The sequence below is a fragment of the Methylobacillus sp. genome (genome assembly GCF_036844465.1).
Lineage (GTDB): Bacteria > Pseudomonadota > Gammaproteobacteria > Burkholderiales > Methylophilaceae > Methylobacillus.
Genome location: NZ_DAIUFW010000001.1, coordinates 1 through 112,762 on the forward strand (window position 1 = coordinate 1; position 112,762 = coordinate 112,762).

The 112,762-nt window shown below is 54.4% G+C and carries 109 protein-coding genes, 3 tRNA genes and 1 pseudogene; 70 read left to right on the plus strand and 43 right to left on the minus strand.

What is annotated here, in order from left to right; translation table 11 throughout:
• The first annotated feature begins 121 nt into the window (after positions 1 to 121).
• From V7Z75_RS00005 to V7Z75_RS00020, 4 genes are all read left to right on the plus strand, one after another.
• Positions 122 to 195 (plus strand) — tRNA-Cys (locus V7Z75_RS00005).
• 278 nt (positions 196 to 473) lie between these two features.
• A complete protein-coding gene (locus V7Z75_RS00010; RefSeq protein ID WP_334106180.1) occupies positions 474 to 1,304 on the plus strand; it encodes an L-type lectin family protein in 831 nt (276 codons plus the stop codon).
• A 132-nt stretch (positions 1,305 to 1,436) separates the two neighbouring features.
• Positions 1,437 to 1,512: transfer RNA gene (locus V7Z75_RS00015), tRNA-Gly, on the plus strand.
• A 281-nt stretch (positions 1,513 to 1,793) separates the two neighbouring features.
• A complete protein-coding gene (locus tag V7Z75_RS00020; protein WP_334106182.1) occupies positions 1,794 to 3,323 on the plus strand; it encodes a catalase in 1,530 nt (509 codons plus the stop codon).
• A gap of 318 nt (positions 3,324 to 3,641) precedes the next feature.
• Here the strand turns inward: V7Z75_RS00020 and V7Z75_RS14165 are convergent.
• The 5 genes and pseudogenes from V7Z75_RS14165 to guaB all read right to left on the minus strand — a co-directional run.
• Positions 3,642 to 3,954: pseudogene (locus V7Z75_RS14165) on the minus strand (IS3 family transposase); the annotation flags it as partial.
• Between the two features lie 10 nt (positions 3,955 to 3,964).
• Complete coding sequence (gene trpS / locus V7Z75_RS00025) at positions 3,965 to 4,984, minus strand: tryptophan--tRNA ligase (protein ID WP_334106183.1); 1,020 nt, start codon at positions 4,982 to 4,984, stop codon at positions 3,965 to 3,967.
• A gap of 38 nt (positions 4,985 to 5,022) precedes the next feature.
• Positions 5,023 to 6,603 (minus strand): glutamine-hydrolyzing GMP synthase, encoded by a 1,581-nt coding sequence (gene guaA / locus V7Z75_RS00030; RefSeq protein ID WP_334106185.1) that lies wholly within the window; start codon positions 6,601 to 6,603, stop codon positions 5,023 to 5,025.
• A 65-nt stretch (positions 6,604 to 6,668) separates the two neighbouring features.
• Complete coding sequence (locus tag V7Z75_RS00035) at positions 6,669 to 7,400, minus strand: SIMPL domain-containing protein (protein WP_334106186.1); 732 nt, start codon at positions 7,398 to 7,400, stop codon at positions 6,669 to 6,671.
• A gap of 17 nt (positions 7,401 to 7,417) precedes the next feature.
• Complete coding sequence (gene guaB / locus V7Z75_RS00040) at positions 7,418 to 8,878, minus strand: IMP dehydrogenase (RefSeq protein ID WP_334106188.1); 1,461 nt, start codon at positions 8,876 to 8,878, stop codon at positions 7,418 to 7,420.
• 160 nt (positions 8,879 to 9,038) lie between these two features.
• Here guaB and V7Z75_RS00045 point away from each other — a divergent pair, with 160 nt between their 5' ends.
• A complete protein-coding gene (locus V7Z75_RS00045; RefSeq protein WP_334106190.1) occupies positions 9,039 to 9,518 on the plus strand; it encodes a DUF4124 domain-containing protein in 480 nt (159 codons plus the stop codon).
• Positions 9,519 to 9,712: 194 nt separating this feature from the next.
• Here V7Z75_RS00045 and V7Z75_RS00050 read toward each other — a convergent pair whose 3' ends face one another.
• Both V7Z75_RS00050 and V7Z75_RS00055 read right to left on the minus strand, forming a co-directional pair.
• The gene (locus V7Z75_RS00050) at positions 9,713 to 10,075 is read right to left on the minus strand and encodes an RnfH family protein (protein WP_334106192.1); all 363 of its coding nucleotides are present in this window, start codon (positions 10,073 to 10,075) and stop codon (positions 9,713 to 9,715) included.
• Positions 10,072 to 10,503: a type II toxin-antitoxin system RatA family toxin gene (locus tag V7Z75_RS00055; protein ID WP_334106194.1), complete on the minus strand. Its 432-nt coding sequence runs from the start codon at positions 10,501 to 10,503 to the stop codon at positions 10,072 to 10,074. Before V7Z75_RS00055 ends, V7Z75_RS00050 begins: the two co-directional genes overlap by 4 nt.
• Before the next feature lie 139 nt (positions 10,504 to 10,642).
• On the opposite strand from V7Z75_RS00055, the gene smpB reads away from it, so the two are divergent.
• Together smpB and V7Z75_RS00065 are read left to right on the plus strand one after the other, a co-directional pair.
• Complete coding sequence (gene smpB, locus V7Z75_RS00060; protein WP_334106195.1) at positions 10,643 to 11,110, plus strand: SsrA-binding protein SmpB; 468 nt, start codon at positions 10,643 to 10,645, stop codon at positions 11,108 to 11,110.
• Positions 11,111 to 11,946: 836 nt separating this feature from the next.
• On the plus strand, positions 11,947 to 13,995 hold the full coding sequence (locus tag V7Z75_RS00065) for a putative bifunctional diguanylate cyclase/phosphodiesterase (protein ID WP_334106196.1): 2,049 nt from the start codon (positions 11,947 to 11,949) through the stop codon (positions 13,993 to 13,995).
• A 71-nt stretch (positions 13,996 to 14,066) separates the two neighbouring features.
• Here V7Z75_RS00065 and V7Z75_RS00070 read toward each other — a convergent pair whose 3' ends face one another.
• A complete protein-coding gene (locus V7Z75_RS00070) occupies positions 14,067 to 14,402 on the minus strand; it encodes a YegP family protein (protein WP_334106198.1) in 336 nt (111 codons plus the stop codon).
• A 359-nt stretch (positions 14,403 to 14,761) separates the two neighbouring features.
• Here V7Z75_RS00070 and V7Z75_RS00075 point away from each other — a divergent pair, with 359 nt between their 5' ends.
• Together V7Z75_RS00075 and V7Z75_RS00080 are read left to right on the plus strand one after the other, a co-directional pair.
• Positions 14,762 to 14,956 (plus strand): rubredoxin, encoded by a 195-nt coding sequence (locus V7Z75_RS00075; protein ID WP_442919856.1) that lies wholly within the window; start codon positions 14,762 to 14,764, stop codon positions 14,954 to 14,956.
• Positions 14,957 to 14,966: 10 nt separating this feature from the next.
• Positions 14,967 to 15,653, plus strand: coding sequence for a 5-formyltetrahydrofolate cyclo-ligase (locus V7Z75_RS00080; protein WP_334106200.1), 687 nt, complete (start codon positions 14,967 to 14,969; stop codon positions 15,651 to 15,653).
• A gap of 80 nt (positions 15,654 to 15,733) precedes the next feature.
• Here V7Z75_RS00080 and V7Z75_RS00085 read toward each other — a convergent pair whose 3' ends face one another.
• On the minus strand, positions 15,734 to 16,582 hold the full coding sequence (locus V7Z75_RS00085; protein ID WP_334106201.1) for a LysR family transcriptional regulator: 849 nt from the start codon (positions 16,580 to 16,582) through the stop codon (positions 15,734 to 15,736).
• Positions 16,583 to 16,682: 100 nt separating this feature from the next.
• Here V7Z75_RS00085 and V7Z75_RS00090 point away from each other — a divergent pair, with 100 nt between their 5' ends.
• The 11 genes from V7Z75_RS00090 to V7Z75_RS00140 are packed head-to-tail and all read left to right on the plus strand — an operon-like array spanning position 16,683 to position 25,971.
• On the plus strand, positions 16,683 to 18,413 hold the full coding sequence (locus tag V7Z75_RS00090) for a diflavin oxidoreductase (RefSeq protein ID WP_334106203.1): 1,731 nt from the start codon (positions 16,683 to 16,685) through the stop codon (positions 18,411 to 18,413).
• Positions 18,414 to 18,421: 8 nt separating this feature from the next.
• Positions 18,422 to 20,122 carry an NADPH-dependent assimilatory sulfite reductase hemoprotein subunit gene (locus V7Z75_RS00095; RefSeq protein WP_334106205.1) on the plus strand — a complete coding sequence of 567 codons (1,701 nt, stop codon included), beginning with the start codon at positions 18,422 to 18,424 and terminating at the stop codon, positions 20,120 to 20,122.
• A gap of 16 nt (positions 20,123 to 20,138) precedes the next feature.
• Positions 20,139 to 20,465 carry a DsrE family protein gene (locus tag V7Z75_RS00100; RefSeq protein ID WP_334106206.1) on the plus strand — a complete coding sequence of 109 codons (327 nt, stop codon included), beginning with the start codon at positions 20,139 to 20,141 and terminating at the stop codon, positions 20,463 to 20,465.
• A gap of 10 nt (positions 20,466 to 20,475) precedes the next feature.
• A complete protein-coding gene (locus V7Z75_RS00105) occupies positions 20,476 to 20,886 on the plus strand; it encodes a DsrE family protein (protein WP_334106208.1) in 411 nt (136 codons plus the stop codon).
• Between the two features lies 1 nt (position 20,887).
• On the plus strand, positions 20,888 to 21,268 hold the full coding sequence (locus V7Z75_RS00110; RefSeq protein ID WP_334106210.1) for a hypothetical protein: 381 nt from the start codon (positions 20,888 to 20,890) through the stop codon (positions 21,266 to 21,268).
• Between the two features lie 11 nt (positions 21,269 to 21,279).
• Complete coding sequence (gene argC / locus V7Z75_RS00115) at positions 21,280 to 22,362, plus strand: N-acetyl-gamma-glutamyl-phosphate reductase (RefSeq protein ID WP_334106212.1); 1,083 nt, start codon at positions 21,280 to 21,282, stop codon at positions 22,360 to 22,362.
• Positions 22,363 to 22,408: 46 nt separating this feature from the next.
• Positions 22,409 to 22,657: a hypothetical protein gene (locus tag V7Z75_RS00120; RefSeq protein ID WP_334106214.1), complete on the plus strand. Its 249-nt coding sequence runs from the start codon at positions 22,409 to 22,411 to the stop codon at positions 22,655 to 22,657.
• Positions 22,654 to 24,129, plus strand: coding sequence for a cbb3-type cytochrome c oxidase subunit I (locus V7Z75_RS00125; protein WP_334106216.1), 1,476 nt, complete (start codon positions 22,654 to 22,656; stop codon positions 24,127 to 24,129). The genes V7Z75_RS00120 and V7Z75_RS00125 overlap by 4 nt, the downstream gene beginning before the upstream one ends.
• Positions 24,126 to 24,743 carry a cbb3-type cytochrome c oxidase subunit II gene (locus tag V7Z75_RS00130; RefSeq protein WP_334106217.1) on the plus strand — a complete coding sequence of 206 codons (618 nt, stop codon included), beginning with the start codon at positions 24,126 to 24,128 and terminating at the stop codon, positions 24,741 to 24,743. The genes V7Z75_RS00125 and V7Z75_RS00130 overlap by 4 nt, the downstream gene beginning before the upstream one ends.
• Positions 24,740 to 25,426, plus strand: a complete 687-nt coding sequence (locus V7Z75_RS00135) for a c-type cytochrome (protein ID WP_334106219.1) — start codon at positions 24,740 to 24,742, stop codon at positions 25,424 to 25,426. The genes V7Z75_RS00130 and V7Z75_RS00135 overlap by 4 nt, the downstream gene beginning before the upstream one ends.
• Entirely contained in the window at positions 25,423 to 25,971 is a 549-nt protein-coding gene (locus V7Z75_RS00140; protein WP_334106220.1) for a hypothetical protein, read from the plus strand. The genes V7Z75_RS00135 and V7Z75_RS00140 overlap by 4 nt, the downstream gene beginning before the upstream one ends.
• Here the strand turns inward: V7Z75_RS00140 and V7Z75_RS00145 are convergent.
• From V7Z75_RS00145 to V7Z75_RS00175, 7 genes are all read right to left on the minus strand, one after another.
• Positions 25,940 to 26,788 (minus strand): CopD family protein, encoded by an 849-nt coding sequence (locus V7Z75_RS00145; RefSeq protein WP_334106222.1) that lies wholly within the window; start codon positions 26,786 to 26,788, stop codon positions 25,940 to 25,942. The genes V7Z75_RS00140 and V7Z75_RS00145 overlap by 32 nt on opposite strands.
• Positions 26,789 to 26,791: 3 nt before the next feature.
• Positions 26,792 to 27,139: a copper resistance CopC family protein gene (locus V7Z75_RS00150; protein WP_334106224.1), complete on the minus strand. Its 348-nt coding sequence runs from the start codon at positions 27,137 to 27,139 to the stop codon at positions 26,792 to 26,794.
• A gap of 185 nt (positions 27,140 to 27,324) precedes the next feature.
• Positions 27,325 to 28,014 carry a PEP-CTERM sorting domain-containing protein gene (locus tag V7Z75_RS00155; protein WP_334106225.1) on the minus strand — a complete coding sequence of 230 codons (690 nt, stop codon included), beginning with the start codon at positions 28,012 to 28,014 and terminating at the stop codon, positions 27,325 to 27,327.
• Positions 28,015 to 28,495: 481 nt separating this feature from the next.
• Complete coding sequence (locus V7Z75_RS00160) at positions 28,496 to 28,651, minus strand: hypothetical protein (protein ID WP_334106226.1); 156 nt, start codon at positions 28,649 to 28,651, stop codon at positions 28,496 to 28,498.
• Positions 28,652 to 29,024: 373 nt separating this feature from the next.
• Complete coding sequence (locus V7Z75_RS00165; RefSeq protein WP_334106228.1) at positions 29,025 to 29,711, minus strand: PEP-CTERM sorting domain-containing protein; 687 nt, start codon at positions 29,709 to 29,711, stop codon at positions 29,025 to 29,027.
• Positions 29,712 to 29,875: 164 nt separating this feature from the next.
• Positions 29,876 to 31,372, minus strand: coding sequence for a lipase family alpha/beta hydrolase (locus tag V7Z75_RS00170; RefSeq protein WP_334106230.1), 1,497 nt, complete (start codon positions 31,370 to 31,372; stop codon positions 29,876 to 29,878).
• Positions 31,373 to 31,474: 102 nt separating this feature from the next.
• The gene (locus V7Z75_RS00175) at positions 31,475 to 32,251 is read right to left on the minus strand and encodes a hypothetical protein (RefSeq protein ID WP_334106232.1); all 777 of its coding nucleotides are present in this window, start codon (positions 32,249 to 32,251) and stop codon (positions 31,475 to 31,477) included.
• Between the two features lie 295 nt (positions 32,252 to 32,546).
• Between V7Z75_RS00175 and V7Z75_RS00180 the strand changes: the two genes are divergently transcribed.
• Together V7Z75_RS00180 and V7Z75_RS00185 are read left to right on the plus strand one after the other, a co-directional pair.
• Positions 32,547 to 34,265, plus strand: a complete 1,719-nt coding sequence (locus V7Z75_RS00180) for a PAS domain S-box protein (RefSeq protein ID WP_334106234.1) — start codon at positions 32,547 to 32,549, stop codon at positions 34,263 to 34,265.
• Entirely contained in the window at positions 34,262 to 34,903 is a 642-nt protein-coding gene (locus V7Z75_RS00185; RefSeq protein ID WP_334106236.1) for a response regulator transcription factor, read from the plus strand. Before V7Z75_RS00180 ends, V7Z75_RS00185 begins: the two co-directional genes overlap by 4 nt.
• Before the next feature lie 15 nt (positions 34,904 to 34,918).
• Here V7Z75_RS00185 and V7Z75_RS00190 read toward each other — a convergent pair whose 3' ends face one another.
• From V7Z75_RS00190 to V7Z75_RS00200, 3 genes are all read right to left on the minus strand, one after another.
• The gene (locus V7Z75_RS00190; protein WP_334106238.1) at positions 34,919 to 35,557 is read right to left on the minus strand and encodes a hypothetical protein; all 639 of its coding nucleotides are present in this window, start codon (positions 35,555 to 35,557) and stop codon (positions 34,919 to 34,921) included.
• A gap of 119 nt (positions 35,558 to 35,676) precedes the next feature.
• Positions 35,677 to 36,540, minus strand: coding sequence for a DMT family transporter (locus tag V7Z75_RS00195; RefSeq protein WP_334106239.1), 864 nt, complete (start codon positions 36,538 to 36,540; stop codon positions 35,677 to 35,679).
• A gap of 70 nt (positions 36,541 to 36,610) precedes the next feature.
• On the minus strand, positions 36,611 to 37,735 hold the full coding sequence (locus V7Z75_RS00200; RefSeq protein ID WP_334106241.1) for an aromatic ring-hydroxylating oxygenase subunit alpha: 1,125 nt from the start codon (positions 37,733 to 37,735) through the stop codon (positions 36,611 to 36,613).
• A 455-nt stretch (positions 37,736 to 38,190) separates the two neighbouring features.
• Between V7Z75_RS00200 and V7Z75_RS00205 the strand changes: the two genes are divergently transcribed.
• From V7Z75_RS00205 to V7Z75_RS00315, 23 genes are all read left to right on the plus strand, one after another.
• Positions 38,191 to 39,369 carry an acetylornithine transaminase gene (locus tag V7Z75_RS00205; protein ID WP_334106243.1) on the plus strand — a complete coding sequence of 393 codons (1,179 nt, stop codon included), beginning with the start codon at positions 38,191 to 38,193 and terminating at the stop codon, positions 39,367 to 39,369.
• A 19-nt stretch (positions 39,370 to 39,388) separates the two neighbouring features.
• Complete coding sequence (gene argF / locus V7Z75_RS00210; RefSeq protein ID WP_334106245.1) at positions 39,389 to 40,309, plus strand: ornithine carbamoyltransferase; 921 nt, start codon at positions 39,389 to 39,391, stop codon at positions 40,307 to 40,309.
• Positions 40,310 to 40,354: 45 nt separating this feature from the next.
• Positions 40,355 to 41,575: an argininosuccinate synthase gene (locus V7Z75_RS00215; RefSeq protein WP_334106247.1), complete on the plus strand. Its 1,221-nt coding sequence runs from the start codon at positions 40,355 to 40,357 to the stop codon at positions 41,573 to 41,575.
• Positions 41,576 to 41,601: 26 nt separating this feature from the next.
• Positions 41,602 to 41,913: a pyrimidine/purine nucleoside phosphorylase gene (gene ppnP / locus V7Z75_RS00220; protein ID WP_334106249.1), complete on the plus strand. Its 312-nt coding sequence runs from the start codon at positions 41,602 to 41,604 to the stop codon at positions 41,911 to 41,913.
• Positions 41,914 to 42,010: 97 nt separating this feature from the next.
• The gene (locus V7Z75_RS00225; RefSeq protein WP_334106250.1) at positions 42,011 to 42,505 is read left to right on the plus strand and encodes a YajQ family cyclic di-GMP-binding protein; all 495 of its coding nucleotides are present in this window, start codon (positions 42,011 to 42,013) and stop codon (positions 42,503 to 42,505) included.
• Between the two features lie 79 nt (positions 42,506 to 42,584).
• Entirely contained in the window at positions 42,585 to 43,991 is a 1,407-nt protein-coding gene (gene leuC / locus V7Z75_RS00230; RefSeq protein ID WP_334106252.1) for a 3-isopropylmalate dehydratase large subunit, read from the plus strand.
• A 23-nt stretch (positions 43,992 to 44,014) separates the two neighbouring features.
• Positions 44,015 to 44,143, plus strand: a complete 129-nt coding sequence (locus V7Z75_RS00235) for an entericidin A/B family lipoprotein (RefSeq protein WP_334106254.1) — start codon at positions 44,015 to 44,017, stop codon at positions 44,141 to 44,143.
• 11 nt (positions 44,144 to 44,154) lie between these two features.
• Positions 44,155 to 44,793: a 3-isopropylmalate dehydratase small subunit gene (gene leuD, locus V7Z75_RS00240; RefSeq protein WP_334106256.1), complete on the plus strand. Its 639-nt coding sequence runs from the start codon at positions 44,155 to 44,157 to the stop codon at positions 44,791 to 44,793.
• Between the two features lie 70 nt (positions 44,794 to 44,863).
• Positions 44,864 to 45,919 carry a 3-isopropylmalate dehydrogenase gene (leuB, locus tag V7Z75_RS00245; protein WP_334106258.1) on the plus strand — a complete coding sequence of 352 codons (1,056 nt, stop codon included), beginning with the start codon at positions 44,864 to 44,866 and terminating at the stop codon, positions 45,917 to 45,919.
• 103 nt (positions 45,920 to 46,022) lie between these two features.
• The gene (asd, locus tag V7Z75_RS00250) at positions 46,023 to 47,135 is read left to right on the plus strand and encodes an aspartate-semialdehyde dehydrogenase (RefSeq protein ID WP_334106260.1); all 1,113 of its coding nucleotides are present in this window, start codon (positions 46,023 to 46,025) and stop codon (positions 47,133 to 47,135) included.
• A gap of 154 nt (positions 47,136 to 47,289) precedes the next feature.
• Positions 47,290 to 50,382 carry a FimV/HubP family polar landmark protein gene (locus tag V7Z75_RS00255; RefSeq protein WP_334106261.1) on the plus strand — a complete coding sequence of 1,031 codons (3,093 nt, stop codon included), beginning with the start codon at positions 47,290 to 47,292 and terminating at the stop codon, positions 50,380 to 50,382.
• 113 nt (positions 50,383 to 50,495) lie between these two features.
• A complete protein-coding gene (gene truA, locus V7Z75_RS00260) occupies positions 50,496 to 51,281 on the plus strand; it encodes a tRNA pseudouridine(38-40) synthase TruA (RefSeq protein WP_334106262.1) in 786 nt (261 codons plus the stop codon).
• 75 nt (positions 51,282 to 51,356) lie between these two features.
• Positions 51,357 to 51,980 (plus strand): phosphoribosylanthranilate isomerase, encoded by a 624-nt coding sequence (locus V7Z75_RS00265; protein WP_334106264.1) that lies wholly within the window; start codon positions 51,357 to 51,359, stop codon positions 51,978 to 51,980.
• Positions 51,967 to 53,169: a tryptophan synthase subunit beta gene (gene trpB, locus V7Z75_RS00270; protein WP_334106265.1), complete on the plus strand. Its 1,203-nt coding sequence runs from the start codon at positions 51,967 to 51,969 to the stop codon at positions 53,167 to 53,169. Before V7Z75_RS00265 ends, trpB begins: the two co-directional genes overlap by 14 nt.
• Positions 53,170 to 53,182: 13 nt before the next feature.
• On the plus strand, positions 53,183 to 53,980 hold the full coding sequence (trpA, locus tag V7Z75_RS00275; protein WP_334106266.1) for a tryptophan synthase subunit alpha: 798 nt from the start codon (positions 53,183 to 53,185) through the stop codon (positions 53,978 to 53,980).
• 98 nt (positions 53,981 to 54,078) lie between these two features.
• Complete coding sequence (gene accD / locus V7Z75_RS00280; RefSeq protein ID WP_334106268.1) at positions 54,079 to 54,948, plus strand: acetyl-CoA carboxylase, carboxyltransferase subunit beta; 870 nt, start codon at positions 54,079 to 54,081, stop codon at positions 54,946 to 54,948.
• Between the two features lie 23 nt (positions 54,949 to 54,971).
• Positions 54,972 to 56,273, plus strand: coding sequence for a bifunctional tetrahydrofolate synthase/dihydrofolate synthase (gene folC, locus V7Z75_RS00285; protein WP_334106270.1), 1,302 nt, complete (start codon positions 54,972 to 54,974; stop codon positions 56,271 to 56,273).
• Positions 56,274 to 56,305: 32 nt separating this feature from the next.
• Positions 56,306 to 57,004, plus strand: coding sequence for an SPOR domain-containing protein (locus V7Z75_RS00290; RefSeq protein ID WP_334106272.1), 699 nt, complete (start codon positions 56,306 to 56,308; stop codon positions 57,002 to 57,004).
• A 1-nt stretch (position 57,005) separates the two neighbouring features.
• Positions 57,006 to 57,497, plus strand: a complete 492-nt coding sequence (locus V7Z75_RS00295) for a CvpA family protein (RefSeq protein WP_334106274.1) — start codon at positions 57,006 to 57,008, stop codon at positions 57,495 to 57,497.
• A 60-nt stretch (positions 57,498 to 57,557) separates the two neighbouring features.
• Entirely contained in the window at positions 57,558 to 59,093 is a 1,536-nt protein-coding gene (gene purF, locus V7Z75_RS00300; protein WP_334106276.1) for an amidophosphoribosyltransferase, read from the plus strand.
• A gap of 201 nt (positions 59,094 to 59,294) precedes the next feature.
• The gene (locus V7Z75_RS00305) at positions 59,295 to 60,473 is read left to right on the plus strand and encodes an O-succinylhomoserine sulfhydrylase (protein ID WP_334106278.1); all 1,179 of its coding nucleotides are present in this window, start codon (positions 59,295 to 59,297) and stop codon (positions 60,471 to 60,473) included.
• Positions 60,474 to 60,534: 61 nt separating this feature from the next.
• Entirely contained in the window at positions 60,535 to 60,825 is a 291-nt protein-coding gene (locus V7Z75_RS00310) for a hypothetical protein (protein ID WP_334106280.1), read from the plus strand.
• A gap of 30 nt (positions 60,826 to 60,855) precedes the next feature.
• A complete protein-coding gene (locus V7Z75_RS00315) occupies positions 60,856 to 61,077 on the plus strand; it encodes a hypothetical protein (RefSeq protein ID WP_334106282.1) in 222 nt (73 codons plus the stop codon).
• 68 nt (positions 61,078 to 61,145) lie between these two features.
• On the opposite strand, the gene V7Z75_RS00320 is transcribed toward V7Z75_RS00315, so the two are convergent.
• Positions 61,146 to 61,748, minus strand: a complete 603-nt coding sequence (locus V7Z75_RS00320; RefSeq protein WP_334106284.1) for a peroxiredoxin — start codon at positions 61,746 to 61,748, stop codon at positions 61,146 to 61,148.
• Between the two features lie 205 nt (positions 61,749 to 61,953).
• Between V7Z75_RS00320 and gyrA the strand changes: the two genes are divergently transcribed.
• From gyrA to pqqE, 10 genes are all read left to right on the plus strand, one after another.
• Positions 61,954 to 64,515, plus strand: coding sequence for a DNA gyrase subunit A (gyrA, locus tag V7Z75_RS00325; protein ID WP_334106286.1), 2,562 nt, complete (start codon positions 61,954 to 61,956; stop codon positions 64,513 to 64,515).
• Between the two features lie 20 nt (positions 64,516 to 64,535).
• On the plus strand, positions 64,536 to 65,618 hold the full coding sequence (gene serC / locus V7Z75_RS00330) for a 3-phosphoserine/phosphohydroxythreonine transaminase (RefSeq protein WP_334106287.1): 1,083 nt from the start codon (positions 64,536 to 64,538) through the stop codon (positions 65,616 to 65,618).
• Between the two features lie 12 nt (positions 65,619 to 65,630).
• The gene (gene pheA / locus V7Z75_RS00335) at positions 65,631 to 66,698 is read left to right on the plus strand and encodes a prephenate dehydratase (RefSeq protein WP_334106288.1); all 1,068 of its coding nucleotides are present in this window, start codon (positions 65,631 to 65,633) and stop codon (positions 66,696 to 66,698) included.
• A 135-nt stretch (positions 66,699 to 66,833) separates the two neighbouring features.
• On the plus strand, positions 66,834 to 67,991 hold the full coding sequence (locus V7Z75_RS00340; RefSeq protein WP_334106290.1) for a GGDEF domain-containing protein: 1,158 nt from the start codon (positions 66,834 to 66,836) through the stop codon (positions 67,989 to 67,991).
• Positions 67,992 to 68,034: 43 nt separating this feature from the next.
• Positions 68,035 to 69,144, plus strand: a complete 1,110-nt coding sequence (gene hisC / locus V7Z75_RS00345; protein ID WP_334106292.1) for a histidinol-phosphate transaminase — start codon at positions 68,035 to 68,037, stop codon at positions 69,142 to 69,144.
• Between the two features lie 213 nt (positions 69,145 to 69,357).
• A complete protein-coding gene (pqqA, locus tag V7Z75_RS00350; protein ID WP_081774944.1) occupies positions 69,358 to 69,429 on the plus strand; it encodes a pyrroloquinoline quinone precursor peptide PqqA in 72 nt (23 codons plus the stop codon).
• Positions 69,430 to 69,495: 66 nt separating this feature from the next.
• A complete protein-coding gene (pqqB, locus tag V7Z75_RS00355) occupies positions 69,496 to 70,413 on the plus strand; it encodes a pyrroloquinoline quinone biosynthesis protein PqqB (protein ID WP_334106294.1) in 918 nt (305 codons plus the stop codon).
• A gap of 9 nt (positions 70,414 to 70,422) precedes the next feature.
• Complete coding sequence (gene pqqC, locus V7Z75_RS00360; protein ID WP_334106295.1) at positions 70,423 to 71,175, plus strand: pyrroloquinoline-quinone synthase PqqC; 753 nt, start codon at positions 70,423 to 70,425, stop codon at positions 71,173 to 71,175.
• Positions 71,147 to 71,455 carry a pyrroloquinoline quinone biosynthesis peptide chaperone PqqD gene (gene pqqD / locus V7Z75_RS00365; RefSeq protein WP_334106297.1) on the plus strand — a complete coding sequence of 103 codons (309 nt, stop codon included), beginning with the start codon at positions 71,147 to 71,149 and terminating at the stop codon, positions 71,453 to 71,455. Before pqqC ends, pqqD begins: the two co-directional genes overlap by 29 nt.
• Before the next feature lie 42 nt (positions 71,456 to 71,497).
• A complete protein-coding gene (gene pqqE / locus V7Z75_RS00370; RefSeq protein WP_334106299.1) occupies positions 71,498 to 72,691 on the plus strand; it encodes a pyrroloquinoline quinone biosynthesis protein PqqE in 1,194 nt (397 codons plus the stop codon).
• A 95-nt stretch (positions 72,692 to 72,786) separates the two neighbouring features.
• Here the strand turns inward: pqqE and V7Z75_RS00375 are convergent, their stop codons facing one another.
• The 6 genes from V7Z75_RS00375 to V7Z75_RS00400 form a co-directional block, all read right to left on the minus strand.
• Positions 72,787 to 73,425, minus strand: coding sequence for a DedA family protein (locus V7Z75_RS00375; protein WP_334106301.1), 639 nt, complete (start codon positions 73,423 to 73,425; stop codon positions 72,787 to 72,789).
• A 1-nt stretch (position 73,426) separates the two neighbouring features.
• A complete protein-coding gene (gene mfd, locus V7Z75_RS00380; protein ID WP_334106303.1) occupies positions 73,427 to 76,831 on the minus strand; it encodes a transcription-repair coupling factor in 3,405 nt (1,134 codons plus the stop codon).
• 155 nt (positions 76,832 to 76,986) lie between these two features.
• Complete coding sequence (locus V7Z75_RS00385) at positions 76,987 to 77,268, minus strand: DUF2934 domain-containing protein (protein WP_334106304.1); 282 nt, start codon at positions 77,266 to 77,268, stop codon at positions 76,987 to 76,989.
• 79 nt (positions 77,269 to 77,347) lie between these two features.
• Positions 77,348 to 78,823 carry a metalloprotease TldD gene (gene tldD / locus V7Z75_RS00390; RefSeq protein ID WP_334106306.1) on the minus strand — a complete coding sequence of 492 codons (1,476 nt, stop codon included), beginning with the start codon at positions 78,821 to 78,823 and terminating at the stop codon, positions 77,348 to 77,350.
• Positions 78,824 to 78,959: 136 nt separating this feature from the next.
• Positions 78,960 to 79,817, minus strand: coding sequence for a carbon-nitrogen hydrolase family protein (locus tag V7Z75_RS00395; protein ID WP_334106308.1), 858 nt, complete (start codon positions 79,815 to 79,817; stop codon positions 78,960 to 78,962).
• A 62-nt stretch (positions 79,818 to 79,879) separates the two neighbouring features.
• Positions 79,880 to 83,737, minus strand: coding sequence for a YhdP family protein (locus V7Z75_RS00400; RefSeq protein WP_334106310.1), 3,858 nt, complete (start codon positions 83,735 to 83,737; stop codon positions 79,880 to 79,882).
• A gap of 206 nt (positions 83,738 to 83,943) precedes the next feature.
• Between V7Z75_RS00400 and V7Z75_RS00405 the strand changes: the two genes are divergently transcribed.
• The 7 genes from V7Z75_RS00405 (at position 83,944) to V7Z75_RS00435 (ending at position 89,730) form a co-directional block, all read left to right on the plus strand.
• Positions 83,944 to 85,845, plus strand: coding sequence for an ATP-binding cassette domain-containing protein (locus V7Z75_RS00405; RefSeq protein WP_334106312.1), 1,902 nt, complete (start codon positions 83,944 to 83,946; stop codon positions 85,843 to 85,845).
• A gap of 36 nt (positions 85,846 to 85,881) precedes the next feature.
• Positions 85,882 to 86,448 (plus strand): hypothetical protein, encoded by a 567-nt coding sequence (locus V7Z75_RS00410; RefSeq protein WP_334106314.1) that lies wholly within the window; start codon positions 85,882 to 85,884, stop codon positions 86,446 to 86,448.
• Between the two features lie 200 nt (positions 86,449 to 86,648).
• The gene (locus tag V7Z75_RS00415; protein WP_334106316.1) at positions 86,649 to 87,407 is read left to right on the plus strand and encodes a TIR domain-containing protein; all 759 of its coding nucleotides are present in this window, start codon (positions 86,649 to 86,651) and stop codon (positions 87,405 to 87,407) included.
• Positions 87,408 to 87,534: 127 nt separating this feature from the next.
• A complete protein-coding gene (locus tag V7Z75_RS00420) occupies positions 87,535 to 88,359 on the plus strand; it encodes a hypothetical protein (RefSeq protein WP_334106317.1) in 825 nt (274 codons plus the stop codon).
• A gap of 117 nt (positions 88,360 to 88,476) precedes the next feature.
• Positions 88,477 to 88,791 (plus strand): hypothetical protein, encoded by a 315-nt coding sequence (locus V7Z75_RS00425; RefSeq protein ID WP_334106319.1) that lies wholly within the window; start codon positions 88,477 to 88,479, stop codon positions 88,789 to 88,791.
• A 217-nt stretch (positions 88,792 to 89,008) separates the two neighbouring features.
• The gene (locus V7Z75_RS00430) at positions 89,009 to 89,260 is read left to right on the plus strand and encodes a sensor histidine kinase (protein ID WP_334106321.1); all 252 of its coding nucleotides are present in this window, start codon (positions 89,009 to 89,011) and stop codon (positions 89,258 to 89,260) included.
• A gap of 113 nt (positions 89,261 to 89,373) precedes the next feature.
• Positions 89,374 to 89,730 (plus strand): VOC family protein, encoded by a 357-nt coding sequence (locus V7Z75_RS00435; protein WP_334106323.1) that lies wholly within the window; start codon positions 89,374 to 89,376, stop codon positions 89,728 to 89,730.
• A 10-nt stretch (positions 89,731 to 89,740) separates the two neighbouring features.
• On the opposite strand, the gene V7Z75_RS00440 is transcribed toward V7Z75_RS00435, so the two are convergent.
• From V7Z75_RS00440 to V7Z75_RS00450, 3 genes are read right to left on the minus strand one after another with little or no spacing between them, the layout of a single operon-like run.
• The gene (locus V7Z75_RS00440; protein ID WP_334106325.1) at positions 89,741 to 90,970 is read right to left on the minus strand and encodes a glycosyltransferase family 4 protein; all 1,230 of its coding nucleotides are present in this window, start codon (positions 90,968 to 90,970) and stop codon (positions 89,741 to 89,743) included.
• Positions 90,971 to 90,973: 3 nt separating this feature from the next.
• Entirely contained in the window at positions 90,974 to 91,366 is a 393-nt protein-coding gene (locus V7Z75_RS00445; protein WP_334106327.1) for a YchJ family protein, read from the minus strand.
• Between the two features lie 6 nt (positions 91,367 to 91,372).
• The gene (locus tag V7Z75_RS00450; protein WP_334106329.1) at positions 91,373 to 92,947 is read right to left on the minus strand and encodes a peptide chain release factor 3; all 1,575 of its coding nucleotides are present in this window, start codon (positions 92,945 to 92,947) and stop codon (positions 91,373 to 91,375) included.
• Between the two features lie 256 nt (positions 92,948 to 93,203).
• Here V7Z75_RS00450 and V7Z75_RS00455 point away from each other — a divergent pair, with 256 nt between their 5' ends.
• Both V7Z75_RS00455 and V7Z75_RS00460 read left to right on the plus strand, forming a co-directional pair.
• Positions 93,204 to 93,554, plus strand: coding sequence for a beta-lactamase hydrolase domain-containing protein (locus tag V7Z75_RS00455; protein WP_334106331.1), 351 nt, complete (start codon positions 93,204 to 93,206; stop codon positions 93,552 to 93,554).
• Positions 93,555 to 93,764: 210 nt separating this feature from the next.
• Positions 93,765 to 94,316: an NADPH-dependent FMN reductase gene (locus tag V7Z75_RS00460; protein ID WP_334106332.1), complete on the plus strand. Its 552-nt coding sequence runs from the start codon at positions 93,765 to 93,767 to the stop codon at positions 94,314 to 94,316.
• A gap of 279 nt (positions 94,317 to 94,595) precedes the next feature.
• Here V7Z75_RS00460 and V7Z75_RS00465 read toward each other — a convergent pair whose 3' ends face one another.
• On the minus strand, positions 94,596 to 95,027 hold the full coding sequence (locus tag V7Z75_RS00465) for a type I restriction-modification system subunit M N-terminal domain-containing protein (protein WP_334106334.1): 432 nt from the start codon (positions 95,025 to 95,027) through the stop codon (positions 94,596 to 94,598).
• A gap of 206 nt (positions 95,028 to 95,233) precedes the next feature.
• On the opposite strand from V7Z75_RS00465, the gene V7Z75_RS00470 reads away from it, so the two are divergent.
• Complete coding sequence (locus tag V7Z75_RS00470) at positions 95,234 to 95,398, plus strand: hypothetical protein (protein ID WP_334106335.1); 165 nt, start codon at positions 95,234 to 95,236, stop codon at positions 95,396 to 95,398.
• A gap of 173 nt (positions 95,399 to 95,571) precedes the next feature.
• Here the strand turns inward: V7Z75_RS00470 and V7Z75_RS00475 are convergent, their stop codons facing one another.
• From V7Z75_RS00475 to V7Z75_RS00490, 4 genes are all read right to left on the minus strand, one after another.
• Positions 95,572 to 95,955 (minus strand): DUF6538 domain-containing protein, encoded by a 384-nt coding sequence (locus tag V7Z75_RS00475; protein ID WP_334106338.1) that lies wholly within the window; start codon positions 95,953 to 95,955, stop codon positions 95,572 to 95,574.
• A gap of 97 nt (positions 95,956 to 96,052) precedes the next feature.
• Positions 96,053 to 96,143: transfer RNA gene (locus V7Z75_RS00480), tRNA-Ser, on the minus strand.
• A 96-nt stretch (positions 96,144 to 96,239) separates the two neighbouring features.
• A complete protein-coding gene (locus V7Z75_RS00485) occupies positions 96,240 to 97,106 on the minus strand; it encodes a DMT family transporter (RefSeq protein ID WP_334106339.1) in 867 nt (288 codons plus the stop codon).
• Positions 97,107 to 97,188: 82 nt separating this feature from the next.
• Positions 97,189 to 97,326 carry a hypothetical protein gene (locus tag V7Z75_RS00490; protein ID WP_334106341.1) on the minus strand — a complete coding sequence of 46 codons (138 nt, stop codon included), beginning with the start codon at positions 97,324 to 97,326 and terminating at the stop codon, positions 97,189 to 97,191.
• Here V7Z75_RS00490 and yegD point away from each other — a divergent pair, their 5' ends adjacent.
• The gene (gene yegD, locus V7Z75_RS00495; RefSeq protein ID WP_334106343.1) at positions 97,327 to 98,586 is read left to right on the plus strand and encodes a molecular chaperone; all 1,260 of its coding nucleotides are present in this window, start codon (positions 97,327 to 97,329) and stop codon (positions 98,584 to 98,586) included.
• 88 nt (positions 98,587 to 98,674) lie between these two features.
• Here yegD and V7Z75_RS00500 read toward each other — a convergent pair whose 3' ends face one another.
• The 8 genes from V7Z75_RS00500 to mnmC all read right to left on the minus strand — a co-directional run bounded on the left by V7Z75_RS00500 (position 98,675) and on the right by mnmC (position 108,705).
• Entirely contained in the window at positions 98,675 to 100,270 is a 1,596-nt protein-coding gene (locus tag V7Z75_RS00500) for an ABC-F family ATPase (protein ID WP_334106345.1), read from the minus strand.
• A gap of 39 nt (positions 100,271 to 100,309) precedes the next feature.
• Positions 100,310 to 100,912 carry a nitroreductase family protein gene (locus tag V7Z75_RS00505; protein ID WP_334106347.1) on the minus strand — a complete coding sequence of 201 codons (603 nt, stop codon included), beginning with the start codon at positions 100,910 to 100,912 and terminating at the stop codon, positions 100,310 to 100,312.
• 16 nt (positions 100,913 to 100,928) lie between these two features.
• Positions 100,929 to 101,423 (minus strand): GreA/GreB family elongation factor, encoded by a 495-nt coding sequence (locus tag V7Z75_RS00510; RefSeq protein ID WP_334106349.1) that lies wholly within the window; start codon positions 101,421 to 101,423, stop codon positions 100,929 to 100,931.
• Positions 101,424 to 101,733: 310 nt separating this feature from the next.
• The gene (locus tag V7Z75_RS00515) at positions 101,734 to 101,886 is read right to left on the minus strand and encodes a hypothetical protein (protein ID WP_334106351.1); all 153 of its coding nucleotides are present in this window, start codon (positions 101,884 to 101,886) and stop codon (positions 101,734 to 101,736) included.
• A gap of 333 nt (positions 101,887 to 102,219) precedes the next feature.
• Positions 102,220 to 103,410 (minus strand): succinyldiaminopimelate transaminase, encoded by a 1,191-nt coding sequence (gene dapC / locus V7Z75_RS00520; RefSeq protein ID WP_334106353.1) that lies wholly within the window; start codon positions 103,408 to 103,410, stop codon positions 102,220 to 102,222.
• Between the two features lie 42 nt (positions 103,411 to 103,452).
• Positions 103,453 to 104,547, minus strand: coding sequence for a PilT/PilU family type 4a pilus ATPase (locus V7Z75_RS00525; RefSeq protein WP_334106355.1), 1,095 nt, complete (start codon positions 104,545 to 104,547; stop codon positions 103,453 to 103,455).
• An 81-nt stretch (positions 104,548 to 104,628) separates the two neighbouring features.
• Positions 104,629 to 106,716, minus strand: a complete 2,088-nt coding sequence (locus V7Z75_RS00530; RefSeq protein WP_334106357.1) for an O-linked N-acetylglucosamine transferase, SPINDLY family protein — start codon at positions 106,714 to 106,716, stop codon at positions 104,629 to 104,631.
• 39 nt (positions 106,717 to 106,755) lie between these two features.
• Positions 106,756 to 108,705, minus strand: coding sequence for a bifunctional tRNA (5-methylaminomethyl-2-thiouridine)(34)-methyltransferase MnmD/FAD-dependent 5-carboxymethylaminomethyl-2-thiouridine(34) oxidoreductase MnmC (mnmC, locus tag V7Z75_RS00535; protein ID WP_334106359.1), 1,950 nt, complete (start codon positions 108,703 to 108,705; stop codon positions 106,756 to 106,758).
• Between the two features lie 100 nt (positions 108,706 to 108,805).
• Here mnmC and modA point away from each other — a divergent pair, with 100 nt between their 5' ends.
• Genes modA through V7Z75_RS00555 form a run of 4 tightly spaced genes read left to right on the plus strand, consistent with a single transcriptional unit; the run spans position 108,806 to position 111,848 of the window.
• Positions 108,806 to 109,576 carry a molybdate ABC transporter substrate-binding protein gene (gene modA / locus V7Z75_RS00540; RefSeq protein ID WP_334106361.1) on the plus strand — a complete coding sequence of 257 codons (771 nt, stop codon included), beginning with the start codon at positions 108,806 to 108,808 and terminating at the stop codon, positions 109,574 to 109,576.
• A gap of 6 nt (positions 109,577 to 109,582) precedes the next feature.
• A complete protein-coding gene (gene modB / locus V7Z75_RS00545) occupies positions 109,583 to 110,263 on the plus strand; it encodes a molybdate ABC transporter permease subunit (RefSeq protein WP_334106363.1) in 681 nt (226 codons plus the stop codon).
• The gene (locus V7Z75_RS00550) at positions 110,253 to 111,305 is read left to right on the plus strand and encodes an ABC transporter ATP-binding protein (protein ID WP_334106364.1); all 1,053 of its coding nucleotides are present in this window, start codon (positions 110,253 to 110,255) and stop codon (positions 111,303 to 111,305) included. The genes modB and V7Z75_RS00550 overlap by 11 nt, the downstream gene beginning before the upstream one ends.
• A gap of 48 nt (positions 111,306 to 111,353) precedes the next feature.
• Positions 111,354 to 111,848: a class I SAM-dependent methyltransferase gene (locus V7Z75_RS00555; protein WP_334106366.1), complete on the plus strand. Its 495-nt coding sequence runs from the start codon at positions 111,354 to 111,356 to the stop codon at positions 111,846 to 111,848.
• Here the strand turns inward: V7Z75_RS00555 and V7Z75_RS00560 are convergent.
• Complete coding sequence (locus V7Z75_RS00560) at positions 111,838 to 112,548, minus strand: S24 family peptidase (RefSeq protein WP_334106368.1); 711 nt, start codon at positions 112,546 to 112,548, stop codon at positions 111,838 to 111,840. The two genes, V7Z75_RS00555 and V7Z75_RS00560, sit on opposite strands and share 11 nt — an antisense overlap.
• Positions 112,549 to 112,762 lie beyond the last annotated feature (214 nt).

A 112,762-nucleotide genomic window follows, 5' to 3' on the forward strand; every position in this document is an offset into this window, starting at 1 on the left:
AGTGATTGGGAAACAGAGACTTAGCGCTCTAGTGCATGACTCGTTTCCCGCTCCAGGATTTTAGAAAGGAAAGCAGTCCTTGCTTTCTTTTTGATCAGATGAGTAATCTGATACTGATCATGGCGCGATAGCAAAGCGGTTATGCCGCGGCCTGCAAAGCCGTTTAGGCCGGTTCGACTCCGGCTCGCGCCTCCAGGAATCATTAATATTCAATGAGTTAAGAATCCCCGGTTGGGGATTTTTAATATCTTTTCCAGTAGTTATCCAGATTGCACCTGGCTTTATTCAGAGCCGGATATTCTTCTATTTTCCTGCGTGGAAAATTGCGCCAAAGTTTCTACAATACTGCAGATTTAACAACATAGCGAATAGTCCAAATGGGTGATTGACGGCCATTTTCAAACAGCCTACGTTTTCATCGCAGCATCGAGATTGGGCAATGCATAATCACTATTTATAAGGCTATGACTATCATGTTAAAACCATTGATGTTGGGCGGTTTGCTGTTGGGAGTGTCGGTTTCCGCCTCAGCGGCGGGATTTGTGTATACGGATTTTAGTGATGTATCGGGACTGCAGTTAAATGGCAATGCCATTCAGAACGGTAACACCTTGCAGTTGACGCCTTCGGCATTTGGGCAAAGCGGTAGTGCATTTACGCTATTGTCCACGCCGCTGGGTGAGTTGGCTACTTTCAGTACCTATTTCCAGTTCAGGATCAGTAATTCTGACGGTTACTGGGATGTGGATGGACCGGGTGCCGATGGTCTGGTATTCGTGATTCAACCGTTAGCGAATAACGTGGGCGGTGCAGGTGGCGGCATTGGCTATAATGGAATTGGCAACAGCTTGGGGATTGAGTTTGATACTTGGCAGAATGGCGTGGGCGAGTTCAATGATCCAAATGGCAATCATGTCGGCGTGGATTTGAATGGCAATCTTATCTCAGTAGCTACGGCCATCGAACCTACGTTGTTCAACAATGGCGAAGTCTGGAATGCCTGGATTGAGTATGACGGTGCCACGGGGCAATTGGATGTACGCTGGTCGCAGGATGCCAGCCGCCCAGCAGCATCTCAATTAAGCTATAACGTGGATTTGCTCTCTGTACTGGGTTCGCAAACTGCCTATATCGGGTTCACTGCTGGGACAGGCTATGCCTATAACCAGCATGAAATCCTGTCATGGCAATACAGCGACACGATTGCAGCCGTGCCGGAACCTTCAGAAGCATTGTTGCTATCGGCAGGCACCATGCTGCTGGCAGGCTGGGTTGCTCGCCGTCGTCAATCGTCACGTAGTTGAAATTTATCCATATTTTGGAGCACATGGAAAAAGCGGCTGATATATCTGATCAGGATAGATAGCAGGAGGGCCGGTTAAATATTGCAAAGGCATTGACAATGCCGCTGGAGTCTCTATAATTCCGCTTCTTTCGCGGGAATAGCTCAGTTGGTAGAGCGCAACCTTGCCAAGGTTGAGGTCGCGAGTTCGAGACTCGTTTCCCGCTCCAAATTCCAAAAGGCCCAAACTTCGGTTTGGGCCTTTTGTTTTTTTTATTCTTCACTAAGTACTGCGCAAACTCTTAAGGTTTGGCAATCCTCTATCTTGGCTAATGGGCAGGCTAAAGGCGGCTTCCTGTCTCGGCCATTCCTATGGCAGCGATAATGATAAAAAATATTTATGCCGTAGTTAAAAACTATTGATTTTCATTGTTTGCATAATTTCATTAATATTCAAATATCCCATTTTCTAATGGGGTCTTTGAACCAACTTGTATCAGGAGGAGCTGCCATGAGTGATAATACCAAGAAATGCCCTGTGACCCATTTGACTACCGATTTTGGCGCCCCCGTCGTCACTAACCGTGACAGTTTGACTGCGGGGCCCCGTGGCCCGCTGCTGGCCCAGGACGTATGGCTGAATGAGAAGCTCGCCAATTTCGTGCGTGAAGTCATTCCCGAGCGCCGCATGCACGCCAAGGGCTCGGGCGCTTTCGGCACCTTCACGGTGACCAAGGACATCACGAAATACACTCGCGCCAAGATATTCAGCGAAGTCGGCAAAAAGACCGAGATGTTCGCCCGCTTCACCACCGTAGCCGGCGAGCGTGGCGCTGCTGATGCCGAGCGTGATATTCGGGGCTTTGCCCTGAAGTTTTATACCGAGGAGGGCAACTGGGATATGGTCGGCAACAATACGCCTGTATTCTTCATCCGCGACCCGCGCCAGTTTCCCGACTTGAACAAGGCTGTCAAGCGCGACCCGAAGACCAACATGCGCAGCGCCACCAACAACTGGGACTGGTGGACCCTGGTGCCCGAAGCGCTGCACCAGGTCACCGTGGTCATGAGCGACCGCGGCATCCCGGCCAGCTACCGCCACATGCACGGTTTCAGCTCGCACACTTACAGTTTCTGGAATGCGCAAGGCGAGCGCTTCTGGGTAAAGCTGCACTTCAAGACCCAGCAGGGTATCAAGAACCTGACCGATGCTGAGGCTGCCGAATTGGTGGGCCAGGACCGTGAAAGCCACCAGCGCGATCTATACGAGGCGATTGAGCGCGGCGATTTCCCGAAGTGGACGCTGTACATCCAGGTGATGCCTGAGACCGATGCCGAGAAGTATCGCCTGCATCCGTTCGACCTGACCAAGGTTTGGTACAAAGGTGATTACCCGTTGATTGAAGTGGGTGAGTTCGAGCTGAACAAGAACCCCGAAAACTTCTTTGCCGACGTCGAGCAGAGCGCGTTCTCGCCTGCCAACCTGGTGCCAGGCATCAGCGCAAGTCCTGATCGCATGCTGCAGGCGCGCTTGTTCAACTACGCCGACGCGCAGCGTTACCGCTTGGGCACCAACCATCACCAGATCCCGGTCAACAAGGCGCGCTGCCCGGTACATAGTAACCATCGTGATGGCGAGGGCCGGGTGGATGGCAATTACGGCGGCCTGCCGCACTACGAGCCCAATAGTTTCGGGCAGTGGCAGGGTCAGCCGGAATTTGCGGAACCGCCACTCAGGATCAATGGCGATGCCAAGTTCTGGTCTTACCACCAGGACGACAATAACTACTTCGAACAGCCGCGCAAACTGTTCCAATTGATGACACCAGGACAGCAGGAGGCACTGTTCGGCAACACAGGCCGTGCCATGGGCGATGCGCCGGAATTTATCAAGCTCCGCCACATCCGCAACTGCCATGCAGCCGATCCTGCGTATGGCGCTGGCGTGGCGAAGGCGCTGGGAATCGACTTGCAGAAAGCCCTGGCCTCGAAACCGGATGATCCGATGTATGGCAATCCTCTGGTACCGTTGCCTGCCTGATGTAGGGCCATTCTGGAGTATTGGGCCGTAATGGTTTCTTATCTGCGGAAAACTTAGATATCGTAAAATGAAGAGAAAAAGGAGAGCTTGATGCTCTCCTTTTTATTTTTTTACAGCCTATCGGATTGAATATTTGCAGCATTGACATGTTGGCTGGGGTTGCTGTGATACTCATCGTAGTCTGACGATAGATAAATTATGGAAGCCTGAACATGAGGATGCGCTTGACTGGATGGGAAAGACGAAGGGTTTAAGCTGATTTAATTTACAAATAAAATCAGGTTAAATTGAGCTACTGTTGGATTTGTGGACACCATCCTAAGCTAGCCCTGCCTGTTTTTCAAAGTTGATGGGGCTGACTATCCTATTGCCGAATGACGATGTTTTGGGTTGTAAGAACGCTCGATGTAGTCAAATACCTCGGCTTTGGCCTGATGTCTTGCCGGATAGACTTTGTGGGCGATACGCTCGGTCTTGAGCGTCGAGAAGAAGCCATCCCTGAACAACTCATGCTGCAAATCACGCCCGTTCCGACAGAACCGTTGGAACTGTTCATTGGCGTACTCTGGCTGCCACGATCCGAATCATGTAGCAGTGCGTCAGGCTTACCGCGACGCCAGACTGCCATCAACTATAGAGGTTCAGAAATAGTTCAATCCCAGCGCAGCCTTGACTTCATCCATAGTCTTGGCAGCCACTTCACGCGCCTGCTCAGTGCCTTCGCGTAGCAGTTGCAGGATGTAACCCTTGTCTTCAGCCAGTTCGGCACGGCGGGTACGGATCGGTTCCAGCAGTTCCTGCAGTACAGCTTCCAGGCGTTTTTTCACGATACTGTCGGCCAGGCCGCCACGGGTATAGTGCGCTTTCAGTTCGGCTACTGCAGCCTTGTCGGTGTCGAACGCATCCAGGTATGTGAAGGCGATGTTGCCTTCCACATGGCCTGGGTCTTCGATCTTGAGGTGCAGCGGGTCGGTGTAGACTTTTTTCACCGCCTTGCTGACTTCATCGGCAGTGGCACCAAGGTTAATGACGTTGCCCAGGGATTTGCTCATTTTTGCTTTGCCGTCGATACCGGGCAGGCGACCGATTTCCGGCACCAGCGCCTTGGTCTCGACCAGGATTTCCTGCTTGGTTACCGGGTTTTTGTACTGGCGGTTGAAGCGGCGCACGATCTCGTTGGTCTGCTCGATCATCGGGATCTGGTCTTCGCCCACCGGCACCAATGTGGCCTTGAACGCGGTGATGTCAGCCGCCTGGCTCACGGGGTAGGTGAGGAAGCCAGCGGGAATGTCGCGCTCGAAATCGCGCAGGCGGATTTCTTCCTTCACCGTCGGGTTGCGCTCGAGCCGGGCGACCGTCACCAGGTTGAGGTAGTAGAAGGCAAGCTCGGTGAGCTCGGGCACCTGTGACTGGATGAAGATGGTGGATAGCTTGGGATCGATGCCGACCGCCAAGTAATCTAGGGCCACCTCAATGACGTTGCGGTGAACCTTGTCGATGTCATCCATGTTGTCGGTCAAGGCCTGCGCGTCAGCCAGCATGACGTATTGTTTGTACTCATGCTGATAGCTAACGCGGTTGCGCAGGCTGCCGACGAAGTGGCCGAGATGCAGCGGGCCGGTCGGGCGGTCGCCGGTTAGGATGATGGATTTCGTGCTCATTGCTCTTGTTCTCTATTATCCAAGATAGGCGGGATTGCTTATTCCCACTCAATAGTCGCTGGCGGTTTGCCGGAGATGTCGTATACCACGCGGTTAATGCCGCGCACTTCGTTGATGATGCGGTTGGATACCTTGCCCAACAGGTCGTAAGGCAATTCGGCCCAGTGCGCGGTCATGAAGTCGGTGGTGACCACGGCGCGCAGGGCAACCACGTAGTCATAGGTGCGGCCGTCGCCCATCACGCCTACCGACTTGACCGGAAGGAACACGGCAAAGGCCTGTGAGGTCTTGTCGTACCAGGATTTGCCATCCGCATCCTTGGTATTGCGCAGCTCTTCGATGAAGATGTGGTCGGCCCGGCGCAACAGGTCGGCGTATTCGCGCTTGACTTCACCGAGGATACGCACGCCGAGGCCGGGGCCGGGGAAGGGGTGGCGGTAGACCATGTCGTGCGGCAGGCCGAGAGCCACGCCCAGTTCGCGCACTTCGTCCTTGAACAGTTCGCGCAAGGGTTCGAGCAATTGTAGTTTGAGCGTATCTGGCAGGCCTCCCACGTTGTGGTGGCTCTTGATGGTGTGTGCCTTCTTGGTCTTGGCACCGGCGGACTCAATCACGTCAGGGTAGATGGTGCCTTGTGCCAGCCACTTGGCTTGCGACAGCTTGGCGGATTCCTGCTGGAACACTTCCACGAATTCGCGGCCGATGATTTTGCGCTTGGCTTCCGGGTCATTGACGCCCGCCAGGTCGCCGAGGAATTTGGCGCTGGCGTCGACATGGATCACCTTGACGCCGAGGTTCTTGCCGAAGGTTTCCATCACTTGCTCGGCCTCGTTGAGGCGCAGCAGGCCGTTGTCGACGAAGACGCAGGTCAGCTGGTCGCCGATCGCGCGGTGGATCAGTGCTGCGGCAACGGATGAATCCACGCCGCCGGAAAGGCCGAGGATGACCTCGTCGCTGCCGACTTGCTCGCGGATGCGCTGCACTGCGGTTTCCACATAGTCAGGCATATTCCAGCTTTGGTCGCAGCCGCAGATGCCGTGCACGAAGCGGTTGAGCAGGGCCTTGCCTTGCTTGGTATGGGTGACTTCGGGGTGGAACTGCACTGCGTAGAAACGGCGGCTTTCATCCGCCATGCCCGCAATCGGGGTGGAACTGTTGCTGGCAATGATCTTGAAGCCTTCGGGCAGCGCCGTGACCTTGTCGCCATGGCTCATCCAGACGTCCAGCAGGCCGTGGCCCTCGGTATTGCTTTTGTCCTGGATGTCCTTGAGCAGGGCGGAGTGTCCCTGGGCGCGGATTTCGGCATAGCCGAACTCGCGCTTGGCGGCGTTTTCCACCGAGCCGCCAAGTTGCGCCGCCATGGTCTGCATGCCGTAGCAGATGCCGAGCACGGGCACGCTCAGCTCGAACACGCTTTGTGGCGCGCGTGGGGTTTCGTCCTCGTAAACCGAATTGGGGCCGCCGGAGAGAATGATGCCGGTAGGGCTGAACTCGCGGATGAAATCGTCGCTGACATCCCAGGAGTGCAGCTCGCAGTAAACATTGGCTTCGCGCACGCGGCGGGCGATCAATTGGGTGTATTGGGAGCCGAAATCAAGAATGAGGATTTTTTGTTGCATGGGAACTCAGGCGCTGGAATAGGGTTGAAGAAGAAACTGGAAACTCACTGGAATCCCGCGGGGGATCAGTCTGAAAGATAATATTCTACCGTGGATACCACACGGACTTTCTTGATGTGCGCAGTGCCAGGATCGCGGTTTTCTATGCTGAATGTGCCCTGGTTGGCACGCTTGATCTTGCCGAGCGTGCTATCGGAATCCTTGGCGAACTTGTTGGCGGATTCGCGGGCGCTCTTGGTCGCCTCTTCGATCATGACGGGTTTGATCTCGTTCAGCTTGCTATAGATGAATTGGGTGTTGTAACTGTCGCCAGCGATCGGTATGCCTTGCTGCCCGAGCTCGGCAATCTTGAGCATGGTCTCGCGTACTTTATCCACTTGGCTGGAATATACCGTGATGGTGGAACTGGCGGTGTAACGGTATTTTGCATTGTCGCCAGGATCGCCATATTCGCGCGCTTGCTTGTCCACCACTGAAGGCACGGCAATGCTGGCCTCTTCAGGCTGAAAGCCGTTATTTTTCAGGAACTCCAGCACGCTGGCATTCTTTTGCTGGATATTCTGGTACAGGGCGCTGATGTCGTTGTCCGCCACGCTGAATGTCAGGGGCCAGATGGCAATGTCTGCCGGGACCTCGCGTTCGGAAAGTCCCTTGACCTCTACGGTGCGCTCTAGCTGCTTGATTTGCAGGGCGCTGTGCGCGAGCTGGTAACCTAAACCACATAAACCTGCGAACAACAGTCCACCCAGGATGGCGTAAGCCGGGATCGAGGCAGATGCGGTTTTTCCAGTCAGCATGACGTTTTCCTGTGCCGTTAGTCGATGCGGTAGTTGGGCGCTTCTTTGACGATCTGCACGTCGTGGACGTGGGATTCGCGCATGCCTGCGGCGGTGATTTGCACGAACTCGGCGCGGGTGCGCATTTCCTCAATGGTGCTGCAGCCGACATAGCCCATGGAGGCGCGCAGGCCGCCCATTAGCTGGTGAATTACGGCAAGCACGCTGCCCTTGTAGGGAACGCGGCCTTCGATGCCTTCAGGTACCAGCTTGTCGGCATTACCGTTGTTGTCCTGGAAGTAGCGGTCGCTGGAGCCTTTTTCCATCGCGCCGATAGAGCCCATGCCGCGATAGGACTTGTAGGAGCGGCCCTGGAATAATTCGATTTCGCCAGGTGCTTCTTCAGTGCCGGCGAACATGCCGCCCAGCATGACGGAATAGGCGCCTGCGGCAATCGCCTTGGAAATGTCGCCGGAGAAGCGGATACCGCCATCGGCAATGAACGGCACACCAGTGCCGCGCAAGGCTTCTTCCACATTGCTTACGGCGCTGATCTGCGGCACGCCCACACCAGCCACGATACGGGTGGTGCAGATGGAGCCAGGGCCGATGCCGACCTTGACGCCGTCGGCGCCAGCATCGACCAATGCCTTGGCTGCGCTGGCGGTGGCAATATTGCCGCCGATGACCTGCACTTGCGGGAAGTTTTTCTTCACCCAGTTGACGCGGTCCAGCACGCCTTGGGAATGGCCGTGGGCGGTATCAACCACAATGACGTCAACACCGGCTTCAGCCAGGGCCGTCACGCGGTCTTCCGTGCCATCACCCACGCCCACGGCGGCACCGGCGCGCAAGCGGCCATGCTCGTCCTTGCAGGCGTTGGGGTGGTCAGTAGATTTCTGAATGTCCTTGACGGTAATCAAGCCCTTGAGCTCGAAAGCATCGTTGACGACTAGCACGCGCTCCAGGCGGTGTTTGTGGAGCAGGGCAGTGGCTTCTTCCAGACTCGCGCCTTCGCGCACGGTCACCAGGCGCTCGCGCGGCGTCATGATGTTGGAGATGGCTTGGTCGAGGTTGGATTCGAAGCGCAGGTCGCGGTTGGTCACGATACCGACCACTTTCTTGCCATCAACGACTGGAATACCTGAAATCCTGTGCAAGCGGGTCAGGCTCAGCACATCGCGCACCTTCATGTGAGGCTGGATAGTGACTGGGTCATTCACCACGCCCGATTCGAAACGCTTCACGCGGGAAACATGGATGGCCTGGTCGGCAATGGACATATTCTTGTGAATGATCCCCATGCCGCCTTCCTGGGCAAGGGCAATAGCCAGTGGCGCTTCCGTCACGGTATCCATGGCGGCGGATACCAGGGGAATGTTCAGAGAAATGGAACGGGTGAGCTTGGTGGCGAGGCTTACTTCGCGAGGCAGCACGTTGGAATGTGCGGGAACCAGTAAAACATCGTCGAAGGTAAGCGCTTGTTGCAACAGACGCATAGAATATCTTTCCGGCAAAAGTTAATTATACCGGCTTGCGTGAAAACGGTAAATCTCCCTGGAGTTTTGCCGATAATATGTCAGCGGCTCTTTATCCGGTTGACTGCCAGAATGAAGGCGCTTACCGTGTGGAGCGGGATATTGATGATTCGGGGGAGGCATGAAGAAAGCGCACTGGTTGGTATGGGCTATGTTGATGGGGTTGCCATGCATGGCGCATGCCCAGGTTTACAAGTGGAAAGACAAGGAAGGCGTGACGCTGTATTCCGATTCTCCGCCGCCGGGCAATATCCCTTATGAGTTGGTGGATAACGTCCGCACTGCTCCCAAAACATCCAATACCCCAGCTGCCAACACTGATTCACAGGCGTCACGTAATGCTGCCGCTCTGCGTCGGCAAGTGGATGCAGAGCAAGAGCGGCGCAGCGATGAAAAAAAGCGCGCTGAAGAAGAAGCGCGGCGCGCGAATTGCCAGAATGCTAAGTCAAATTACCAGAATTACAAGGCCGGTGGGCGTATCTACAAGATGAGTCCTGAAGGAGAGCGGGAATATCTTGGCGATGAGGATATCCAGCGCGGCCTCGAGCAAGCCACCAAGGAAGTAAAGCAATACTGCACGGACGAAGGGGAAGAGGGCTAAGCCCATTTCTCATTTAGCCCGAATGCATTGTTGTTCCTCTTCCTCCTTGGCAGTGCGATTGCATTGTCTGCATCGTTGCATTTAGAGCGCCTGACAAAACTCAGCGAAGCGATTCCTGGCTGGGCGGTTCTCCCGAAGATGATGCAAGTAGTACGGCAAGGAAGGGCAACAACGTCAGAAAGGTCTGGCCGCTCTTAGTCCCGTATTGAGTTGGAAGTGGAGTAATGAGTTCTGTCTGCGACAGGAGGCGCTTTGCGCTTGCTTTTTCTGGGAGCGGCGCTTTGGCTGGCGCGATGGCGTCTTGCCAATTTCGGATCGGCCTGTAACGGACGATAAATTTCCACGCGGTCATGTGCTTGCAGCACGGTATCTGTCGCTACTGCCGTGCCAAATATGCCCAGCTTGCTGGATGCAATATCCAACCCTGGGAAGTGTCCGGCAATACCTGATTGCAGGGCTGCCTCAAGCACGGTGGTGCCTGGCGGCACTTGCAGCTTCAGGATCAATTGCTTTTCCGGCAGGGCATAAGCGACTTCAATAGAAAGCAAAGAGGTCATGGGGCATTGTTTTCAGCTTGTTGAACAAATGCTTCCACAAAGGTATTGGCGATATGGCTGAATACTGGGGAGATCAGTTTTTCCAGGAGGGTGCTGGAAAATTCATATTGCAGCCGGAACTGCACTTTGCAGGCATCTTCAGCCAGCGGGGTGAAGTGCCAAAAACCTTCCAGATGCTTGAAAGGTCCGCTTTTGAGGTTGATTTCCATGGCGGTGGGGAAGGTCTTGTGGTTCTCGGTGGTGAATTTCTGCTTGAGGCCGTGATAATCGATATGCAGAGTAGCTTCGGTCACCTGGTCGTCGCGGCGGAGCAGATCCACGCCGCCGCACCAAGGCAGAAAGTGCGGATAATCTTCCACGTTGTCTACCAGGTTAAACATGCATTCTGCAGAGTGCCCTACCAGGACTGTTTTTTCAACCTGTGCCATTCGTCTCTTGATCTGGAGTAAAATACCAATTTTAAGTCATCTACCGGCTGCCAGCAAAAAACTGCGTTACCAAGCGAGCCTCAATATGCCTGTAGCCATGCCGGTTGATCGAATCTCACCATTTTAAGCATCCAATACCATGAGCAGCATCGCCCAGAACAAAAAAGCGTTTCACGATTATTTCATCGAGGAAAAATACGAAGCCGGAATTGTGCTTGAAGGCTGGGAAGTGAAGGCGATCCGTGAAAACCGCATCCAGCTCAAGGAAGCGTATGTCATCATCCAGCGTGGTGAAATCTACCTGATTGGCTGCCATGTGACGCCGTTGGGTTCTGCCTCCACTCATGTGCGGCCTGATGCGATCCGTACGCGCAAATTGCTGCTGCATTCCGAGCAGATCGCCAAGCTGATCGGCAAGGTCGAGCGTGCCGGTTATACCCTGGTGCCGCTGGACATGCACTACACTCGCGGGCGCATCAAGGTGCAGATCGGCCTGGCCAAGGGCAAGAAGCAATATGACAAGCGTCACAGCGAGAAAGAAAAGGACTGGAAGCGCCAACAAAGCTCGCTGATGAAGAAGTACGTCAAAACCCAGGCTGGCTCTTGACGTTCTGTTTTCTTAATAGCTGGGCGTGCTGATTCCTGCGGTATCTCCAAGGCAGGATAGGGTTTGTATTCTGTCTAAGCTCGCGCGTTGCTCGAGATATTCTGCCTAGACATGACATGTGACGATCTTTTAGTCCCTGTTCGCGTTCATAATGTTTGCAATGCTAGGCCATGCCTTTCTGTATCTACTGCAGATTAATATCCTGTTCTTTGTAAATCACCGTGCTGATAATTCGTCCATAACCATCCCCACTCATTCCCCAGATACGCTCTTGTATTTGATCGCGCGTTCAATGCTATGCGTGAATGCTTGAGATAAGTTTATATTCTTTGACTGGAGATCTGTCCTCAGTAAACTGATTTTATATTAAGTATTATCCATCATCAGGGTCAGCTAATCGTCATTTACAATGATGAACGGCAATTTCGTTCAGCGTATTAGTGTGGATGTAGAGCTCCAATAAAATATCAATATTTAAATTGTGGTTATAGGTGAGATTTTGGGATTAAGTATTGATGAGAATTAATCAAATAAATGTAGAAAATTGGTAACAATATTGTTATGCAATGCTTTATATTTTTTGTGATTGTCATTGGGATATCGAATATGGTATATCTACTCGAAATCAAATTAAATTATAAAAAATTATCCTATTTATTCTGATTTAGAGTGAATTTGCTTATTGTATATTTTTTACATATTTTAATGTAAAAAATATTTGATGATTGTTTGAATACCGGAATTTGGGAAGTCACTCTTGCTAATAGGAATAGTTTTTATTTGATTCTTGTGTCAAGACCCACACTTCTAATGTTGATATTCTCGGGGTATTTATTTTGGACTTTGCTAAGTCTTTTGAAAAAATGAGCAAATGCTGGATTGTATTTAATGACAATCTGGCTTGTTTGCAGGTAAGTGGGAAGACAGAGTTATGCCCTGATTTTCTACAAGATGCATTTCTCAATCATCAATCTTTCAATCACTTCTTTACCGCAATTATCCAACAGTACCAACAGGCTCTTGCAGAGGCTTTATATGGAAAAAGTAGCGAGTTCAAATATCAGGGGTATGACGGTAATGGTAATGTGCAGTATTTTTACGTCACTATAAAACCTTTATATGAAAATAATAATAACGAAAAAAGGGTTCTATGTTGTATTGAAGATGTGACTGCTGTATGCGGATTGGTTAGGCAGAAAAATTACTATGCCAATGAGCTGATGAATTACAAGAAAAGCCTGGATCAGCATGCAATCGTTGCTATTACTGATCGTGATGGCGTGATTCTTTCTGTGAACGATAAGTTCTGTGAGATTTCTCAATACTCCAGGGAAGAGCTTATCGGAAGAACTCATAAAGTGATTAACTCAAAATATCACTCTAAAGAATTTTTCAGGCAAATGTGGCATTGCATCAAGCAAGGGGAAACCTGGCATGGGGATATTTGCAATCGGAATAAAAGTGGGGAGTTATATTGGGTGGATACCACTATTGTTCCCTTGGTGGGGGATGATGGTGTAGTAGACCGCTATCTGGCAATCAGGGCAGATATTACCAAGCGCATTAAGGCTGAACAGGAGGCAACCAAGCTTGCGTTATTCGATGAACTGACTGGCTTGGCGAATAGAAGAAATTTCAAGGGCAGGCTGGATGAGTTATTGATGGAAGGAAGTGATTTCCCGATGCAGCATGCCATGATCATGCTCGATTTGGATAACTTCAAGGATGTGAATGATGCGTTTGGCCATGTTGTGGGAGATGAGTTCCTGAAGCAGGTTGCCAATCGAATCAGGGCTTTTGACGATGAAAAAATACAGGCATTCAGATTGGGTGGGGACGAATTTGTTTTGCTGATATTCCAATGTGATGAGAGTAGTGAAACCAATATCAATGTCGTGAGCGATATTGCGGAAAGAATCAAGGCTTCATTGAATATTCCATTCATTGTGGAAGGGAAACTGATCAATACGACACCCAGTATAGGAATTAGTGTGTTTGATAATGCATTGTCGAGTGAAGAAATTATGAAGAGCGCAGATATTGCGATGTACCATTCCAAAAATAATGGAAAGAACAGGATCAGCTTTTTTGAATCACAATTACAGGAAAAAGTGAGCAGAAGGGCAAAGTTATTGTCAGAGCTTCATCATGTCATGATTCGTGACGAGCTGGAACTATTTTATCAGCCGATATTTTCCACAGATACTGACATAGTGGGTGCGGAGGTTCTGCTCCGCTGGAATAGTCCGGAGTTCGGCCTGGTTTCTCCGTTGGACTTTATTCCTATCGCAGAGGAAAGTGACCTGATTTTGGAAATAGGGCGCTGGATACTGAAAGAGGCCTGCCATCAATTAATGAAATGGAAACATCACCCTGTTTGTTCGGAATGGATACTCTCGGTAAATATCAGCGCGCGCCAATTGCAGAAGAAAGAATTTGCCGATGAAGTGCTGAATATTGCTAAGGATTTTGAATATCAGGGTATTGTCAGCAAATTGCAATTGGAAATTACGGAAAGCATGCTGCTTGATAATATTCCACGCACTATTCATACCATGGAAAAATTGAAGGAAGCAGGAGTCAGGTTTTCAATTGATGATTTTGGTACCGGTTTCTCTTCGTTGAATTATCTAACCAAGCTGCCTCTCGATACATTGAAAATCGACCGTTCATTCGTCAGCCAGATGATAGGTAAGAAGAATGACATGATTGTTGTCAAGGCGATCATTTCACTGGCAAAGAGCCTGAATTTGCATGTGGTGGCTGAAGGGGTTGAGACAAAGGCCCAACTGGAAAGATTGAAGGAGCTGGAGTGTGATTATTTCCAGGGATTTCTACTATCCAGGCCGATGAATATTGCAGCCTTGCAGCAATTATTAAGCTAGGGATAGTGTAGAGGAATTAGGATATCAGCCATCTTTATTGCTGGGCCAGGTTGCCCTAGCCCAGTGTTGTATTAGCTATTGTCCTTGATAGTCTGGGTTGCTCCGTTGGCCTTGACGGATTCAATTCCTTTGTCACGGCTGTCTTCGGATGCGTAAAGCTGGCTGGTGCCAATGATCTGACCATTGGCTGCCTTGAGGTTAAAATAAGGGCTGCCGTTGGATGACGTCAATTTTTCATATCGTGCATCGTTCGGGCTGTTGGTTTGCACCGATTCAATTCCATTGACTGCCGATGCCTTGGCAACATACTGTTCACTTGTCAAAATAGTTTCGCTGTTGCCTGTTTTAAGAACGAAGCTGTATTGACCGTTCTTCTCACTTTTTTTGATCTCAAACCATCCAGCCATGCCATCCTCCTGAATCACGTTAAATTAAGAAAATATTTACACGCAAGTCAACGACTTGCAGGGAAAAGTATATATAGGCCAGCATGTCCTGAATATGACTAATGGCAGATATATTGAGATGTTGTCTTTTTCATGGCTTCAACTGGGTGAGTAATTGCCCCTTGTTCATTAAGTTGCAAAGCGGGCCGATGATATGCAAGTGTTTGATAGTAAATATCAAATAATTTCATTCAATAAAATGCTTCATCATGCTCATAATGGATGGCTATGTTGAGCATGGCAAAATAAGGGACGAAATGGATTCCCAACTTGAAGCACGGTATACGGACGATATGGATGGTATTTACGTGTGGCGTTGCATGGGTTGCGGGTTTGTTTACGATGAGCTAATGGGCCAGCATGAGCGCGGTATTTTCCCTGGCACGGTGTGGGAGGATTTACCCGGAAGCTGGACTTGTACCAACTGTGGCGCGCGGAAATCGAGATTTACGCCGTTGCTTCTGGAAGAGTATCTGACATTGTGCATGGGCATGCACTTGGATGATAGGCGCTGAAGGAAATACGATGAACCGGAAACAGGCGCGGGACAGGCTATTGCAGGAGAGGGCTGCCACGGGCAAGGAAGCGCGCGATAGGCTTGATGAGGCGTTGATGGGGCATTTCAGTGCCTTGCTGCAATATATCCATGGCCGCCATATCGGTTGTTACTGGCCGATCAGGGGTGAGTTCAATAGTGTTCCACTTATGATGTCGTTACATAAAAGTGGGAGCAGCGTGTCTTTGCCGATGGTTGATGATGAGAACAAGCAGTTGGTGTTCTGCAAATGGCATCCGGAAGCCTTGATGGCGCGGGACAAGGTGGGAGTACCTTATCCTGCCGATACTGAATACGAGCAGCCCGAAATCTTGCTGATTCCCTTAGTTGGCTTTGATGCGCAGGGATATCGCCTGGGATATGGAGCAGGCTACTATGACAGAACCTTGCACCATATGAAACCACCTCCTATCGCCATTGGCATTGGCTATGAGGCCGGGTTGCTGGAGAGTATCAACCCGCATGAGATGGATGTACCGATGGAGTTTATTCTGACCGAGCGGGGGCTGCGCCATTTTCGTGCGGGGCGAATGGAGTGGGTGGAATCTGGCGAGCGTGCTGCTTCCATCATGCGGGATTTGTATTTCTTCCATTTCCGCTCCCGCGAGGGCATTACCTTGTCCTCGCCGGTGTGCTATGCGGATTGGGTAGATTAAGCGCTGCGACAAAACCCTTCTGACATTCCAAGACAACATGCACCATAAAAAGGCTTGAAGCAGGCTCCTGGTTAGCTCCTCTAATGCTGTGACCAGTCGAATTCCCGTTTGGAGGCTTCCCTCAATGTTTTCAATACCTGCGACATGACGGCATTGTTCTTGTTGCGTGGATACATCAGGTAGATCGGGTAGGAGAATTCGGGTGACGCCTCGACCACTGCCAACTCGCCGTTCTCGATATATTTCTGTACCACCCGGCTTCTGAAGTAGCCACTGCCGCCATATTCCAGGATATGGTTTAACGCCAGCGGTCCCAGGCTGATGGATAGGCCGGGCTTGGCGAATTCCACCAGCGCGGAATCGTGCTGCTGCTTGAAATAGTCGCCCCAGTCGGTGTAGATATAAGGCTCTGGTTTGCTGGTGGATTGCACCATAATGAGTTTTTCTTCCAGCAGTTCCTCGACCTGCATGCCCGACCAGTAATCGGGCCTGTGCACCAGCGCGGCATCCATCACGCCGCCTTCCAGTTTCTTGTGCAGGGTATCAGCTTCCGCGACTTCCACGCGGATGGCAATGGCAGGTAGCTCGCTACGCAGACAGTTGAACCATTGCAGCAGCAAGGGATTCCACAGGCTGACTTCCCCGCCGATAGTGATCAGGTTGACGGTTCCTTCCGGCAGCGGCAAGTCGCGTTTCGCCGCATGCCAGGTCTGCACCATCTGTTGGGCATAGGCTGTGAACCTGACGCCGTTGTCTGTCAGTCTGGCACCGCTGCGGTTGCGGACAAACAGCTGGCATCCCAGCAATTCCTCCAGCGTCTTGATGCGCGTGGTGATCGTGGTCTGGGTGACATGCAGCCGTTCGGCCGCTGCAATAAAGCTGCCGGACTGAATGATCTCAAGAAATGTTTTGGCCAGCGTAATGTCCATATATCAATATTTTCAATATTAATTGCGGTTAAATTTCATTATCAATTGATTTTATCCCGGAACATAATCCGTCATCAATGCATTTAACGCCGAGATGATAGTGAAAACAAGACCAGAGATATTCAAAGAAGAATACTGGCAGGAGATTGTGGAACTCACCAATCGACTGGATGCGAAACAGTGTATCTGGTTATCCGGCTACCTGGCTGGGCGGGCAGATATGCAGCCACAAGCTGAACGCCCGGAGACGCAGGAAGAGATTGTAATCTGCCATGGTGGTGAAACCGGCAATTCCAAAAAGATAGCCACGCAGCTGGAGCAGAAGCTCACGGCGCTCGGCCTTCCCAACCGGGTAGTGGATCTGGCGCAGATACCGCTACGCCAGTTTGCCAAGCTGCGTATGGCTGTGATCATTTGCAGCACGCATGGCGACGGTGATCCGCCGGAGCCAGTCGCCTCTTTCTATCATAGTCTGATGACCTCTACTGCTTCATTGGAATCCATGCGCTATGCCGTGCTGGCGCTGGGTGATTCCTCTTACGAGCATTTCTGCGTAACCGGAATCAGGATAGACGAGAAGCTGAAGCAGCTGGGAGCGAGCAGTCTGCTGGAAAGGCAGACCTGCGATACCGATTTCCAGAAAACTGCGGATATCTGGCTGGAAAACCTGATCAGGAAACTACCGCAGGCGGACGGCGGTCATGTGGCTGCGCATCCGCAGGAGACAGTCAAACCGGTAGCGAGCGGCATAGACAAACATCATCCCGTTGCTGTCACGGTGGTTGAGAATATCGGGCTTACTGCCCCAGGACGCCAGGATGCTATTCATCACGTGATCTGTGACCTGGGTGAATTGGAGTTGCCGCTAGTGGCCGGCGATGCAGTCGGGATATTGGTGAAGAATCCTGAGTACATGGTGAACTCGCTACTGCAGGCGACGGAGCTAGATGGCGAACAAATGGTCAATATGGATGGGGCCAATCTCACCTTGACTGTTGCTTTGCATGAAAAACTGGATATCACCATCCCCAGTCGTGATTTCGGGCAGTTGTGGGAGTCGCTGGATGCGTCGGGCGCTTTCCATGCAGCCATGGGCGACTCGGAAAAGAGCAGGAAAGATTTTCTCAAGAGCAGGCCGTTGACTGAGCTGGCCCGGCAGTTTCCAGTGAGCGTTAGTGCCCAGCAGCTCGTGGACGTATTGCGACCATTGCAGCCACGGCTCTACGACATTGCCAATAGTTTGAAGCAATCTCCTGACGAGTTGCATTTATGCGTCAGGAAATATCTCTATGCCAAGGAAAACGTCGTATTTCCTGGGGTCGGCTCGCATTACCTGGCCGATTTGAAAGCTGGAGACACGCTAGCGATCTTTCCACATCGGCACCAGCGTTTCCACATGCCAGAAAATCACGAAGCTCCCCTGATTTTGGTGGCAGACAGCACTGGCATTGCGCCTTTCATCGCTTTCCTACAGGAAATGGAGGCGGAGCATAAGCTGCATGAATGCTGGCTGGTATTTTCCGAGCGGGCTTTTGAGGACGATTTTCTCTATCAGTCTATCCTGCAAAAATTCCTGACCGCTGGCGTATTGAAATACCTACATCCAGTGTTCTACGGCGATACGACGGATGACGTGATTTTTGATGTGATCATGCAGCACGAATCCCAGTTCAGGGATTGGCTCGCGCGCGGTGGCCACCTGTATTTTAGCGGCGACAAACCCCTGCTGACGAAAACGGAAGAATCCTTAAAAGCCTGGTTCATGTCCAGGGAAGACAATGCCTGGGAATCGCTAGCCGCTGAAAAGCGTTTACACAAGAATTTATATTGAGGTGCGCCATGGCTGATAAATTCACCCATCTTCTAGACCGTCTTGAGCAGTTCAACAGCAACGAGGTGGTCAAGTACGAAAGCAACTATCTCAGGGGCACAATCGACGCTGGGCTGAAAGATCCGGTAACCGGTAGCGTGCCTTTCAACGATACATTACTGCTCAAGTTCCACGGCATTTACCAGCAGGACGACCGCGACCTGCGCGCGGAACGCCAGCACAGGTTCCTGGAGCCCAATTACCAGTTCATGGTGCGCGTGCGCATCCCGGGCGGCTTGCTCACCAAGCAGCAATGGATAGGCCTGGACGATATTTCCCGCAAATATGCGGAGCGGGGCCTGCGGATCACCACGCGCCAGACCATCCAGTTCCACGGCATCAGAAAAGGCAACATGAAGAAATGCATGCAGGCCCTGAGAAATATCGGCCTGGATACGATTGCTGCTTGTGGCGACGACAGTCGCGGGGTGGTATGTGGCGGTAATCCCATGATTTCAGCCATCGCCAGAAAGGTACAGGAAATCGCGCGGCATACTTCACAGCGGCTGATTCCGAAAACCGGCGCCTATCCCGAGATATGGTATGAGGAATCACGTCCGGTACAGCCTGTCGATGCGGAGCCAATGTACGGGCCACTGTACCTGCCGCGCAAATTCAAGGTCGGGTTCGTCGTACCGCCTACCAACGATATTGATGTCTATGGGCAGGATGTCGGTTTCATCGCCATCGTGCAGAACAACAAGTTGCTGGGCTTCAACCTTTGCGTGGGTGGTGGCATGGGCCAGATCGACGCTCGCGAGGATAGTTATCCCAGGCTTGCGCAGGAGATTGGTTTCGTTCAGACCGAGGAGGCAACGGAAGTGGCGGAAATCATCATGGGCATCCAGCGCGATTACGGTGATCGGCAGGATCGGCATCAGGCCCGTTTCAAATATACGCTGGACAGGCTGGGCATGCCCTGGTTCCTCGATGAGCTGCAAAAGCGCCGGGGCAAACCTTTGGCGGCGGCGTTTCCCGTCAAGTTCACCAAGAATGGCGACGATATTGGCTGGCAATGCGGTGACGATGGGTTGTGGCAGGGCACACTGTATATCGAGAGTGGGCGCGTCAATGGCGCGTTGCGTGACCAATTGGCCGCACTGCTCCAGCAATATGAGGGCGGCATTCGCCTGACTACCAACCAGAATCTGCAGCTTACGGATATCCACGATTATGCCTTGCCACATTTGAAAATAAGACTGGAAGACCTGGGGTTGGATACTCTGCTAAAGCCCAACCTGCAAGCTGCTTACACCATCAGCTGCGTTGCGTTGCCGACCTGTGGTTTGGCGATGGCGGAAGCCGAGCGCTACTTGCCGGAATTCCTGCCGAAGTTCAACCAGATCAAGGCCAAATACGGTCTGGAAAAATTACCCATTACCTTGCGCATCACCGGCTGCCCCAATGGATGCGCCAGGCCGTATATCGCGGAAGTGGCCCTGACCGGCAGGGCGCCTGGTCTTTACAACCTGTATCTGGGCGGTAGCCATACTGGTAACAGGATGGCCAAACTGTACGCGAAAAATGTCAATGAAATGAAGATATTGACCATCCTGAACGATCTGATGCAGCGTTACAAATTACTGGCGGATTCCGATGAGAAATTCGGTGATTTCCTGGTGAGAACTACCTTGCTGGATGAGGCAGCTGCGCCTGTCGAGCACGCATAACAACAAGGAACGGAGCATGAAAGATTATTTATTTATCCAAAGCCAGGATCATTTCTACGATGCCAGAACTCGTGCGCAGTATGAAATGGCAATTGCCCTGGCGGAAACGCAGCAGAACGTCAGCATTCTGCTGGTGCAGAATGCGGTGCTGGCAGCACGAAAAGGAGTGAAGCACACCATGTTTGATACGCTGGGTGCTTACAGGATCAAGGTATATGCGGATGAACTATCGCTGCAGCAAAGGGAAATCCAGCCAGACGACATTCATGCAGGCATCAACCAGGCCAATATCAAACTCGTCATTGACGCCATGTTGAACGGCGACAAGGTCGTTTGGTGGTAAAGGAGCTGACATGGAACGCAAGACATTGACTTTTGCCTTTATGGATCCACCCTTCGAAAACGAAAGGACAATTACGTTTTTCAGGATCGTGGATGCTGCGCTGGATGCAGGCGCGGATGTGCAGGTGTTTGCCTATGAAGGCGCCGCTGCTCTGGCCTTCGCCTTGCAAAAGGCGCATGGAAATTCTGTGCACCAACGCGATACGGCTACGGAGGCGCACCCACTGACTAAGGATTGGATTGCCGCCCTGCAGAGCAAGGCGCAACGCCTGGGATTACAACTGGATTGGGTCAATTGCGGCCTGTGCGTGGACGAGCGCGGCGTCAACGAAAGCATTCCCGGCTGCCAGCGCGGCTCCCCGGCAGATTTGTGGCGCTATGCCGCCGGTTCGTTCAATACCTTGGCTATCGGGACGCGATAACATGAAAATTCTGCAAATTGTCGAACAGGCCTATAGGACGCTGGTGGAAGAGCAGGACGACACCATTCTCTGGCTGACGCAATCCATGGCGGGCGCGGGCGCCAACCTGGAAGTCCTGCTGTCGGGCAACGCAGTGTATTACGCGGTGCTGAAGAAGCGGCAGCCTGCCATTACCATAGGCGATTGGGTGCAGCAGGAGCCTGCGGATATCCCTGGCGACCTGGAGCGGATATTGGCGCAGGACATCCCGGTGTATGTGCTGGACGAGGAGCTGACCGAACGTGGGCTGCATGCTGGCATGCTGCGACAGCGGGTGCAGGCTATTGACAGGAAGCGGCTTGCTGTCCTTTACAACCAGGCCGACCAGGTTTGGCAATGGTGATTTAGCGCGCCATGCTGACGCCTATACAACTTATCCGACGCATCCGCCAGCCCAACATTCGGGTGGGTGTGGTGGGTGGAACAGGTTATGTGGGCGCGGAGCTGGTCCGGCTGCTGGCAGAGCACCCGCAGGTGCGGCTGCATGCGGTGACTTCGCGCAGCCAGTTGGGGAAGTGCGTGAACGAGCATTTCCCTTATATTGCCCGGTTTCTCAATCTCAGGTTTGTAGCGCCGGACCATTCCTCCTTGAGGGGATGTGATGTGGTGATTTTTGCCACGCCGCCGGGAACCACGATGCAATATGCCCAGTCATTACTGAAACAGGGCATACGCGTGATTGACCTCTCTCCCGATTTCAGCCTGGGGGATGAAGAAGCATGGGAGTCCCGTTTCGGTGCCGGGCATCCCTGCGCGGCATTGATTTCCTCAGCGGTGTTCGGGCTGCCCGAAATCAACCGGCGCGCCATCAGGAAGGCCGCATTGGTCAACAGCCCAGGCAGCTACAGCACTGCCATCATCCTGGGCGTTTTGCCTCTGTTGAAAGCACACCTGCTGCAAGCTTCATTTCTGACGGCAGATATCGTGGTCGGGATGACAGCCCACGGCAGGGTGGCTTTAGAAACGGAAGTGTCTGGAGAAAGCCCAGAAACGCTACAGGCTTTCGATGTTGATCTCCCGCTGGTGAAAGCGGAAGCAGGGCGTGTCATTTCCAGCATGCATGACGGTCTCGTGGAGTTGAACTGCACCCTGCATTCCGCCCCGTTGATCAGCGGCTTGCATGCCACGTTGACGCTACATGCGGACCCGCGCATCAACCTGTTCGAGCTGTACCAGGGTTTTTACGCCAAAGAGATTTTTGTGGATGTGCTGCCTGCCGGGAGTGTGCCGGAAACTCGGAATGTTCGAGGCTCCAATTACTGCAAGATCGCACCGCATCGGCAAAAGGATGGTCAGGCCACCATCCTGGTGGCACTGGATAACCTGATCAAGGGCGCCGCCGGACAAGCCATACAGAACCTGAATATCATGTTTGGATTGCGCGAGGCGGCAGGGCTGCGCGCAATCAATACCGACCCTAAAGGACATACTGCATAACCTAAGTCACTGTTACCCATTTTTCATCATTCCAGCAGGAGGTGCTATGTTTGCCGATTCATTCGTGTTGATTATCCTGACCTTGGCCGTAGGATTGCCTCCGCTGGTGTTCCTGTTCATGGCATTGGCAGCGGGCCACCTGGACGATGATGGCTCTTCCGCCACTTCTATTTTTGAAGCCGAAGAGCTGCATTACGCGCGACCGTGGGAAACCCGCAAACAGTTGCAGGAACGCGTGCAGCAGCATGGCTACCTGACAAACAACCCACGGGATGAATGGGAGCGCTGGCTATGAATACTACTCATGCAGATATTGATCATCACGCCAATCCACAGTTGCAGAACCGGGCCAGTGCCGAGGAAATGGCGCTGTATGACCAATCCGGCAGGAAGCCTGTATTGCTGGGTTTTTTGATTGCGGTGATCTGGCTGTTGCTCGGCACGGTGCTGGGCGATCTCAGCAGCTTCAAGTTCGACCATCCGGACCTTCTGACCGGGCAGGCCTATCTTACTTTTGGCCGCGTCCGTCCCGCGCACCTCAATGCCATGGTCTATGGCTGGGCGAGCACGGCTATGTTCTCCGTTTCGCTGTGGCTGATGCCGCGGTTATGCCGCACGCCGCTGCGATGGGGTGGGCTGGCGATGGCAGGCATCCTGGTCTGGACATTGGGATTGGTGATCGGCATGGTGCTGTTGCTGGCTGGTTATAGTGACGGCCTGGAATGGCTGGAGCTGGACCGCCAGTGGGCAGACCCCTTGCTGGTGCTTGGCGCCACCATGGTCGGGGCTGCAGTATGGCGGACGCTGGCGAATCGCAGGGTGCACCACATGTATGTCTCGGTTTGGTATTTGGCGGCTTCCTATCCGTGGTTCCTGGTTATTTTCCTCGCGGGCAACCTGCCCATCTATCACGGTGCGGAATCTGCCGCGGTCAATTGGTTTTATGCGCATAACGCCCTCGGCCTGTGGCTCACCGCAGTCAACCTGGCGCTGATCTATTACCTCTTGCCCAAGATCATCGGCAGGCCGATTTATTCCTACTGGCTGTCGCTGGTCGGCTTCTGGGCGCTGGCATTTTTCTATGCGCTCAACGGCATGCACCACCTCATTGGCGGGCCGATTCCTTCATGGATGATCGCCACTTCCATCTCAGCCAGCATCATGATGGTGATTCCCGTCATCGCCGTGGGCATCAACCAACACATGACCGTGGTGGGACGCTTTGGCGCCATGCGCTATTCGCCAGCGCTGACATTAGCCGTGATCGCGGCAATGTCCTATACCGCCGTTTCCCTGCAAGGCACGCTCACAGCGCTGGTCAGCGTGAGCCGCATCACGCATTTCACGCATTGGACCATCGCCCACTCCCATCTTGGCCTGTATATGTTCGTCACGCTCTCGCTGTTCGGCGGCATGTACTACATATTGCCGCGCGTGCTGAAACGGGAATGGCCCAGCCGTACCCTGATACGCGTCCATATATTGCTGACAGGCGGCGGCATGGCGCTGTACATCATTGCGCTTGGCATCGGCGGCGTGTTGCAGGGCCTGAACCTGCTGACGCCCGAAGTGGGATTCCAGGCATCGGTGGAAAGCACCAGGTTCTGGCTGATGTTGCGCAGCGTTTCCGCTGTGATCATCTCCGTGGGGCATATCGCCTTCATCTACCATGCCTGGCTGCTCGCATTTTCTCGTAACGGGCGCTTCACGCAAGCTCCACCTTTTATCGAGTTCAAGCCGGTATTGGTGAAAAGGAGGAAATCATGACCAGAATCCTCGTATTGATCATGGGAGCGCTGGCGACCGTGATCTTCGCCCTCGTGATATTGGTAATTCTTCCCAAGAGCATGCTCTCCGGCCTGGAAGCGCCGCCGCAACTCAAACAGCCCACCCCGCAGCAGCTGGCGGGGCGGCAGATCTATATCAGCAATGGCTGCATCTATTGCCATACGCAGCAGGTGCGGGATTCCTCTTTCACCACCGACGTGCAAAAGGGCTTGGGCAACCGGCCTTCGGTGCCTGCGGATTATGTTTATGATGCTCCTCATCTGATGGGCACCATGCGCACCGGCCCCGATCTGTTCAATGTCGGCGCGCGCTTGCCGGACCGCAACTGGCATCTGGTGCACCTGTACCAGCCACGCGCATTGGTGCCTTGGTCCATCATGCCGAGCTTTCCTTTTCTGTTCGAGCACAAGGCCAAGGCTGCAGATGGCGACAAGGTGTTGAATGTGCCAGCGGCCTTTGCACCCAAGAGTGGTGTGGTCGTCGTCACGCCAGAAGCGGAAGCGCTGGTCGATTACCTTGTGAGCCTGCAACACAACTATCCGGCACCCGCGAGTGCGGCAGATAACACAGCAGCCAAGGAGGAGCAGCCATGAGCAGAAGACATACGCATACGCCGCAGCCTGCGACTGCTAATCCGGTGAAAAAAAGCAATAGCACCATGCTGGACCTGCATGATCAGGTAATTTACGAAACCCCGGAGCCGTTTGAAGATATGATCAGCGGGCCTTCGTGGTTCTATCTGCTGGTCATCGTCACGCTGGTGGTGGGGGCTTTCTATCTGGGCCGGCACATGGGCAACCTGGATACGGCAGCGCACAACGGCTTTCTGCAGGCAACCCAGCCCGCGGGAAACCAGTCAACGCGAAGCCAGCTAGGGGCCGCGCCTGCGACAGCGGTATCCGGCGCTGCCATTTTCACCAGCCGCTGCGTGAGCTGCCACCAGGCCAGCGGGCAGGGCATCCCCGGCGCGTTTCCTCCGCTGGTCAAATCTCCTTTCGTATTGGGCGAGCCGGAGATTCTGGCGCATATCGTGTTGCAGGGATTGCAAGGCGAATTGCAGGTGGAAGGGCAGACCTATAATGGCATCATGCCGCCTTGGCAGGACCAGTTGAGCGATGAGGAAGCAGCAGCGGTCATCAACCATATCCGTAATGAGCTTGGCGATAACAAGGCAGGCAAGGTAGATGTGGAATTGATCAAGAAGGTCAGGGAGGACGGCAAGGACAGGAAAACTCCCTGGACGGCTAAAGAATTGGAGGCGCTGGGCAAATCATGAACAAGCATCCGAACACAAGGGAAACAGTGACCATCTCCGGTTTTTTCCGCCAACAGCAGCAGGCGGAGGCAGTATTGGCGGCCTGTCTGCAACGCGGCATTCCGCGCGATCTCATCGACCTGGCATTGTCAGAGCAGGCAGCCTCCAGGTTCACGGCGCTGAAGCCGGGCAAGAATACCGACAACTGGTTTGCCTGGACAGGCAAAGGGGCCTTGGCTGGCTTGCTGATCAGCGCCTTGCTGACCTTGGGCATCATCATGGTCAAGGGCTATGAAATCAGTAACCAGATGGCGATGGTTCAATTGCTGGGGCCGGATATTGGCATTATGGTGGGCGCTGTTCTCGGCGCGCTTTATGGCTGGCTGCATGAAAGCGATACCAATCGGCTGATGCAGCGTGCCGCAGGGCGAGATGATGCCATGCTGCTGCTGGTATATATGCAGCCACCCGAAGAAGCCTCGCAACTGCAAAAGATATTCAGCCAGCAGGGCGGGCTGGACATCCGCATCGAGCCTAATTTGCCGGGCCAGACGGTAGCTGCGTGAGCAGGGCGACGGCTGACATCAGCAACAGGGCAAGGAAATACTCCAGGCTTACGCCGTTGTCATAGTCGATATCGGACATAGGCGGTTGCTTCAATTGCCGCCGCAGCAGGGCCGCGCAACCCATGACGAAGGCGACCAGCACCAGCTTGATAGCCAGCATCATCATATAGGCGTATCCCAGCCCTTGCTCTTCGCCATATTGCAGCAGAGCCCGGATGACGCCGCTGGCCAGCGCCAGCATGAAGACCGGCAATGCGAGGCGCGAGAAAAACTGCAAGTCTCGCCAGCCTGTGGTTTCAGCCCTGGTCAGCCGGAACACCACCAACAGACTCAAGCCGCCAAACCAGAGCAAGGCGCAGCTTAAGTGCAGCCAATCTACCCAGAATATCCATTGGCCGATGCCGTTCTCGCCTGCATGCGAGTTCCAGGCCAGGGCGAACAGCATGACCATCAAGCCCATCAGTCGTATATAAGGCTGGCTGCTGATGGCGCTGATGAGCAAGAAGATGCCAAAACCTGTCCAGATCATGCCAAATGAGGTGTGCAGCACTTGCGCGATATCAGAGAGCGCCGGTAAGGCCATATTGTTGGTATTGAAAGGGTCGGTGGATTCCAGCGCGATATTGCCGAGCAGGATTGCCATACCGCTGAAGCCGGACGCCACTGCCACGATGCGGTAATACAGGTTGTGCTTGAGGGGACGCTGCCAATGGAGCTCCCAAAGCCAGACGCCCAACAGCAGCGCCAGCGCGACATAAGCGCCGCCTCGCCCCAGGACGCCATCGAGCAGGTGGCTATGCTCCAGAAAAGCTGACATGGCTTATCGGATAGAAAACTGGATCTGGCCCCGCTGGCGATGGCCATCGCTGGATAACACACTCCAGCGTATGCGGTATTGTTTCAGTGCCGCCTTATCATTTTTGTCAGGTAGTGAAATAGTCAATGTGCGGTCGCCTGCCGTGGTTGGCAATTTGCGCCAGCTTCCTTCGTGCCAAAGTTCGGCTTGATGCAGCGTCGGCTCGATCTGTTTGTCGAAAAACAGGTTGAGTTGTGGCGGAGGCGTGGAAAGCACTGCTTCATTCTCAGGTTCGGATTTCACTAACTGGCTATGTCCCCAGCATGGCAAGGAGCACAGCAGCAATAACATGGCAAACAGCTTTTTGGCCATAGCATTTTCCTGTTTGGAAGAAAGAGTAAGTGCAACGACTTTGCTATGTGCCGATTTTATAGGCTATGGGGAGCGCTGTCAGGCCAGGGCCTGGGATTTCTGATATTGGGTTTGGGAAGTAACAGGGATTGGACAAATCTTGGAAGAGTATTACTACCAGTATCGGTAGTAATACTCTTGATGGATTAAGCGTGGAACTTGCTTGAACGGCGACGTGCTGCAAAGCCTACAGCGCCCAGACCAAGCATGAGCATGGCATAGGTGGAAGGCTCAGGAACTGCGGCCACTTGGTCGATCTGGAAAGCCAGCGACTGGGAGAAGCCGATGTTGAAGTTGAGGGTGTAAGAGCTGATTGGTGTTGCAATGTTGCTCAAGTCCCAAGAGAAATAATAGTAGTCAGCAGCAGTGCCGGTATCAATGGCATTGACCAGAGTACCTGCAATCGCTTGATTGCCACCGTTGTAGCTCAAGGTCAGGCTGAATGGAGTGCTGCCAAAGGAGGCGTCAAAATCATTGATGATGCCTTGGAATGCCAAGGAGGAGAGATTGCTGGCAACAGTATTATCGGTAAATGTAATGGAAGCATCACCATACATGCCTGCACCTGCTGGGTAGTAGGAACCAGAGATCAGGGTCAGCAGTGCATCGCCAGAGCCTGCCACGTTGCCGGCAGTGCCTGCAGCCAATTGGGCGGAGGTGAGAGGGGCAAGATTGCCGTTGGCATCTACACGGTTACGGTTGAGCTGATTCCAGCCATCGAAAGAGACAGAGTCACTGATGTCGATGAAACTTTCGTGAGTGGCATTCGCTTGGGCGAGACTGGCCATGCCGAGAAGTGCTGCGCCTACGGTGATGCGAAGTGATGAAAAAGTCATTTTATTCATTTCCTTAATGAGTGAGATGAAGAAATATCCGGTACCTCCAATAAATACCAGGACATCCAAAGCAGGCAGGCCCATTAATGAAAATGGCCTTAACTTGCTCGTTCTATCATTGTAAAAAATAACAAAAATAAGAACTATTATCATTATAGTTTATGATAATGGAGTATTTCAACCCAATTTTTAATAGGGTTATGTAGGTTTTTTGCATGATGGCATTGCTAGATGCTTAATGCCTGAAACTAGTCGCCATTTTAAAAATCCTGGAATGCGGATAGCAGGAGTACACCAATAGAATGGATACTGTATCGCCAAAGTCCGCTATGCTACTCAGGGTGTTCGGAGAAGACAGTTGGATAAGGGAAGTTACAGCCAGCAGCGTCTCTCGGGCTGACGAGGTTGATACTGAGTTTACATTCAGGCTTGGGAGGGCGGGCAGGAGATTGTCTGCTGATAAGCAAGACAGATGACTGACTCAGTCACCATCGGGTTTATTGAGCAGAGTCAATACTATTCCTACGCCGATGCCGACCACGGCGCCCAGCACCAGGTTATCCTGGGTAAGGCCAATGATAATGCCGACAATGGTCGCCAGCGTGAGGTTGAAGATTTCTTTATAGCGGTTTGGCATGTTGGCATTATAGGGCTGGATGCATGGGAGTGAAGGGTTAATTTTAATAATGGCTGGATAATAATCTAGTGAGGCCGCGCTATGTCTGTTTGCCTGACTACGACTCTGCTACAAAACATGGCGAGCCACAATATAGATATTATTCCCCTCGCATGGTGGCGACTGTTGAAATGAATGCGGGGAGAAGCGTAGTTCATACTATTTCCTGCTTTGCTTTTGTGATTGTGAGCCTATTCGAATGGAGTAGGCATGGAGAAATACAGGCAGAATAAAAAATCAGTTAGAGGAAAAGATCAACCCCGTGATATTGACGGGGTTGACAAGAAAAATCTGATAGAAACTAGGCCTGACCCATAAGATCTTCAAATACTAGTCAGCAGGCTCTCATTTGCAAAATATTACGACGACGCGAATGACCAGCGATCATGACGAGGCCGAGGCTTAGCAATGCAATTGTTGAAGGTTCCGGCACGGCGGCAATGAATACACCATCAATACCACCAGCATAGCCACCAATTGCGTTGTTGGGTCGCATGGCGGTGAATGTCAAATACATATCAGGTGCCGTAGCAATAAATGTTTCGCTAAAATGAAACCATTGTTGTGAGCCAAAGCCGTCGTGTGCCAGCACAGGCGTGTCAAAATCTATTCCTGCAATGTTTACTCGAACAAAACCTGAGTTGGCGTAATTGGAAGCAGCGGTCTGATCCAGGCCGATATTGGCATAGCTGAATTCCAGTGTGTACGTCAGACCAACTGTGAAACCATAGACATATTGTGCTGTTGCATCAAAGGCGCCTCCGCTGCCATTGTTGAGAATCGCAAGAAAAGTGCCACCGTCAGGCGAGGCTCCAATACCGGTTGCCCAGCCATTTAAGCCACCAACAGGAATGGTATCACCATCAGTATTAATCGACGTCCAACCTGGCGGAGGAGTTGTGATCGCTGGTGTGCCTGTCATGCTGCCGTTGATGACCAGATTTGCGGCGGATACCTCGCCGACCGGGTTCAAAAATACAATGGCTGCGGACGCAATAAAAAATCTAGTAATTGAATACATAATAAATTTCCTTTTAATGTGGCCGCATTTTTTGAAGTCAATGCCGAGTGCGGACGTTTGCTCGACAATCTAATGCATGAAAGAAACTTCTAGCCGCGAATCTGCTGAGAAAACCGCAGGTGAAAACTGCCATGATTGAGTTTCCATGCCGCCATTCCTGCGGTCTATTGCCATTTCCTCGTCTGCAGCCTCAGCTTTGCCTTGAACCCTTTCGCGGATTGCAGGGGAATGATGAATTCCTCGCCATTGCTCGCTACTTCGGCATCAAGCCCCCTGGTATCGCTCCAGGCATCATCGGCCAGGTTATAGCGTATGTTCCAGCCGTTTCCATTGGGCGTGGCGCGGATCACCACGGTATTCTGGAACAGGTTCTCGCCCGGCACGCTGTGATCCAGGAATAAAAATCCGTCGATTTCATAATCGGTGCTAGAAACGCGCAGCTCCACCCCGAAAACCAGAGTTCGTCCAACCGTAATCCTGGCGGTATCGAGAAATACCGAAAACAACACTGGCATGCGCGGCTCTTCCAGACCTTTTATTCTGTCAACGTGAAATAGTTCGTCATAGGTGCGAAAGACCGCGGAAAACGTCTCCTTGCGCCGCTCGGTGAGTTTGTAATCCATGGCGCCCCGTGGGGAGACAGTGGCTTCAAAATAGTAAGAGCCGCGCACTTCCTTCTTTTCGTCATAGGCTTTCTGGATTGCGGGCGGCAGGGGTAGGTTTTCCACCTCCAAAGTGCCGTCCATCAATACATCCCCGAACAGAAAGCGGGTCAGGTTCTGGTAACCTTCTTCCGAATTGACGATGCCGTAAGGGCCGCTATGGCTGCGATAGACAAAGGCGCGGCGGGTGCCTTTGACGGCGGCATTTTCGATCTTGACCAGGCCATCGCTCATTTCGCCCGCGAGGGTGCGCGAGAGCCCAGCGGCAACGGCGTAATCCTTGTGGTTGGTGCCGACCAGGCAGAAAAAGCGCTCGGGGTCGAACGTACCATTCAGATCGTCCACTCGTTTTGGTTTGCCGGGAAGCGCGAGGTATTTGGCCATCTTGTCGCGGTTGAAGTTGTTCATATCGAACATGCCGAGGAATTCAGGCACGTTCATGCCCGCCATCTCGATGCCGTTGTGCGGCGTGGCATAGGTAAACACCTTGTCCACCAGGCGCTTGGTCTTTTTGCTGGAAACGTCAGGATTCTGCAGGAAGCAGCGGCAGACCAGGCCGCCCATGGAATGGGCCACCAGATAGACCCGGAACACCTTGGCTGCTTCCTCGTCATCACCGCACACCTGGTCCCGGATTTTTTCGATCAGCGTGCCAAGACCTTCTGCCGCCTCGGTCACCGATAGCGCCTTGCCGCTTCCCAGGTCCTCGTCGCCCTGATCGTAATAACGGTAAATGACGATGCTGCGCGGGGAAAGCGGGCCTGTGCTTTCCTTGCCGCCATCGTAGATGTCGCGGTATTCGTAATCTTTCATCAACCGCACCAGCGGCGATTCGAAAATATGCTTGTTCACCTTGCCCGTCCAGTCCTGGCGGGTTTTTGTGGCACCCAGATTGAAACCCATGTAAGGCGTGGATACTGTCGCCTCAATCTCGCTCTTGGTCATCGCGTATCCGCGCACATAAATGATCGGGAAAAACGGTGGGGTGATGCGTGGCATATCGTCCTCCTTTGTTATCCTGGTTATGGAACACGCGGCTGGCGGCAACTCTTTGTTAGCGGTGCGGGTTCCTTTGATGTAAACGCTGGTTCTTATTGGATATCACTGGCATACAAAAACGCTCAAATACCATTTGGTGGGTTGCAGTGTTTCCTTGAGTCGGGATTCAATGCCATGATCTTTCAACCGCTGCTGGATAATCTTCGCAATCGACAGTTCTTCGGGCGGGTTATATCGAATCTCGTTTGAAGTAATACCATATCCCGGCTGTTGATTCACGCTATCGGGAAGCAGTCTCGAACGCCAGCGGCCAGATTCTTGCTGTTGACGGAAAGTCACTATCTTCTGGGCAATCGGTTCTGACGAAGCCTTCTTGGCTGCGCAATAGAAAACATCTATATCATAGCTGCCGATGCTGCCCTCTACAGGTGACGAGGGAACGGGTCGGGAGGGAGGGGCCGATTGCTTCAGGGATAATTCGGCTTGCTCCTGAAAAAAAGTGGAGCTCTCTTTGGCGGACTGCTTGACTTCCAGGTTGTTGGCGCCTACCGAAAGCACACTCAGCAACTTGTAGCGGAAAGGATCATCCGCCAATGATTCAACTAGCACTTTCAGGGCTTCTTCATCACTGGATGTTCTATCTTTCTTCTCCAGGATTTTCTTTACCTCCTGATAAAGGTCAAAAGATAACTTGCGGCTGGACTCGTCGCGCTTCAGTTGCGCTTCGGCTGCTTTCAACTTGAGATCAAGCTGCTGGGTTTGCGCCTGTAGCTCTTTGAGCTGCTCATCGAGTGGCAAAGCCTTCCAGGCCGCGGTCACCGCAATAGCCAATGAGATGACAGTCAATACTTTTGAGGTAGTGTCCAGGTTGATTGTCATTTTCCTGACCTTCTCGTGAGTAATGTTCAATAACGCTATGCAGCTACCTTGCCTTCATGGAGCCATGCCTAGTAAGCGCTTGATGGCGAACAATAAACATGAGCACTACGGTATTCCGATTCAAACGGGAACTCAATATGTTTTTTGGCTAAATAAAATGTTTTATTGGAGCTTCTTGCGAAAGATGCAGATAAGGTATCCAGACGAAAAATGCGCTGTCAGAAGCACTCTGACGCGAGTACATCAATGATTTATACTGGATGCATAAAAACGAGGCCAACCTATTGGATAGACGATGAGTTTACGAGTCCGGTTTAATCTCTTGATTACAGCTTTGCTGTTGATGCTGATGGTGGCGGTGGGCTATGTGGTTATCAAGGGTATGCGTATTTCCACGGAGGAGAGCGTGGAAGCGGCTGTGCGGGTAACGGTGCAGTTGTTGGATAATGTCATCATCAGTTCGCGGCAGAATCCGGAGTGGGGGTATACGCATGATGTGATGCATACCTTTCTGCAATCACTTGGACATGTGCGCAGCAGCGAGATTTTTCTTTATGACTCGCACGGTGAGTTGATGTACCAGTCGCCACCTTCCACTTATCGTGCCAATGAAACGCCACCGCGGTGGTTTGCTCGCATGGTGGAGCCTGCGCCGGAGGTGGTGTCGCGGCGTATCCGCTTTGGCATGCTGGTGGTGGCTTCGGATGCAGCCGGGGCGATTCGTGAATCCTGGGCCTCGTTCAAGAGCCTGTTGTGGATCGAGTTTGTCTTTTTCGTTTTGCTCAACGGCCTGATCTATTGGATGCTGGGGCGCTGGCTCAGGCCCGCAAACGATATCCTCAATGCTATTTCCGAGGTGGAGCAGGGTAATCTGGAGGTGCGTTTGCCTAGGTTCAGAGTGCCCGAGTTTTCGCGCATTGCGCAGAATTTCAACCTGATGGGCGAGTCGCTGCGCGAACGCACCGAAGAGAACCGCCGTCTGGCGTTGATCGTGCGGCAGGCGGCCGATGCCATCATGATTCATGACCTCAATGGCAATATCTCGTTCTGGAACCCCGCAGCACAGCGCATGTTCGGCTATGCGACGGAGGATATCCTTGGCCGGTCTGCCAGCCTGCTGGTGCCGCCCGGTCATGAAAGCGAGATCGAGCGTAACATGGCAACAATTGTAGCGAATAGCCAGGTGGATCTTTACGACACGCAGCGGGTGACACGCGATGGCAGGTTGCTGGATGTGTCGCTTACCGCCGCTCCGCTGACAGACCCGAAAACCGGGGAGATTATCGGCGAGATTTGCAGCATGCGCGATATCACTGAACGCAAACAGGCGGAGGAAACCGCGCGCAAGCTGGAAGAGAATCGCCAATTGACGCACCTGATCCAGCGGCATATCGAGGATGAGCGCCGCAGCCTCGCGCGCGAGCTGCATGACGAGTTGGGGCAATATGTGACAGCGATCAAGACCTTTGCTGTAGCGATTGCCAACAAGACCCGGACTGAAATGCCGGGCATAGAGGCCAGTGCTCAGACCATCGTGTCAGCTGCCAATCATATCTATGATGGCATGCACAACATCATTCGCCACCTGCGCCCAGGCTCTCTCGATAACCTTGGGTTGTCCGAGGCGTTGCGCGATGCGGTGGCTGGTTGGCAGGCGCAGAACCCGAACGTGACATTCACCCTGGAGTTGCACGGCAAGCTGGATTTGCTGGGAGAAAGCCTGAACATCAACCTTTACCGCATTGTGCAGGAAGCGGTGACCAATGCCTTGCGCCATGCGCAGGCCGACCGTATTGAGATCAGCCTTTCGCGTCATGAAAATGGTACCCTCACGCTTTTGATCAAGGATAACGGTATCGGCATGAGTATGTGCAATGTGGATCAGAGCCGCCATTTTGGCTTGCTGGGCATGCGCGAACGCACCCAGGCGCTGTATGGCAGCTTCAGCATTGATTCCCTGCCGGAACAGGGTTCCACGATCATGGTGACGATACCGGAGAAAGTAAGCTCATGAGCGCAACAATCAAGGTAATGCTGGTGGATGACCACGCGGTAGTGCGCATGGGGTTCAAATTATTGCTGGAATCCGATCCGGCAATTGAAGTCGTGGCCGAAGCGGAGAGCGGCGAGCAGGGTATCAAGCTCTATCAGGAGCACAAGCCGGATGTAGTGGTGATGGATATCACCATGCCTGGCATGGGCGGACTGGAAGCCATTGACCGTATCAAGGCCAAGGATGAGCATGCACGCATCCTGGTGCTCTCGGCTCATGAGGATTCCGTGCATCCCAAACGGGTGCTGAATGCGGGTGCAATCGGTTACCTGACCAAGCGCAGCGCGGCAGAAGAGCTGATCAAGGCGATACACACCGTGGCGGGCGGCAAGATGTACCTGGAGGCCAATGTAGCCCAACAGATGGCGATCCAGCAGATTTCCGGGCAGCAGAACCCGGTGGATGTATTGTCCGACCGCGAGTTCGAGGTGTTCATGGCACTGGCCAAGGGCAAGACGACCAATGAAATTGCAGAGGTATTGTGCCTTTCACCGCGCACGGTAGGCACGCATCTTTACAATATCAAGCAGAAACTCAACGCCAACAACTCTGCTGAAATTGCCTTGATCGCCATGCGTTCCGGGTTGATCGACCCTTAATCAGATTGAGATAATTCAGGGCTGGCTGAATGAGGGTTGGCCTGCGGCCTGCTTGAAAGCGCGTTGTGATTGCATGCGATAGCGGGCGATGTGCAGGTCGCCTTGCCCGGAGATTTCCACTACCAGTTCCTGGCCGCTGCTGACGCGGCCAAGCTCGGGCGGTATCAGGAAAGTGACCGGGGCTTGCGGCGCATTGAGCGCAGCGCCCACTGCCATTTGCCAGTGTGGCAATTCCTGTATTTGTGATAAGTCGTTTCCACGCAGTCTGGCTTGTTCCAGCACGGCTGTTTTTTCCTCTCCCAATACCAAGTTCCAGACCTCGATGGCTACCAGGTGGCTGGCGGTGGCTGATTGAGCATTGTCATACATGGCATTGCTTGCCGTCGCCCCTGGAAGTGGTTCGGTGGAAGGCTTGATTTCGGTAAAGCCAGCGTTGAGGAATGCGGTCCAATATTCGTCGAATTGCGGTGTCCGGGCAGGGGAAGTACTGCTGTTGCCGTGACCAGGGATGGATGCGGTAGCCATTGGAGGCGAGGAGGGTGCCATGGTGTTGGGGTCACGCAGCAAATGCGCTTCGTAGGCATCAGAAGTAACCTTGTCTGCCGCGCGCATCAATAGCGATGAAGCAACTTGTTGCGCAATCGGGCCACTCATGCAGGCTGACAAGCTGCAGGCAAGCATACATGCGTAAATGGCACTACGCAGACTGGTCAGTATCTGAAGGAGAGAAAATCGGTCCATAAGTTATGTATACGGATGCGGCGGGCTAAAGTTTAACCTTTATTCGGACGAGGCGTGAAGCAAACGCTGATAATGCCGCTGAGTATGATCAGACCGACCGCCAGCCAACGATCAGCCGACAAGGTTTCTCCCCAGATCAGGATGCCGAACAGGCTGGCAAGCACTACGGTGGTATAGGCCAGGCTGCCGACGACCAATGGGCTGCCGGTGCGATAGGCGCGTGTCAGGGCAAGCTGGGCGATGGTGGCGGAAGCGCCCAGTCCCAGCAATGTAAGGAGGTCGCTCCAGTCTGGCGGGGTGAAATGATAGAACATCATCCACAATCCGCTCCCTATGGTGCAGACCAGCGTGAAGTAGAACACGGTGCGCCAATCTGGCTCCCCGGCACGGCCCAGTTGGGTGACATGCACATAGACAATGCCGGCCATGGCGCCTGACAGCAGGCCGATGGCCCCGGCAATCAGTTCGTTCATATGCAGGCTGGGCTTGAGCAGCAAGATGACGCCGGTGAAGCCGATGGCTACTGCCAGCAGCAATATTTTGCGCGGCTTTTCATGCAGCATGAACGGCATGGCCATGGCGAGAAACATTGGCGATGTATAGTTGAGGGTAATGGCGGTGGCTAGCGGCAATTCGCTGATGGCGAAGAAAAAGCAGATCAACGAGGCAAAGCCGAGAATGGCCCGTTTCATGTGGGTGTTGATGAGCCGGGTTTTGAGCGAGCCGCCGCGGAGGCGGGTGACGATGATGATGAAGAGCAGGCCGAACAGCGAGCGGTAGAACACCAGTTCGGCGCTGCTGAATTTTTCCGCCCCCAGTTTGACCAATACGCCCATGATGGCGAAGAAAAAAGCGGCAACCAGCATCCACAAGCTGCCTAGTCTGGGTAGGTTCAAGGTCTTCTGTCTTTCCGGCCTGTAAACAGGCTTTTATCGTGAGCAGGCAGCGCTTTGCCGCATGCTTTGCTTATTTCAGGTGAGGGTCCAATTGGCGGTGCAGCCATTCGTGGAAATGCTGCATGCCGGTTTCCATCGGATGCTGATAAGGGCCGCGTTCGTCAATCCCCTGTGCCGCCAGGGCGCGGCGACCATCGTGCATGCGCTGGCAGATATCCATATCCTCCACAGCGGTTTCTGTGTAGGCAGCCTGCTGCGCGGCAACGAATTCCTCCTCGAACAAGGCGATATCTTCAGGATAATAGAACTCGACCACATTGGTGCAGGCTTCTGGCCCGCGCGGAATGATATTGGACACCACCAGGGTGTTCGGATACCACTCGATCATGAGAAAAGGGTAATACACCATCCAGATAGCGCCATACTTGGGCGGCTGCGCCTGGTTGTAGCGCAACACTTCGTGATGCCATTTGTCGTAGATGGATGAGCCGGATTTTTGCAGGGCTTTATGCACGCCGACGGTTTGCACGCTGTACCAGTCGCCGAATTCCCAATGCAGGTCGTCGCAGTTGACGAAATGGCCGAGGCCGGGGTGAAAGGGGCCGACATGGTAATCTTCCAGATAAACCTCGATGAAGGTTTTCCAGTTGAAGTTGTATTCGTCCACCATCACCCGGTTGAGCTTGTAGCCGGTGAAATCGAAATCCTGGCGGCAGCCCAGCTTGTTGAGGTCTTGCGCGATATTGCGTTTGCTGTCGAACAGCAGGCCTTCCCAATTCTGTAACGTGGATTTGTTAAGGTGCAGGCAAGGATTCTGGTCGAAATGCGGCGCGCCCAGCAGCTTGCCGTGGGTATCGTAGGTCCAGCGGTGCAACGGGCAGATGATGTTTTTGGTTTTTCCGCTGCCCTTGAGCATGAGTGCCTGCCGGTGACGGCAGACGTTGCTGATGAGCTCGATGCCGCTTTCATTGCGCACCAGCGCCTTGGCGTGATTCATCCAAGAAAGGGTGTGGTAACTGCCGATCTCGGGCACCATGAGCTCATGCCCGATATAGTTGGGCGCTTGCGCAAAGAGATGCTGCTCTTCGAGTGCGTAAATGGCGGGGTCGGTGTACCAGGAAACAGGCAGCTGGGAGCTGAATTGCGGATCATGGCCCTGATTGGGCAACTTGATAACAGAGGCTAGCGATACCATAGCGATACAGGCGAGTGGGTTGACACCTTAAATTAAAGTTTTAAAAATTCAGAGCAACATTAGATTCTGCCCTAAATTCAAGGATTTTGGAATCCATAGCGGCCAACTGCTTATATACAGGATTTTAGGGGCTGGCTACGCGCCTATTCTTGCCTAAATGCAGGAATTGCGCTACTCTCAAAGACTTGAAGCGAAATGCCAAGTGACTTGAAGTTTTGGAATTCGGATGCCTTTGCTAAAGACGGCCGAATGGGTATTTTAAGAATTAACGAGGACTCTCCATGAAGAACGTAGTGCGCAAGGTAGCAACGGGTATTGCCCTACTGGCAGCCATTCGACTGCTGAAAAAGCGCGTGCTCGTCCGCTGAGAGTGCCGTATGGTGCTGTAACGGCGGCTGGGGCCGCCGTTTTTGTTTTTGAGCGTTAAGCTTTCCAAATTAAAGGCTGGAGCTGCAATGTCTGATCACTTGATGAATACTTATGCTCGCCAACCGGTGACTTTCACCAGGGGCGAGGGCGTATGGCTTTGGGATACTGAAGGCAAGCGTTATCTGGATGCCTTGTCGGGGATTGCCGTCAATGGGCTCGGACATGCCCATCCTCGGCTGGTGGCCGCCATCAGTGAGCAGGCTGGTCGCTTGATTCATGTCTCCAATGTCTACGGCATCAACGAGCAGGCCAAGCTTGCGGACAAGTTGTGCGAAGTCTCGGGCATGGACAAGGTATTTATCTGCAATTCCGGCTGCGAGGCCAACGAGGCTGCGATCAAGCTGGCTCGGCTGTATGGTCATAACAAAGGTGTGGAAAATCCTGAAATCATCGTGATGGAGCGGTCATTTCATGGTCGTACCCTGGCTACCTTGTCTGCTACGGGCAATCGCAAGGTGCAAGCCGGTTTCGAGCCGTTGGTGAGTGGTTTCATCCGCGTGCCGTTTGACGACCTAGAAGCCGTGCGCCAGGTGGCGGCAAGCAACCCGAATGTGGTGGCTATCCTGTTGGAACCTATCCAGGGCGAAGGCGGCATCAATGTGCCCAAGGACAGCAATGCGTATTTCAAGGGTTTGCGCGAGATCTGTGATGCGCACGGCTGGCTGCTGATGCTGGACGAGGTGCAGAGCGGCATGGCGCGTACCGGCACCTGGTTTGCATTCCAGCATACCGATGTCATGCCGGATGTCATGACCCTGGCCAAGGGGCTGGGTTCGGGCGTGCCGATTGGTGCTTGTGTCGCGCATGGCGCAGCGGCCGAAGTATTCACCTATGGCAAGCATGGTTCGACTTTTGGCGGCAATCCGCTGGCTTGCAGCGCGGCATTGGCGACACTGGAAATCATCGAATCTGACGGACTGCTGGCGCATGCTGAGAAACTCGGTAACTGGATGCGCGATGCCTTTACCGAGCAGCTCAAGGCTGTGCCTAGTTTTGTGACAGTGCGTAACTCTGGCTTATTGCTGGGTATAGAACTGGATCGCCCCTGTGGTGATTTGGTCAAGCAGGCGCTGGAAGCCGGTTTGCTCATTAACGTCACCGCGGAAAAAGTCATCCGTCTGCTGCCGCCGCTCATCATGAGCGAGCAGGAAGCGCAGCAGGTCGTGGATATTCTGACCCCTTTAATCAAGAGGTTCTTGGCTTAATTGCCAGGGAAGAAACACTATGACAATCAAACACTTTTTACAACTGAATGATCTGACCGGGGATGAGTTGGCGCACATTTTTGAGCGCACCCGCTGGATCAAGGAGCAGTTCAAGGCATACAAACAATACTGGCCGTTGAGCGATCGCACCTTGGTCATGATCTTTGAAAAAGCCAGTACCCGTACCCGATTATCCTTCGAGGCTGGCATGCAGCAATTGGGAGGATCGGCGATTTACCTCAATACCCGTGATTCCCAGCTTGGGCGCGGCGAGCCGGTCGAGGATGCTGCACAAGTCATCTCGCGCATGAGCGATATCGTGATGATCCGCACCTTTGAGCAGGAAATCATTGAGCGTTTTGCCGCGAATTCGCGCGTGCCTGTCATCAATGGCCTGACCAACGAATACCATCCTTGCCAGATTCTGGCGGACATCTATACCTTCATTGAGCAGCGCGGCTCGATCCAAGGCAGGACCGTAGCCTGGATCGGTGATTCGAACAATGTTTGCAATACCTGGCTGCAGGCGGCAGAGGTATTTGGTTTTAACGTGCATGTTTCCACCCCTCCAGGCTATGAAGTGGAGCCAGAGCGCGCTAACCTCTATGGCACCGACCATTACGAGGAGTTCGAGGACCCGATGGAAGCGGCGCGTGGCGCGGACTTGGTCACGACTGATGTCTGGACCTCCATGGGTTTCGAAGCGGAAAATGAAGAGCGCCGCCGCGACTTCCAGGATTGGCAGGTGGATGCCGATATGATGCGCATGGCGGGCAAGGATGCCTTGTTTATGCACTGTCTGCCTGCACATCGTGGTGAAGAGGTTGCTGCTGAAGTGATTGACGGACCGCAGTCAGTGGTCTGGGAAGAGGCCGAGAACCGGCTGCATACACAGAAAGCATTGATGGAATATTTGTTGTTGGGCAGGGTGCAGGCGTAAGTTGCCTGTGAGCAAAACTGGATTGATCGAGAAAGAAACAGCGAAATGAGTGATGTAAAGAAAGTTGTGCTGGCCTATTCCGGCGGCCTTGATACTTCCGTGATCCTGAAATGGTTGCAGGATACCTATCAGTGTGAGGTGGTGACCTTTACTGCGGATATCGGTCAGGGCGAAGAGCTGGAGCCTGCGCGCGAAAAGGCCAAGAAGTTCGGCGTCAGGGAAATCTATATTGACGACCTGCGCGAGGAATTCGTGCGCGACTTCGTGTTCCCGATGTTCCGCGCCAATACCGTGTACGAAGGTGAATACCTGCTGGGTACTTCCATCGCCCGTCCGCTGATCGCCAAGCGCCTGATCGAGATCGCCAACGAGACCGGCGCCGACGCCATCTCCCACGGCGCCACCGGCAAGGGCAACGACCAGGTGCGTTTCGAGCTGGGCGCATATGCGCTCAAGCCCGGTGTTAAGGTGATTGCACCATGGCGCGAATGGGATCTGCTTAGTCGAGAGAAGCTGCTGGCCTATGCCGAGCAGCACGGTATCCCCGTCGAGATGAAGCATCGCCAGGGCGGCAGCCCATACAGTATGGATGCCAATCTGCTGCATATTTCCTACGAAGGCCGTCATCTGGAAGACCCGGCTGCCGAGGCTGAAGAGGATATGTGGCGCTGGACTGTGTCTCCCGAGCGTGCGCCGGACGAAGCGGAATATCTGGAGATTGAGTATCGCCATGGTGATCCGGTCGCCTTGAATGGCAAGGCGATGAAGCCGCATGAAATCCTTGCGGAATTGAACCGTCTGGGCGGCAAGCACGGTATTGGCCGCCTCGATCTGGTGGAAAACCGCTACGTGGGCATGAAGTCGCGCGGCTGTTATGAAACTCCTGGCGGTACCATCCTGCTCAAGGCGCACCGCGCGATAGAGTCCATCACTCTTGACCGCGAAGTGGCGCACTTGAAGGACGACCTGATGCCGCGCTATGCGAGCATGATCTACAACGGTTACTGGTGGAGCCCTGAGCGCGTTGCCCTACAAACATTGATCGACCATACCCAGCAGACCGTCAATGGATGGGTTAGGCTCAAGCTGTACAAGGGCAATGTGATTGTAACCGGCCGCGATTCCAAGACGGATTCGCTGTTCGATTCTACCATTGCCACCTTTGAGGACGATGCGGGCGCCTACGATCACCGTGATGCTGGTGGCTTTATCAAACTGAATGCCTTGCGCATGCGTATCGCAGCAAACCTGCGTAACAAGAAATAATCAACCCAACTCTCAGGAGAAGCATCGTGGCACAGTTCGACAATGTAAGCGTCAAGAAAAAAGCCAATGTATATTTTGATGGCAAGTGTGTTAGTCATACCGTGCTGTTCCCGAACGGCACGCGTGCGAGCGTGGGTGTGATTTTCCCCGGTACACTGACGTTCAATACCGGCTCTCCCGAGCTGATGGAAATCAACAGCGGCGCCTGCAAGGTGCGCCTCAATGGCGAAAACGAGTGGAAGGTGTATGGTGCAGGTGAGAAATTCACTGTGCCAGGCAATTCCAGCTTCGATATTGAAGTAACAGAAACGCTGGACTATGTCTGCCATTTTGAATGAGTGTTACAGCATCTGCATGTGCTGAGTATTTTTAATTGCATGCTTTATGCCGGGTTTGCCGGCATGTAGTGTTGAATTTGCATGAGGATAGATAACGATGCCTTCATTTGATATTTCTTCTGAAGTCGATATGGTCGCATTGAAGAATGCGGTGGATGTCGCTGGCCGCCAGATCACTAACCGCTATGACTTCAAGGGTACTAGCGCGAGTGTCGAGCTAAACGAAAAGGATAGCCTGATCACCTTGCATGGCGATTCGGATTTCCAGCTCGACCAGATCAAGGCCATCCTCCTGCCCGCGATGGAAAAGAAGGAGGCCGACAGCGCCAAGCGCCTGGATCACCAGGACGTGCAGAAAATATCTGGCAACAAGGTTAAGCAGGTGCTCAAGATCAAGGCTGGCATTGATGCCGAACTGGCCAAGAAAATTGTCAAGCTGCTAAAGGATAGCGGTCTCAAGGTGCAGGCCAGCATTCAGGGCGACGAAGTGCGCGTGACGGGCGCCAAGCGCGACGTGCTGCAGGAGGCGATTGCCTTTGTCAGGAAGTCCATTACGGATTTCCCGATGCAGTTCGGCAACTTTCGCGATTGAGATTGCAGTCATTGAATCTGTGATAATTGCCCGCATATAAAACAGGGTAGCCAAGCAATATTCGTTTCAGAAAGATCGTATGTCAGCAAAAACGCTTTACGACAAATTATTCGATTCCCATATAGTGCGTGAAGATAACGGCACTGCGCTGATTTATATCGACCGCCACTTGGTGCACGAAGTGACCAGCCCGCAGGCGTTCGAAGGCCTGAAGTTGGCCGGGCGCAAGCTGTGGCGCATCAATTCCGTACTCGCGGTACCGGATCACAATGTGCCGACTACGGACCGCAGTCAGGGCATTGCCGACCCGATTTCCCGCCTGCAGGTGGAAACACTGGATCAGAACTGCAGCGATTTCGGCGTGACCGAATTCAGAATGGGCGATGCGCGTCAAGGTATCGTGCACGTCATGGGTCCAGAGCAGGGCGCGACCTTGCCTGGCATGACCGTGGTCTGCGGCGATTCCCATACTAGCACTCATGGCGCCTTTGGCGCGCTGGCGCATGGTATCGGCACTTCGGAAGTCGAACATGTAATGGCGACCCAATGCCTGGTGCAGAAGAAATCCAAGGCTATGCAGGTGCGTGTAGAAGGCAAGTTAGGCTTGGGCGTGACTGCCAAAGATATTGCGCTGGCTATTATTGGAAAAATCGGCACGGCCGGCGGTACTGGCTACGCCATCGAGTTTGCTGGCTCCGCCATTCGAGATTTGAGCATGGAAGGGCGCATGACGCTGTGCAATATGGCGATCGAGGCAGGTGCGCGTGCAGGCATGGTGGCGGTGGATGACACTACCATCAACTATGTCAAGGGCCGTCCGTATGCGCCCACGGCGGAGCAATGGGATGCTGCCGTGGCCTATTGGCGCACCTTGCATAGTGACGAGGGCGCAAAATTCGATGCGGTGGTCGAGCTTACGGCCGAAGACATAGAGCCGCAAGTGACTTGGGGAACCTCCCCGGAGATGGTGACCGCCGTCAATGGTAAAGTGCCGGATCCGGAACAGGAAAGCGATCCAACCAAGCGCGGCGGCATAGAGCGTGCCTTGCAATATATGGGATTGGAAGCCAATACCCCGATAGAGCAGATCAACATCGACAAGGTCTTTATTGGCTCCTGCACCAATTCCCGGATCGAGGATTTGCGTGCTGCGGCTGCCGTAGCCAAGGGCAAGCATGTAGCGCCCAACGTCAAGCTGGCAATGGTGGTGCCTGGTTCCGGCCTGGTCAAGGCGCAAGCCGAGCAGGAAGGCCTAGACAAGATTTTCAAGGAGGCCGGGTTTGAATGGCGTGAGCCAGGGTGCTCCATGTGTCTGGCCATGAATGCAGACCGGCTGGAGCCGGGTGAGCGTTGCGCTTCCACTTCCAACCGCAACTTTGAAGGCCGCCAGGGGCCGGGCGGGCGGACGCACTTGGTCAGCCCTGAAATGGCCGCTGCGGCAGCGGTGACCGGGCATTTTGTCGATGTCCGCCAGCTGTTGAACTAAACTCTGGCGGAAGGAAAACGCCCATGAAGCGGATCGCGATGATGTTATTGCTGGTGCTGGGCAGCCTTTCGCTTACTGCCTGCAACACCATCAATGGCGTAGGCAAGGATATCGAACAGGCTGGCGAGGCCATTCAAAAATCAACCAAATAACTGGAATAGTGATGCAAGCATTTACCCAATTGAACGGGCTGGTGGTGCCATTGGATAGAGCCAATGTGGATACCGATGCCATCATTCCCAAGCAGTTTCTCAAGTCTATCAAGCGTGCGGGTTTCGGCCCCAATGCCTTTGATGAATGGCGCTATCTCGACCATGGCGAACCAGGCATGGACAACAGCAAGCGACCGCTTAACCCGGACTTCTCGCTGAATCAGCCGCGTTACCAAGGCGCGAGCGTATTGCTGGCGCGCGAGAATTTCGGCTGCGGCTCCAGCCGCGAACATGCGCCATGGGCGTTGCTCGACTATGGCTTCCGCGCCATTATCGCTCCCAGTTTTGCAGATATTTTCTTTAATAACTGTTTCAAGAATGGCATCCTGCCCATCACTCTGCCTGCCGAACAGGTGGATGCACTGTTCCAGGAGGTGGAGCCTACGGAAGGCTATCGCCTGTTGATTGACCTGGAGTCGCAGACCATCAAGACCCCACGAGGCCAGCAATATAGCTTTGATGTGGACGCCTTCCGCAAGCATTGTCTGCTGAACGGCCTGGATGACATCGGTCTGACCTTGCAGCATGTGGATGAGATCAAGGTGTTCGAGGCCAGGCACAAGGCTGCCCAGCCTTGGCTGTTCAACTGATGCTGCCGGGCCGTGCCACAGGGAGGCGGCCTGATTTAATCATTTAATTCAATAATGTGGGAACGCGAGTATGAAAATTGCAGTATTGCCGGGCGACGGCATAGGTCCGGAAATCGTGGCGCAAGCCGTCAAGGTGCTGAAGGCGCTGGATATCCAGTTTGATTTGCAGGAAGCTCCTATCGGCGGTGCTGGCTATGAGGCTGCCGGCGACCCATTGCCTGCCGCTACACTCAAGCTCGCCAAGGAAGCCGATGCTGTCTTGCTGGGCGCAGTGGGCGACTGGAAATACGACAGCCTGCCACGTGACCAGCGTCCCGAGCGCGGCTTGTTGCGTATTCGCAAGGAATTAAACCTTTTCGCCAACTTGCGTCCTGCCTTGCTGTACCCCGAGTTGGCTTCCGCCTCTACGCTGAAGCCAGAAGTGGTGGCAGGTCTGGACATCATGATCGTGCGTGAACTGACGGGTGACATCTATTTTGGCCAGCCGCGCGGTATTTCCACGCTGGACAATGGCGAACGCGAAGGTATCAACACCATGCGCTACAACGAATCCGAAATCCGTCGCATCGCCCATGTGGCATTTGGGATTGCCATGAAGCGCAACAAGAAGGTTTGTTCCGTGGACAAGGCCAACGTGCTGGAAACCACAGAGCTCTGGCGTCAGGTAATGATTGAAGTAGCCAAGGAATACCCCGAAGTAGAGCTCAGCCATATGTACGTGGACAATGCAGCCATGCAGCTGATTCGCGCGCCGAAGCAATTCGATGTGATGGTGACCGGCAATATCTTCGGCGACATTCTGTCCGACGAGGCTTCCATGCTGACCGGCTCCATCGGTATGCTGCCTTCCGCATCGCTAGACCAGAACAACAAGGGCATGTATGAGCCCAGCCATGGTTCTGCGCCGGATATTGCTGGCAAGGATATCGCCAATCCATTGGCTACCATCCTCTCTGCCGCAATGATGTTGCGTTATAGCTTTAATGACGAAGCGAATGCCAACCGTGTGGAAAATGCCGTGAAGAAAGCATTGGAGCAAGGATACCGCACTGCGGATATCTGGACCGAGGGTACCCGCAAAATCAAATGCAGCGAAATGGGCGATGCCGTGGTGGCAGCGCTATAATGAAAAACTCTCCGAAGCCGTTGGATATATTCATTGGCTCGGATAGCACTGGTTTCAGACCAGCTCATTGGCCCGGAGAGGGCTGTCAAATCAGGAAAAGATAATGCTAAAAGTGGGTTTTGTCGGTTGGCGTGGCATGGTGGGTTCCGTGCTCATGCAACGCATGGTTGCGGAAAATGATTTCCGCGATATTGAGCCGGTGTTCTTCACCACTTCGCAAACTGGTGGCGTTGGTCCTGCCGTTGGCCGAGACACTCCGCCACTCAAAGATGCCAAATCTATCGTCGAGCTCAAGGCGATGGACATTATCGTTTCCTGTCAGGGCGGCGATTACACCAGCGAGATTTTCCCAAAGCTGCGCGCCGAAGACTGGCAAGGCCACTGGATTGATGCCGCATCCACCCTGCGTATGGATAAGGATGCGGTCATTATCCTTGATCCGGTCAACCTGGACGTGATCAAGAATGCGCTGGCCGCAGGCGGGCGCAACTGGATTGGTGGCAACTGCACTGTTTCTCTCATGTTGATGGCCTTGAACGGCTTATTCAGGGAAGACCTGGTGGAATGGGCAACATCCATGACTTATCAGGCGGCTTCAGGCGCGGGCGCGCAAAATATGCGTGAGCTGATTAAGCAGATGGGCGTGGCCCATGCCGGTGTGGCTACCGAGTTGCAAGACCCTGCATCCGCGATTCTGGATATTGATCGCAAGATGGCGGAAATCTTGCGCAGTGCCGAGTATCCCACCGAGCATTTTGGCGTGCCGCTGGCTGGCAGTCTGATTCCATGGATAGATAAGGATTTGGGCAACGGCCAAAGCAAGGAAGAGTGGAAGGGGCAGGCGGAAACCAACAAGATTCTTGGCCGCGAATCCAACCCTGTGCCGATTGATGGCCTATGCGTGCGTATCGGTGCCATGCGCTGCCATTCTCAGGCATTGACCATCAAGCTCAAGCGTAATGTGCCGTTAGATGAAATTACCAGCATGCTTGCAGAGGCCAATGCCTGGTCCGAGGTTGTGCCCAATGAACGTGAGGCGACCATGCGCAAGCTGAGCCCTGCGGTTATCACTGGTACTTTGCAGACACCGGTGGGCCGCCTGCGTAAGCTAAGTATGGGGGAAGAGTATCTTTCTGCGTTCACTGTCGGCGACCAGTTGTTGTGGGGTGCGGCAGAGCCGTTACGCCGCATGCTACGTATCCTGGTTGAAGCTTGATTTTTAGAGACGGCTTTTTGCCTGTAATTAAGTACAAATAGCTTTCGACTGACCACGTTAAGGTTGGCAATATAAAGTTATATATCAGCTTGAAACCGTAACTGATTGATGTTAGCTTAATAATTGCTATTGAAAAGTTGATAAGGGTGGAATAGTGCATAAGTCCAAATTAAAGGGAGTCACACTTGCAGTCCTGCTGGCGTTTGCACCGCTCGCCGTTGATGCTGCAGGTCTGGGTCGATTGACAGTGACGTCCGGGCTTGGTGAGCCTTTGTCCGCAGAAATCGAATTACTCTCTACCACGCCGGATGAGTTGGCTTCATTAACGGCAGGCATAGCATCGCCGGAAGCCTATAATGTGCAAGGCGTGGAGCGTACTGCCATTCATAACGCGATCAAGGTGACTGTCAGCAAGCGTGCTGACGGTTCGCCCGTTCTCAAGCTTACTACTGCCCAGGCAATCAGTGATCCTTTCCTCGATATGCTGATCCAGGTGGATTGGGCGACAGGCCGCTTGTTGCGTGAATATACCGTATTACTTGATCCGCCTGGATATAACAATCAGGCCCAGGTTTATAACGGCGTGCAGTTGCCGTCCGGAGCTGTTGCCTCTACGCCAGCGCCTGTTGCAACGCCAAAGCCTGCCATGCCTGCTGCGAATACGGCAAAACGTGAGCCTGCTCCTGCGCCCGTAAAGGCCAAGCCAGAAGCCTCTGGCGCTGAAGAAACATATATGACTGCTCGAGGCGATACATTGGGTGTAATCGCACGCGAGCATCAGGTGCAGGGTGTGAGCCTGGACCAGATGCTGGTTGGCCTGTATCGCGCCAATGAAGATGCTTTTGTCGGCAAGAATATGAACCGCTTGAAAACCGGACAGATTCTGCGCGTGCCAAATGCCAGCGAGTTGCAGCAGGTCACACCTGCGGAAGCAACACGCGAGGTCAAGGTGCAAACTGCCGACTGGAATGCCTATCGCAACCGTTTGGCTGGCCTGGTGGCTGAAGCCGCGCCTTCCGCAGAGGGCGGCGCGCAACAGTCGGCTTCCGGGCGTATTTCCTCTCCCGCGACAGACCAGGCCGTGCCACCTGCTACAGGTCCGCGGGATGTGGTCAAACTTTCCAGCAGCAATGCGGACCAGGCCAGGTTGAATGCATTGCAGGAAGAGTTGACCGCCAAGGAGAAGAGCCTGCAGGAAGCTTCCGAGCGTACTGCCATGCTGGAAAAGCAGATTGCAGACATGCAGAAACTGCTGGCTATCAAGAATCAGTCGTTGGCCAACCTGCAGAATGCAGATCAGCCTGCTGCCACACAGGAAGAGGTAGAGAATCCTCCTGCCGAATCTACTCCGCAGCCTCAGCCAGAACCTGAGGAAGTAGCGCTACCTGCCGAAGAGTCTGCTGCCGAGGAAAACAATACAGAAACAACACCTGCGGGCGATGTAACAGCGCCAGCGAAGCCCGTGCCGCAGCCTGTCCCTGAACCAGTTGCATCAGAACCTTCCTTCTTTGATGAGTTGACCGGCGGTGATCCGCTACCGTTGGCATTGGGCGGCGGTGCTGTCATCTTGCTATTGGGTGGCTGGCTATACATGCGCAACCGGCGTAAGCGCGAGTTGGACAGTTTTGAAAAGGATATCCTGACTGCTGGCGGCCTGAAGCCTACTACAGTATTTGGCAATACTGCCGGAGCCACTGTCAGTGCCGGCGATACCTCGTTCCTCAACGATTTTTCTCAGAATACTGGCGGGATGATAGATACGCAGGATGTCGATCCTATTGCCGAGGCTGAAGTCTATATGGCATATGGGCGTGATGCCCAGGCTGAGGAAATCCTCAAGGATGCGATTGTCAAAGAGCCGGGCCGCCATGAGCTGCACCTGAAGCTGCTGGAGATTTTTGCGTCGCGCAATGATACTTCGGCCTTTGAAACAGTCGCTGGTGAAATCTATACCACCTTGGGCGCTACCGATCCGATCTGGGGCAAAGTGGCTACCATGGGACGCAAGCTGGAGCCTGATAATCCCCTGTACTCGGAAGACAATCTGACCAAGGGAGTGACTGAAGAGAAAACAGCTACAACGACACCTGAGGCATTGCAGGCTGATGAATCTGAGCAGGGTGATGCGGCATCGGCATATCAGCCGTCATTTGATGATGCTGATCTGACAGCAGCAGGGAGCTTTGGGACAGAGGGCGACACTCTAATTGCGGATTCAAGCACTGAAGATGAGTCTGAAATCGAGGGAGGCAGCCCTGACTCCGAAAATCGTGAGTTGCCTGCGTTGGATTTTGACCTGGATACTCTGGCGTTAGGCAATGGGGCGATAGAGTCTGATGCAACGGGGGATACACAGGTAGATAACAGCCTTGATTTCACGTTGGATCTGCCAGAGCCACCAGCCGAAAATAGTTTGCAGATGGATATTGACGAACTGGATGTTGCCATTCCTGACTTTGATTTGCCCGAATTGTCTGGCAGTGACAAGGTTGAGGAAACAGTTGCAGAACCAGAGTCGGCAACCGAGTTCTTCATTCCTGAAATTGAGGAACCTGACACGCCATTGCAGGCAGAAGAAACTTTATCCGCAACTATTGATACAGATTTTAGTTTGCCAGAGATTGCCTTGCCAGAAGTGGAGTTATCCGAGCCTGATGTTGAGGAACGGGTTGCTACAGAAAATACATTACCTGATATTGACTTTGATCTGCCGGAAATCAGCCTGACCGGAAATGAGGATGTTGATCTGCCCGAGCCAGTGGCTTCAGAGGCAGGGCAGCCATTAGCTATTCCTCAGGAAGACTCAGGGCTTGCTGATATTCAACTGGATGAGATTCAGGATGATCAAGCACCCACATTTGATTTTGCAGGAATAGACCTGGACACGGATAATAGTGCGCTGTCAGAGACAGAGTTAGTTGCTAGTACGGTTGAGGAAGTGGATTTGCCTGACTTCAATTTTGAAGTCGACGAGCAAGACCAAGCCGATGTTGCAACTACTGCTGCAGATATCGATTTTTCCGGTATCAGCCTGGATGTTGTGGACGAGCCAGCAAGCGGGCCGCAGTTGGAAGCAGAGAATCTGGTAGAGGAATCTGCTGATGTGGATACCAAGCTGGATCTGGTTACTGCCTATATGGATATGGGGGACAATGAGGGCGCGCGCGAGTTGCTGGAGGAAATTCTGAAAGAAGGCGGCCCGAGACAGAAGCAGAAAGCCCAGTCGATTCTTGACAGCTTGTCTTGATATGGATTGAATGTTTAAACAAAAGCCGGGTTATACCCGGCTTTTTTATGTCAAATAGCATGATGATGGAAGCTAAAGACACAACAGGGTAGCGATATGGAATGGGGCGGATAATGAGGCTGGCATTAGGAATTGAATATGACGGTGCTGGTTTTTGTGGCTGGCAAAGCCAGCCCAATCGGCTTGCGGTGCAGGACACGCTGGAAGCGGCACTTTCAGAGCTGGCCAGCCACAGCATTCGCGTGGCCGCTGCCGGGCGCACCGATACAGGAGTGCATGCTTTATCCCAAGTGGTACATTTTGATACGGTAGCTGTGCGACCACAAAATGCATGGGTACGTGGAGTGAATGCCAGGCTGCCTGCCAGCGTGCGTGTGTTGTGGGCAACCGAAGTGAATGAGCGTTTCCACGCGCGTTTTGATGCCTATCAGCGCAGCTATCAATATTGGCTTATCAACCAGCCTGTAGCGTCTGCGATAATGGCGGGTAAAGCGGGCTGGTTTCACCAGCCACTTGATCTGGAGGCTATGCAGCAGGCGATGACCCATTTATACGGCCAGCACGATTTCAGTGCCTTCCGCGCGGCGGAGTGCCAGGCCAAATCCCCGGTCAAGATTATGCATCATGCTTCTGTCAGCGCTTTCGGCAGTAGCTTGGTTTTTGATTTTTGCGCCAATGCTTTTTTGCATCACCAGGTACGTAATATGGTGGGTGCCCTGGTGTATATTGGGAAGGGTAAATATCCCCCGGACTTTATGGCAGCGTTGCTGGAAAGCCGAGACCGCAACCTTTCTCCACCGACCTTCTCACCCGATGGCTTATATCTCACGGGTGTGGGATACGATACTCATTGGGGGTTGCCTGTCACCGAGCGCAGGCTGCAATTCGGCATTGGCTGAGGCCGCTGATTTTTTGTGACATGAAACCGACTTTAGGGTACCCTAGCGCCTTTCGATCCTGGGCCTGTTTCAAGCTTGAGAACACGCGTCAAAATCTGTGGCATTACCCGAGTTGAAGATGCACTGGCAGCTACCGGCCATGGTTGCGATGCAATTGGTTTAGTATTTTATGAGCCCAGTCCAAGAAATGTCGATATCCAGCGGGCAGCAGAAATTGTGGCTGCATTACCTCCTTTCGTCAGTGTCGTCGGTTTGTTTGTGGATGCCGCCTCCAGCGAGATAGAGCATGTGTTGAGCCGGCTTCGGCTGGACGTATTGCAGTTTCATGGAGATGAGGCACCTGATGCCTGTCGCCGTTATGGCTTGCCTTACATAAAGGCAGTGCGCGTCAGGAATGAGACAAATTTGCTACAATACGCAGATCAATACAACGACGCCAAGGCCCTGCTGCTTGATGCTTATTTACCGGGCGTGGCAGGTGGTACCGGATTGGTGTTTAATTGGGACTTGGTCCCTGACCGATTTCCGATGCCCATCGTGCTGGCAGGCGGATTGAATCCCGAAAATGTAGCTGAAGCCATCTGCCAGGTGCGGCCTTATGCGGTCGATGTCAGCGGCGGCGTTGAACAAACCAAAGGAATCAAGGATGCGGACAAGATTGCCGCATTCATGCAAGGAGTACAGAATGCAGCGTTATGACATGCCGGACGAAAGAGGGCATTTTGGCCCTTACGGCGGTATTTTTGTGGCCGAGACATTGATTGAGGCGCTGGAAGAGTTGCGCGTCATGTATGAGCGTTATCGCCATGATCCTGAGTTCCTTGCCGAATACGCCTATGACCTCAAGCATTTTGTCGGCAGACCCAGCCCGGTGTATTACGCAGAACGCCTGACCAAGAAGGTCGGTGGCGCGCAAATCTATCTCAAGCGCGAAGACCTGAATCACACCGGCGCGCACAAGGTTAACAACACCATTGGCCAGGCATTGCTGGCCAAGCGCATGGGCAAGCCGCGCGTGATCGCCGAGACCGGCGCTGGCCAGCATGGCGTGGCGACAGCCACGATTGCTGCACGCCTGGGTCTGGAGTGTGTGGTGTATATGGGAGCTGAAGATGTCAAGCGCCAGGCACCTAATGTATTCCGCATGAAGCTGCTGGGTGCCACGGTGGTGCCAGTGGAAAGCGGCTCCAAAACGCTCAAGGACGCGCTCAATGAAGCGATGCGCGACTGGGTCACTAACATTTCCAATACCTTCTACATTATCGGCACTGTTGCCGGGCCGCATCCTTATCCCATGATGGTACGCGATTTCCAGGCGGTGATCGGCATTGAAGCCAAGGAGCAGATGCAGGAAATGGTCGGTCGCCAGCCGGATGCGGTGATCGCCTGTGTCGGCGGCGGTTCCAACGCGATGGGTATTTTCTATCCTTACATTGATGTTGAAGGCGTGCGCTTGATCGGTGTCGAGGCTGCAGGCTACGGCATCGAGACCGGCAAGCATGCGGCACCATTGACCGCCAACAGCCCAGCGGGTGTGCTACATGGCAACCGCACCTATCTGATGCAGGACAAAAACGGCCAGATCATAGAGACGCATTCTGTTTCCGCGGGCCTGGATTATCCGGGAGTAGGGCCTGAACATGCCTGGCTCAAGGACATCAAGCGAGCTGAGTATGTTGCGATCACAGATGATGAAGCGATGGATGCTTTTCATATCCTGTGCCGCACGGAAGGCATCATCCCGGCGCTGGAATCCAGCCATGCATTGGCTTATGCCATGAAGCTTGCCGCTACCATGTCGCCAGACCAGGTATTGCTGGTCAATCTGTCCGGTCGTGGGGACAAGGATATCAACACGGTAGCCAGCCTGGCTGGTATTACCCTCTAAACTGGTTTTGCACATGTCACGAATTCAAGCAACTTTTGCGGCGTTGAAGTCGCAGAACAGAAAAGCACTGATTCCTTATATTACTGCCGGTGATCCTCATCCTAAACATACGGTAGCCATCATGCATGCGTTGGTGCAGTCTGGCGCCGATATGATCGAGCTTGGCATCCCGTTTTCTGACCCGATGGCGGATGGTCCTGTAATCCAGCGTGCCGCCGAGCGTGCCTTGGCCCATCACGTCAGTCTGGGCGATGTATTGGACATGGTGCGTGAATTTCGCCGCACAGACGATAAAACCCCGATTATATTCATGGGTTATGCCAATCCGGTAGAGGCCATGGGTCAGGCAGCCTTTGCCCAGCGTGCGCGCGAAGCGGGCGTTGATGGCGTATTGACGGTGGATTATCCACCTGAGGAGTGCCAGGAATTCGTCGAGCTGCTTAAGGCGCAACAGTTGGATCCGATTTTCCTGTTGTCCCCGACGACAGAGCCGGGCCGGGTGGATATGATTGTGCGTCAGGCTGCCGGCTTTGTGTATTACGTATCGCTCAAAGGCGTGACTGGCTCGCAGAATCTGGATATTGCTGAAGTGAGCGCCAAGGTGCAATCTATCCGTGGTCAGACGGATTTACCTATCGGCGTGGGTTTCGGCGTGCGGGATGCGGTGACTGCCAAGGCGGTTGCTGATGTGGCAGAGGCCGTAGTGATTGGCAGCCGCATGATTCAGGAAATCGAGCAATCAACTGAGGCAAACTTGCTGGACAATCTGTCACAGTTGACCAAAACATTGCGCGTGGCGATTGACCCCTGATTGATCAAGTGCTGATGCGGGTGAAACGCCCTCATTATTCATGAAAGGAAACAGGCTGGCCGCTGGCCGGGTGTTTCATTTTCTACAAAGGAAAAACCATGAGCTGGTTACAAAAACTTCTGCCTCCCAAAATCAACCGACCTGCAGGCAATAGCCGCAAGTCCGTGCCTGAAGGGTTGTGGAGTAAATGTCCCTCGTGTGAGGCGGTGCTCTATCGCACTGATCTGGAAAGCAATGCAGAAGTTTGTCCCAAATGTTCTTACCATAATCGTATCTCTGCGCGCACGCGCCTGGATTTATTGCTTGATCCGGAAGGGCGTTCAGAAATTGGTGCAGAAGTGCAGCCGATTGATCCGCTCAAGTTTAAGGACAGCAAGCGTTATGTGGATAGGCTAAAAGCCACTCAGTCGGAAATGGAAGAGACGGACTCGCTGATTGTCATGCAAGGCAGCATCAAGACCGTGGGCGTGGTGGTCGCCGCGTTTGAATTCAAGTTCATGGGCGGTTCCATGGGTTCTGTGGTCGGTGAGCGTTTTGTTCGCGGTGTGCAGGCTGCAATCGATAATCACACTCCATTCATCTGTGTTTCTGCCAGCGGCGGCGCGCGCATGCAGGAAGGCTTGTTCTCTCTGATGCAGATGGCCAAGACCAGTGCTGCGCTGACCAAGCTCAGCAAGGCTGGTTTGCCTTATATCTCGATATTGACCGACCCTACCATGGGCGGGGTATCGGCGAGTTTCGCCATGCTGGGCGATGTGATTGTGGCCGAGCCGCAGGCATTGATCGGCTTTGCAGGCCCACGCGTGATCGAGCAGACTGTACGCGAAACCTTGCCTGAAGGCTTTCAGCGTTCAGAATTCCTGCTGGAGCATGGTGCTGTTGACATGATTGTCGACAGACGTGAAATGCGTGACAGGCTGGCGACCTTGATGACCGGCTTAATGCGCATGCCTGCCAATGCTGCTTAGACTCCATTCTGATCAATTATTCAGTGACATCTTCCTTATCTTTACCTGATTTTCATGAGTTGGCTGATTGGCTCACTTATATTGAAGCTCTACACCCAGCTTCCATCGAAATGGGGCTGGAGCGCGTCGAACAGGTACGTCAGCGGCTCGGCCTTGTACCGCAGTTTCCTATCATCATAGTGGCAGGTACCAATGGCAAAGGCTCAACCTGTGCCATGCTGGAAAGTATCTACCGGGTGGCAGGTTACAGGGTGGGATGTTATACATCGCCTCATTTCATCCGTTATAACGAGCGTGTGCGGATCGGCGGCGCAGAGGTTGCGGATGAGGTCTTGGTGGAGGCATTCCAGGCAATAGAGCAGGCGCGGCAGGAGACTGATACCGCACTGACTTATTTCGAGTTCGGTACTCTGGCCGCAGTCTGGAGTTTGATGCAGGCCAAGGTGGATGTAGGCATTCTTGAGGTGGGCCTTGGTGGCCGTCTGGATGCAGTGAATGTGTTTGCTCCGCAGTGCAGCATCGTGACCAGCGTAGACCTCGATCACATGGATTTTCTCGGCAATGACCGCGAATGCATAGGGCGTGAAAAGGCGGGCGTGTTCCGGCCTGGAGCGCCGGCGATTTGTGGAGATAATGATCCACCGTTGTCTCTCCAGGCATATGCAGCCGAGATTGGAACTGATCTGCGCAGGATAGGGCACGAATTTGGCTTCCAGGCGCAACAATCGGATTGGCACTATCGCGCAGGAAGCCAGGAATACCAGTTACCGTTGCCTGCACTATCTGGCAGTTTCCAGCTCAATAATGCAGCCAGTGTCATCAATGCTGTTGATTGCCTGCAAGAGATATTGCCAGTCACGCTGGTGCAGATGCGGCAAGGGTTGCAGCAGGTGGTCTTGAATGGGCGTTTCCAAGTTTGCCGCGAGCAGCCGCAGGTCATCCTTGATGTGGCGCACAATCCGCATGCCGCCAAGGCATTGGCTTCCAATCTGGCGCAGCATCCTGTTGTTGGTCGCACTTTGGCCGTATTTTCCATGTTGGCCGACAAGGATATTGCAGGCGTGATACAGGTGCTGACGCCATATATCGATGCCTGGTATATCGCTGGCGTGGGGCATGCGCGCGGCGCCAGCGCAGAACAATTACGAGAATATGTGATGGCTCAGGCTTCATCATCCAGTTTGGTACAGATCCATGCCGATGTACGCAACGCGTATCGTCAAGCCTGTAATGATGCTGGCGAAAATGATAGAATTATCGTCTTTGGTTCATTTTTTACTGTGGCCGATATTATGTGCGAGCTCGCGACCACGCAGCATGCATAGCACTGATTCAAACAAGGATAGTAGGATTTTTAATGGCTTCCGACCAGTCGAATGATCAGGAACTTCAATTCAAGAAACGTGCGCGCCGTCGCCTGGTTGGAGCGATTGCGCTGGTGTTGTTGATGGTGACCATTTTGCCGATGGTTCTGGATGACCGTAGCAGTAAAACCCCGCAACAGGAAATTGCTATTCACATCCCTAGTCAGGATGGTCCTGAATTTACATCCAAGGTGGCCCCGCAGGGTGAACCTGTAGAGGAAGTGATTTCCGAACCGGTACTATCTTTATCAGAACAGCATAATACCGATCCCGATTTTGAAGCGCCGACTGTTCAGCCAACACCCAAGCCAGAGGTAATCAAACAAGCCATTCCAGAACCTGTGAAGAAGGAAGCGGCCAAGCCCGAGGCAAAGCCGGTAGCTCCCAAGGCGGCTGCCTCTTCCAAGCCTGACACTGCCAAGGAAAAGCAGAAACCAGTAGAAACCAAGCCAGCAGCGGCAGGAAGTTTTCTGGTACAGATAGGCGTGTTCTCCGATCCGATCAATGTCAAGAACCTGCAGGACAAACTGTCCGGCCAAGGCTTGAAATCCCATACGGAAATTATTGCTACCCCGGCAGGGGATAAGACCCGTTTGCGGGTTGGTCCATTTGCCAGCCGGGAATCTGCTGAGCAAGCCATGAACAAGGTCAAGGCCGCTGGTTTGTCCGGCATGATCATCAGCAACAAATAGCATGACAGGTTTCGATTATGCAGTGCTGGCGATTATTGGGATTTCCGTATTGCTCAGCATCATGCGTGGTTTTGTGCGCGAGATATTGGCGCTGGCAGCCTGGATCATTGCATTCATAGTAGCAAAGCTCTATACCGTGGAAGTGTCCGTCATGCTGCCGGATTCCATTCCCTCGGAAGAATTGAAATTCCTCGCCGCCTTTATAATTTTGTTTTTGTCCTCATTATTAGTATGTAGCCTGCTAGCCATCGCAATTGCCCAATTATTCAAGACCATGGGATTGAGTGCCCTGGATCGTGGCTTGGGTGGCTTGTTTGGCTTTGTCCGCGGATTGCTCATTGTATTGACCTTAGTGCTGCTGGGCGGCCTGACTTCGTTACCGCAGGACACGCGCTGGCGGAATGCGATGTTCAGTGCGCCGCTGGAGGCGATGGTGATGGCTATCCTGCCCTGGTTTGCGCAGGATATTGCAAAACATATTAAATACGACTAGATTGAAACAAGCGGTTTGACTCTGGTCGCTTCAGATTTTTGTTTTTAAGGCATATAGCTTATGTGTGGAATTATCGGTGTAGTCGGTAAAAACCCAGTAAATCAGCTACTCTATGACGGATTGCTGGTGCTACAGCATCGCGGACAGGATGCTGCGGGGATCGTCACCTGTGATGGCAATACCTTTTTCATGCATAAGAACAACGGCCTGGTGCAGGATGTATTCAGGACGCGCCACATGCGTAGCCTGATCGGCAATGCCGGTATCGCCCATGTGCGTTATCCTACCGCGGGCTCTTCTTCTGCTGCCGAATCCCAGCCTTTCTATGTAAATTCCCCGTTCGGTATCGTGCTTGGGCATAACGGTAACCTGACCAATTCAGCCCAGCTCAAGCAGGAAATGTTCAGGCAGGACCTGCGCCACATCAATACCAATTCCGATTCCGAAGTATTGCTTAATGTATTGGCGCATGAGATCGAACTCTCTTCGCACAGCGCGGTATTGAATGCCGACATGGTGTTTGAAGCAGTGACAGGTGTTCATAAGCGCTGCCGCGGGGCTTACGCGGTTGTGGCGATGATTGCCAATTTCGGTCTACTGGCTTTCCGTGACCCGAATGGCATCCGTCCCCTGGTCATTGGCAAGCACGAAACAGAACAGGGCACAGAATATATCGTGGCTTCCGAGAGCGTGGCGCTGGATGTGCTGGGCTTTACCCTGGTGCGTGATGTGGAGCCTGGTGAGGCGATATTCATTGACCTGGAAGGTAATTTCTTCTCACGCCAATGTGCTGAAGCGCCCCAGTTGGCGCCGTGTATTTTTGAATATGTTTATCTAGCCCGTCCTGACTCCGTGATTGACAAGGTATCGGTCTACCAGACCCGCCTGCACATGGGTGAAAGCCTGGCTGACAAGATTGCGCGTGAATGGAGTGATCTCAAGATCGACGTGGTGATCCCGATTCCGGATACCAGCCGTCCGAGTGCCCTGGAGCTTGCCAACAAGCTCAACCTCACCTATCGCGAAGGTTTTATCAAAAACCGCTATATTGGCCGTACCTTCATCATGCCTGGCCAGGCGTTGCGCAAGAAATCCGTGCGACAAAAACTCAACCCGATTGGCATGGAGTTCCAGGGCAAGAATGTGCTGTTAGTGGATGATTCCATCGTTCGCGGCACCACTTCCAAGCAAATCGTGCAGATGGCGCGGGATGCGGGAGCCAGCAAGGTATTTTTTGCATCTGCAGCGCCGCCGGTGCGCTTTCCTAATGTTTATGGAATCGATATGCCTTCGCGCAGCGAGTTGTTGGCGACTGACCGCACAGATGAGGAAATCTGTGCGGAAATCGGCGCTGATGCCCTGATTTATCAGGACCTGGAAGCATTGATTACCGCAGTGCAAAAGAGTAATCCTGATATTCAGGTATTCGATTGTTCCTGTTTTGATGGAAAGTACATCACAGGAGATATTGACGAGGTCTATCTTAACCGGGCGGAAGCCGCGCGCGGCGATGGCGCCAAGCAAACGCGTCCTGCCAACTCGATTACCCAGCTTGACTTGAATCTTGCTGGAGCAGAAGAGGAAGAGCTGATCTAACTTGACCTCTGACTCTGTCAGGAATAGTATCAATCCATGCGCTGATTTGAGGAGAAGCAACACTCAGCTTGCGGGCGCAATATAAATACTGCTAAAGCGAGTTGATCTTGAAACCCGTTTTAGCGTTGGAGCTATGACGGGTTTTTTCATGCCCGTTTCTTTTGAATTGAGCCTGATGACGGGCAGAAAGGTAAGAATGTTATGAGTCAGCATGAGTGGCATGCCGAAACACTGGGTGTGCGGGCAGGGGGTGAGCAGACCGCGTTTGGTGAAAATTCCGAAGCCATGTTCTTGACCTCCAGCTTTGTCTTTGAAAGCGCAGCGCAGGCAGCGGCTCGATTTGGCGGAAAAGAACCGGGGAATATCTATTCCCGTTTCACCAACCCGACCGTCACCATGTTCCAGAACAAGCTGGCAGCCCTGGAGGGCGCCGAGTTTTGCGTGGCGACATCCTCTGGCATGTCTGCCATCCTGGCGTGCGTCATGGGCTTGTGCTCCGCTGGCGACCACATTGTGGCTTCGCGCAGCCTGTTTGGCACCACAGCGCAGTTGTTCGGCAATATCCTTAAGCGCTGGGGGCTGGAAACAACCTTTGTTTCCCTGTCTGACCCGGAAGAATGGAGGGCTGCTGTACAGCCGAACACCAAGCTGTTTTTTGTGGAAACGCCTTCCAACCCCTTGACCGAGATTTGCGATATTACGGCGCTGGCTGACATTGCTCATGCCGCAGGCGCCTTGCTGGTCGTGGATAATTGCTTTTGCACTCCTGCGGTACAGAAGCCGCTGGAGCTTGGTGCGGATGTCATCGTGCATTCTGCGACCAAATACATTGACGGCCAGGGGCGCTGCCTGGGTGGCGCCGTGCTTGGCAACAAGGCCCTGCTGGAGCCTGTCTACGGTTTTCTGCGCACGGCTGGACCGACCATGAGTGCGTTCAATGCCTGGGTGTTCCTTAAAGGCCTGGAAACGCTGCATGTTCGCATGGAGGCCCATGCGCGTAGCGCGCTGGAATTGGCGCAATGGCTGGAGAGGCAGCCTCGCGTGGAGCGTGTCTATTACCCAGGCTTGGCATCGCATCCGCAACATGCGCTGGCAATGCGCCAGCAGAAAAACGGTGGTGCGATCGTTTCCTTTGACGTCAAGGGTGGTCAGCCTGCTGCCTGGCACCTCATTGATTCCACCAGGATGATTTCCATCACGGCCAACCTGGGGGATGCCAAGAGCACGATTACCCATCCGGCAACCACCACACATAGCCGGGTCAGCGCGGAAGCGCGTGCAGCTGCCGGAGTTGGCGACGGCTTGATCCGTGTCGCAGTCGGCCTGGAGCATGTGGATGACCTCAAGGCGGATCTGGCATGGCTTGGCACGACGGATTGAGAGGATTGCGTTATAGTATGACCAGCGCAACGATATATTTAACTGATCAAGGAGTGGAAATATGAGTTTGAAAGACGAATATGTAGAAAAGCTCAAGGCGCAACTCGATGAGTGGAGTGCTGATATTGATGTGTTGGAAGCCAGGGTGCGCCAGGCGGATGCCGAACTGCATATCAAGTACGATGAGCAGGTGGTAGCGTTGAAGCAGAAGCGCGATGAGGCCAAGCTCAAGCTGGCTGAGATTCAGGCTTCTGCCGGTGAAGCCTGGCAGGAACTGCGCAAGGGAAGCGACGATGCCTGGGATGCCATCAAACGCGCGATTACCGAAGCTCGCAAAAAATTCAACGAATAACCTGCATTGCATGCAGGCAAGGAGATGGCGATGAAAGCATCTATAGTCGTTGGGCTATTGCTGATTGTTTTTGGCGTTGTATCCCTGGTTTACCAGGGGTTTAGCTACACAACGGAGGAAACAGTAGTCCAGCTTGGTTCATTGAAGGCTACTGCCGAAGTGGAAAAGGATGTGGTGATTCCGCAGGCGGTGAGCATTATCACGATTGTTGCTGGTATTGCCGTGGTGGCGTTGGGTGCGCGTCGTAAGTAGCCGTTATTGTTTCAGCCAATAAAAAACGGGACATCATGTCCCGTTTTTTATATCTGGCCTAGAGTGAATTACAGGCTGGAAGCGTTTTCTGCCAGATACTTGGCAACGCCTTCCGGGGAAGCGTTCATACCAGCTTTGCCTTTTTTCCAGCCAGCAGGGCAGACTTCGCCGTGAGCTTCGAAGAATTGCAATGCATCAACCATGCGCAGCATTTCATCAATGTCACGGCCCAATGGCAGGTCGTTCACAACCTGGTGCACCACAACGCCATCCTTGTTGATGAGGAAAGAACCACGGTAAGCCACGCCGCCGTCAGCTTCAACATCATACGCCTTGCAGATATCGTGCTTGATGTCGGCAACCAATGGGTAACCAACCTGGCCGATACCGCCCTTGTCTACTGGAGTGTTCTTCCAGGCCAGGTGAGTAAAATGAGAGTCGATAGATATGCCAATCACTTCAACGCCGCGCGCCTTGAATTCTGCCAGGCGATGATCGAAGGCGATCAGTTCGGAAGGGCAGACAAAAGTGAAATCCAGCGGGTAAAAGAAGATAACAGCAGATTTGCCCTTGATGTGTTCGGAAAGGGTGAAATCTTCTTTGATGGAGTTGTCGCCAAGAACGGCTGCTGCGGTGAAATCGGGTGCTGGCTTGCCAACTAGAACGGCCATATGCTTTCTCCTTAATCTGATTGCTAGGCGTTGAAAACGCGATAGCCTAAAGTAAGTCCCTGCAAATTACTAATGAATTTTTGCGAGCGTGATGGAAGGTGATTGGCGAAATGCATCGTGGCTAATGGGGAGATCGTGACATGCTTTGGCACTCGTATCGTGCTAAAATCCAAGTCTTTCAGCCACTTTAAGCCGATAGCCAATAATGGATCAGTTCGCAAAAGAAACCCTCCCTATCAGCCTCGAAGACGAGATGCGCCGTTCGTACCTGGATTACGCCATGAGCGTGATCGTGGGGCGTGCGTTGCCTGATGTGCGCGATGGCCTTAAACCCGTGCATCGCCGTGTACTGTTTGCGATGCACGAGCTGAACAACGACTGGAACAGGCCATATAAGAAATCCGCGCGTATTGTCGGTGACGTCATCGGTAAATACCACCCGCACGGCGATATTGCGGTCTACAACACTATCGTGCGCATGGCCCAGGATTTCTCTCTGCGTTACATGCTGGTTGATGGCCAGGGCAACTTTGGCTCTGTGGATGGCGATAATGCTGCAGCAATGCGGTACACCGAAATCCGCATGGCGCGTATTGCGCACGAATTGCTCGCCGATATTGACAAGGAAACTGTTGATTTTGGCCCTAACTATGATGGTTCCGAACACGAGCCATTGATCATGCCAGCACGCATACCTAACCTGCTGATTAATGGCAGCTCCGGTATCGCGGTTGGCATGGCGACCAATATACCGCCGCACAATCTCAACGAAGTCATCGCAGGCTGTCTGGCCTTGCTCAAAAACCCGGAACTGAGTGTTGATGAGCTGATCGAGATCATTCCGGCGCCTGATTTCCCCACTGCGGGCATCATTTACGGCACTGTGGGTGTCAAAGAAGGTTACCGCACTGGCCGCGGACGCGTGGTGATGCGCGGCCGCACCCACGTCGAAGACCTGGAAAAGGGCAACCGCCAGGCCTTGATCGTGGATGAGCTACCGTACCAGGTCAACAAGAAGACGTTCGTTGAGAAAATTGCCGAGCTGGTCAACGAGAAGAAGATCGAGGGCATTTCCGACCTGCGCGATGAATCCGACAAGTCCGGCATGCGCGTCGTGATCGAGCTCAAGCGCGGCGAAGTCCCTGAAGTCGTGCTTAACAACCTCTACAAGCAGACCCAACTGCAAGATACTTTCGGCATGAACATGGTGGCGCTGCTGGACGGCCAGCCGCGCCTGCTCAATCTCAAGCAGATGCTGGAAGCCTTCCTGCGCCACCGCCGCGAAGTGGTGACGCGCCGTACCGTCTACGAATTGCGCAAGGCGCGCGAGCGCGGCCACGTGCTCGAAGGCCTGGCAGTGGCATTGGCCAACGTGGACGAGATGATTGCCCTGATCAAGGCCGCACCGACGCCGCCGGAAGCCAAGCGCGAATTGATGGCGCGCACCTGGAAGTCGCCCGTGGTAGAGGAAATGCTCAAGCGTGCAGCCATGGAGGCTTCGCGTCCTGAAGGCCTGTCCGTCGATTTCGGCCTGACCCCGAATGGCTACAGATTGTCCGACGTGCAGGCGCAGGAAATCCTGCAGATGCGTTTGCAACGCTTGACCGGCCTGGAACAGGACAAGATCGTCAACGAATACAAGGAGGTTATGGATATCATTGCCGATTTGCTTGATATCCTCGCCAAGTCCGAGCGCGTGACGCAAATCATTGTGGAAGAGCTGGCAGCTATCCTCAATCAGTTCGGTGACAAGCGCCGCAGCGAGATTGTGCACAACGCGCAAGACCTTTCGCTGGAAGACCTGATTACGCCGCAGGACGTGGTGGTGACGCTTTCGCATACCGGCTATGTGAAGTCGCAGCCGCTGGAAGAATACCGTGCGCAACGCCGCGGTGGCCGCGGTAAGCAGGCGGCGGCCACCAAGGAAGACGATTTCATCGACAAGATGTTCGTGGCGAATACGCACGACTACATCCTGTGCTTCTCAAGCCGCGGTCGTGTCTATTGGCTCAAGGTCTACGAAGTGCCGCAAGGCAGCCGCATCAGCCGCGGCAAGCCGATCGTCAACCTGTTCCCGTTGGAGGAGGGCGAAAAGATCAATGCCATCCTGCCGGTCAAGGAGTTCGACGAAAATCATTATGTGTTCATGGCGACTGCCAAGGGCACTGTCAAGAAAACGGCACTGATTGAGTTCTCCAACCCACGCCGTTCCGGCATTATTGCGCTGAACCTGGACGATGGCGATTACCTGATCGGGGCCGAAGTCACCAACGGCGTGAACGACATCGTCCTCGTTTCCAACGGCGGTAAAGCGGTCTGGTTCGATGAAGAAGACGTGCGTGCGATGGGGCGTGCGGCGCGCGGCGTGCGCGGCATGAAGCTGCAAGCCAAGCAGCAGGTGATTTCCCTGCTGATCGCCGATAACGACAAGCAAACCGTGTTGGTGGCCACTGAAAATGGCTACGGCAAGCGCACCGTCCTGGCTGATTTCCGTCATTCCGGCCGCGGCACTCAGGGTGTGAAGGCGATTGCCACCAGTGAACGTAATGGCACGGTAGTGGCTGCAAGGTTGGTAAGTGATGATGACGAGATCATGCTGATTACGACCGGCGGCGTATTGATTCGTACCCGGGTCAAGGAAATCCGCGAGTTGGGCCGTGCTACTCAGGGTGTGACCTTGATCAACCTGGGTGAAGGCGAGAAGCTGTCTGGCCTAGAAAAGGTTGTCGAGACGGATGACGACAGCGATACTGAAACGATTGCTTAACCAAATTCAGAATTGAATATATGACGCAAATCTATAATTTCTCTGCCGGGCCGGCGGTCTTGCCCAAGGAAGTGCTGCAACAGGCAAGTAACGAAATGCTGGATTGGCATGGCTCCGGCATGTCCGTGATGGAAATGAGCCATCGCGGCAAGGAATTCATTAGCATCGCCAACGAGGCGGAAGCCGATTTGCGTGAGCTCATGAATATTCCCGCCAATTATAAGGTGCTGTTTCTGCAGGGCGGAGCACATGCGCAATTTTCCATGATTCCTATGAATCTCTTGCGCGGCAAGGATACGGCAGATTACCTGGATACCGGTATCTGGGCGCAGAAAGCGATTGAAGAGGCAGCCAGGTATTGCAAGGTCAACGTCGTGGCCTCAGGCAAAGATCACCAGTATTTCAGGGTGCCACAGCAATCACAATGGAAGTTGAACCCGGATGCAGCCTATGTGCATTACACCTCGAATGAAACTATCGGCGGTCTGGAGGTGTTCTGGACGCCGCAGACCGGTCATGTGCCGTTGGTGGTGGATATGTCATCACACATTCTTTCGCGGCCCGTGGATGTGTCACAGTTCGGCTTGATTTATGCAGGGGCGCAGAAAAATATTGGCCCTGCCGGGCTGACCATTGTGATTGTGCGCGAAGATCTCATTGGCCAGACTATTGCTGGCACGCCGACCATGTTCGATTACAAGATACATGCCGACAATGGCTCCATGTATAACACGCCCCCAACTTATGGCATTTACATGGCGGGGCTGGTATTCAAATGGTTGAAGGCCAAAGGCGGCCTGGCAGCCGTGGAAAAGCTCAATATCGAGAAAGCGGCATTACTATACGATTATTTCGATAGCAGTGATTTTTACAACTCTCCGATTGCCGAGGAAAACCGTTCGCGCATGAATGTGCCATTCACGCTCAAGGATAGCGCGCTTGACGCAGAATTCCTCAAACAGGCCGAGGCCAATGGCTTGTTGCAACTCAAGGGGCACCGGCTGTTGGGTGGTATGCGTGCCTCCATTTATAACGCTATGCCTATTGAAGGTGTGCAGGCATTGGTGGCTTTCATGCAGGATTTTGCACGCACCCGCGGTTAAGAAGAGGTCTGCATGAGTGATATTCTGAAAGAGTGCCGGGACCAGATTGACGCAATTGACGAGCAATTGCTGCAATTAATCAATGCGCGGGCTGCGCTGGCGCGTGAAATCGGGGAGCTCAAGGGGGAAGGGCCAGTGTACCGGCCAGAGCGCGAGGCGCAGGTATTGCGCCGCCTGCTGGAAAAAAACAGGGGCCCACTGTCCGCAGAGGCTTTGACTGCTGTTTTTCGCAGCATCATGTCTAACTGCCGAGCATTGGAGCGTGAGCTTTCGGTTGCCTTCCTTGGCCCCCTAGGCACATTCAGCGAAGAGGCAGCCAGCAAGCAGTTTGGCGGCATGGGTGCTCCTATGCCATGTATCTCGATTGATGAAGTATTCCGCAAGGTTGAGTCTGGCGCTGCCGATTATGCTGTTGTGCCGGTAGAAAACTCGACGGAAGGGGCAGTGGGGCGGACCTTGGATCTGCTGACTACCACCAGTCTGCATATTTGCGGCGAGATTGCCCTGCCGGTGCATCATTGCCTGTTACGACGCAAGGATGCAGTTGGCGAGATCAGGCGCGTCTATTCCCATGCCCAGTCGCTTGGGCAATGCCACGAATGGCTCAATCTCAATCTGAGTGGTGTTGAACGAGTCAGCACCGGCAGCAATGCGCAAGCCGCCGAGCTGGCAGCGCAAGATCCTTTTGCTGTGGCGATTGCTGGCAAGCGCGCTGCCGAGATCTTTGATTTGGCATTACTGGCAGAAAACATCGAGGACGACCCGAAAAATGTCACGCGATTCCTCGTCCTGTCTGCGCATGAGGTCGAACCTTCTGGCCAAGACAAGACTTCTCTGCTACTGGCGGCCAAGAATGTGCCTGGAGCGGTGGTGGGGCTGCTTTCCCCACTTGCCCAGCATGGCGTTGACATGACCAAGTTCGAATCCCGTCCGTCCAAACTGGGTATCTGGGAGTATGTATTTTTCGTGGATATAGAAGGGCACTACAAGGATCCCAAAGTTGCCAAGGCGTTACACGAGCTTGAGGAAAAGTCATCCTTATTCAAGCTTCTTGGTTCCTATCCGATAGCTATAATATGATGCGTGCATGCGCCAGATGCTATGTCTGGCGCATGCTTATATGTCACCTGGTTTGATTTCCCTGAGTGCTTCATGGATTTTGAATCTGGGTTTGCGTATGATGAAACGCGTATGATCTATCGTTGAAAGGGGAGTATGCCGCTTAGCCAGGACCTGTTGGAAACTGCTTCATCGCATAAGTGGAAGTTGAAGTTCGAGCACACGCCTCTGGAAGAGGATTACCAGGCACATACGCATTCTAGTCTGCGCCGTCATTCACGATTGGCCCTGCTGGTGGGCGCTATCATGTACATGTTGTATGGCTTGCTGGATCCATTGTTCGTCAAGCCGGAAGTGTTTGTGCATGTCTGGTATATCCGCATCATGGTAGTGATGTTGTTCTGCGCCGTATTCTGGCTCTCCTTTTCCGAGTATTTTTCCAGGAATAATCAGTTACTGCTGTCCATCGTGGCTCTGTTCAGTGGTATAGGTTTGCTGGCGCAGGTCAGTTACATGCCGGTGGCGGCCATCAACTTCTACTATACCGGCCTGGTGATCATGGTGTTCTGGACCTACACCTTCTCAGGATTACGGTTCTTCAACTCGGCAATGGTGGGTGTGGCACTGCTGCTGGTGTTCAATGTGATGTTCCTGTTCCTACGGCCTTTGCCGCTGCTGCAGGTATTGATTTACGATATGTTTATCCTGTCGGCCAATATCGTGGGGGGCTTTGCAAGCTATGTCGTGGAAAGGCAGAGCCGGGCACTTTTCCTGCGTGAAAAAGATCTGGATAATGAACGCAAGCGCCAGCAGGAACGAGCCTTGCATGACCGGCTGACCGGTTTGCCCAATCGAGAGTTGCTGCTGGACCGCATTGAACAGGCTATCAATCTGGCAATCCGCAATGACCAGGTGTGCGCAGGATTGTTCATTGATCTCGATCGCTTCAAGCCCATCAATGATACCTACGGCCACCTTATAGGTGATGTGGTGTTGAAAGAGGTGGCGACCCGCCTCAAATATACCGTGCGTGAAGCGGACACCCTGGCGCGTTTAGGGGGAGATGAGTTTTTTATTCTGGCACGGGATATCGGTAGCCCGGAAGCGGCGCAAATACTGGCGGAAAAGTTGCAGCGGCAGTTCCTTGCCCCCATTATCTTGGACGGTTTGCCGCCGATTCATGACTTGTCTGCCAGTATAGGCGTGTGTGTTTTCCCCTACCGTGATGTGTCGGCGGTCGATGTCATCCGGCGCGCGGATCACGCCATGTACGAAGTCAAGCGCGCGAGCCGACAAGAGCCTGCTCGAACCTGAATACATTCAATTTCAAATTTACTTAATTTAAAGGAATACTATCGTGACTAGGCTGTGCGACCTCGCGCCGTCCAATATTCGTGCCATTGCGCCTTACCAGCCCGGCAAGCCCATCACCGAGCTGGCGCGGGAAATGAACCTCAACCCTGAAAACATCATCAAGTTGGCTTCCAATGAAAATCCTCTGGGGGTGAGCCCCAAGGCGTATGAAGCCATGCAGGAAGCGCTGGAGGACATTGCCCGCTATCCCGATGGCAACAGCTTTGCGCTAAGGGATTGCCTCTGCCGCAAGTTCGGCTTGCAGCCAGACCAATTGATATTCGGGAATGGATCCAACGATATCCTGGAACTGGCTGCGCGCGCATTTCTTACACCTGGCACCGAGGCAGTCTATTCCCAGCATGCCTTTGCCGTTTACCCGCTGGTGACTTTGGCAACAGGAGCAACTGGCATCAGTGTTCCAGCGCGGAATTTTGGTCATGACCTGGATGCCATGCTGGCGGCGGTCAGAGATAAAACCCGCATTGTTTTCATTGCCAATCCGAACAATCCTACTGGCACTTTGCTTGCAAAAGCGGAATTGCGCGCGTTCCTTGCTAAAGTGCCTGAGCATGTATTGGTAGTGCTGGATGAGGCATATGACGAATATCTCCCCGCCGAGAGCAAATCTGAGGCACTCTTATGGCTCAAGGAGTTCAGTAATCTGCTGATTTCCAGAACCATGTCCAAGGCCTATGGTTTGGCAGGGTTGCGGATCGGCTATGGCGTGGCTGCGCCCGAAGTGGCGGACTTGATCAACCGCGTGCGCCAGCCATTCAATGTCAATAGTGTGGCACAGGCTGCGGCAGTAGCCGCGTTAAGTGATGAGGACTTCGTCCAGCGTACTTATGCGCTCAACCAGGCGGGCATGGCGCAGATTACCCAAGGCTTGACCAGCTTGGGTCTGGATTACATTCCTTCATATGGCAACTTCGTGAGCTTCCATGTCACTGACGCGGCAGGGGTATATCAGCAACTGCTGAAGGCTGGCGTGATTGTGCGGCCTGTCGCCGCGTATGAAATGCCTGATTATCTGCGTGTCAGCATTGGTTTGTATGCAGAAAATGACCGCTTCCTGGAAGTGTTGGAGCAGGTACTAAAAGTACCTACTTAATTCTGAAATCAGGCCTCTTTTGAGGCCTGATTGCTTTCCAGACTGGCTTGCAGTTTGGCTCCTCCTGATTGACTCATGATAATCATGAGACGACTTTCGGTGTTTTCGCACTGTTTCGTTCATGTCCCAGGACGCACAATATGTCCACGTTGCTGTCAGGTGTTTTGCCCGAAAGTAGCGTTGAAAATCAATTTAAATTAACAGGAGAGTATTATGTGGACCAAGCCAGAAGTTACTGAAATGCGTTTCGGTTTTGAAGTCACTATGTACGTTTGCAACCGCTAAGTGACGGTCATGGCCGGGTTCTTGCCCGGCCGTTTCCAGTAGCAACGAGTTTGAGTAAGGGCTGATATGCATATTCATGTTTTAGGGTCGGCAGCCGGCGGCGGTTTTCCGCAGTGGAACTGCAATTGCCCGAATTGCGATGGCCTGCGTAAAGGCAAGATCAAGGCGAAAAAGCGCACACAATCTTCCATCTGTGTCAGCGCTGATGGCGTCAACTGGGTGTTGTTCAATACCTCTCCAGACATTCTTCAGCAAATCCAGGAATTTCCTCCGTTACAACCTGCTCGTGCCATTCGCGATAGTGGCATTGCAGGCATTGTGCTGATTGATGCGCAGATTGACCACACTACCGGGTTGCTGATGCTGCGCGAAGGTCAGGTCAAGCGCGAAATCTATTGCACCGATATGGTGTACCAGGATCTGACCACTGGTAATCCATTGCTCAATATCCTTGGGCATTATTGCGGCGTGAATCGCCATGACATCCCGATCGACGGCAAGAACAGTTTTACTGTGAATGGCGCGCCTAGCCTGCGCTTCACTGCTGTAGCGCTCAAAAGTGCGGCGCCCCCGTATTCACCGCACCGTAACGACCCGCACCCGGGCGACACCATAGGCGTGTTGATCGAAGATACGAACAATGGCAGGAAAGCCTTTTATGCTCCTGGTCTGGGCGAAATCGAGCCACATTTGCCAGCCTTGATGCAGCAGGCCGATTGCATCATGGTGGATGGCACCTTTTGGACCAATACCGAGATGATCGACATGGGCCTCATGACCAAGAAGGCCCGCGACATCGGCCACAATCCGCAATCCGGCCCCGGCGGCATGATAGAGGTGCTGGATGGCTATCCCCATGCGCGCCGCGTGCTGATTCATATCAACAACACCAACCCCATCCTGCGTGAAGACTCTGCCGAGCGCGTGGAACTGGAGCGTCATGGCATTGAAGTGGCCTATGACGGCATGGACATCATTCTCTAGGAGACGTTAATGAACGCACCAGTGACAGACAACATCCCCTGGACCCGTGAGGAATTCGAGCAGCAACTGCGCGACAAGGGTCGGGGCTACCATATCTATCATCCATTCCATGTGATGATGTACGAGGGCAAGCTTACACGTGAGCAGTTGCAATGCTGGGTCGCCAATCGCTTTTATTACCAGATCAGCATCCCACAAAAAGATGCTGCCATCATGTCCAACTGTCCGGACAAGGAAATCCGCAAGGAATGGATACAGCGCATCATCGACCATGATGGCGATGCCAACACTGAAGGTGGTATTGAGGCATGGATCAAGCTGGGAGAAGCCGTGGGGTTGAGCCGGGAAGAGATTACCTCCCTTAAGCTGGTTTCACCTGGCGTGCGCTTTGCTGTTGATGCCTATGTCAACTTTGCCAAACAGCGGCCATGGCAGGAGGCGGTTTGCTCCTCGCTTACCGAGTTGTTCGCCCCGCATATCCATCAGCAGCGCATCAGTTCCTGGCCTGAAATGTATCCTTGGATCAAGGAAGAAGGGCTGATCTATTTCAAGAAGCGTCTGACCGAAGCCAGACGTGATGTCGAGCAGGGGCTAGCCGTGACGCTGGATTATTTCAGCCAGACGCGCGAATTGCAGGAAAAAGCGCTGGATATTCTGCAATTCAAGCTGGACGTGCTCTGGGTCGTTGCCGACTCTATTATGCTGGCTTCAACCAATATCAAGGTGGAACACGATGTCGACTATCTCAAACAACCAAGATAATGCCAGCGTCGGCATGGATGACATCTATGCCATTGCGCGCCATTACCGCTTCCAGTGGGAAGAGGCGCAGGGCTGCTATGTCCTGCTGTTTCCTGAAGGCATGATCAAGCTAAATGGTGGAGCGGGAGAAGTCATCAAGCGCGTGGACGGGCAACGCAGCGTGGCGCAGATAGTGGCCGATGTTCAAGCTGCATTTCCTGATGTGCCGGATATCCAGGCCGATGTCATCGCCATGCTGAACCTGGCGGTGGAAAAGGCCTGGCTGGAGAAGCGTGCGTAATCAGGCGGCCTGTGGCAGGCGCATGACGCGGAGGAGCGAAAAATGAGTACTACTGTACAACAAAACAATGGTGTAGCTGCATCCAAGACCAATACCCAACCGTTGTGGCTGTTGGCGGAGATCACGTATCGCTGCCCCTTGCATTGCGCTTTTTGCTACAACCCGACCGATTACGACAAGCACACCAAGAATGAACTAAGTACCGAACAGTGGATACAGGCATTGCGGGATGCCCGCAAGCTGGGCGCATTGCAGCTTGGCATCTCCGGCGGGGAGCCCTTGCTGCGGGACGATATTGAAGAGATCGTGGCGGAAGCGCACCAGCTGGGGTATTACACCAACCTGATCACCTCCGGCGTGGGGTTGACGGAAAAACGCATTGGCGCCTTCAAGGAGGGTGGGCTGGACCACATCCAGCTTTCCATGCACGACATCACCGAGGAAATCAACAACTTCATTACCAATACCAGCACCTTCAAGCTGAAGAAAAAAGTCGCGGCCATGATCAAGGATCATGGCTATCCCATGGTGCTCAACGTGGTGATCCATCGCTACAACATCAAGCACGTCAAGGAAATACTGGAAATGGCCGAAGCACTGGGTGCCGACTTCGTCGAGCTGGCCAATACCCAGTATTACGGCTGGTCGCTGGTCAATCGCAATCAACTGATGCCGACCAGGGAACAGATCGATGAAGCAGAAGCCGTGACCAACGAATTCCGCCAGAAAGTCGGCAACAAGATGAAAATCTATTTTGTCGTGCCCGATTACTTTTCTAACCGCCCCAAGAAATGCATGAACGGCTGGGGCGAAGTGTTCATGATCGTCACCGCCAACGGCGACGTGCTGCCTTGTCATTCCGCACGCGTATTGCCTAACATGAGCTTTCCCAACGTCAAGGAAAATGGCCTGAAATGGGCCTGGGAAGAATCGCCTGCCTTTAACAAATATCGTGGCGACGACTGGATGAAGGAGCCATGCCGCAGTTGTGATGAGAAGGAAAAAGACCTGGGCGGCTGCCGCTGCCAGGCATTCCTGCTCGCCGGAGATGCGGAAGCCGCCGACCCGGTCTGTACCAAGTCACCTCACCGCCACCTGATCGACGAAGCCATCGCCAACGCGCAGAAACCCTATCTGCAAGCCAGGCCCATCTTGTTCCGCAATGACAAGAACTCGCGTAAGCTGATCGAGGGAGAGAACAAAGAGTTGGTGGAAGAATTCCACGCCTTGCCTTGATACCTCTGTTGATTTGGTCAGGAGCCTGATGCAGGAAAACTCAGGCACATCGTGAATATCAGATGTGCCTGAGCTAGATTAGGAACTGCCGAAGATCAATGATGATCGTGGTGATGCACCCGGCGGATAGCCTTGAAATGCCGACGGATATACCATACGGCGAAGATAACGCCAGCCACTACCAGCACGATGTGGAACTGGTGGAAATAGACTTCCAGATCCTCCCAATGCTGGCCGAACTTCATACCCGCATAAGCCAGCAGGTAGCACCAGATCAGGGAACCCAGGAAGGTATAGATCACAAATTTTCCCATCGCCATGCGGGCCACGCCTGCAGGGAAGGCAATGAAAGTGCGTACTGCGGGAAGCAGGCGGCCAATAAAGATGATGATATCACCGTATTTGGCAAACCAGCGGTCAGCCAGTTGCAGGTCGTGGTGGGAAATCAGCACCCATTTCCCATATTTCTCTACCATAGGCCTGCCGCCGAACATGCCGAGATAATAAGCCGGAATGGAGCCCACCACACAGCCGATCGCGCCTGCCAGCGCCACACCCCATAAGGTCATTTCTCCCTTGAACACCAGAAAGCCTGCGAACGGCATGATGATTTCCGAAGGCAGGGGAATGCAGGCGGATTCGATTGCCATCAGCAGCACGATGCCGCCGTAGCCCATGGTCGAGATAACGCCGATGATCCAGGCGGCAACAACCGCAATGAGTTTTTCCAGCATGTCAGGCGAGTTCCTTTAGCAATTGTTTGATGAAGTCGGTGCGTTGCGTAATGCCGGGGTATTGTACCGTAACCCTGAGCTTGTCCGGCCCGTTCATGCGGCAGCGGCGGTCGCGCTGCAGCAGGGCGATGAGCTTGGTCGGGTCGAGCTCGGTGCTGGGTGCGAAGTGCAATTGGATAGCGGAGTCGCTGGCATCTATCTTGTTGATGCCCAGTGGTTTTGCAGCGATGCGTAGGCGGTGGCAGGCCATCAGCGCTTCGCCTTGCTCGGGCAGCAGGCCGAAGCGGTCGATCAGCTCTTCCTGCATGGTGTCCAGGTCGTCATCGTGGTTGCAGTTGGCCAGGCGCTTGTAGAGCACCAGGCGTTCATGCACGTCCGGGCAATAATCGTTGGGCAGCAGGGCGGGCGTGTGCAGGTTGATTTCCGTGGTGACGCCCAATGGCGCCGAGAGATCGGGTTCCTTGCCAGCCTTGAGTTGCTTCACGGCGTGGTTAAGCATCTCGGAATACAGCGTGAAGCCGATCTCCTGCATTTCCCCGCTTTGGCTGTCGCCCAGCAATTCGCCCGCGCCACGGATTTCTAGGTCGTGCATCGCCAGGTGGAAGCCTGCGCCGAGGTCTTCCAGTAATTGGATGGCATCCAGGCGCTTCTGCGCTTGCGGGGTGATATTGCGGTCGGGGTCGGTCAGCAGATAGGCATAGGCCTGGTGGTGCGAGCGGCCCACGCGCCCGCGCAATTGGTGTAATTGCGCGAGGCCGAACATATCGGCGCGGTTCATAATGATGGTGTTGGCCGTCGGCACGTCGATGCCGGTTTCGATGATGGTGGTGCACAGCAGTAGGTTGAAGCGCTGCTGGTAGAAATCGCGCATCACGTGTTCCAACTCGCGTTCGCGTAACTGGCCGTGGGCGATGCCGATGCGGGCCTCGGGCAGGATTTTCTCCAGCTTTTCCTTCATGACGAAGATGGTGTCCACTTCGTTGTGCAGGAAATACACCTGGCCGCCGCGCTTGAATTCGCGCATGGCGGCCTCGCGGATGATGCCTTCGGAATAATGGGTGGCGAAGGTCTTGATCGCCAGGCGCTTCTGCGGCGGCGTCGCAATCACGGAAAATTCGCGCAGACCTTCCATCGCCATCGACAGGGTGCGTGGAATCGGCGTCGCGGTCAGCGTCAGCACGTCCACCTCGGCACGCATGGCCTTGAGCTGCTCCTTCTGGCGCACGCCAAAGCGGTGTTCTTCATCGAGGATGACTAGACCAAGATTTTTGAATTTCACATCTTTCTGGATCAGGCGATGGGTGCCGATCACAATGTCGATACTGCCGTCTTCCAGCCCCTTGAGCGCCTGGGCCTGTTCTTTGGCCGTACGGAAACGTGAAATTTCGGCGATTTTGACTGGCCAGTCGGCGAAGCGGTCGCTGAAGTTGTTGAAGTGCTGTTCGGCCAATAGCGTTGTCGGTACCAGCACGGCCACCTGCCTGCCGCCCATCACGGCGACGAAGGCGGCGCGCAGCGCGACTTCAGTCTTGCCGAAACCGACGTCGCCGCATACCAGTCGGTCCATGGGGCGGCCAGATTGCATATCGTTGATGACGGCTTCGATGGCAGAAAGCTGGTCTTCGGTTTCCTCGAACGGGAAGCCCTCGGCAAACGCTTCGTAATCCTGCAATCCTAGCTTGAAGGAATGGCCTTTGCGCGCGGCGCGCTGGGCGTAGAGGTTGAGCAATTCGGCAGCGGTGTCGCGCACCTGCTTGAGTGCTTTCTTTTTGGCTTTTTCCCAATGACCGCTACCGAGACGGTGCAATGGTGCGGATTCGGGCGGGCCGCCAGAATAGCGTGAGATCAGGAACAGTTGCGAAACGGGAACATAGAGCTTGTCGTCGCCTGCATATTCGAGCAACAGGAATTCGGTCTCGCCTTCGCCGAAGTCGATATTGACCAAGCCGCGGTAACGTCCGACGCCGTGCTGCTCATGCACGACCGGGTCATGCTCGCGCAGTTCCGAGAGGTCTTTCAGCATGCCTTCGGTATTGCGCTGCTTCTCTTTGTCGCGGCGGCGCTGCTGGCGTACGGTGTTGGCATAGAGCTCGGCTTCGGTGACGACGGTGATACCGTCTGCTGCGAAGCCGCCATGCAGCGGGCTGATGCCCAGCATGACGCTGGCCTTGCCGGACTGGAAGTCCTGCCAGTTTTCCGCCAGCTCGTAGGCAACGCCATGGTCGGCGAATAGCTGCGCCATGGTTTCGCGACGCCCCAGGCTTTCCGCGGCAATCAGGATCCGGCCCTTGTTGTTGCGGATGAAGCCCTCCAGCTTGTGCAGAGGATGTTCCGAACGGCGTTCCACATCCAGCGGCGGCAGCTTGTTGCCTTGCTCCACGCTGAGTGTGATGCGCCCCCAGGCATGGCATTGGCTGAAAAAGTCCTCCGCCTTGATGAGCAGGGCTTCCGGTTTGAGGATAGGGCGCTCGGGATCATGCGCCAGTTGGCGGTAGCGCGATTGGGCGTCCTGCCAGAAAGACTGCGCCGCCTGATCAAGGTTGCCGTGCAGGCAGAGCACGGCGTCTGCGGGAACGTAGTCCAGCAGCGTGGCAGTCTGCTCGAAGAACAAGGTCAGGTACCATTCGATGCCGCCGCTCGCGAGGCCTTTGGAAATATCCTTGTAGATGCGGCTGCGCGAAGGATCGCCCTCGAAGGTTTCGCGGAAATTCTGGCGGAAGCGTGCAATGCCGGCTTCATCCAGTGGAAACTCGCGCGCGGGCAACAGGCGGATTTCTGCCACCGGGTAGAGGCTGCGCTGAGTATCGACATCGAAGGTGCGGATGGTCTCGACCTCGTCGTCGAACAGATCCAGCCGGTAGGGAAGGGCGCTGCCCATGGGGAACAGGTCGATAAGGCCGCCGCGCACGCTGAATTCACCGGGGCCCATGACCTGGCTCACATGGTGGTAGCCGGCATTGGCGCACTGGCCGCGTAGCGCCTCGACGTCCAGCGTCTGGCCTTTTTTCAGCATGAAGGTATGCGCGTCGAGATAGGCATTCGGCGGCAGGCGGATCAACGCCGTGGAAACCGGCACCAGCACGATGTCGCAACTGTTCTGGCTGATCTGGTACAGGGTCGCCAGCCGTTCCGAGATCAGGTCGGGGTGTGGCGAAAAGTGGTCGTAGGGCAGGGTTTCCCAATCCGGCAGCAGATGCACGCGCAATTGCGGCGCATACCAGGGAATTTCCTCCAGCAGGCGCTGGGCGTCGAAGGCGTTGGCAGTGATGACGACCACCGGTGATTTCGCTGCCGCTTGCGCGCGTTGCGTGGCAAGCTGGGCCAATGCTAGGCTGTCGATGCCGGAAGTGAGTGGATTGACGCGGGAGGTTTGACCGGTTGCCGGGAGGGGCAGGGAAAACTGCATGAACTGTGCCGTTACATATGGGATAAACGACTTATTATATCCCCGGATAGGTAAGGCAAGCCAACGCTGGGATCAAGATTTAGAGGATTGAGAATACATAGACACGGCATACCAGACTGTCCGTGGACGGACATGCCGGGTAGCCGATTCGGGAGTTATTTGCTGAGTAGTTTGTTGATCTGGGCCTCTGCAGCTGTCCAGTATTCGACCGGACTACCTGCGAACCCATTGCGTTCAGCAAGAAAATAAGCAGCGACTTCTACCATGCGATAACGCTCTTCAGGACTGATTTGAGATACGACACTATCCGCACTCTTGGCCTTGCTGGCAGTAGTAGTTTTCCTTGTTGTGGTTTTCTTTTCGGCTACGGGCTTATCGGCAGGAGGTTTGCGAGTCGTGGTTTTTTTCGCAGTTGTTGTTTTTGGATCTGTAGCCATTTTGGTTCCTTTCTTATGGTCGGGATTGCCATGCTGCTTTTAATGAGGGATGAAGGCGGTAACCTTCATCTCCATCATATTAAACCGTTCCACCTACCGTCAAGCCGTCTATACGCAGGGTAGGCTGGCCTACGCCCACCGGTACGCTTTGACCTTCCTTGCCGCAGGTGCCGACGCCACTGTCGAGTGCCATGTCGTTGCCTATCATGGAGACACGGGTGAGCACATCCGGGCCGTTGCCGATCAGGGTCGCGCCCTTGACCGGATAGGCGAGCTTGCCATCCTCGATCATCCAGGCTTCCGCGGCGGAGAACACGAATTTGCCGCTGGTGATGTCTACCTGGCCGCCGCCGAAGTTAGCGGCATAAAGACCGCGTTTTACCGATTTGATGATTTCCTCGGGAGCCATATTGCCGTTGAGCATATAGGTATTGGTCATGCGCGGCATGGGAATGTGGGCATAGGATTCGCGCCGCGCATTGCCTGTCAGTGCCATGTTCATGAGTCGGGCGTTGAGGCTGTCCTGCAAGTAGCCGCGCAGGATGCCATCCTCGATCAAGACAGTGCGCTGGGTGGGGTTGCCTTCGTCGTCAATATTGAGCGAGCCGCGGCGGTTACTGATGGTGCCATCATCGACTACGGTCAGCCCCTTGGCAGCAACCTGCTGGCCGATGGCATTGCTGAAAGCCGAGCTTCCCTTGCGGTTGAAGTCGCCTTCCAGGCCGTGGCCGATGGCTTCATGCAACAGAATGCCGGGCCAGCCTGCGCCGAGCACCACTGTCATGCTGCCTGCAGGAGCAGGGCGCGCTTCCAGGTTTACCAGCGCCTGATGCACGGCTTTCTGCGCGTAATCCTGCAGCACTTCGTCAGTGAAATAACTGTAATCAAAACGGCCACCGCCGCCAGCGGAGCCTTGTTCACGCCTGCCGTTCTGTTCGGCGATGACCTGGATGGACAGGCGCACCAGCGGACGAATATCAGCGGCCATCATGCCGTCGTGACGCGCGACCATGACGACTTCATATTCGCCCGCAATCGAGGCCATGACCTGGGTGATGCGCGGGTCGGCCTTGCGCGCGAGCATTTCCAGACGCTCTAGCAGCTTGACCTTGGCGGCTGCGCTCAATGAGTCAATCGGATCCTGTGGCACGTAAAGCTGGGGTGCGCTGATCTGCTGCACGGCCTGCGCCTGCTTTTCCTCACCGAGCGCGGCGATGGCGCGGGTGGCATTGGCCGCCTGTTGCAGGGCGGGCAGGTTGATATCGTCGGAATAGGCGAACGCGGTTTTCTCGCCGCTGACCGCGCGCACCCCCACGCCCTGATCGATGCTGAAATTGCCAGACTTGACCTGGCCTTCCTCCAACCCCCAGCTTTCCGCGCGGCTGTACTGGAAATAGAGGTCGGCATAATCCACCTCATGCGACATGATGCTGCCAATGACGCCTTGTAACTGCCCCACATCCAGACCGCTGGGCGCAAGCAGGGTATCGGTGGCGGTAGCGTAATGCGAATGTTCAGCAGGGCTGGAAGCGTTGGGCAAATGGTCAGGTTTCATGTCGGGAAATCTTCAGGGTTGGGGGTAGATACCATCATAGCAGCCTGGCGCGGCAACGGAGCCAGGTATTTCATAGTGATAGTCAAGAGTTGGGGCCGCCTGGCAGATTTTTCAAGCCAGGCGGGATATGGGTTGATTAGAGCTTGCGATGCTTCAGCACGGGCAGGCTTTTGCGCAGGCTTGTCTGATAGGCGGTGTTGATGGATGAAATGACCACGCCGGAACCACGCGGCAGCCTGTCCTGCACGACGCCCCATGGGTCCACGATCATGCTGTTGCCGTGTGTTTCACGGCCCGAAGCATGGTAGCCGCCCTGCGCGGACGCAATCACGTAGCAAAGATTTTCAATGGCACGCGCACGGACTAGCGTCTCCCAGTGCGCCTTGCCAGTGGTTTCGGTAAAGGCGGAGGGGATAACGATGATGTCCACATCCTCCATGGCGCGGTATAGCTCGGGAAAGCGTAAATCATAGCAAATGGAAAGGCCCAGCTTGCCAAAAGGTGTATCGACGGTTACTACTTTGCTGCCAGGCTCTATGGTGTTTTTTTCTTGATAGTGCTCTTCGCCCTGATCAAAACCGAACAGGTGAATCTTGTCGTAACGCGCGGCCAGCTTGCCCTTGTCATCGTAAACTAGGCAGGCGCTGCGTACCTTGTTCGGGTTGTCGCATTCCAAAGGCACAGAGCCACCGACGAGCCAGATCTGGTATTTCTTGGCGGTCTTGGAAAGAAAGCGCTGCATAGGACCATGGCCTTCCTTTTCGCGAGCTGCCACCTTGTCGGTATCTTTGAGGCCCATGATGGCGAAATATTCTGGTAGCACAACAAGCTTGGCTCCCATGTTGACGGCAATTTCGATCAAGCGCTCGGCTTCGCTCAGGTTGGCCGCCACGACAGGGCCGGAAGCCATCTGGATGGCGGCAACACGGTTGATGCCCGGAATGGAGTTCTTGGTCTTGCTCTTGGTGGTTTTTTCTCGTGAGGTAATAGCCATTGTTTTTTCCCTGGACGGATATAGATAATCAAGTGGTTTTATTACATTATGATGGCCAGGCTCTATTTGCCTAACGGCAAGGGCTCCGTGCTCTTGTTGTTACGCTTATTATCCTTGACTTCGACCGGATTGTCCCAGGTGCCGACAAACTCATATTCGGAAGCGGCAATCTGGTTCAATGGATCCTTCAACAGTTTCTGCGCAATATAGGTAGCGGCCCCTACAATCGGCCCACCTGCCAGCGCGGCAATCGACAAGCTGTCGCTGACATAGGGCGTGACCTTGACCTTGAGATGCTGGGTTTCCTTCTGCAAATTGGTCTCTCCGTTCATCTCCACCAGCGCGGTCGGGCCTTCGATGCGGAAATCGTCGCTGCGCATGATGCCTTCGTCGATGCGCACATTGGCGCCGATCTTGTCGAAGGTAAAGCCACTGCTGAATACATCACGGAAATCGAAAGTGAGGCGGCGCGGCAGATTCTGCAAGGTCAGCACGCTGAACAGGCGGCCCACGCCGGGCTGAATCTTGAGAATCTGGCCCTTGCGCACGTCGAGCTGGAGGTCGCCGCTCAATTTCGTGGTTTCAAAATCATGCGGGCTGCCCGGCCACTTGAGTTGGCCGGTGAGGGTGCCTGTGCCGTCCTTGATGGCATTGGGGTAGCCGAAACGCTCCAGGGTCTTGCCAACATTATTGATTTTCCAGTTGATATTGAGGCGGGTATTGGGCGCGCGTTTCCAGTTATGCCATTCGCCATCAGCATTCAGCTCGCTCTCGGGGGAAGAGATGCGCAGCCTTTCTATGCTCCAGTCGTTGTTGTGCTCGTTGGCAAGCAGTTCCAGCTTGCCCAGTTGCTTGGTGCCATGAGAGAAGCTATCGGCGACGATATTCAGCGAAGGATATTCGCTGATATTGCTTTGCTGGCTGAATTGGCCCTGTGTGCGCAGCATGGCCGTATCCGGGGTGGATGAGGGGAGATTCAGGTATTTGAGGCGTGCCAGCACTTTGCCGTTGCTCTGGTTCTGCCATTGGACATCGCCGGCCATTTCCTTGCTTTGCACCTGCAATTGCCAGCCGTCGCTGATCGCGGTGGCAGACAGCTTGAGTTCATTCAGGCGGCGGTCGAAAGCATCCAATTTCTTGATGTCGAGATCGACCTTGCTGATGTCGATGCTGCTCCCATTGGTTGCCTGTTTACTGGGGGAGCGGCTGTTGGCCAGCTCGCGCCATTCATCCACATCAAGATGCTCGATCTTGCCATGCACTGAAATACCGCGCTGCTGGGGTGAGAGCGCCGGCGCGGCATTGAAACCGATATCGCCCCGCTCGATTTTCCATGCGCCATTGGATTGCTTGGAGCGCATGAATAAAGCGCCCAAGTCACTGCCATAACTGATGCTGATATTGTCTTCAGTCGGGCTGAGCTGTTTTTTCTCTATGCGCAGCGGGACGTTGTCGTTCATTGCCTTGTTGAGCGGGAAGGGCAGGCTGGAGGTGATGCCTTGCAGGTTGGAGACTATAGTGACATCGGCCCCGTTTGCACCGACATTGATATTACTGCTCCAGTTCGCGGAGCCGAACACGCGGTTGAAAATGCCGCTATCGAAGCTGGAGCGCAAGCCGCTATCGCTGACCTGTCCGCGGGCGGTGATGCGCATGGTCTTGTTCTTGCCGGAAACCAGGCTGATTTGCGCCGACCCGCCGTAAATCCAGGCGGCGAGGTTTTGTCCTTTCAGACCATTCTCGGTGAAATCCAGCTTGCCGTTGATGCGTGAAAGCGGCGGCACATCTTCGCTGGACATGCTGCCGTTGATAATGGTGTAACTACCCTTGACCTTGGTGGCATCCACGTTATTGAGCGGAATCTGCAAATCTAGCGCGAGCTTGCCGTTGCCGCTGGTTTCCAGGCCTTGCGTGAAGCCGCCAGTGATCTCGGCGAGCGGGCTGGAATTAAGATACTGAATACCGTTGCTGATTGGCCCCTGGCCTTCGCTGACCACGCTGAGGATAGGATGCTCTGCTGCCAGGTTGGGGATGACGACCTGGCTCTTGATGACCTGGGTACCCAGTGTAGTGCCCTTGTTGGCATTGAGTTCCATGCGGTTGCCTTCAAACAGCATGTCCAGTGCAATATTCTCGATGGCGGGCCATTCCGAGGCGAATTTCAGCTCGCCGTCATGGATTTTTGCCTTGACCTGGAATAAGCCGGTCTTGTTGCCCGCAAACGGGAATTCAGCCAGGTTGCCCTTGATCACGACACTCACATCCTCGCTCTTGCCTGCGAGGATGGCATGATCCAGCCATTCGGTCGTGTGGGGACCGAGCACCAGCGGATAGTAGAAGCGGGCATATTTGCCGTCCACGCGGTTGAACTTGGCCATCAGCTCAAGCAACCCACCCTTGATATGGTTGTGCTGGAAGCTGGCATTGATTGCCCCGGCAAGATGCTGGTTGGCAATGTTCAGGTTACTGACGCGGATTTCCGGTTTGCCATCATTGCTGCGCCAGCGGACCTGCCCCGTGAGTTTGTCCGCAGGCAGCGGCCAGCGCAGGATGCCCTTGAAATCCAGCATGGCATCACGGGAATTGAGCGTGAGGCTGCCGCCTTTTTCATCCGCATTGATATTGCCGCTCAAGCCCTTGAAGCCGGGAATGCGCGCATACGGCATCATCCCCAGTTCGCTGAACTGCGTGCGCAGCTTGTATTTCTCGGGGAAGCCGCCCTGGCTCGTCCATTCCAGGTCAAGTTTACGCAACTCGCCTGTGGGCTGGATTTCCTCAAGAGCTTGTTTGACCTTGTCCGGCAAGGGCAGATGGGAAGCGAGAAGATAGGCAGATGGCAGCGAGATTTCATCCAGGACGACATTGCCTTCCAGCGTTTGCTTGCCTGCCACCTGGCGCTCGCGGATAGCCAGCTTGCCATCCTGCATGTTCAAGCCATTGGTCGTGATAATCTTCAGATGTTCGGCTGCCAGCTCCTGCCCGTCCGGGAGTCTGGCCCATTTCAATCTGCCGGAAAGCGTTTCCAGACGCGCCTCCGGTTGATCTTTGAGGATATGGCTTACCACGTTATGCAGAATGACATCGCTGGTGAGTTTCCGTGGCTCGCCATTGGCAAACTCCAGCCAGGCGCGGGTAGCGCCAAAACCCTGGCGGATATCGATCAATTGCTCCGGCAGCCATTGCCGCCAGGTGGCGATATTGACGCCGTCGGCATGGACATATAAGGTGCCGCGCCAGGCATTTGGCTTGCTGATGTCCTTGCCATAAAAATTGCCGCGCAGATCAATTGGTCCAGAAGCTTCCACAGAGGGCACGGCCTGCAGGCCAAAGCGGTGCTGGCCGACCAGGCTGCTCCAGGCAGGGTTCTCGATCCGCAGGTTGAGCTTTTCCAGACTCAATGGTTTGGCTTTTCTCAGGTCGTCATGCCAAGTGACGCTGGCATTGCGCACATCAATGCTGGCCTGGCGCAGCAGCCAATTGGCGAATTCCGGACGGGAGGGTCCGCCTGTGGCGATCCCAGCAATATAGATGGTGCCGTCTTCCTCCCGGCGGATGCTCAATGCCGGGTCGTGAATGGTGAGCGAACTGAGGCGCGGTTCCAGCAGCGCGATGCTGAGCCATGAAACGCTGGCTTCGATATGGTCGAAGGAAAGGGCCACGCGCTGTTCAGTGTCGTAAATGTCGATATTGCGCAGCGAAAGATGTGGGTTGAGGCCGTTCCAGCTCGCGTGAAGCTGCTGGATGGTGACGGTCTGGCCCAAAGCCTCGCTGACCTTGGTGGCAATGCGTTCACGGTATTCGCCGATATTGGGCAGGATCAGGTAGCGCAGGCTGAGGACGATGACGGAAAAGGCAATGATGGCGAACCATAGCAAGGCAAGCGTGGCGCGGTAGCACCATAACAGGGATTTTTTGACCATTTCGTTTATTGCACCGTCATCGCCGGAAACCGCGCGAACCGTGCCTGTGGGCTACATATTGAAGTATGGCTAGAGTATTTCATTGGCACGGGGCTTGGTCAACGCTTGAGAGGCGAAAGTTGTTGCAATTGGCTTACAATGACGATTGTTGACAATATTCCCCGCGAACAACGTTCCTGTTTTGTACATCATTTGAGTAGAAATTCTTGATTCAGTTAAAAAATATCAGATTATACCGCGGCGTGAAGTGTCTGGTCGAAGGCGCCAGCTTTCAGCTCCATCCCGGCCATAAAGTCGGCCTCACAGGCGCCAACGGCGCCGGAAAATCCAGCGTGTTCGCCATGTTGCGCGGCGAATTGCATCCGGAATCCGGCGAGCTGGACATCCCGCAACATTGGAATATCGCGCATGTCGCGCAGGAAACCCCAGCCCTGCCGGACGCCGCGATTGAATTCGCCTTGGATGGCGATGCCGAGCTGCGCCAAATAGAGGCGGAACTGCGCGAAGCAGAAGCGGCAGGCGAGGGCGAGCGGGTTGGTGAGCTCTATGCCAGGCTGGGCGAGATAGAAGGCTATTCCGCGCGCGCCAGGGCTGCGGAATTGCTGCATGGACTGGGATTTTCCACGGCCGATCTCACGCGGCCAGTGTCCGATTTTTCCGGCGGCTGGCGCGTGCGGCTCAACTTGGCGCAGGCGCTGATGTGCCGTTCTGACTTGCTGCTGCTGGACGAACCCACCAACCACCTTGATTTGGATGCCGTGATCTGGCTGGAAAACTGGCTCAAGGATTACCGTGGCACGCTGCTGCTGATTTCGCACGACCGGGATTTTCTCGACGCCATCGTCAACCATATCGCGCATATCGAGCAGCAGAAGCTGACGTTATACAAAGGCGGTTATTCGGATTTCGAACGCCAGCGGGCCGAGAGGCTGGCGCAGCAGCAGGCTAGCTATGAACGTCAGCAGCGCGAAGTGGCGCACCTGCAGAAATACATCGACCGTTTCCGTGCCCAGGCGACCAAGGCCAGGCAGGCGCAAAGCCGCATCAAGATGCTGGAGCGCATGGAGCTTATCAATGCTGCGCACGTGGATAGCCCGTTCAGCTTCAGCTTCCGCGAGCCCCTGGCCGCGCCCGACCCTTTGCTGGTGCTGGACGAAGCTGATGCAGGCTATCAATCCACACCGATTTTGCAGCGCATCATGCTGACATTGCGCCCGGGCGAGCGCGTCGGCCTGCTCGGGCGTAACGGTGCGGGAAAATCCACCCTCATCAAACTACTGGCGGGCAGCATGCCGCCGTTGCAGGGCAAGCGCGTGGAAGGCAAGGACCTGCGGTTGGGCTATTTCGCCCAGCATCAACTGGAGCAACTGCGTGCCGACGAATCGCCTTTGCAGCATATGCTGCGGCTGGACCCGGCCACGCGCGAGCAGGAGCACCGCAACTACCTGGGCGGTTTCGATTTCCGCGGCGATATGGCCACCAGCGCCGTCGGCGCGTTTTCCGGCGGCGAAAAGTCGCGCCTGGCGCTGGCCTTGCTGATCTGGCAACGTCCGAACCTGTTGCTGCTGGACGAGCCGACCAATCACCTTGATTTAGAAATGCGCCACGCCCTGACCATGGCCCTGCAGGATTACCAGGGCGGCATGGTGCTGGTCTCGCACGACCGCGCCTTGCTGCGCGCGACCTGCGACCGCTTCCTGCTGGTGGCGGACGGCAAGGTGCAGGAGTTCGACGGCGACCTCGAAGATTACCGCGACTGGCTCAACGAGCAGCGCCAGCGCGACAAGGAAAAGGAGCAGGAAGAAAAGCCCGCTACCGTTCCCAATGCCAGGGCGCAGAGCAAGGCCGAACGCCACGCGCGTCTGCAGGAGCGCCGCCCGCTGCTCAAGGAACTGGAGCAGGTGGAAAAGAAAATGGCCGCCTGGCAGCCGGAGAAAAACCAGCTTGAACAAGCATTGGCCGCGCCCGAGCTATACCAGGAAGCCGACAAAACCCGTTTGCAAACCTTGCAGAAACGCCAGGCCGAGCTTGAGCAGCAACTGCACCAGGCCGAGGAACGCTGGCTCGCATTGCACGAGCAGCTTGAAGCCTTGCCGGAAATCAGCTGAACGCCAATATTCAGAAAAACAAAGGAATCCCGAGTCATGGAAATACGCTATTCCCAACGGTTGAGCCTCACCTACGCCCTCTGTCTCAACGAAGCCCGAGCCGATGCCGGGGAGCCGCCCAGCACCAACCTGGAAGACTACGACGCGCTGGAAGCCGCGACCTATCTCGCCTGCTACATCACCTTCCGCGCCATCCAGGATACTGGCCGTTCCCCTGCCGATGAGCGTGTCGAGAACTTCGACATGCTCGCGGTCTACCAGGCCTATGCCATGCTGGCGTATACCTACCTGACCCTGCCGCTGGGCGAAGAGGGCATGGAACCCGACTACCAGGCCGCCGCCGTCACCATCGCCCGCTCCCTGTTCGCCGAACTGGAAAATGAAGAACTGGCTGAAATCATCGAATCAGGCAACCACAAATACCAATTGATCGGCGACGCGGAAGTCGAGCACTGGATGAACTACCGCCAGGACATCGAGAAAGTACTCATGGCATTCATCATCGCCGCCACGGACGAAGAAGCGCCATTCGACAAGGAAGAACTGGTGCCAATGCTGGGGGCGCTGCTGAGTATGTTGTGTGAGGCGTTTGCGAGTGAGTAGAGGTGGGCATTGAATGAATGCTACATGGGCTGAAGCAGGCCAGTGATTCCCATCCGCAAAATTTTAGGCGGCCTAAATTATCAGGTCTTGCTCGTTGATATTGAAACCATTGGAAGTTGCATTGACTTAGCTCTAGTTCATCAAATACGATGCGACTGTCTAAATATAGTTAGGCTTTTCATTCAACAACAGGAGTTCATGTGAAATTTAAAGGAACAAAAGAGGAGCTGTCAGCAAAGATCCAAGCAATTGGATACCAAGTCGAGATCAAGGAAGCTGGCACATCTACGCAGTTCCGAACCTTAGATGGTGCTGTTGTCAATTGGTATCCAAGTACAGGAACGATCAACTATCAAGGCGATAAGACTGCCGCCGCCAAGATAAAAGACCTGCTAGAACCAACGCTTTCAATTGCGGGCGTCCCGGCTCAAAATCCGACCTCAACTCCCAAGCCGGACATCAAGCCCGCGACGGTCGAGGCGAAAGGCAAGGTGTTTGTTGTTCACGGGCACGACCAAAATTCACGCGAACAACTTGAACTTATTCTTCACAAGCTTGGCCTGGATCCATTTGTTCTCCAAAACACAGGGGGTGCAGGGCTCACCATCATTGAAGCGCTCGAGCAAGAAATTGGCCCCAACTCCGCCGAAGTAAAGTTCGGCATTGTTCTGCTTACACCGGATGACTTCGGTTATTCGAAAACAGAGGGCGCTGACAAAGCGCAACCAAGAGCCCGTCAAAACGTCGTCTTGGAGATGGGGATGCTGCTGTCATCAATCGGACGAAAGAATGTGGCGATCCTAAAGAAAGGGCACGTAGATGTGCCGTCCGACGCTCAAGGCATCCTATACCTCGGTTACAACGATCATGTTAAAGAAGCGGTGCCGCGGCTGGTTGATCGACTCACAAACGCTGGGTTCAAACTCGATCCGAGCAACATTACAAAAGCGTCTTCCTAGCACCTGCCTAACTGGTTGTTCAACAGGACGTCTACCAGCTTCGCTGGCAGCCGCCTGTTAACGCGGGCGTTAGACCGTGAAGCAATACCTCGCGGCGCTTCTACCAGATAACTCCAGGAATTTCTCTATGAAAAAACTTTTCTTATCAGTCACTGCCCTTGCACTTCTTGCTGGCTGCGGCCCGTCGCAGCAAGAGTACGACCAAGCTCGCAAGCAAGCAGCAGAACTCGAAGCGCAAGTTGCGGCTCTCCGCGCGGAGTTGGAAGACGTCAAGTTTGGCTCAAGTCGACTACTCGCGCAGGCCAAGTCAGCGTATGACATAAAGAACGATACAGAAGCAAAAAGGCTCCTTTCCGACCTCTTGAAGCGGCATCCATCCTCGCCCGAGAGCGGCGAAGCCACGTCGCTGCTTGCCCAAGTCGATTCTCGCATCGCTGCTGCCGAAATACAGCGCAAGCGGGAAGAAGAACAAAAAGCTCAGGAGGAGCGCTTGGCCCTTGAGCGAGCCATCGGCAATATGAAGAAAAGTACCGATGAGATAAATGGCATTACATGGGTAAGCCATCGTAGCACCCCGGTCTTAGCCAAGTACGCTTCTTTTTACTTCGGCTCTAATAAAGACAGCGCTGCAAACTATCCACTCAGACTAAAGCTCCAGTATTACGGTGATGACTGGCTCTTTGTTCGTTCGGTCACTGTAAAGGCTGACGACAAGGTCTACGAACTCGGCAGACTGGACTTCGAGCGCGACCACTCATCCGGCTCCGTGTGGGAGTGGATCGATATGCCGGTCAAAGACCATGCAATGCTCAATCACTGGATGACAGCCAAGCGCGTAGTAATCCGATTTAACGGCGACAAGTACTACGACGACTTCACTCTCCCCCACGGGCAACAGGCTCAGCTACGAGAGGTCTATCAGGCGTGGAAGATCATGGGCGGGAAACCATGAGAATCTGTGCACACACACTGCTGCACGGTGTGTCACGGTCTAACAATTCATTCAAGCCGACGCCGCTTCGCGGCGCGGCTTAATTCGGGCGTTATGCACAGCGGCTAAGGAGAACACATGGCAAATAACTGGAACATCCCAAGCCAGCTCGAAAAAGAAGTCCGCGAAAGGGACAAAAAATGCGTTTATTGCGGCGCAGAGTTCACACCAGCAAAAATATCAAGAAGAACTTGCGCCAGCTGGGAACACATCATCAACGACGCAAAAATTATTACTCAAGAAAACATCTGCCTCTGTTGCTGCTCGTGCAATGCAAGCAAAGGGCAAAAACAATTATCGCAGTGGCTTCAATCAAAATACTGCATCGAGCGTGGAATCAACAAAGATTCAGTTGCACCAATTATTCAAAAAGCAATCGAACGCGGACTATGAAATGCGCATAACAATTGGTTCAAGTCGTTCGCTTCGCTCACTGCGGGACCGGCTAAAGCCGGCCCCTTAACCAAACGTTAGTCCGCAAGACAGGAGTTCGCGAGGACGTGGAACGATTCGTATCACCGCCGATTGACCAATTAGAGAAGCTCCGCCAGCCGCTTACCGCAGGAGAGCGACTGGTTTTCAATCTCTTCAACGAGAGCTTGGCACCCGAATGGGAAATCTACATCCAGCCCCATCTAAATGGGTTGAGGCCAGACTTTGTCCTTCTGAAGCCGAACTTGACCGTATTTTCCAGCCTTTTTACCGTGCCGATCACACAGGCCATGTCAGCGGGCATGGCCTTGGGCTGGCAATTGCCAAGCAGGTGCTGGATTTGCATGGCGGGAAGATCAAGTTGCAAAACCGCCAGAGCGGAGGTTTGACGGTGGAAGTCTGGTTGTTGGTCGTGCCGCTGAGCAGTTAAATCTTGCCGGGATTGTGGATGCATTTGCTGAGTTTGGCGACGAAGCACTTAGGGTATGGATGAATTTTTACTAGGGTATAGTGATAACCGTAGCTGGTTTTAGCGAGGAGCATATGAAGGTAAAACGAATCATCGCCAATATTTCGGCTCCCGAACCTGCGGCAGCAGATAGTTTCTACCGCAATATCCTCGGCCTCGAACTTGTCATGGATCATGGATGGATTCGCACATATGCGGGTTCCAGCAAGATGACAGTGCAGGTCAGCTTTGCCAGCCAGGGCGGTTCTGATACACCGGTTCCCGATATCTCCATCGAAGTGGATGATCTTGCAGAAGTGCTACGTCGAGTTCGGGCTGCCTGCATTCCTGTGGAATATGGTCCGGTAAGCGAGCCCTGGGGAGTCCGGCGGTTTTATGTCAGGGATCCGCTCGGCAGGCTCCTCAATATTCTCGAACACGAAATAGGTTGAGAGCGCTTATTCATCGTGGCTGGTTTCCGGCAGCCAGCAATTCCTTGAAAATCTCACGATAAGCCGCTATTCCCTGGCTCAGCGGATAGCGCTGCACGATAGTGTTTCTCGCTGCGTCACGCAGCGGTTGCAAACGATCCGGGGCGTTTAGCACCTGGTCGACTGCATCCGCCAATTGTTCTTTGTCGAAAAAATCCACCAGCAGGCCGTTTTCGCCGTGCCGTATGACTTCTTCCACCGGCGCGGTGCGCGAGCCGATGACCAGGCAGCCTGCGGACATGGCTTCCAGCATGGACCATGAGAGCACGAAGGGCACGGTGAGGTAGATGTGGGTAGAGGAAACCTGCAGCACGCGCAGGTATTGCTGATAGGGCAGCTTGCCGAGGAAATGCACGCGCTGCATGTCCAGCCCTGGGACTTCGCGCAGCAGTTTTGCGCGGTAGGTGTCGCCGTCCGCCAGCTTGCGGCCGTAACTGACGTCGTCCCCGCCCACGATCAGCACATGGCAGTTAGGCCTGCGGGCAAGGATATGTGGCAGCGTGCGCATGAATACATGGAAGCCGCGATAGGGTTCGAGGTTGCGCGAAACATAGGTAATCACTTCGTCTGCGCGCGTGAGTTTCAAGCCGGAGCCGAGCTGTATCCAGGCCGTAGGGTCGGGCCGGGCGGCATCGGTGGCTATGCCTTCGTGAAGCAGGCGGATTTTATATTGGTATTCCTGCGGGTAAAGGCTGCGCTGCCATGCGGTGGGGCTGATGCCGATATCGGCAGCATGCAGCGAGAGCAGGTTGGTGATGTTCTTGGTGCGGATGCGCAGGTGGTCGTCCAGCGTCATCGGGTATTCGGGGTCGAAACCCGCGTCCGCGCCTGTAGCCTGGTAGAAGAACTCGAAGAATGTCACCAGCGGCACATCGGGATAGATGTCCTTGGGGTAGATCGCCTCGCCCCAGCCCATGTGGGCGACGATGGCGTCGGGACGATAGCCGCTTTCCTTGAGGTGCAGCAATGCGCGGGCGACGCTTTGGCCGCGGATGACGTGCGCTTCCACCGGCGCGAGATAGGCGTGCACGCCTTGGGTGGCTGCGCGGGCTGGCTGGTATTCCATGCGCTGCACTCCGGCCATGCCGGGTGCGTGTGCCTCGCACAGGCTCAACACTTGGTGCGTGCCTTCGTCTACCAGTGATTGCGCGATGTGGCGGAATTGGCCGGGAAAGTTCTGGTGAATGAAGAGTATCTTCATGGCTCAGGGTTCGATGAAGTCGCCATTCACGTAAAACCATTGCCCGTGTTCACGGACGAAGCGGCTGTTTTCGTGCAGCTTTTCCGCTTTGCCGTTCACTTTGTAGCGGGCGACGAATTCGACTTCTGCTTGGTCGTCAGCGGTATTTTCGTAGTCGAGGATGTTCAGGCCCAGCCATTTGAGCGGCGGCTCTTCGGCAAGCTGGAGCGCGGCGGGGCGCGTGGATGGGTGCCAGGTCTTGAGCAGGTAGTCTTCCAGACCCAGCGCATAAGCCGTGTAGCGCGAGCGCATGAGCAATTCGGCGGTCGGCGCAGGTTCGCCCGCATGCCAGGGTTTGCAGCATTGCGCATAGGCAATGCCGCTCTGGCAGGGGCAATGGATTGGCTGTGGCTTCATCTCCGGCTAGAAGATCTCGCGGGTTTCGAGGAATTCGATGTCCGGGTAGCGCTCCTGCGCCATTTGCAGGTTGACGCGGTTGGGCGCGAGATAAACGTATTCATCGTTGCCATCCAGCGCGACGTTGAAGCCATATTTGTCGGCAATCGCCTTGAGGTCGGCATCCGGGCCGCGCAGCCAGCGCGCGGTAGCACAATCGTAACTTTCAAATGCGACATCCACGCCATATTCATGTTCGAGTCGGTGTGCGACCACGTCGAACTGCAAAGTACCGATTGCGCCCAAAATCAGGTCATTGGAAAGCAAAGGCTTGAACAGTTGCGATGCGCCTTCTTCGGCGAGTTGCTTGAGGCCGATCTGCAATTGCTTCATCTTCATCGGGTTCTTGATGCGTGCACGGCGGAAATATTCAGGAGCAAAGGACGGAATGCCGATGAACTTGAGGTTCTCGCCTTCGGTGAAGGTATCGCCGAGCTTGACCGTGCCATGGTTGGGGATCCCGATGATGTCGCCGGAATAGGCTTCGTCCATGGTGGTGCGGTCCTGCGCCATGAAGGTGATGGCGTTGTTCACCGACAAGGTCTTGCCGCTTGCGACCTGCTTGATCTTCATGCCGCGCTCGAAACGGCCCGAACAGATGCGCAGGAAGGCGATGCGGTCGCGGTGCTTGGGATCCATGTTGGCCTGAATCTTGAACACGAAGCCGGAGAATTTTTCTTCCTTGGGGTCAACACTGCGGCTGGCGGTATTGCGCGGCAAGGGGGCGGGCGAGAGATCGACGACAGCATCAAGCAGGGACTGCACACCGAAGTTGTTGATGGCCGAGCCGAAAAACACTGGCGTCTGCTTGCCGTCAAGGTAGGCCTGCTTGTCGAAAGTATGGGAGGCGCCGCGCACCAGCTCGACATCCACACGCAGGTCGTCGGCTTGCGAGCCGATCAATTCGTCCAGGCGCGGATTATCCAGCCCCTGGATAATCTCCGACGTGCCTTTCTCGGCATGCGGGTCGAAGAAGCTGATGGTGTCGTTGTACAAATGGTAGACGCCGCGAAAGCTCTTGCCCATGCCGATCGGCCAGGTCATCGGGGCGCATTGCATGCCCAGCGTGGATTCGATTTCATCCAGTAACTCAATCGGCGCTCGCGATTCGCGGTCTAGCTTGTTGATGAAGGTGAGGATGGGCGTGTCGCGCATGCGGCAGACGTTGAGCAGCTTGATGGTCTGGGCTTCCACGCCGTTGACCGAGTCGATCACCATGACAGCGGAATCGACGGCGGTGAGCGTACGGTAGGTATCCTCCGAGAAGTCGTCGTGGCCAGGCGTGTCGAGCAGGTTGATCATGTGTTCGCGATAGGGGAACTGCATGACGGAGGAGGTCACGGAGATGCCGCGCTGTTTTTCCAGCTCCATCCAGTCCGAAGTGGCATGGCGTGCCGCCTTGCGTCCACGCACTTCACCAGCCACCTGGATGGCGCCGCCGAACCAGAGCAGCTTCTCGGTGAGCGTGGTTTTACCCGCATCCGGGTGGGAGATGATCGCAAACGTGCGTCTGCGCTGGACTTCTGAGCTGAAACTGGACATAGGGAAATTTCAAAAACTGGAAAAACCGCTATTTTACCTTCTTGTGTCCTGTTTCTGCCCTTAAGTTTAGGCTTTGTATCGCGATGGCCTTGGCGCTTGGAGCAGAAGCTTTGCAGGGGCTATGGCGGATGTATTTTTAAAATGCGGCAATCAATTGATTTTTATATATTTATCATGAAGTTGCAGATCTGCTTAGGGAGATGGGGCAGAGAATATTTGAGTTGCGTGATATATTAATAGTTTGGAGGCATACAATATGACGATTGATATCAAACACATCAGTAGCGGCTTCAGTAGCTGTCCGCAATTGACTGTGGAGCAGGTTCCGGAAGCAATACAGGCTGGTTTTCGCACTATTATCAACTGTCGGCCAGATGGCGAGGGTGGTGCTGAGCAGCCTCTTAGCGAGGATATCCGACAGGCGGTCGAGGCCCAAGGAGGCAGTTATGTGCATATCCCGATTGTGCCCGGACAGTTGACCCAGGCGCAGGTTGATGAGCTGGCAGGGCTGTTGCCTGAATTGCCTTTGCCTATTCTGGGGTTTTGCAAGGGTGGGGTACGGGCCACGAATCTTTATCAACATGCCTTGGCAAGGCTTGAGCAATAAGTCGCTGCCAGCGGAAGGACTGCTGCTGAGCAGCCAGCAACATTGTTGACGGGGTGCTGATTATTGAGCACCGGCCTGGTTAGGCTATGTGTGGCTGAACTGCTTAGGGTTTGTTTATCGCCCATTTTCTTCCTGGCACTTTTATTGCTATACATAACCCAACTCATGTCCAGGCATGGGAGAGAAACCAACAATATTGCAGGAGACAGCATGGCAAGTATCATCGGAATTACAGGCAGTTTATCCAACCCTTCCAGAACACGCGCCTTGGTAGAGGAAATTACCGCGCGCGCCTCGCATCAGCTCCACGCTGCAGCTGAGACCATCGACATTGCCGAGATAGCGCCTGTGTTGGGCAGCACCATCAGTTATGGTCATTATCCGGCAGAGCTTGCCGAGGCCTACCGGAAAATACAGAATGCCGAACTCATTGTCATAGGTAGTCCGGTCTATAAAGCTTCATACACCGGCCTGCTCAAACATTTTTTTGATTTGCTTGACCCCAAGGCACTTGCAGGTAAAGTCGCTATTCTTGCCGCCACTGGCGGCAGCGATCAGCACGCCATGATTGTGGACTATCAGCTCAGAACTCTTGCCAGTTTCTTCAATATGTATACCGTCCCCACAGCCATTTATGCCAAGGACAGTGAATTTACCGACTATCGACTCAATAGCGACAGTATCCGCCAGCGGGTAGAAAATGCGGTTGATCAGGCTACTTACCTATTGCAGGAGCAGCTGCCCCGCACATTGGTGGCGTGAAGGTAAAGAACATACTGTATTAATGAAAGAAGGGGTTGCGGAAGCAACCCCTTTTGCTATTACTCGCACTATCTGTGGCGGCGGAAAGCCTTCGGCATACACTTCAAGGCGACCCAGACGGAAGAATATGGGGCGACGGAAGGGAAACGCGGCACTACCTTCTTGGTGCTTGTTGGCGAGAGGAGGCCAGATTAAGTCGGAAGTGTTTCAACGGGGGCAAAGGTTGCCAAGTGGCAAGCAAAGAAGCCCAATCACTTCATCAGCTCTTCAGTACAGCCCTCAGTGAACCCCCGCAGACATCCCTTGGTAAACGCTCTGTCCCGCCCCGAAGTAACTCTCGTATACGTGGGCATAGGTCTTGGCCCGTTTGCTCTTCTTCAGGTCAGATGAATAGGCCTTAGGCAATCTGATGAAGAAGTCGCGAATGGTGCGCTCCACATCAGCCTTGGTCTGGGTCTTCAGCTTCCAATCCAGAACCAGCTTCTCTGCTTTCAGCTTCGCCAGTAGCTCCTTGGCAACCTTCTTTACTTCATCACGTTCCTTGTCGGTCAGCACGGGTTCAGCCTCTTGAAAACGCTTCTCTGCATAACGCAGGAAAATCAGCCCGAGTACTGGGTTCGAGAACTCGGAAGGCTTCAGGCCGGTGTTGGCCCAGAGTTGGTCTGCGGCAGACCACAGGCGGGATTCGATCTGGCTTAGGTTCGATGACATGCTTTTTGTGATTTCTGGCACTGGGCCGTGAATATTTATATGGAATTCTAACTGTTCTGACTCAGGGCAGGTAGCCATCAGGAGTGCACGATCTACACCGAGCTGCGTAAGGACACAACCGGCCAACGCTACGCCTTAACACGATGCCGAAGGCTGCTAGTGCCTGCATGACCTGCAAAAGGCGGCTGGCGGTAAAGACCCACAGCATGAGTCCCTGGCTGGCGGTGGGGCAGACCACGGAGTTGATCAGCGAGATTGAAAGTGGCGGGATTCCGCCAGTTTCCACTGTGATGGGCCGTAAGGGCGGTGCCACCGTAGCCAAGGAACTGGTCTACACCTACGCCTGTGGATCAGCCCGGCGTTTCACCTGAAGGCCATCCGGCGCAGCTGGAACAGGCAAAGGCTATTGAGCGGGGGCTGGCCTTAGCCAATGTCTTCGACGCTCACTGCGCGGACAAAGGCGAGACCTTAGTCCGGTTCATAAGGTCGCAGGAAGTGACTCCTGAGCCATGAGCACAGGCGACCTGATGTGCCTTGGCTATCTCTACCAAGAAAAACGAGCAAGTCGACGCTGAGCTACCTTGATTCGCTCTTCGGCCTCTTCGGTTTGCTGAATGGTCTCTTCGGTACGCTGTAAGTGGTACCGGGCTTCTTCACGCCAGCTGGCTGCTACACCAGTAAGTCTCTCGATCTCTGCTACCATTGCTGATAGCGTTTTCTTAGCGAGTGAAGCCCGGATGCTGTCGAACTCAGCTTGGTATCGGAGGAAGTGTTGTGCAGCGAGTACAGCTGCCTTGCGCGGGTCTTTGGTGTTAAGACTGAAGCGAATGAGCTGTGTGGGAAAGTGACCGGAGAGAGCTTTGGGGGTCTTCAGATTGAAGTAGTAGACCCCGTTTGGATGCTTATACGTGTGTGCTATACGTGCCATTTCCATGCCCCGAAGTGTATAACACCGGTGTGCAACTGGCATGAAAAAGCCCTTGAATCTCAATAATTTACCGAGAAATCAAGGGCTTACAGTATTCTGGCGGAGAGGGGGGGATTCGAACCCCCGATACGCTTTCACGTATGCCTGATTTCGAGTCAGGTACATTCAACCAGCTCTGCCACCTCTCCGGGAGCGCGGATTATAGCCGATGGGTCTTTCCAAGTAAAACTTTCAAAGCTGGCAGTGGAGGATCGTTTATTGTGCTGGGATGACAGGTAAAAGGCTTATCGGGATTGATGGTGCCACATCACCAATATGCCGCTGGCGCAGATGATGGCGATGCCGATGAGGCCGAACAGGTCGGGGATGTTGCCGAAAATGAAGTAACCGATAAGTCCGGCAAAAATGAGCTGAGCATAGGTGAAAGGCGCCAGGGTGGATGGGTTTGCGTGGTGGTAGGCCTCGGTCAGCAGCAGGTGGCTGGCGAGGGCGGAGGCGCCTAGGGCCAGGAGCAGCATGGAGTGATAAGCGCTGGGGCTTTGCCAGAAGAAGGGTGCGAAGCAGCCGAGCACGGCGCTGCCGATCAGCCCGCTGAGCAGATTGGTGGTAGCGGAGCTGTCCGTGGTGTTCAGTTTGCGCGTGATAAGCTGGTACAGGCTGAAGGTGAAGGCCGCGCCCACTGCCAGCAGGCTGACCGGGGTGAAGAGCGCGCCGCCCGGCCTGAGGATGACCAGGACGCCGATAAAGCCCAGCGAGACGGCGAACCATTGCAGCCTGGTGATGTGTTCTCCCAGCAAGGGGACGGAAAGCGCCGTGACGATGAGCGGCGTGAGGTAAACGATGGCGGTACCTTCCGCCAGCGGGATATAGCGCAGGGCGGAAATGAACAGCATGTTGGTGCCCACCATGCATAGCCCGCGCAGCAGTTGCAGGCCGGGTTGCCGGGTCTTAAAAACCGCGAATCCCGAGCGCGGCAGCATGACGGTCAGCATGAGGCCGCTATGCACGACATAGCGTATCCAGATCACCATCACCACCGCATAGAAACCAGCCAGATATTTGGAAAGCGCGTCGCTGCCCGCAAACAAGAAGATTGCGCCAAAGATGTACAGCACGCCCTGGAGCAATTGTGTTTTGGGATGGGATGGCATGAGGTAAGGGCAGGTTGGCGAATGCAGGGTCAGGACGTGAGGCGAAAGTGTATCAAAGCCCTGGCTATTACGATACTTGATGCTAGAAAGAGTACGGATAGGCAGGATGGCGGCGCAATGTACCTGACTCGAAATCAGGCATGCGTGTGGCCTTGACCTGCTGTTTGCCGCGTATAATGCCGCACTTTGCAATGATGCCCAGCGGGCGGAAGATAGACATATGCATTGCGGGATCGATTACGGCACTTCCAACTCATCGCTCGGCGTCGTCAAAAGCGGCCAGGTGCTCCAGGCGCAGCTTGAGCCGGGGAGCGTGTATTTGCCTTCCGCGATCTATCGCGCGTTTTCCGAGCACGAGCTGAATGAGGATATTGCCTCGCTCACCATCCGCCAGCAATTGGGCAATGCGCAGGGCCTGCTGTACGGCACGGAGGCGATAGAGAACTACATCCGTCACCCCGGCGACGGCTTGTTCATGAAGTCGCCCAAGGTGTTTCTCGGCAGCGACCTCAATAAAGACCAGATGGATTTTTTCGAGGTTGTGATTGCCCGGATGATGACGCATATCCTGACGCAGGCGCGGGCGTTTTACGGGTATGACCTCAAGCAGGCCGTGATCGGCAGGCCGATCCGCTATCACGGCATTCGCGGAGAGGCGGGCGACAAGCAGGCGCTGGCGATCATGGAGCACGCGGCGGCGGAAGCTGGGCTGCAGGACATCGTCTTCATGTATGAGCCATTGGCGGCGGCGTTGGATTATGAACAGTGGCTGACAGAAGATGAAGTGTTGCTGGTGGTCGATGTCGGCGGCGGTACTACTGATTGCTCCGTGGTCAAGGTTGGGCCTTCCTATCGGGAAAAGCGCGAACGCAGTGACGACTTGCTGGCGTATTCCGGCAACCGCATCGGCGGGGTGGATCTGGACATCAATCTGGGCTGGCACAACATCATGCCGCTGTTCGGGCGCGGCACGGACGAGTTGCACCACAAGGCGTTCGATGCCATTTCCGTGAGCAGCATCCCCAGCCAGCAAGCCTTCTATTCCAGGTTCGAAATGCCGGTGCATGGCAAGGCGAGCTTGGAGCGCGAGCGCCTTTACAAGGTCTGGCTAGATAAACTCAGCAGCCACTTAGTGCGCAGCGCTGAGCTGGCGAAAATCGCCCTCTCAGAAGTTGATGCGCATGTGTTGCCGCTGGGTTATGTGGAAGACGGCTTGCAAGTTCCTGTCACCCGTGATGATTTCCGCGAGGCCATCGCGCGCTCCACCGAGAAAATCCACCAGGTAATCGAGGACGCGCGGCAGGCCAGCGAAGCGCGTATCGACAAAATCTACCTCACCGGCGGTTCCGCCGTCTCTCCCGTCATTCAGCAGGTGATCCGCAATGTGGTCGGCGATGCCGTGCCGTTCGTCTCCGGCAATATGCACGGCAGCGTGGCCTGCGGCCTGAGTGTGTTTGCCAGTAAGTATTTCTCAGGCTGATGCTGATGCGGCGGATGCCAGCTACACAATCGCTGCAATAAAAAAGGGTTGCCTAGGCAACCCTTTTGTTTCACTACTTATGGCGGCGTTATTCAACACCTTGGCTGGCGAGGTAGTCCTCATAGTTGCCGAGGAAGTCGACGATGCCATCTGGCTTCACTTCGAGGATGCGGGTGGCCAGCGAGCTGACAAATTCACGGTCATGGCTGACGAAGATCAGGGTGCCCTTGTAGCGATCGAGTGCCGTATTCAGCGCTTCGATGGACTCCATATCCATGTGGTTGGTCGGTTCGTCCATCAGCAGCACATTGGTGCGGGCCAGCATCAGCTTGCCATAGAGCATACGGCCTTTTTCACCGCCGGAAAGTACCTTGACGGATTTTTTGGTGTCCTCGCCAGAGAACAGCAAGCGCCCCAGCATGCTGCGTACGGACTGGTCGTCGTCGCCGGGCTGGGTATGCAATGTCATCCAGTCGAATAGCGTTTCGCCGTTCTCGAACTCGTATTCGTGATCCTGCGCGTAGTAGCCGATTTTGGCTTTTTCCGCCCATTTCACGCTGCCGTGATTAGGTTGTAGCTCGCCTGCAATGCAGCGTAGCAGGGTGGTTTTACCCACGCCGTTTTCACCGATAATGGCGATGCGCTCGCCGGCTTCCACCATGAGGTTGAAATCGTTGAACAAGGGTTTGTCGTAGCCATGGCTGAGCTTCTCGATTTCCACGGCCTGGCGGTGCAGTTTTTCCTTTTCATCGAATTCAAAGCGGATGAACGGGTATTGGCGGCTGGAGGGTTTGAATTCCTCGATCTTGATCTTGTCGATCATCTTCAGGCGGCTGGTGGCCTGCTTGGCCTTGGACTTGTTGGCGGAGAAGCGGCGCACAAAATCCTGCAGTTCCGCCACTTTTTCCTTGGCGCGGGCATTGTCCTTGGCGGCTTGTGCGCGCGCGGCGGTGGAAGCTTCCATGTAGTCGTCGTAGTTGCCGGGGTAGACCTTAATCGTGCCGTAATCCATATCGCAGGTATGCGTACAGACCTGGTTCAGGAAGTGCCGGTCGTGCGAGATGATGATCATCGTGCAGTCGCGGTTGTTGAGCACATCTTCCAGCCAGCGGATGGTATTGATGTCCAGGTTGTTGGTCGGTTCGTCCAGCAGCAATACGTCTGGGTTGGCGAACAGCGCTTGCGCGAGCAGCACGCGCAGCTTCCAGCCCGGCGCCACGGAACTCATGAGGCCGTTGTGCTGGTCGGTGGGGATGCCCACGCCCAGCAGCAGTTCGCCCGCGCGTGCTTCGGCGGTGTAGCCGTCGTACTCGGCAAACACGGTTTCCAGCTCGGCGGCTTTCATGTAGTCGTCTTCGGTGGCTTCCGGGTTCATGTAGATGGCATTCTTCTCTACGTTGGCCTTCCACATTTCTTCGTGTCCCATCATCACCACGTCCAGCACACGCTGGTCTTCATAGGCAAACTGGTCCTGGCGCAGGAAGGCCATGCGCTCGTTCACATCCAGAGCGACATTGCCGGCGGTCGGTTCCAGCACGCCGGCCAGGATTTTCATGAAGGTGGACTTGCCGCAGCCGTTGGCGCCGATCAGGCCGTAGCGATTGTTGTCGCCGAACTTGACCGAGACATTCTCGAACAAGGGCTTGGCACCGAACTGCATGGTGATATTGTTTGCGATTAACACGTCGGTTGTATTCCTAAAGTAAAACTATCGATCAATGAATTAAAACTTGTTGCGGATGACAACTTCATCCAGTGCCAGCTGGCCGCCGCGCGGGCGAGGGGGCTGGATGCCCTTGCCAATAGCGACAAACATCGCCGGGATATGGTCGGCAGGCAGGTTGAGCAGCTTGGCGACCGCGTCGAAATCAAAGCCATCCATCGGGCAGGAGTCATAGCCCAGCTCCTTGGCAGCGAGCATCAGCGTGGCGGCCGCCATGCCGCAGGAGCGCATACCCTCGTCGCGTTGCACCTGCTCCTTGCCGCGGTAATAGTTGTCGATGGCATTGACCAGGTAGTCCTGCACGGGCTGTTCCGCATTGCGCCAATAGCGGCGCGGTTCCTTTTCCCAGGCTTTCAGGTCCGCCGTCAGCACCACCAGCAGCGAGGCATCCGTGACTTGCGCCTGGTCCCAGCTGGCGGCGCGCACTTGCTTGCGCAGCTCCGGGTCCTGCACCAGCACGAAGCGCCAGTTCTGGATATTGAATGCCGTCGGCGCCAGCACGGCCAGCGACATCAATTTCTCTATCTCTGCCTCGGATATCGTGTGGCTGGCATCATACGCCTTGACCGAGCGGCGGTTTTCAATAGCTTCAATGACATGCATAAAAACAGAATTCCTATCAATAAATAGCGATAATTTCCAGTTCCAGGTCGCCTACAGGACGATGCCAGGTCACGCTGTCACCGATTTTCTGGCCGATCAGCGCCTTTGCCAGCGGAGAAATCCAGCTCACCTTGTTCGTGGCGATATCCGCTTCATCTTCGCCCACGATGCTGAAAGTATGCGGGCGGCCATCTTCATCTTCCACTTCTACAGTCGCGCCGAACAGCACAGTATTGGTTGCCTGATCCTCAGGTTTGACGGGGATGGCGGATTCCAGCCTGGCATGCAGGTAGCGCAAATCACGGTCTATCATGGCAAGACGTTGCTGGGCAACAGGGTCTTCCTTGCGTTGGGCGAGGGGCACGCGCTCCTGCTCAAGCATGCCGGCTTGTTGCTCCAGTTGCTTGAGGCCATTGGGGGTGACGTAATTGGGATGCGGGCTGAGCGGTCTTTCCGGTAAATCCGTTCCTGCATGCTCAAGATCATCCTCTTTTACAAATCCACGGCTCATGGCGCACGATCCATAAAACCCTGAATTATAGCGCAAATACGCTGTACTTGCTTGGGAGGGCGGGTGAACGGAGTTACTAATGCTGTCTTTGTCTATGTTGAATACCGCCATTCTTTCACCTATGCAACCAGGCCATGTTTGATCGGGTTGGTATGGATGTAATCCATATGCGCTCGATAATCTGCCTCATTGCGGATGCAATGCTCCTATACCGTCTTTGCCAGATACTGCGCTCACCTCTTCTGCGACACACGGTAGAACGATATTCTACTTGTGGAATCGCCTTGGAAAATCCTGATTTTATCAACCTCTATCGGGTGGCATAGTCGCTATCGTTGACCGGCAATTCAATCAGGGCATGCAGATGATCTGGTAATACGGCCCAGCCGTGGATGATGAAGAGGTGGCGCTGTTTGACAGAGGAGACAACCTGGTGCAATAAGTCGATATGCCGAATGAGCAAGTCATTGTGTTGCCGCTGCAAGCAGGTTGACGGTAAAAAAATACGTTCCGCCTGCATGCCAAATGCGCCGATAGTCCATGAGTGAGAGTGTATTGGAGAGGCGGAATTCGGCGCAATGCCCGTTGGTTATTGCCGCCCTACGCTGGCTATAAGAGAGGCGCTGGCTTACTTCAACAAGCCAAGCAAGAGGATGAAAACAAACAGGGCCACCATCTATTTCAGTGCACCTATGATACAGGCGTGGACAAAGGCGTCGATGGGTCTTCTGGTTTTTTCAACATGAATGGATCGCAGTCTGCAAATGAAAATAATCGGCTAAATTAAGAGCTTGATTCAATATGCTTGCGCAAGCTGACGAATACGGCTGGCTGCTTCCATGCACTCATCCAGCGAAGCCACCAGCGCAATGCGGATGAATCCCTGGCCGGGATTGACGCCGTGCGCCTCGCGCGCGAGGAAGCTGCCTGGCAGCACCGTGACGTTGTAGTCGCGGTATAGCCGCAACGCAAACTCGGTATCTGATTGTCCGGTGTAGGCCCAGAGGTAGAAGGCGGCATCCGGCAGTTCCACATCCAGCACTTCCTGCAATACCGGTGTGACGGTGGCGAATTTCTCGGCATACAGGCGGCGGTTTTCCACTACATGCACTTCGTCCTGCCAGGCCGCCACGCTCGCGGCCTGCACGGCCGGGTTCATGGCGCAGCCGTGATAGGTGCGGTAGAGCAGGAATTTCTCCAAGATTTTTGCGTCGCCCGCGACGAAGCCCGAGCGCATGCCCGGCACGTTGGAGCGTTTCGACAGCGAGCTGAATACCACCAGGCGGTTGTAGTCGCGTCCCAGCAGGCGTGCGGCCTGCAATGCGCCCAAGGGCGGCTCGGTTTCGTCGAAATAGATTTCCGAATAGCACTCGTCCGCGGCGATCACGAAACCGTAGCGGTCGGAGAGGGCGAAGATTTCTTTCCATTGCTCCAGGCTCAATACCTTGCCAGATGGGTTGCCGGGAGAGCAGACATACACTAGTTGCGTGCGTTGCAGGACGCTTTCCGGCACGGTTTCGAACGCCATGGCGAAATCATTGCTTGGCAAGGTATTGAGGAAATAGGGTTCCGCGCCTGCCAGCAATGCCGCGCCTTCATATATCTGGTAGAAGGGATTGGGGCTGATGACTACGGGTTGCGGCAGGCTGCTGTCGATGACGGTCTGGGCAAAGGCGAACAAGGCCTCGCGGCTGCCGTTGACCGGGATGATCTCCGTGTCCGGGTTCAATGCTGGTATCTGGTAGCGCCCGGCGATCCAGGCGGAGATGGCTTCACGCAGTTTGGCAATGCCAAGCGTGGTGGGATAGGTAGCCAGCCCGGACAGATTGTCTGCCAGCGCGGAGGAAATCAGCGCTGGCGTCGCGTGCTTGGGTTCGCCGATTGATAAATTGATGGGCTGGTATTCCGGGTTGGGCGTTGTGCCGGCGAACAGGTCGCGCAGGCGTTGGAATGGGTAGGGTTGCAGTTTGTAGAGGTCTGGATTCATGGGCCCCATTATAAACGCAGACGACCTCGGGCAATAGCCAGGCTAGTCTCCAAACCCGCCTTTCGCGCCTTCGGCGTCAAAGCGGATCTTGAGCGACAGGTCATTGCGGGAGTCTGCGCTGGCGAGCGCATTGTCTTCTGTAATATCGCCTTTTCTGAATAGCTCGAACAGGGATTGGTCGAAGGTGTGCATGCCGATATCCCGGTTGTTGCCCATGACATCCTTAATTTCTTCCAGCTTGGATTTAAGGATCAACTCGGAAATATAAGGCGTATTGATGAGCACTTCGGTAGCCACGACACGTTTGGCCTTGGTGCCCGGCAACAGGCGTTGCGACACGATCGCCACCAGGTTGAGGGAAAGACTTAGCTGGATGGCCTGCTTGCCGTCTTGAGGAAAGAAGGAAAGGATGCGTTCCAATGCCTGGTTTGCATTGCTGGCATGCAGGGTTGCCAGGCACAAATGCCCGGTTTCGGAATAGGCGATAGCGTGCTTCATGGTTTCCATGTCGCGGATTTCGCCGATGAGGATGACATCAGGCGCCTGCCGCATGGCATTTTTCAGGCCGTTCTCGAAACTCAGGGTGTCAATGCCGATTTCACGCTGGTCCACCACGGATTTCTTGTGCTCGTGCATGAATTCGATGGGGTCTTCCAAGGTAAGGATGTGACCATCGCAAGTGCGGTTGCGATGGTCGATCATGGAAGCCAGTGTCGTGGATTTTCCGGAGCCGGTCGCACCGACCACCAGGATCAACCCGCGCTGGCGCATGATGAGCTCGTTCAGCACCTCGGGCAGGCCTAGGCTCTGCAGGCTGGGGATAACGTGCTTGATATAGCGGATCACCATCGCGACCTCGCCGCGCTGGCGGAAGACATTGATGCGGAAGCGCCCGACCCCATGCATGCTAAAGGCAAAATTCATCTCCAGCGTTTGTTCAAACTCTTTTTGTTGCGCGGGCGACATGATGGAATAGGCGATTTCCTTGACCGCGCCCGGCGTCATGACCTGGTTATTGATGGGAGAAGTCTTGCCGTCGATTTCGATATGAATGGTGGTGCCGGTGCTGAAGAACAGATCAGAGCCGCTTTTTTCGACCATGAACTTGAGAATGGGGGTGATATCAATTGCCGCCATGATGCCTTCCTGATTTTTTGTTTGCGGCTACTTTATCATAAGGCGCCGGGAGCAAGCTTGCGCATAGCATTGCCATGCGTATCAAACAGCAGCCTGATGATAGAGCTGCGCCAGCCTGCGATAAAGCGCTTCTATATCCTGTGTAAAACCTGCCGTATCGAACAATGGCGTGATTTCACGGGTGTTTGCCAGGTGCTGGCGGTATTCCTGCAATAGTTCCGGATGAAGCGCAAGCTGCAAAGCCAGCGCCTCGTATTCAACTGAACTGCTTGTCACGAGACGCCCCAGCCCGGCTGCCTGCAACAGGCTGGCGGCCACCCGGCTGGCAAAGGTGCTGCCGCTGCATGTGACCAACGGCAGCCCCATCCACAAGGCGTCGCTGGCGGTAGTGTGGGCATTGTAGGGGGCTGTGTCCAGGAACAGGTCGGCATGGACGTGCCGGGCAAGGTGCTGGTCCAGCGGTATGCGTGGTGCGAACACCAGACGCGAGGCCGCAATGCCGTGCTGTTCCGCCGACTGTCTTAAATTCTGGCTGGCAAGTGGATGGCACTCCAGCAGCCAGAGTACGCTGCCGGGAGTGGCCTGCAGCAGGCGCATCCAGCAGGCGAACACATCCGGCGTGATCTTAAAGCTTTGGTTAAAGCAGCAATACACAAACGCGCCTTCCGGCAGATGGCAGGATGCGCGGCTTGGCGTGGCGGCTACCGGGCGCTGGCTGTCGTTGGGCTGATAGGCGTGCGGCAGCAATGCCAGCGTTTCAGCGTAATGCGCCTGGTCTGTTTCCGGTGTGATGACGGCGTCGCTGATCAGGTAATCCACGAACGGCGCGCCCATGGTGCCAGGGAATCCGAGCCAGGAAGCCTGGATGGGGGCGGGCCGGAAGGCCAGTATGCCGCTGCGGCTGGACTGGGTGTAGCCTGTGAGGTCAACCAGGATATCCACCTTGTCGGCATGAATGCGTTCAGCCGCCGCCTGCAATGACAGAGGACGGATATCGACAAAATGATCCACTGCCTGCTGCAGGCGCTGGCGGGCGGGCGTTTGGTCGTCCACGCCGTAGGAATAGGCGCTGATGACGAATTGATCACGGTCATGCAGTTCGAACATTTCCGTGACGAGGGAGGCCAGCGGGTGCAGCCGGAAATCGCAGGACAGGTAGCCGATATGCAATTTCCGGTTGACCGTCGGAGTATGTTGCGCCAGCGGAGGACATGCCAGTAAATGGCCGTAACGGTGGTTTGTCCAGTTTCTGGCGCAGCTCAATTGTTCTGCTGGCGTCGTCCCTGGCATGGCGAGAAAGGCAAAAGGCGAAACCTGCGCTTGCGGGATTTCATTGACCCAGCTACGGATTTCAGCCACATCGGCATCAAGGTATCGCCAATCGCAAAGATGCTGGCGTTGGTGCGCCAAGTGCACTCTGGCGTGATACAGATCGGGCTTGATCTCCAGCGCGCGCTCATAACAAGCGATGGCTTCAGGCAATTGCTGCAATTCCCGCAGCACATTTCCCAGGTTGTTGTGGGTATCGGCATCCTGTGGCGCGATTTGCAGCGCATAGCGATAACTTTCTGCTGCCTGGGCAGGCTGCCCCAACTCGCGCAAGGCATTGCCCAGGTTGTAATGCCAGGCGGGATTGCCTGGCTGCAGCATGGCCAGCTCGCGGAAATAGCGCTCAGCATCGGCGAAATGCGCGGTTTGATGCGCCTGATTGCCCAGTGTTTGCAATACGGCGCACAAACCTGCATGGAGATCCGGGTCTTGCGGCGACCGTTGTCTGGCTTCCAGGTAAGCTGTTCTCGCGGATAACAGGTCGCCGGCCGCATGATATGCCCCGGCCAGGTTTTGCCAAAGATCGCTATCCTCGGGAGCCAATGTCAGCCCCTGACGGAATTGCCGGATGGCAGCTTCGAATTGTCCCGCGGCACGCAAGGCCAGGCCCAGGTTGTTGTGCTGGTCGGCATCGCCGGGATTGACCTGAATGGCATTACCTATCAGCTCGGCGGCTTTCTGATGCCTGCCGGACTGGTGGCACAGCACGCCGTAATAATGCAGGCCGTAGGCATGAAGGGGGACAATAGTCAGGAGCTGCTGGTAAAGCCTCTCTGCCTGCGGCAGCTTGCCTTGGCGATGAGCGTCCAGGGCTTGATGAAATAATTGATCTGGATTCATGGCTGCATTAAACCATATTCAGGCGAACCGGCGGCCTGTTCACTCTTGCTGATATGCGGGATAACAGGCCAGGCCGCGCGCCAGGCGTTTCAATCCCAGTTTGCGCAATGCGAAGCGATTGGGATCCAGCGCGGCAAGCAATTCATTCCCCACTGGCGCGGGCTCATGGTGAATGGCGCAGGCCAGCATTTCCGCGGCAATCGGGGCCGTGGTGAGTCCCTTGGAGCCATGGCCGGTATTGACATACAGCCCCGGCAGCCATGGCAGGCTGGAAGCGGGATCGGCAGTATAGCGCGGCGGTGTTGCTTCCAGCGCCTGCGCATCCAGGATGGGGCCAACCAGCGGCAAGTAATCCGGGCTGGTGCAACGGATGGCGGCACGGCCTTCCAGGGGTTGCGGCAGCAAGGCCTCATGCAGCGTAGGCGCCATGTGCTTGAGCATGGCAAGGTTCTGCATGTGTTCTTCTCTACGAACGGCGGTATTTGTATCGTGCGGCACAAACGTCGCGCCCAGGCAATAGCCATCCTCCAGCAGCGGGCTGATATAGCCATCGGTGCATAATAAAGTATTAAGCACCGGCGCTCCGGCAATAGGCTTTAACTGGCTGACCTGGCCGCGCACCTGCTCCAATGGCAAATGCCTGGTCTGGGGAAAATGGGCAGCCTGCGCGGCATTGGCGATGACCACGATCTCGGCCTCAGCAAGCAATTGCTTGCCAGCCCACACCTGCCAGCCCGCATCCCGGTGCCTGATATCGGTCACATGCGTGGCGAGCTTCTGGGTGATATTGGGATGCGACGCCAACGCCTCACAATAGGCGCTGGGCCTGACCCAGCCAGCCTCGGGAAAATGCAATGCGCCATACTGCAGTGGTATTCCGGCAATCTGGCTGGCCTCTTCCTGCTCAACCCAATGCAGGAGTTCGGGTGAAAATCCGCGGCTGGTGATGGCTTGGCAGCGTTCCAGTTCACGTTCGTCAAAAGCCAGTTGCAGCATGCCGCAACGCGCATGATTTTTTGCATCCAGTCCCAGTTGTTGCAATAGGCGCAAGCCATGCAGATAGCCTGCCAGCGACAAGCGTTCCAGTGGAATATCCTGACGCGCCAAGGCAGGGTAGAGCACGCCGACAGGGTTGCCGGATGCATGTTGCGCCAGCGCATACTCCTGCTCGATCAGGCTGACCTGCCAGCCACGTTCCGCAAGAACGCGGGCCGTCGAGGTGCCTGCGATGCCGCCACCGATGACTACAGCCTGCCGCGGCTGGATATTGCTGGGTTCGTTTTTACTAAAACTGCCGCAGAGCATGTCCCGCTTACGGCCATATCCCGCTACCTTGTGCACTTCGAAGCCTGCATCCTGCAAGCCGCGCTTGACGACACCGGCGCTGGTGAAGGTGGCAAACGTGGTGTGCCGATGAGAGTGGGTGGCCATATTGGCGAATAATGTTTCCTGCCACATATCAGGGTTACGCGAAGGGGCGAACCCGTCCAGAAACCACGCATCGGCATGACTGTGCAGCCGTGGCAGCAACTCATGCAGATCGCCGATCAACAGGGTCAATTGTACTCGGCCCTGGTCGAATACCAGCCGCTGCCAGCCGGGAACGATCTGGCGGTATTGCTCAAGCAGCGCGGTGCTGTATTGCTGAAGCTCGGGCCACAGCGCAAGCGCGCGAGCCAGGTCGGCATGGCTGAGCGGGAATTTCTCGATGCTGACGAAATGCAGCCTAGCCCGTGTGGGAGCGGTTCGCATCCAGAGCTGCCAGGCGCAAAGAAAGTTGAGGCCGGTGCCAAAGCCGGTTTCAACAATGGTGAAGCTGGGCTGTTTCAGCGCCTGCCAGCGTTCGGCAAGCTGATTATGCTGGAGAAATACATGCCGCGTTTCTTCCAGCCCGCTTTCACGCGAAAAATACACGTCGCCGAACTGGGAGGAATAGGGCTGACCTTCATGCCATTCCAGTTGGGTTTGTGGATGAGCTTTTATAAACATATTCTTTTTCTGATTTGATTCATTATAATATTGCGTTATATTAATCCAAATATAATGAAGTCATTTCCAAATACTTTTCGCTAACAGAAAGCACACCATCATGAAATCCAGAATCCTGCGCCTAGCCTTTTTTCTGGGGCTGGTTTTTAACCTCGCTGCCCATGCCGACCCGGCACGCATTGCAGCAGCAGCTGACCTCAAATTCGTCCTGGAAGAACTGGTTCAGGCATTCGAGCAGCAGGGTGGCGAGAAACCTGCCGTGACTTATGGTTCATCTGGCGCCATTACCACGCAAATCACGCATGGCGCTCCTTTTGAGCTGTTTCTCTCCGCCGATGAGGATTATGTCTTCAAGCTCCATACCGGCGGCTTAACCAAGGATGAGGGCGTATTGTACGCTACCGGCCACCTGGTGATCGTCGCGCCCAAGCAGGCAGCATTGGAGGTAGATGCTGAACTCAAGGGTTTGCAGGCGGCAGTGAAGGCAGGTAAGCTGCAACGCTTTGCGATTGCCAATCCCGAGCATGCACCTTACGGACGCCGCGCTGTGGAAGTGCTGAAGCACGCGGGACTATGGGAGCAGATACAGCCCAAGCTGGTATTGGGCGAGAATGTGGCCCAGGCCGCGCAATTCGCCACCAGTGGCTCCGCGGATGGCGGCATCGTGGCGTTATCGCTGGTAAAATCCCCGCAATTGATCAATAGCGTCAAATATGCCGAAATCCCCGAAAGCTGGCACACCCCGCAACGCCAGCGCATGGTGTTGCTCAAGAACGCTGGCGGCAATGCCCAGGCGTTCTATGACTTCCTCCAGCAGCCTGCCGCCCGACAGGTATTCCGCCGTTACGGTTTTGCCTTGCCGGGCGAATAAGCGCTGATGGACTGGATTGCACTAGGGCTATCGCTCAAGCTTGGCATCATGACGATATTGGTCCTGGTGCCGCTGGCTATTTTGGCAGCGCGCGGGCTGGCTTATTGCCGCTTTCCCGGCAAGCCTATGGTCGAAGCGCTGCTGGCGGTGCCATTGGTGCTGCCGCCTACCGTGGTGGGCTATTACCTCTTAGTCGGTCTGGGCAGCCAGTCCTGGCTTGGCCAATGGCTCATGCAGTGGACGGGGCATTTGCTGGTATTTCATTTCTCCGGACTGCTGATTGCTTCCATCATTGTCAACATTCCGTTCGCGGTGCAGCCCATTCAGCGCGGCTTTGAATCCATTCCGCAGGAGGTGCGCGATGCAGCGGCCTGCTGCGGCATGTCGCGGTTGCGTACCTTGCTGACGGTGGAGCTGCCGCTTGCCTGGCCGGGTATCGTGACTGCGATCGTGCTGACTTTTGCCCATACGCTGGGCGAGTTTGGCGTGGTGCTGATGGTAGGCGGCAGCCTGCCCGGTGAAACCAAGACCATCGCCATCAGTATCTACGACCGGGTCCAGGCGCTGGATTTCGATGCGGCAGGCAGCATGTCGCTACTATTGTTAGTGTTTTCCATCATTGTGCTGGCGCTTGCCAACAGTTTATCCAGGCGCTTTGGCAGGCGCGGGGGCTATCATGGCCTCTGACCTCAAGCTGCATCTCAGGCAACGCCGCCCGTTTGCCATGGATGTTGCCTTGCAGTGCCGCGCGGGAGAATTGCTGGCATTGCTTGGGCCTTCCGGCTGCGGTAAATCCACATTGCTGCGCATGATTGCCGGGTTGCAGCACGCCGAATCAGGCGACATCACTCTCAACGGGGAGACTTGGTTCAACGATTCAATCCGTTTGAAGCCACAACAACGCCATATCGGCTATGTACCGCAGCATTACGGCCTGTTTCCACACATGACGGCAGAAGAAAATATCCGCGCGGCGCTTCATCATCTCTCCCGGCAGGAGCAGAAAGAACGCGCCACGCTCTGGCTGGAGCGCGTAGGGTTGTCAACATTGGCTTACCGTAAACCGGCAGAGCTTTCCGGTGGCCAGCAGCAGCGGGTGGCGTTGGCGAGGGCATTGGCAGCTGATCCCAGCATCCTGTTGCTTGATGAGCCATTCTCGGCGCTCGATAGCATCACACGGGATGGCTTACACCGCACCTTGGCTACGCTCAAGCCGCAGCTCAACATTCCCATGATTCTGGTGACGCATAACCTGGTAGAAGCGCAATTGCTGGCAGACAGCCTGGCCGTGATGGGACAGGGGCGCATCCTGCAACAAGGCACCCCGGATGAAGTCTCCAAGCGACCAATCAATACTGACGTAGCGGCCTTGACCGGCATGCACAATATATTGTCCGGCAGGGTCATACATGTGTCAGACAGCTATAGCGTGCTGTCTGTTGGTGACCAAACGCTGGAAATACCACACTCTTTGGTGATCAATAGCAACGTGCAATGGTGCGTGCCGCAAGAGGCAATCAGCCTGTTGGTATCGTCCGGTGAAGCTGCGAACCTGGTAGGCAATATTCGGCACCTGGTCCAGCTGGGGTCGCAATGGCTGGTTAGCGTTGCCCTGCCTGGAACAAGCGATGCACTGGAGCTGCGCTGTCCGGCAGTTATTCCTCTTGCCATTGGGCAACCTGCGCGATTGGCAGTGCGCACGGAACATATTCATATTCTTGAGTCTTAGAAAATGAGTGTTGTTGACTCTCATCTATCATCTCCCTCAGCATGGCTGATGCAATACAGCCATCTGATCCCGCCTCGCGGCAGGGTGCTGGATGTAGCTTCTGGCGCCGGGCGCAATGCCACCTGGCTTGCGCGGCAGGGGTTCAGGGTGACGGCGGTAGATAGAGATGCAGGAGCGCTGGCGATATTGGCAAACCTGGCCCCAGATATAGAAACCCAGGTATGTGACCTTGAGCAGGGCGGCTGGCCATATTCAGGCAAGCAGTTTGATGCCATCGTGGTGTGCCGTTACCTGCACCGGCCAATGCTGCCAGAATTAGCTCGGAGCCTGGTACATGGCGGCGTGCTGATTTATGAAACTTTCATGCAGGGGCATGAGCAATATGGCCGGCCAAAAAATCCAGAATTTCTACTAAAAAACAATGAATTAGCAGATGTTTTTAAACTATTTCTGAAGATTGTGGCGTATGAGGAAGGACTGCTTCAATTGCCGCCAAATCCCGCTATTCTGCAACGGATAGCGGCTGTGCGTACTACAGCTTGAAGCGCCCAAACTTGAATGGAATCACCTTGCCAATCACATTGAAACCCTTGGCTTCTTCCGCGGTATAGATTTCAGGCGGCAAATCGCCGTCATTGTCATTCCTCACGACGACCGCGCCATCCAGCCGCAACTGCACCCGCTTGATGCGGATAAAGTCATTCTGGCCGATCACGTAAACGGCATTGTCATCAAACGCACGGCAGCGCATATCCACTAATATTTCATCACCGTCGAGCATGGACGGCTCCAGACTGGTGCCCCTGACCGTGAATATTTTCAGGTGTTGAAAAGGTGCTTCCAGTTGGTTGCTGGCCGGGTTGAAATCAATGCTTTCCACCAGGTATTCATCCAGCGATTCATAGTGATAACTGGGCTTGTTGTAACGGGCAACTTTGCTTGTATCTACCAGGTAATCATTGGCTACATGACGTTTTGCGGCACCGGAACCGGTCGTATAGTGATGCGGAGGAGTGTATCCCTCCGGGTACTGCCAGTTGATTAACTGCATCAGCGCTGAAGGCGGGTGATACTTTTTTGTCTTGCCTTTTCTGCCACGGCTTGCCACTTCGATATAGGGCCATTTTTCCGCATTGACAATCACATCCCAACCCTGGCGCGTGCCTGGCTTCCCCGGCAATTGCATCTCGGCCAACTCTTTGCATGAAAAATACAATGTTTCATTTTCAATAGGAGAGGGCATAGGGATTTTCATAAAATAAACTTCGATTTAAATATTGACAATAAATAATTGCTTATTTGCTATTACATGGTAGGACGAAGCTATACCTACAGCTTAAATTCATTACTATTCTTAACAACTATCAATCAAATGAGTGTTGCGTCTCTGTCATTTCAAGGAAGTGTTCGACAGCGATCCATCATACTCTTGATCGTCATATATGCAAGCAGGGCGT

What these genes read in the sequence shown, in the direction of transcription:
- V7Z75_RS00160 (WP_334106226.1), bottom strand. Translation starts at nt 28,651, where the DNA reads ATGCCAAACCGCTATAAAGAAATCTTCAACCTCACGCTGGCGACCATT.
- trpB (WP_334106265.1), top strand. Translation starts at nt 51,967, where the DNA reads ATGCAGCGTTATGACATGCCGGACGAAAGAGGGCATTTTGGCCCTTAC.
- V7Z75_RS00485 (WP_334106339.1), bottom strand. Translation starts at nt 97,106, where the DNA reads ATGCCATCCCATCCCAAAACACAATTGCTCCAGGGCGTGCTGTACATC.
- V7Z75_RS00125 (WP_334106216.1), top strand. Translation starts at nt 22,654, where the DNA reads ATGAATACTACTCATGCAGATATTGATCATCACGCCAATCCACAGTTG.
- pqqB (WP_334106294.1), top strand. Translation starts at nt 69,496, where the DNA reads ATGCATATTCATGTTTTAGGGTCGGCAGCCGGCGGCGGTTTTCCGCAG.
- V7Z75_RS00320 (WP_334106284.1), bottom strand. Translation starts at nt 61,748, where the DNA reads ATGGCCGTTCTAGTTGGCAAGCCAGCACCCGATTTCACCGCAGCAGCC.
- V7Z75_RS00295 (WP_334106274.1), top strand. Translation starts at nt 57,006, where the DNA reads ATGACAGGTTTCGATTATGCAGTGCTGGCGATTATTGGGATTTCCGTA.
- V7Z75_RS00200 (WP_334106241.1), bottom strand. Translation starts at nt 37,735, where the DNA reads ATGGTATCGCTAGCCTCTGTTATCAAGTTGCCCAATCAGGGCCATGAT.
- V7Z75_RS00375 (WP_334106301.1), bottom strand. Translation starts at nt 73,425, where the DNA reads ATGCTGGAAAAACTCATTGCGGTTGTTGCCGCCTGGATCATCGGCGTT.
- V7Z75_RS00075 (WP_442919856.1), top strand. Translation starts at nt 14,762, where the DNA reads ATGGGTTGCGGGTTTGTTTACGATGAGCTAATGGGCCAGCATGAGCGC.
- asd (WP_334106260.1), top strand. Translation starts at nt 46,023, where the DNA reads ATGCTAAAAGTGGGTTTTGTCGGTTGGCGTGGCATGGTGGGTTCCGTG.
- mfd (WP_334106303.1), bottom strand. Translation starts at nt 76,831, where the DNA reads ATGCAGTTTTCCCTGCCCCTCCCGGCAACCGGTCAAACCTCCCGCGTC.
- V7Z75_RS00395 (WP_334106308.1), bottom strand. Translation starts at nt 79,817, where the DNA reads ATGGCTATTACCTCACGAGAAAAAACCACCAAGAGCAAGACCAAGAAC.
- V7Z75_RS00450 (WP_334106329.1), bottom strand. Translation starts at nt 92,947, where the DNA reads ATGTCCAGTTTCAGCTCAGAAGTCCAGCGCAGACGCACGTTTGCGATC.
- V7Z75_RS00215 (WP_334106247.1), top strand. Translation starts at nt 40,355, where the DNA reads ATGAGTGATGTAAAGAAAGTTGTGCTGGCCTATTCCGGCGGCCTTGAT.
- V7Z75_RS00445 (WP_334106327.1), bottom strand. Translation starts at nt 91,366, where the DNA reads ATGAAGCCACAGCCAATCCATTGCCCCTGCCAGAGCGGCATTGCCTAT.
- V7Z75_RS00290 (WP_334106272.1), top strand. Translation starts at nt 56,306, where the DNA reads ATGGCTTCCGACCAGTCGAATGATCAGGAACTTCAATTCAAGAAACGT.
- V7Z75_RS00510 (WP_334106349.1), bottom strand. Translation starts at nt 101,423, where the DNA reads ATGAGCCGTGGATTTGTAAAAGAGGATGATCTTGAGCATGCAGGAACG.
- V7Z75_RS00420 (WP_334106317.1), top strand. Translation starts at nt 87,535, where the DNA reads ATGAAAAAACTTTTCTTATCAGTCACTGCCCTTGCACTTCTTGCTGGC.
- V7Z75_RS00150 (WP_334106224.1), bottom strand. Translation starts at nt 27,139, where the DNA reads ATGGCCAAAAAGCTGTTTGCCATGTTATTGCTGCTGTGCTCCTTGCCA.
- serC (WP_334106287.1), top strand. Translation starts at nt 64,536, where the DNA reads ATGACGCAAATCTATAATTTCTCTGCCGGGCCGGCGGTCTTGCCCAAG.
- accD (WP_334106268.1), top strand. Translation starts at nt 54,079, where the DNA reads ATGAGCTGGTTACAAAAACTTCTGCCTCCCAAAATCAACCGACCTGCA.
- pheA (WP_334106288.1), top strand. Translation starts at nt 65,631, where the DNA reads ATGAGTGATATTCTGAAAGAGTGCCGGGACCAGATTGACGCAATTGAC.
- tldD (WP_334106306.1), bottom strand. Translation starts at nt 78,823, where the DNA reads ATGAAACCTGACCATTTGCCCAACGCTTCCAGCCCTGCTGAACATTCG.
- truA (WP_334106262.1), top strand. Translation starts at nt 50,496, where the DNA reads ATGAGGCTGGCATTAGGAATTGAATATGACGGTGCTGGTTTTTGTGGC.
- pqqE (WP_334106299.1), top strand. Translation starts at nt 71,498, where the DNA reads ATGAGTACTACTGTACAACAAAACAATGGTGTAGCTGCATCCAAGACC.
- V7Z75_RS00490 (WP_334106341.1), bottom strand. Translation starts at nt 97,326, where the DNA reads ATGTCTATCTTCCGCCCGCTGGGCATCATTGCAAAGTGCGGCATTATA.
- V7Z75_RS00455 (WP_334106331.1), top strand. Translation starts at nt 93,204, where the DNA reads ATGACGATTGATATCAAACACATCAGTAGCGGCTTCAGTAGCTGTCCG.
- V7Z75_RS00305 (WP_334106278.1), top strand. Translation starts at nt 59,295, where the DNA reads ATGAGTCAGCATGAGTGGCATGCCGAAACACTGGGTGTGCGGGCAGGG.
- purF (WP_334106276.1), top strand. Translation starts at nt 57,558, where the DNA reads ATGTGTGGAATTATCGGTGTAGTCGGTAAAAACCCAGTAAATCAGCTA.
- leuD (WP_334106256.1), top strand. Translation starts at nt 44,155, where the DNA reads ATGCAAGCATTTACCCAATTGAACGGGCTGGTGGTGCCATTGGATAGA.
- modB (WP_334106363.1), top strand. Translation starts at nt 109,583, where the DNA reads ATGGACTGGATTGCACTAGGGCTATCGCTCAAGCTTGGCATCATGACG.
- yegD (WP_334106343.1), top strand. Translation starts at nt 97,327, where the DNA reads ATGCATTGCGGGATCGATTACGGCACTTCCAACTCATCGCTCGGCGTC.
- V7Z75_RS00435 (WP_334106323.1), top strand. Translation starts at nt 89,374, where the DNA reads ATGAAGGTAAAACGAATCATCGCCAATATTTCGGCTCCCGAACCTGCG.
- leuB (WP_334106258.1), top strand. Translation starts at nt 44,864, where the DNA reads ATGAAAATTGCAGTATTGCCGGGCGACGGCATAGGTCCGGAAATCGTG.
- V7Z75_RS00550 (WP_334106364.1), top strand. Translation starts at nt 110,253, where the DNA reads ATGGCCTCTGACCTCAAGCTGCATCTCAGGCAACGCCGCCCGTTTGCC.
- guaB (WP_334106188.1), bottom strand. Translation starts at nt 8,878, where the DNA reads ATGCGTCTGTTGCAACAAGCGCTTACCTTCGACGATGTTTTACTGGTT.
- V7Z75_RS00555 (WP_334106366.1), top strand. Translation starts at nt 111,354, where the DNA reads ATGCAATACAGCCATCTGATCCCGCCTCGCGGCAGGGTGCTGGATGTA.
- V7Z75_RS00460 (WP_334106332.1), top strand. Translation starts at nt 93,765, where the DNA reads ATGGCAAGTATCATCGGAATTACAGGCAGTTTATCCAACCCTTCCAGA.
- V7Z75_RS00235 (WP_334106254.1), top strand. Translation starts at nt 44,015, where the DNA reads ATGAAGCGGATCGCGATGATGTTATTGCTGGTGCTGGGCAGCCTTTCG.
- V7Z75_RS00085 (WP_334106201.1), bottom strand. Translation starts at nt 16,582, where the DNA reads ATGGACATTACGCTGGCCAAAACATTTCTTGAGATCATTCAGTCCGGC.
- V7Z75_RS00110 (WP_334106210.1), top strand. Translation starts at nt 20,888, where the DNA reads ATGAAAATTCTGCAAATTGTCGAACAGGCCTATAGGACGCTGGTGGAA.
- V7Z75_RS00105 (WP_334106208.1), top strand. Translation starts at nt 20,476, where the DNA reads ATGGAACGCAAGACATTGACTTTTGCCTTTATGGATCCACCCTTCGAA.
- trpS (WP_334106183.1), bottom strand. Translation starts at nt 4,984, where the DNA reads ATGAGCACGAAATCCATCATCCTAACCGGCGACCGCCCGACCGGCCCG.
- trpA (WP_334106266.1), top strand. Translation starts at nt 53,183, where the DNA reads ATGTCACGAATTCAAGCAACTTTTGCGGCGTTGAAGTCGCAGAACAGA.
- V7Z75_RS00225 (WP_334106250.1), top strand. Translation starts at nt 42,011, where the DNA reads ATGCCTTCATTTGATATTTCTTCTGAAGTCGATATGGTCGCATTGAAG.
- V7Z75_RS00140 (WP_334106220.1), top strand. Translation starts at nt 25,423, where the DNA reads ATGAACAAGCATCCGAACACAAGGGAAACAGTGACCATCTCCGGTTTT.
- V7Z75_RS00095 (WP_334106205.1), top strand. Translation starts at nt 18,422, where the DNA reads ATGGCTGATAAATTCACCCATCTTCTAGACCGTCTTGAGCAGTTCAAC.
- V7Z75_RS00155 (WP_334106225.1), bottom strand. Translation starts at nt 28,014, where the DNA reads ATGACTTTTTCATCACTTCGCATCACCGTAGGCGCAGCACTTCTCGGC.
- V7Z75_RS00400 (WP_334106310.1), bottom strand. Translation starts at nt 83,737, where the DNA reads ATGGTCAAAAAATCCCTGTTATGGTGCTACCGCGCCACGCTTGCCTTG.
- pqqD (WP_334106297.1), top strand. Translation starts at nt 71,147, where the DNA reads ATGTCGACTATCTCAAACAACCAAGATAATGCCAGCGTCGGCATGGAT.
- gyrA (WP_334106286.1), top strand. Translation starts at nt 61,954, where the DNA reads ATGGATCAGTTCGCAAAAGAAACCCTCCCTATCAGCCTCGAAGACGAG.
- V7Z75_RS00465 (WP_334106334.1), bottom strand. Translation starts at nt 95,027, where the DNA reads ATGTCATCGAACCTAAGCCAGATCGAATCCCGCCTGTGGTCTGCCGCA.
- guaA (WP_334106185.1), bottom strand. Translation starts at nt 6,603, where the DNA reads ATGCAACAAAAAATCCTCATTCTTGATTTCGGCTCCCAATACACCCAA.
- V7Z75_RS00425 (WP_334106319.1), top strand. Translation starts at nt 88,477, where the DNA reads ATGGCAAATAACTGGAACATCCCAAGCCAGCTCGAAAAAGAAGTCCGC.
- argC (WP_334106212.1), top strand. Translation starts at nt 21,280, where the DNA reads ATGCTGACGCCTATACAACTTATCCGACGCATCCGCCAGCCCAACATT.
- V7Z75_RS00475 (WP_334106338.1), bottom strand. Translation starts at nt 95,955, where the DNA reads ATGGCACGTATAGCACACACGTATAAGCATCCAAACGGGGTCTACTAC.
- V7Z75_RS00385 (WP_334106304.1), bottom strand. Translation starts at nt 77,268, where the DNA reads ATGGCTACAGATCCAAAAACAACAACTGCGAAAAAAACCACGACTCGC.
- V7Z75_RS00130 (WP_334106217.1), top strand. Translation starts at nt 24,126, where the DNA reads ATGACCAGAATCCTCGTATTGATCATGGGAGCGCTGGCGACCGTGATC.
- smpB (WP_334106195.1), top strand. Translation starts at nt 10,643, where the DNA reads ATGAGCAGCATCGCCCAGAACAAAAAAGCGTTTCACGATTATTTCATC.
- V7Z75_RS00430 (WP_334106321.1), top strand. Translation starts at nt 89,009, where the DNA reads ATGGGAAATCTACATCCAGCCCCATCTAAATGGGTTGAGGCCAGACTT.
- V7Z75_RS00525 (WP_334106355.1), bottom strand. Translation starts at nt 104,547, where the DNA reads ATGGCGGCAATTGATATCACCCCCATTCTCAAGTTCATGGTCGAAAAA.
- V7Z75_RS00190 (WP_334106238.1), bottom strand. Translation starts at nt 35,557, where the DNA reads ATGAGTGGCCCGATTGCGCAACAAGTTGCTTCATCGCTATTGATGCGC.
- V7Z75_RS00180 (WP_334106234.1), top strand. Translation starts at nt 32,547, where the DNA reads ATGAGTTTACGAGTCCGGTTTAATCTCTTGATTACAGCTTTGCTGTTG.
- V7Z75_RS00020 (WP_334106182.1), top strand. Translation starts at nt 1,794, where the DNA reads ATGAGTGATAATACCAAGAAATGCCCTGTGACCCATTTGACTACCGAT.
- V7Z75_RS00470 (WP_334106335.1), top strand. Translation starts at nt 95,234, where the DNA reads ATGAGTCCCTGGCTGGCGGTGGGGCAGACCACGGAGTTGATCAGCGAG.
- V7Z75_RS00175 (WP_334106232.1), bottom strand. Translation starts at nt 32,251, where the DNA reads ATGACAATCAACCTGGACACTACCTCAAAAGTATTGACTGTCATCTCA.
- V7Z75_RS00010 (WP_334106180.1), top strand. Translation starts at nt 474, where the DNA reads ATGTTAAAACCATTGATGTTGGGCGGTTTGCTGTTGGGAGTGTCGGTT.
- mnmC (WP_334106359.1), bottom strand. Translation starts at nt 108,705, where the DNA reads ATGTTTATAAAAGCTCATCCACAAACCCAACTGGAATGGCATGAAGGT.
- V7Z75_RS00440 (WP_334106325.1), bottom strand. Translation starts at nt 90,970, where the DNA reads ATGAAGATACTCTTCATTCACCAGAACTTTCCCGGCCAATTCCGCCAC.
- V7Z75_RS00410 (WP_334106314.1), top strand. Translation starts at nt 85,882, where the DNA reads ATGGAAATACGCTATTCCCAACGGTTGAGCCTCACCTACGCCCTCTGT.
- argF (WP_334106245.1), top strand. Translation starts at nt 39,389, where the DNA reads ATGACAATCAAACACTTTTTACAACTGAATGATCTGACCGGGGATGAG.
- V7Z75_RS00050 (WP_334106192.1), bottom strand. Translation starts at nt 10,075, where the DNA reads ATGACCTCTTTGCTTTCTATTGAAGTCGCTTATGCCCTGCCGGAAAAG.
- V7Z75_RS00100 (WP_334106206.1), top strand. Translation starts at nt 20,139, where the DNA reads ATGAAAGATTATTTATTTATCCAAAGCCAGGATCATTTCTACGATGCC.
- V7Z75_RS00035 (WP_334106186.1), bottom strand. Translation starts at nt 7,400, where the DNA reads ATGCTGACTGGAAAAACCGCATCTGCCTCGATCCCGGCTTACGCCATC.
- dapC (WP_334106353.1), bottom strand. Translation starts at nt 103,410, where the DNA reads ATGAATCCAGACCTCTACAAACTGCAACCCTACCCATTCCAACGCCTG.
- V7Z75_RS00080 (WP_334106200.1), top strand. Translation starts at nt 14,967, where the DNA reads ATGAACCGGAAACAGGCGCGGGACAGGCTATTGCAGGAGAGGGCTGCC.
- V7Z75_RS00135 (WP_334106219.1), top strand. Translation starts at nt 24,740, where the DNA reads ATGAGCAGAAGACATACGCATACGCCGCAGCCTGCGACTGCTAATCCG.
- V7Z75_RS00185 (WP_334106236.1), top strand. Translation starts at nt 34,262, where the DNA reads ATGAGCGCAACAATCAAGGTAATGCTGGTGGATGACCACGCGGTAGTG.
- V7Z75_RS00205 (WP_334106243.1), top strand. Translation starts at nt 38,191, where the DNA reads ATGTCTGATCACTTGATGAATACTTATGCTCGCCAACCGGTGACTTTC.
- V7Z75_RS00530 (WP_334106357.1), bottom strand. Translation starts at nt 106,716, where the DNA reads ATGAATCCAGATCAATTATTTCATCAAGCCCTGGACGCTCATCGCCAA.
- V7Z75_RS00340 (WP_334106290.1), top strand. Translation starts at nt 66,834, where the DNA reads ATGCCGCTTAGCCAGGACCTGTTGGAAACTGCTTCATCGCATAAGTGG.
- leuC (WP_334106252.1), top strand. Translation starts at nt 42,585, where the DNA reads ATGTCAGCAAAAACGCTTTACGACAAATTATTCGATTCCCATATAGTG.
- V7Z75_RS00560 (WP_334106368.1), bottom strand. Translation starts at nt 112,548, where the DNA reads ATGCCCTCTCCTATTGAAAATGAAACATTGTATTTTTCATGCAAAGAG.
- V7Z75_RS00170 (WP_334106230.1), bottom strand. Translation starts at nt 31,372, where the DNA reads ATGCCACGCATCACCCCACCGTTTTTCCCGATCATTTATGTGCGCGGA.
- V7Z75_RS00505 (WP_334106347.1), bottom strand. Translation starts at nt 100,912, where the DNA reads ATGCATGTCATTGAAGCTATTGAAAACCGCCGCTCGGTCAAGGCGTAT.
- V7Z75_RS00120 (WP_334106214.1), top strand. Translation starts at nt 22,409, where the DNA reads ATGTTTGCCGATTCATTCGTGTTGATTATCCTGACCTTGGCCGTAGGA.
- pqqC (WP_334106295.1), top strand. Translation starts at nt 70,423, where the DNA reads ATGAACGCACCAGTGACAGACAACATCCCCTGGACCCGTGAGGAATTC.
- V7Z75_RS00070 (WP_334106198.1), bottom strand. Translation starts at nt 14,402, where the DNA reads ATGGCTGGATGGTTTGAGATCAAAAAAAGTGAGAAGAACGGTCAATAC.
- modA (WP_334106361.1), top strand. Translation starts at nt 108,806, where the DNA reads ATGAAATCCAGAATCCTGCGCCTAGCCTTTTTTCTGGGGCTGGTTTTT.
- V7Z75_RS00055 (WP_334106194.1), bottom strand. Translation starts at nt 10,503, where the DNA reads ATGGCACAGGTTGAAAAAACAGTCCTGGTAGGGCACTCTGCAGAATGC.
- V7Z75_RS00045 (WP_334106190.1), top strand. Translation starts at nt 9,039, where the DNA reads ATGAAGAAAGCGCACTGGTTGGTATGGGCTATGTTGATGGGGTTGCCA.
- V7Z75_RS00315 (WP_334106282.1), top strand. Translation starts at nt 60,856, where the DNA reads ATGAAAGCATCTATAGTCGTTGGGCTATTGCTGATTGTTTTTGGCGTT.
- V7Z75_RS00310 (WP_334106280.1), top strand. Translation starts at nt 60,535, where the DNA reads ATGAGTTTGAAAGACGAATATGTAGAAAAGCTCAAGGCGCAACTCGAT.
- V7Z75_RS00165 (WP_334106228.1), bottom strand. Translation starts at nt 29,711, where the DNA reads ATGTATTCAATTACTAGATTTTTTATTGCGTCCGCAGCCATTGTATTT.
- V7Z75_RS00145 (WP_334106222.1), bottom strand. Translation starts at nt 26,788, where the DNA reads ATGTCAGCTTTTCTGGAGCATAGCCACCTGCTCGATGGCGTCCTGGGG.